This window comes from Streptomyces sp. NPDC056061, from assembly GCF_042266885.1.
Classification (GTDB): Bacteria; Actinomycetota; Actinomycetes; order Streptomycetales; family Streptomycetaceae; genus Streptomyces.
Window position 1 is genome coordinate 57,672 of the sequence record NZ_JBHJWQ010000018.1, and the last position, 115,343, is coordinate 173,014.

Sequence of the window (115,343 nt, forward strand, 5' to 3'; positions counted from 1 at the left end):
CGTTGCCCGCCCTCCGGTTTCCGGGCGGCCGGGTTACGTTGATCTCGACGGGGGAGCGCATCCGACCGACGAGGAGCCCACGATGCCGTTCGCCAGGCTGGCCGCAGCCACGACGCCGACCGCCCACATCGGACTCGGCCTGGCGGCGGTCGGCAGACCCGGATACATCACTCTTCACCGCGACCGCGACCTGCCCGCCGACCGCGGCGTCGAGGCGCTGCGCGGGCGCACCCACGAGCTGCTGGACGCCGCCTACGCGCAGGGGGTCCGCTACGTCGACGTGGCCCGCTCCTACGGCCGTTCGGAGGAATTCCTCGCCGACTGGCTCCATGCGCACCCGGAGGCGGACGACGTCGTCGTGGGCAGCAAATGGGGCTACACCTACACCGCCGACTGGAACGTCGAGGCCGAGGCCCACGAGGTCAAGGACCACGGACTCGACACATATCTGCGCCAGCGCGCCGAGACGGACGCACTGCTCGGCGACCGGCTCGACCTCTACCAGATCCACTCGGTGACCGCGGACAGCCCCGCCCTCACCGACAAGGAACTGCACGCGCGGCTCGCCGAACTCGCCGCGGAGGGCGTCACCGTCGGCCTCTCCACCAGCGGGCCCGGCCAGGCCGACGCCATCCGGGCCGCCCTCGCCGTCACGGTCGACGGCGAGTCGCTGTTCCGTACCGTCCAGGCCACGTACAACGCCCTGGAGACCTCGGCCGGGGCGGCGCTCGCGGAGGCGCACGACGCCGGGCTCACGGTGATCATCAAGGAGGCCGTGGCGAACGGCCGGCTGGCGGGCACGGACGCCCCGGCGGTGATCCGGGAGATCGCCGCCGAGGCGGGCCTGGGCGCCGACGCGATCGCGCTGGGCTTCGTCCTGCACCAGCCATGGGCGGGTGTGGTGCTCTCGGGCGCGGCGACCGTCGACCAGCTCGCCGGGAACCTGCACGCGCCCGTCGTCGACCTGGACGAGGAACGGCGCTCCCGGCTCGACGCCCTGGTGGAGGAACCGGAGGCGTACTGGCGCCACCGGGCCTCGCTGCCCTGGAGCTGAGCCCCGGGCCGGGCCGGGGAACGTCGCCCGGGCGTGGCCGCTCCGCCTGTCACATCGGCGGCCCCGGTTCCGTCGGAACAGTGACGGAACACTGGGGAGGAAGACGACTGTGGACGCACACGAGACCCTGGCGGAACGGTTCGAGGAGAACCGGGACCGGCTGAGGGCGGTGGCCCATCGGATGCTCGGCTCGACGAGCGAGGCGGAGGACGCGGTCCAGGAGGCATGGATCCGGCTCAGCCGCTCCGACAGCAGGGCGATCGACAACCTGGGCGGCTGGCTGACGACGGTGGTGGGCCGGGTGTGCCTGGACATGCTGCGCGCCCGGCGTTCCCGGCGCGAGGAACCGCTGGACGCCCGAGCGCCCGGGACGGGCGCACCGGTGCTCGGGGCCGGGCCGGATGCCGACCCCGAGCAGCAGGCGCTCACCGCCGACTCGGTCGGTCTGGCGATGCTGGTGGTGCTCGAAACGCTGGACCCCGCCGAGCGGCTCGCCTTCGTCCTGCACGACATGTTCGCCGTGCCCTTCGACGAGATCGCCCGCATCGTGGACCGCACCCCGGCCGCTGCCCGGCAGCTCGCCAGCCGGGCCCGGCGCCGGGTACGGGGAGTTCCCCCGGTGCCGGACCCCGGCCACGCGCGCAGGCGCGAGGTCGTCGACGCGTTCCTGGCCGCCGCCCGGGGCGGCGACTTCGCGGCACTGCTCGCGGTGCTCGACCCGGACGTGGTCCTGCGGCCCGACGCGGACGCCCCGGTGCGGGGCGCGGCCGCGGTCGCCCGCCGGGCGACCATGTTCGCCCCCTTCGCCCGGTCGTCGCGGCACGCACTGGTGGACGGCGCCCCGGCCGTGATCGCCACGACCGGGGACGGCGGGTTCTCCGTCATGACCTTCACCGTCGTGCGGGGGAGGATCGTCGAGATGTCCGTGGTCGGCGACCCGAGCGGACTGCCCGGCCTCGACCTGACCGTCCTCGACGACTGACGACTGACGACTGACCACCGGCGGCCGTCGACGGTGCTCGGGCCGGGGCCCGGGGCGGCGCGCGGTGCGGGGTGGGCGGGGGACGGCGGCCGCATCGGGCGGCCGGGCCCGCGGGGCGCGGCTTCCCGCCCCGGCCCGGGGCCCGCCCCACCCGCGCGACGAGCGGCGCGGGGTCGCCCGGGAGCGGTCCCGGACGCGGGCCGAACCGGGGACGGAATAGGACATCGGCCTCGCGCTCCCGTGGGCGCGTCGATAGTTCATGAGACATTCATGTCTCACATGGGTTATCGTCGTCTCATGACTGTGGACCGTGAACAGGTGCTGCGCAGCGCCGCCGCTCTGCTGACCCGTAGATCGACCGCCACCATGGACGAGGTGGCCAGAGCCGCGGGCATCGGGCGCGCCACCCTGCACCGGCACTTCGCGGGACGAGACGCCCTGGTCAAGGCCCTGGAGAACCTGGGCATCCAGGAAGTCGAAGCGGCTCTGGACGCCGCCGCGCTCGACCGGGGCACGTCCGAGGAGGCCCTGCGCCGGCTGATCGCGGCCGTCGAGCCGAGCGCCGGGCTGCTCTCCTTCCTCGTCACCGAGAACCAGCTCTTCGAGGGTGACGTGGTGAACGAGGGCTGGGACCGGCTCGACGCCCGGGTCTCCGCCTTCTTCCGCCGGGGCCAGGAGCGCGGGGAGTTCCGGATCGACCTCACCCCCGCCTGGCTGACCGAGGCCCTCTACGGGCTCGTCTCCAGCGGCGCCTGGGCCGTCCAGGCGGGCCGGGTCGCCGGCCAGGACTTCTCGTACATGATCGCCGAGTTGCTGCTCGGCGGAGCACGCCGGAGCGTGGAACGATGAGCACACTCGACCGGCATGCCGAGGCCCCGCAGGAGTTGCGCCGTCCCGGGCGGTGGGTCGCCCTGGCCGTCCTTGTCCTCGCGGTACTGCTGGTGGCCGTGGACGCCACCGTCCTCGGCCTCGCCACCCCGTTCCTCACCGAGGACCTCAAGCCGTCCGGCACCCAGCTGCTCTGGATCGGCGACGTCTACTCCTTCGTCATCGCCGGTCTCCTGGTCTCCATGGGCAGCCTCGGCGACCGCATCGGGCGCAAGAAGCTGCTGCTGTGCGGCGCGATCGCGTTCGGCGCGGTCTCCGTGCTCAACGCGTACGCGAGCAGCCCCGAGATGATGATCGTGGCGAGGGCGCTGCTCGGCGTGGCGGGCGCCACCCTGATGCCGTCCACACTCGCCCTGATCCGCAACCTCTTCCACGATCCGCGCGAGCGCAGTCTCGCCATCGGCATCTGGGGAGCCATGGCCTCCGCGGGCGCGGCCGTCGGCCCCGTCGTGGGCGGATTCCTCCTGGAACACTTCTGGTGGGGCTCGGTCTTCCTCATCAACCTGCCCGTCATGGCCGTTCTCGTGGTCGTCGGCTTCAAGATGATCCCGGAGTCGAAGAACCCGGCGCCGGGGCCGTGGGACCTCCCCAGCGTGGCGCTCTCGTTCATCGGCATGATCGGTGTCGTCTACGCGGTCAAGGAGATGGCCGCGCACGGAGTGGGCTGGGGCCCCGCCGTCGCGGGCCTGGGCGGACTGGCAGCGCTCGGCTGGTTCGTGCGCAGGCAGCTCACGCTCCCCGCGCCCCTGCTGGACATGCGGCTCTTCCACCACCGCGGCTTCTCCGGCGCGGTCCTGGCCGACCTGCTGACCATCCTCGGCCTGTCCGGGCTCGTCTTCTTCCTCTCCCAGTTCCTGCAACTGGTGCAGGACCGCCGCCCGCTGGAGGCGGGACTCGCCGAACTGCCCGCGGCCGTCGGCGCGGTCGTCGCGGGACTGATCGCGGGCCGGGCGGCCCGCCGCTACTCCGTGCGGTCGGTGGTGGCGGGCGGGCTCGCGGCGATCGGGCTGGCGCTCGCCGCGGTCACCGTGATCCACAAGGAGACCGGCTACCCGCTGCTCGGCGCGACGCTACTGGTCGTCGGCCTCGGCGCGGGCTTCGCCTTCACCGTCACCGCCGACGTGATCCTCTCCAGCGTCCCGAAGGAACAGGCGGGCGCGGCGGGCGCGGTCTCCGAGACGGCGTACGAACTCGGCGCGGCCCTGGGCATCGCCCTGCTCGGCTCCGTCGTCACCGGCGTCTACCAGACCTTCCCCACGCCGAGGGGCATCCCGTCCGGCAGCGCCGCCGCGGCCCACGACTCACTGGGCGGCGCCGTCGAAGCGGCCCATGGCCTGCCGGCCGGACAGGCGGAGGCACTCGTCTCCGCGGCGCAGGAGTCCTTCGTCGACGGGCTGCGGCTCGCGGCGGCAGGCGGCGCGGCGGTGCTGCTGGCGACGGCCGTCGCGGCCTGGTTCCTGCTGCGCGGCCAGAAGCTGGAGGAGGGCATCGAGCACCCGTAGCCGACCGCCCCGCCCCGTCCCCGCGGTGCTCCAGCAGCACGGAAGGGCCCGTACCCACGAACCGGTGGGTACGGGCCCTTCCGTGCTGCCGCTCGCCGCGCGTCGGTTCAGGCGGCCTTCGCCTTCGTTGCGTACATGTCCACGTACTCCTGGCCGGAGAGCCGCATCACCTCGGCCATCACGGAGTCGGTCACCGCCCGCAGCACGTAGCGGTCGCGGTCCATGCCCTCGTAGCGGGAGAACTCCATGGGGGCACCGAAACGGACCGTCACCTTGCCGGGACGGGGCAGACCGGACCCGGTGGGCTGGAGCTTATCCGTGCCGATCATCGCGAACGGCACCACGGGCGCGCCCGTCATCAGCGTCAGCCGCGCGATGCCGGTACGGCCCCGGTAGAGGCGGCCGTCGGGGGAGCGGGTGCCCTCCGGGTAGATCGCGAACGCCTTGCCCTGCTCCAGCACGCGACGACCCGTCATCAGTGCCGCGACACCGCCCCGGCCGCCGTCCCGGTCCACCGGGATCATGCCGCAGCCGGTGAAGAACCAGGCCATCGCCCGGCCCTTGAGTCCCTTGCCCGTCACGTACTCGTCCTTGCCGATGTAGAACACCGGCCGGTCGCAGCAGAGCGGCATGATCATCGAGTCGATGAACGTCAGGTGGTTGCCCGCGAGGATCACCGGACCGTCCCCGGGGATGTTCTCCACTCCCTCCACCTGGGGGCGGAACATCAGGCGCAAAAACGGTCCGAGCACTGCCTTGATGAGTGCGAGTCGGGACAACGGTTCCTCCGGTGTAGTGGCCGGGCGGCCGGGACGCGGATCGTGGCGGTCCATGCAGGTGAGGACGATACTCGCGGGTTCCCGCCGATCGCACATCGGGTTCATCCAACGGATGGCGGGTGTTGACACGTGTTTCCGCCAAGTTCGTCCAGCTGCCGTTCCCTCGACGGTACGACTGCCTACGCTCGGGCCGCGTCCGACAGGTGCGAGACATCACACGCGAGGAGCATTCATGACAGAGCGCGCGCAGTCAGGTCCCGGCCGCCGAACCATGCTGGGTGCGGGTGCCGCCGTGCTGGGCGCGGCCGCCCTCGGGACGGCCGCCGCCCCGGCCGGTGCCGCCCCGGCCACCGGCAGCGCCCCCGCGCAGTCGGGCGGACACCGCTTCCGCCTCGACCTGCCGGTGCCCACCGTCATCGGCCATCGCGGCACCAGCGGTTACCGGCCGGAGCACACCCTCGGCTCCTACCAGCTCGCGCTCGACATGGGCGCGCACGTCATCGAGCAGGACCTGGTGCCGACCAGGGACGGCCACCTGGTCTGCCGGCACGAGAACGACATCACCGCCACCACCGATGTCGCCGCACACCCCGAGTTCGCGAGCCGCAGGACCACCAAGGAGGTCGACGGCGTCTCCCTCACCGGCTGGTTCACCGAGGACTTCACCCTCGCCGAACTGAAGACGCTCAGGGCCACCGAGCGCATCCCCGGCACCCGGCAGAAGAACACGCTCTACGACGGCCGCTGGGAGATCCCCACCTTCGAGGAGGTCCTGCGCTGGGCCGACCGCGAGGGACGCCGACGCGGGAAGCCGGTCTGGCTGTACGTCGAGACGAAGCACCCCACCTACTTCCGCGGCCTGGGCCTCGGGCTGGAGGAGCCGCTCGTCAAGCTGCTGCGCCGCTACAACCGCCACCGCAGCCAGTCGCCGCTCATCCTCCAGTCCTTCGAGCCCAGCAGCATCCAGCGGCTCTCCCGGCTGGTCGACACCCCCGGCGTCGTCCTCCTCTCCGGAGCGGGCGAGCGCCCGTGGGACTTCGTCGTGTCGGGCGACCCGCGCATCGTCGCCGACCTGGTGAAGCCCGAGGGACTGAAGTGGATCGCGTCCTACGCCCAGGGGATCGGCCCCACCCTGGACCTGATCATCCCCAAGGACTCCTCGGGACGGCTCACCGAGCCGACCACCCTGGTCCGCGACGCGCACGCCCGCGGTCTGGTCCTGCACCCGTACACCATGCGCAACGAGAACACCTTCCTGCCCGCCGACTTCCGGCGCGGCACGGACCCCGCCGCCTACGGCGACGCGTTCGGCGCCTTCCAGGCGTACTTCGCGACGGGCATCGACGGGATCTTCTCCGACAACCCGGACACCGCGCTTCTCGCCGCCGCGGACTTCACCGCACGGTGACCCCGGCGAGGACGCGGTAGCGGCGTCACCACCCGTCCGGGAAATGCCCCGGGCGGGTGGTGCGCGCCGGATACGGCAACCGGCCGTCGGCGCGACGGCGTCGGCCCGTGCATGACGCTTCTTGACCTCGCACCCGCCGGGCCGCCCGGTGACCCCGCGGCCGTCGTCCACGCCCTCCGCCCGCTGGTGAGCGCCGAGGCCATGGCCGAGGCGGCCGCCTCGGCGACCGGCGCGGCGATCGACCCCGCCGATCTCGAACAGGCCGTCTGGCTGCGGCTGCTGGAACGCCTGGCGCGCGACGCGCCACCGGCCCGCGGGGGCCGCTGGGTGCGGGACACCGTACGGGCGGAGGCCCGCCGGGCCCGACGCACCGCACGGCGCGAACGCCCCTACCGCGACGAGACCCTCGCCGACCCGTCCGACTGCCCCGAGCGGATCGCCGTCGGCGCCGACGAACGCCGGGTGCTGCGTGCCGCGGTGGAGCGGCTGCCCGGCCGGTGCGCCCGGCTGCTGTCGGCGATGCTCGCCCCGGGTGACCCGACCTACCGGGAAATCGCAGGGAAGTTGGGTATGTCACAGGGGAGTTTGGGCCCAGTCCGTTCCCGATGCCTTGGATGTCTGCGCAGAATGCTCGCGGCGGAGGTTGTCGCTCCTGTTCCCCGGGAAAGGAGCGTGAGACAACCGGTGGATCAGGTGGGCGGAGGCATGCGCACATGGGCATGAGTGTGATCATCTCGGCGGCGACGGCGCAGGACGCCGAAGAGATCTTGAAGCTTCAGTACCTCTGTTTCCAGAGCGAGGCGGAGCTCTACGGGAACTACCGGATCGACCCGCTCGTCCAGACGCTCGACTCGGTGCGCGCCGAGATCGCCACCCAGTTGGTGTTCGTGGCACGGCTGGGCGACGAGGTCGTCGGCTCGGTCCGCGGTTCCACCGACCGGGACGGCACCGGGCAGATCGCCCGGCTCTGCGTCCACCCCCGGCTCCAGGGGCACGGCCTCGGCGCCCGGCTGCTGCGAGCGGCGGAGTCGGGACTCGCCGACGAGCGCTCGGCCACCCGCTTCCGGCTCCACACCGGACACCGCAGCGAGGGCAATCTGCGGCTGTACCAGCGCGCGGGGTACACCGCGGTGGGCAACGAGAAGGGCGGGGACGGTGTCCTGATGATCCTGCTGGAGAAGGACGCGGCAGCACCCGCGTACGTGACCAGCGCCTGATGCGGTGACACGCCGGGCCCGATCGCTGCCCCTTCGTGCCCGGCCGGGCGCGAAGGGGTCACGAACTCCTGGACCGGCGCAGCCACATCATTCCGGTGACGGGCAGGATCACCGGGATGAACAGGTAGCCCATGCCGTAGTCGGACCAGACGGTGGAGTCCGCGAACGCCGACGGCGCCACCCACGTCCAGGTCCCCACGATCAGCACACCCAGCAGTTCCGCGGCGCAGCACACCAGGGCCGACCGCCGCGCCCGCTCGCCGCCGCGCACCAGCGAGTAGGTGATGAAGCCGTACACGACGGCGGCGACGGCCGACAGCACGTAGGCCAGCGGCGCCTTGTCGAAGTCCAGGATCATCTGCACGATCGACCGGGACGCGGCGGCGACGGTGAACACCCCGTAGAACCAGACCAGCACCCGGCCGGGGCCGGTGCCGAGGTCGAAGGGCTGCTTCTCGGCGGTGCCCGTCGCGGGGGAGCGGTCGGTGTCGGTCACGGTCAGTTTCCCCAGATGTCGTAGAGCCGCACTTCGAGGACGGCCAGCACGACCGCGCCCGCCGCCACCGTCACCGAGCCCCACCGGGTCCGCTCGGAGAGCGACAGGATCCCGGCCGCGGGCACGGCGAGGAAGGCCCCGATCAGATACGCGATGAAGATCGCCATGCTCTGTTCCGGCCGCTCGCCGCGGGCCAGTTGAACGACGCCCACCACCAGCTGGGCCAGCGCCAGCAGCAGGACCACGGCCATTCCGATGAAGTGCCAGTCCTTGGTCGGCTGGTCCCGGTACGCGGCGAGTCCGCACCAGGCGGCGAGGGCGAGCGCGGTCACGGCGACCGCGACCGTCAGGGCGTCAAGCATGAGGCGAGGGTATTACGCGACGATGTGCGCCCCGTTCGCGCCCCCGCCGGACGTCCGTGCCGGACGTTCGTGCCGGACGTCCGTACCGGACCGGTGACCACCGCGGCGGCCGTGGTCTTGGCCACAACGGACAATTCCCCGGAGTGGGGCACCGGCACGGTCGTGACCAGTGGTTTCGGTGCGTTTGTGCAGGTCACGGCCCCAAGGGCGGGATGTGCGATGCCTCGTCGGACCGGTGTACACGCTTGTCCACGTCTGTCCGGCATCCGGACAGACGGATGGCGCGGAACGGACTGTCTGTTTTACTGGGGCCCATGACCACGACGAGCAGCCGCACCCTTGCGACCGAGGCGATCACGACGCCCGGTGCTCGTTGTATGTGTCGAATGCGCGCCTTCTGAGGGCCCCCGCCCGATCCTCGCGCCCCGAAGCGAGACCGAGCCCGCCGCCGTCCGCACCCAGCGGATCGAGCCCGTCCGAGCACCGCTGTCCGGCCGCCGTGCCGTCCCCCAGCCATGCCGAGTCACGCTCGGAACGTCCGATCGGAACGTCCGAACAGTCTCATCAGACGAATGCCCCGTGCCCGGCGGACACCTCGCCGCGCACTCGACAGTGACGGAAACCCTGTGATCACCACTACGGGCCTCACGAAGGTCTACCAGTCGCGCGACCGCGAGGTCACCGCCCTGGACGGCGTCGACCTGCACGTCCGGGAGGGCGAGGTGTACGGCGTCATCGGCCAGAGCGGCGCCGGGAAATCGTCCCTCATCCGATGCGTCAACCTCCTGGAACGTCCCACGTCCGGCACCGTGACCGTGGCCGGCCAGGACCTCACCGCGCTCGCCGGCCGCGGCCGACGGGCCGGCAAGGAACTGCGCCGGGCACGCAGCCGCATCGGCATGGTCTTCCAGCACTTCAACCTGCTGTCCTCCCGCACCGTCCGGGCCAACATCGAACTGCCGCTGGAAATCCTCGGCGTCGACGCCAAGGACCGCTCCCGCAAGGCCCTCGAACTCCTCGACCTGGTCGGTCTCGCCGACAAGGCCAAGGTCTACCCCGGACAGCTCTCCGGCGGCCAGAAGCAGCGCGTCGGCATCGCCCGCGCACTGGCCGGCGATCCCAAGGTGCTGCTCTCCGACGAGGCCACCTCCGCGCTCGACCCGGAGACCACCCGCTCGATCCTCCAACTGCTGCGCGACCTCAACCAGCAGCTCGGTCTCACCGTCCTGCTCATCACGCACGAGATGGACGTCGTCAAGACCGTCTGCGACTCCGCCGCGCTGATGCGCAAGGGGCGCGTCGTCGAGTCCGGCACCGTCGGCGAGCTGCTCGCCACCCCCGGCTCCGAACTCGCCCACGAACTGTTCCCCGTCGGGGGCGCCGCCTCCGGCCCCGACCGTACCGTCGTCGACGTCACCTTCCACGGCGACTCCGCCACCCAACCGGTGATCTCGCAGCTCTCCCGCACGTACAACATCGACATCTCGATCCTGGGCGCCGCGATGGACACCGTCGGCGGCAGGCAGATCGGCCGGATGCGCATCGAACTGCCCGGACGCTTCGAGGACAACGTCGTCCCGATCGGCTTCCTGCGCGAGCAGGGCCTCCAGACCGAGGTCGTGACCGCCGACGCCGCGGACGTCCCCGCACAGACCCCCGCCCCGCTCACCAAGGAGGTGGCGAAGTGACCTGGTCGGACATGCAGCCCCTGCTCGTCCAGGGGACCGTCGACACCCTCTACATGGTGCTCTGGTCCACCGTCGTCACCGTCCTGGTCGGGCTGCCGCTGGGCATCCTGCTGGTCCTCACCGACAAGGGCGGGCTGCTGCGGAACATCGCGGTGAACAAGGTGATCGGCGCGATCGTGAACATCGGGCGCTCACTGCCCTTCATCATCCTGCTGATCGCGCTGATCCCCTTCACCACCTGGGTCGTCGGCACCTTCATCGGCCCCACCGCGATGATCGTGCCGCTGTCCATCGGCGCCATCCCGTTCTTCGCGCGCCTCGTCGAGACCGCCGTCCGGGAGGTCGACCACGGACTCGTCGAGGCCGTCCAGTCGATGGGCGGATCCATTCCGGTCATCGTCCGCAAGGTCCTGCTGCCGCAGGCGCTGCCCTCGCTCGTCTCCGCCGTCACCACCACCGTGATCGTGCTCATCGGCTACTCCGCGATGGCCGGCGCGGTCGGTGGCGAGGGGCTCGGCTCCAAGGCCGTCACCTACGGATACCAGCGCTTCGACAACCAGTTCATGCTCATCACCGTCGCGCTGCTCGTCGTCATCGTGACCGTGATCCAGCTGATCGGCGACGGAGCCGTACGGCTGCTGGCCCGCCGCGGCCGCACCACCACCTGAGACTTTCTCCTCCAGAGCCCGAACTCCTTGTCCGGGCGCACCACCCTCACCGAAAGAGGCACTTTTCGTGCGCAAGAACACCAAGATCGCCGCAACCGCCGCCGTCACCGCCGCCCTGGCCCTGGGCCTCGGCGCCTGCGGCACGGACTCCGACCCCGCGTCCAAGAGCGGCACGGGTGCCGAGGCCGACACCTCCAAGGCGCTCGTCGTCGCCGCGTCCCCGACGCCGCACGCCGACATCCTCGACTTCGTCAAGAAGAACCTGGCGGAGAAGGAGGGCCTCAAGCTGGAGGTCAAGGAGTTCACCGACTACGTCCTGCCGAACACCGCCACCGAGACCGGCCAGGTCGACGCCAACTTCTTCCAGCACCAGCCGTACCTCGACGACTTCAACAAGAAGAAGAACACCCACCTGGTCTCCGTCGGCACCGTCCACCTGGAGCCCCTCGGTGTCTACTCCAAGAAGATCGACGACATCAAGGACATCAAGGCCGGCCAGACCATCGCCGTGCCCAACGACACCACCAACGAGGGCCGCGCCCTCCAACTGCTCGCCCAGAACGGTCTGATCACCCTCAAGGCAGGCGTCGGCACCGATGCCAGTCTGAGCGACATCACCGACAAGAAGGGCCTGGAGTTCAAGGAGCTGGAGGCCGCCACGGTGCCCCGCGCCCTGAACGACGTCGACGCGGCCGTCATCAACGGCAACTACGCCATCGAGGCCGGCCTCAAGCCCACCAAGGACGCCCTGGCCACGGAGAAGGCCGACGGCAACCCCTACGCCAACATCGTCGTCGTGAAGAAGGGCAACGAGAAGGACGCCCGCGTCGAGAAGTTGGTGAAGCTGCTGCACTCCGACGAGGTCAAGAAGTACATCGAGGACACCTACCGGGGCTCGGTCGTCCCGGCCTTCGGCACGGCAGCCAAGTCCTGACCCCCGCACGGCTCTTGTCCGACGAGCCCCGCGCACCCCGAGCACGGGGGCGCGGGGCTCCGTCGTGCGGACCCGGCCATGCGCGCCCTCGCCCGGATGCTGCATGCTGTGCCTTTACACGGTCTTCGGCATGGAGCTGCGCATGACTTCCACCTTCCCGGACATCTCCATCAGCACGGACCGGTTGGTGCTGCGCCCGTTCGACATGGTGGACGTCCCCGCGTACATCGAGATGATGAACGACGAACTCGTCACCGCGTGGATCGACGCCCCCCACCCCTACACCCAGGTCGATGCCGAACGCTGGGTCCGCCGGATCGCCCCCGCGCAGCGCACCGGCGGTGACGGCATCGTGCTCGCCGTCACCGAGTTCCTCACCCAGCGGCTCGTCGGCTCGGTCCGCCTGCGCGGCACCGACTGGCGCACCCTCGCCACCGAGGTCTCCTACATCACCGCTCCCTGGGCGCGCGGCGAGGGATACGCCACCGAGGCCGCGCTGGCGCTGGCGCAGTGGCTGTTCCGTGACCGGGGCTTCGAACGCATGGAACTGCGCACCCCCGCCGACAACACCTCCGCCCAGCAGGTCGCCCAGAAACTCGGCTGCATCAGCGAGGGCGTCCTGCGCAACGCCCGCATAGTCCGCACCCGCACCGAGGACGGGGGCTGGACCGACATCAGGACCGACCTGATCGTCTGGGGCCTGCTCCCCGAGGACCTCGAAGGCGTCGCCGAGCAACTCGCCGACGCGGGCGGCTACGGCGCCCACCACGACTGGAACTGACCGCCCCGGGTGCCGCGGGCGCCGCGGGCGCCGCACGAGCCTCAACGGGTACGCTCACCCTGCCCCTCCCTCACGCACATCCCCACCTGCGACAACTCCAGGAGACTGACGACAGATGGCCGATCGGGTCACGGTGATCGGCTGGGACGGCTCGCCACTGACCGGAGCGGCCACGGCTGCCCTCTCGGCCGCCACACTCGTCGCCGGAGCCGCCCACCACCTCGCACTGCCCGCGGTTCCCCCGCACGCCGAGCGGATCCGCTTGGGCTCCATCGACCTGGCCGCCCGCCGGATCGCCGGACACCGCGGCAGCGCCGTCGTCCTCGCCGACGGGGATCCCGGCTTCTTCGGCGTCGTGCGCAACCTCCGTTCACCCGAGCACGGCCTTGAGGTCGAGGTGGTGCCGGCCGTGTCGTCCGTCGCCACCGCCTTCGCCCGTGCCGGCATGCCCTGGGAGGACGCCCAGGTCGTCGTCGCCCACCCCCGCACCCTGCGCCGCGCCGTCAACGTCTGCCGCGCCCACCACAAGGTCGCCGTCCTGACCTCGCCCGGTGCGGGCCCCGCCGAACTCGCCCTGCTCCTCGACGGGATCCACCGCACCTTCGTCGTCTGCGAGGAACTCGGCACCGCGCGCGAACAGGTGAGCGTCGTGACCTCGGACCATGCCGCCGACCACGTCTGGCGCGACCCCAATGTGGTGATCGTCATCGGTGGCGGCACCGAGTCGCAGGCCGCCGGCTCCTGGATCGCCGGCCGGGACCCCGCCGGCCCCCGGGGAGTACGCGGCTGGGCGCTGCCCGCCGAGGCGTACCCCGCCGACACCGCGGCGGTGACCGGCGGTGCCGAGCGCGCCGGGAACGGCCGCGACACCCGTGACCAGAACGGCGAGGGCGAGTCGCCGGGGCTGCGTGCCGCCCAACTGGCCCGGCTGGGCCCCCGCACCGGCGACCTCGTCTGGGACATCGGTTGCGGCGGCGGGGCCCTGGCGGTGGAGGCCGCCCGCTTCGGCGCGGCCGTCCTCGCGGTCGACGGGGACCCGGCCGCCTGCGCCCGCACGGCCGCCGCCGCCCGCGCCTTCGGCGTCCAGGTCCAGGTCGTCGAGGGCCGGGCGCCGCAGGTGCTGGAGCGGCTGCCGGAACCCGATGTCGTACGGATCGGGGGCGGCGGGGTCCCCGTCGTCACCGCCGTCACCGAGCGACGGCCCGAGCGCATCGTGACCCACGCGTCGACGCGGGACGAGGCCGAGGCGCTCGGCGCGGCCCTCGCCGAGAACGGGTACGCCGTCCGGTGCTCGCTCCTCCAGTCCGTCGAACTCGACACGACTGCCTGGTCGGAGCGCGATCGCACGGTCGTGTTCCTGCTGTCGGCGCTCCGTTCGGACCGCGCCCCCTGACCCGGTCCCGGCGTGGCGCGAGGTAGGCTGGCCGATCGTTGCACCGCGGCTGGGCGTTCGTCGCTTCGTTCGTCAATGTCCGGAAAAGGGGACCGTTTTGGTCCCCGTTGTGGTACGGCAGGTCCCGGGACGCGCAACGTGGCGCAGTCCACAGCGGGTCGTGGCGAAATGGGCTGCCGCGGCGGCGAACGGCCGCGAGAATGCAGTATGTCCGCGTCCGTCTCGTGCCGCGTGGTGTGCCCGCTCGTTCTTGTCTGCGAGCGCCGGCGTGCCGTGGTCGGGCGTCCCGGGCGTAGGGCCGAAGAAGCACTGACGATGGGCGAGGGGTACGCATGAGTGACACCGGCCAGATCCCGGGTGAGGGACTGCCGGAGAGCGCGGGCACGGTGGAGCAGCCGGGCGTCGCCGCCCCGGACGGCCACACCTTCCTGGCCCCCTCCGAGCATGTGCCCGAGGACGACGATCTCCTGCTGATGCCGAGCCCCCAGGGCGCCTGGAGCGATCCGCAGACGGTGCCGGCCCCCGGCCAGTACCCCGAGGGCGCCCCCGGATACGCCACGGTGCCCGCGCAGGGCACCCCGCAGTCCGGCGCGGCGTACCCCCGGCCCGCCGACGCCCCGTCCGTGCAGTCCCGAGGACCGGTGCAGGTCCAGGAGGAGCCCGTCCACGCGCAGCACCCCGTCCAGGTGCCGGTCGCCGACGCGTACGCCGGACAGGACTCCGGTCCCGCCGAACCGGCGGCCGCGCATCCGGCGGCACCCGCACCGGCTCCGGCGGCCCAGCCCCAGCCCCAGCCCCAGGCAGCGGCGCGCCGGCCGCTGCACCGCGGTCCGGCCGTTGCCGACGGCGGGCCGTCCTACGGCGGGACGCCGACCGGCGGTGTGGTCCGTTCCCTGGCCGACCGCGGGCCCGCGGGCGCGCCCCGGATCCCGGCCCCCGCCCCGGCACCGCAGGCCGGACCGCCCACCGGCGGCCCCGAGTACTTCGAGGGCCCCGGTGGTGACGACGCGTCGGTGCTGCCGGGCCCGCAGCTCGGCCAGATCCTGCCGCAGGGCGGGAGCCCGTGGGGTGCCCAGGCACCGCAGTCGGCCGCCGCCCCGGCCGCCGGGGCGGAAACGGTTGCTCCGGAGCCGGTCGTGCCGGAGCCCGTTCCCCCGGTGACGGCGGTGCCCGAAGCAGCGGCCCCCGAGGCTGTCGCTCCGGAGCCGGACGTCGCGCAGGAAGTGCAGGAAGAGGCGGAAGCGCAGCCGGCGGCTGTGGCAGAGACAGCGGCAGTGGCGGAGACGGCAGCAGTGCCCGGGGCCGAGGCACCGGCAGCTCCGGAGCCGGTCTCCGAGCAGGCTTCCGCCGTCGTCGAGCCGACGACCGCGCAGGCCGCCCCTGAACCGGCCGCGGTGCCGCAGACCCCGAGCGCTCCGGTGCCCGCCCCGGCCGCAGACGCGACCGGGGCACCGGTCGACGAGTCCGCAGGCGCCGTCCCGCCGGAAGCCGTCGCAACGCAGGCAGCGGTGGCGGCAGTGGCTGAGGTACCGGACGCCGAGACACCGGCGGCCGAGACACCGGCGGCGGAGGCAGATGCGGCCGAGGCAGACGCGGCGGCCGAGGTCGATGCCGTGGATGAGGCACCCGTGCCCGTCGAGCCCGCCGCCGTGGCGGCCGTGGCTCCCGCGGCGCCCGCGGCTCCCGAGGAGGTTCAGCCCGGGGTGGCGGCCCCCGAGGCACAAGGCACGGAGCCCGAGGCGGTTGCGGAGGCCGCTCCCGTGGACGGGTTCGTGCCCGTGGAGGGTTCGGTGCCCACGACGCCGCACCTGGCCCCGTCGCCCGTCGAGGAGCAGCCCGCGTCGGCCGAGCCGGTGGCGGAGCCCGAAAGCGCGGCGATCGCCGTGGGGCCGGTGCCGGCCGACCGGACCGAGGCCGCGGAGGCCGCACCGGCCGCCGAACCCGGCGGGACGACCGCAGTGCACTCCGGAACCGGTCGGCCGGTTCCGGCGGCCGCGCAGGACGCGCCCGCCGAGGGCACCGAGGCACCCGCGCCCACCGAAACCGTCGAACACGCCCCCGCGCCCGCCGAGATCCCCGAGCAGGCCCCCGCGGCCGTTGCCGCCCCGGAGACCGAGGCGCCGACGCCCGTCGCCGCCGCGGGCACCGGAGCCGCCCCGGAGATCGACGGGACACCGGACAACACGGCGCCCGGACAGACCGCGCAGCCGGACGCGGGTCCGACCGATCCGCAGCCGCAGCCGCAGCCCGAGAGCCGGCCCGCACCCGAGGCCGCGCCGCAGCCCGCCGTCGAGGGGACGGAAGGCGAGGGGACGCCCGAGCCGGACGAGGCCGCCGTTCCCGCCACCCCGCCGGCCCCGGGATACGACGACGCCGAGCGCGAGGCCGTGCTGCGCGTCATGCGCGAGCGCCGTGACATCCGCAACGGTTTCCGCTCCGACCCGATCCCGCACGAGGTCCTGCTCCGGGTCCTCGAAGCAGCGCACACGGCGCCCAGCGTCGGCCACTCGCAGCCCTGGGACTTCGTCGTCATCCGCTCGGCGGAGACCCGTCGCTCCATGCACGAACTGGCCCAGCGTCAACGCGACGCCTACGCCAAGTCGCTGCCCAAGGGCCGGGCCAAGCAGTTCAAGGAACTGAAGATCGAGGCCATCCTCGACACTCCGGTCAACATCGTCGTCACCGCCGATCCCACCCGCGGCGGCCGGCACACACTCGGCCGTCACACCCAGCCGCAGATGGCGCCGTACTCCTCCGCGCTCGCCGTCGAGAACCTGTGGCTCGCCGCCCGCGCCGAAGGTCTCGGTGTCGGCTGGGTGAGTTTCTTCGACGAGCGCGAGATGGTCCGCGCCCTCGGCCTGCCCGAGCACCTCGAAGTCGTGGCGTACCTGTGCGTCGGTTACGTCGACGAGTTCCCCGAGGAGCCCGAGCTGATGCAGGCGGGCTGGTCGAAGCGCCGCCCGCTGTCCTGGGTGGTCCACGAGGAGACGTACGGGCGTCGTGCCCTGCCCGGCGAGGAGCCGCACGACCTGCTCCAGGAGACCATCGCCAACATCCGCCCGCTGGACGCCAAGGCGCTCGGCGAGGCGTGGGAGCGCCAGAAGCGGATGACCAAGCCCGCCGGTGCGCTCGGCATGCTGGAGATCATCTCCGCGCAGCTGTCGGGACTCTCCCGGATGTGTCCGCCGCCGATCCCGGAGCCCGCGGCCGTCGCGATCTTCGCGGGCGACCACGGGGTGCACGCCCAGGGCGTCACCGCCTGGCCCCAGGAGGTCACGGGCCAGATGGTCGCCAACTTCCTCGGCGGGGGAGCGGTCTGCAACGCGTTCGCGGCACAGGTCGGTGCCGAGGTCTGCGTGGTCGACGTCGGTGTGGCCATGGAGCTTCCCGCGACGCCCGGCCTGCTCCCGCGCAAGGTGCGTGCCGGGACCGCCGACTTCACGACCGGCCCCGCCCTCACCCGCGAGGAGGTCCTCGCCGCCGTCGAGGTCGGTATCGAGACCGCCCGCGATCTCGTCGCGGCGGGCAACAAGGGCCTGCTGATCGGTGAGATGGGCATCGCCAATACCACCGCGTCCGCCGCGCTGATCTGCGTGTACACGGGCATGGACCCGGCCGAGGTCACCGGACGGGGCACGGGCATCAACGACGAGATGCACGCCCGCAAGGTCGATGTGGTCCGGCGGGCCCTGGAGTTTCACCAGCCCGACCCGGCCGACCCGATCGGTGTCCTGGCCTCGGTCGGCGGCCTCGAACACGCGGCGATGGCCGGCTTCCTGCTCGGCGGGGCGTCGCTCCGTACGCCCGTCATCCTCGACGGGGTGAGCGCGGGCGCCGCGGCCCTGGTCGCGAGGGCGATCGCCCCCGAGGCACTCGCCGCCTGCATCGCGGGCCACCGCAGTGCCGAGCCCGGCCATGTCGCCGCGCTCAACAAGCTGGGACTGCGCCCGCTCGTCGACCTCGACCTGCGCCTCGGCGAGGGCACCGGAGCGCTGCTGGCGCTCCCGATCGTGCAGAGCGCCGCGCGGGCGATGCACGAGGTGGCGACGTTCGACACGGCGGGCGTCACGGAGAAGTAGGCGGCCGCCCCTGCCGCTCCCGAGCGGCAGGGGCGAGCCCACCGGCAGCACCCGGGGCGGCGTACCGAAGCGCGGCCGTACACCCCCGCCACCGGTTCGCGCCCCCGCCGTCCCGCCGCTTCGGTCCCGCCTGCCCCCACCACCGGTTCGCGCACCGGACCCGCCCCGGGCCGTGAACGCCCCGTCCCGCCGCTTCGGTCCCGCCTGCCCACGCAGCCACCACGTATCGTGGACCCACCCCACGCATCCGCACGTCACAGCCGCTCCACCGCCGCAGCGGCCGCCGCACTCCGACTCTGTACGAGGAGCCCGCACCGCCATGGCCGAGCACGCAGACCGCGCCGAACACCCCGCGTACCCCGTCGGACTGCGCCTCGGCGGCCGTCGCGTCGTCGTGGTCGGCGGCGGTCAGGTCGCCCAGCGCCGACTTCCCGCACTCATCGCGGCGGGCGCCGACATCGTCCTCGTCTCACCGGCCGCGACCCCGTCCGTCGAGGCGATGGCCGACGCGGGCGAGATCCGCTGGGAGCGCCGCCGCTACACCGACGGGGACCTGGCCGGCGCCTGGTACGTCCTCGTCGCGTCCGACGACACCGCGGCCAACGATGCGGCATCGGCCGAGGCCGAGCGCCACCGGATCTGGTGCGTCCGCAGCGACGACGCCGACGCCGCCACCGCGTGGACCCCGGCCACCGGGCGGGGCAAGGGCGTCACCGTCGCCGTTCTCACCGCCGACGCGCACGACCGCGACCCCCGCCACTCGGCCGCCGTCCGCGACGTCATCGTCGAGGCCCTGCGCGACGGCACCCTCGCCGCCCCCCACCACCGCGCCCGGACCCCCGGCGTGGCCCTGGTCGGCGGCGGCCCCGGCGACCCCGACCTGATCACGGTGCGCGGCCGCCGTCTCCTCGCCGAGGCCGATGTCGTGATCGCCGACCGCCTCGGGCCGCGCGATCTGCTCGACGAACTCCCGCCGCACGTCGAGGTGATCGACGCGGCGAAGATCCCGTACGGCCGGTACATGGCGCAGGAAGCCATCAACCGGGCGCTCATCGAGCACGCCAGGGCCGGCAAGGCCGTCGTGCGGCTCAAGGGCGGCGACCCGTTCGTCTTCGGCCGCGGCATGGAGGAGGCCCAGGCGCTCGCCGCCGAAGGCATCGCCTGCACCGTCGTCCCCGGAATCTCCAGTTCGATCTCCGTGCCCGGCGCCGCCGGAATCCCCGTCACCCACCGCGGCGTCGCCCACGAATTCACCGTCGTCAGCGGCCATGTCGCCCCCGACGACGCGCGCTCGCTGGTCGACTGGCAGGCTCTCGCCGCGCTGCGCGGCACCCTCGTGCTGCTGATGGCCGTCGACAAGATCGGCGCCATCGCCAAGGCCCTCATCGCGCACGGCAAGGCCCCCGAGACGCCGGTCGCCCTGGTCCAGGAAGGCACCACCGCCGCCCAGCGCCGGGTCGACGCGACGCTCGCGACCGTCGCCGAGCGCGTGGTCGCCGAGGAGGTGCGGCCCCCTGCCGTCATCGTCATCGGCGAGGTCGTCACGGTGGGCACGGACGTCGCGCCGGCTGCCGCCGAGTAGCCGGGGCGAGCACCGCCCCATCGAGTAACCAGCGGTAACAGTTCTCTCTCCGAGCGTTGGCACCACACACCGGACAAGGCAGTATCGAACCCGTGGCTGATCTCATCACCGTCGACGACCCCGACGACCCCCGTCTGCGCGACTACATCGGACTCACCGACGTCGAACTCCGGCGCAGGCGGGAGCCCGCCGAGGGGCTCTTCATCGCCGAGGGCGAGAAGGTGATCAGACGCGCCCGGCACGCCGGGTACGACATGCGCTCGATGCTGCTGTCGGCGAAGTGGGTCGACCTCATGCGTGATGTCATCGACGAGGTGCCGGCCCCGGTGTACGCCGTGAGCCCCGAGCTCGCCGAACGCGTCACCGGCTACCACGTGCACCGCGGCGCCCTCGCCTCGATGCAGCGCAAGCCGCTGCCGACCGCCGGGGAACTCCTGGCGTCGACGCGCCGGGTGGTCGTCATGGAGGCCGTCAACGACCACACCAACATCGGGGCGATCTTCCGCAGCGCCGCCGCCCTCGGCATGGACGCCGTGCTGCTCTCCCCGGACTGCGCCGACCCGCTCTACCGGCGCTCCGTCAAGGTGTCGATGGGGGCGGTCTTCTCCGTGCCCTACGCCCGTCTCGACACCTGGCCCAAGGCCCTGGAGACCGTACGGGAAGCCGGTTTCGAACTCCTTGCGCTCACCCCGGACGAGAAGGCGGACAGCATCGACCGCGCGGCGCCGCACCGGATGGACAAGGTGGCCTTGATGCTCGGTGCCGAGGGCGACGGACTGTCCACCCGGGCGCTCGTCGCCGCCGACCGCTGGGTGCGGATCCCGATGGCGCACGGCATCGACTCGCTGAACGTGGGGGCGGCCGCCGCTGTCGCGTTCTACGCCGTGGCATCGGGCCGCCCGCAGCCCTGACCGACTACCGCGACTGCGGGACCTCTACCCCGTCCGGCCCCGCCTCGTTCCCGTCCGGCCCGTGCCGCTGGGGCTCGACCTGGGTGTGGTTCGTGCCCAGCCCCCGGGCCGGACCCTGACACCCCTGTGCCACCGCGATGCCCAGCGCCACCAGCAGCGTCACCACGACGAAGACGACGAGACGCTGCCGCAGCAGCCGCGGATTGGCCGGACGCAGCCCCGTCGAGGTCCTGCGGGCCCCGGGCCGTGTGCCGGGCCTCCCGCCGGCGGCGGGCCTCCCGTTCGTCCCGTGCGCGCCGTTCGTCCCGTGGGGACGGGGTGAACGCCTGCCGGACCGTGTCGTGTCGCGCGCCGGCTGCCGAGGGCGCGAACCGCCGGTCCGGGACGGTCCGGAGCGCGACGGGGCAGTCTGCCGACCGCTCTGCGGCTGCGGCTGCCGCTGCTGCCGACGAGGCGCCGGGGGAGCCGTGCGCCGCGTCTGCTGCTCCGTGTGCGGGTCGTCGAGCCGCCCGGTCGGCCGGTCCAGCTCCCGCGCCGAACGCTGCACCGGCGGGCGGCTCTCGTGCAGTCCCTGCGCCTCCCTCGCCGCGATCTCCTTGAGCCGCATGGAGAGCTGGAGCGTGCTCGGGCGTTCCTCCGGGTCCTTCGCAAGACACGCGCTCACCAACGGCGCCAGCGCGTCGTGCACGTCGTACAGCTGCGGCTCCTCGTGCACCACGCGGTACAGCATCACTTCGGAACTGCCGTGTCCGAAGGGCGAGTCGGCCGTCGCCGCGTAGGCCAGCGTGGCACCCAGCGAGAACACGTCCGTCGCCGGTGTCACCGCCACGCCGCGCACCTGCTCGGGGGCGAGGAAGCCGGGGGAGCCGACCGCCGTGCCGACATGGGTGAGCGTGGACGCGCCGGTCGCCCAGGCGATCCCGAAGTCGATGATCCGCGGGCCCTTGGGGGAGAGCAGGATGTTCGACGGCTTGAGGTCGCGGTGGACGACCCCGGCCTCGTGGACAGCCACCAGCCCCTCGGAGAGCGCCGCCCCGATCGAGGCGACCTCGGCCGCCGACAGCGGGCCCTCCTCGGCCACCTTGTCATGGAGCGAGGGTCCCGGGACGTACTGCGTCGCGAACCACGGACGGTCCGCCTCCAGATCGGCGGCCACCAGACGAGCCGTGCAACCGCCGCGGATGCGCCGGGCGGCGGAGACCTCGCGCGCGAACCGCGAGCGGAACTCCTGGTCCTCCGCCAGGTCGGGCCGGATCACCTTCAGGGCCACCCGCTGCCCCCGCCGGTCCGAACCGAGGTAGACGACACCCATGCCGCCCGCCCCGAGTCGTCGGTGCAACCTGAACGAGCCGACGACACGCGGGTCCTCGCGTCGGAGCCGCATCATCGCCATGTTCTGCCCATCCCCGCTGCCTGGTACGCCTGACGAGGCACAGCTTACGTACCCGGCGCCCGGGGTGCTCAGAGGCCGCGCCCTCGCCCGGGGATCGTTTGCCGGTCCATGGCACGGCCCATGACGGCCGGTGAGGCCGCGCCCGCCCCCGGCACCGCACAGGACGGGACGTCAAATGAGTTGCGCAAGTACGCCGTTGATGCACCGTGCGCTGCCGCCCCGGGCGCCGCGGCGGTGGCCCCGGAAACCGGTTGCGCGCCCGCGCCGCGACGAACGGGCGGCGTACCGACGGGCCGCGGCCGTCCGTCGGGCCGTGACGAGTGAGTGACGTCACGGCCGCGGCGCCCCGCGGCGGCGGCCGATCCCTGCGGGTACCCCTCCGGGACGACCCGGGGGAGCCGGGTGCCCGATCTCCACCCAGGGGAGTACACCGGCTCGCAGCGGGTCCTCCTACGGGAGGCCCGTCATTCGGTACGCGGGCATGACGCCGTACCCCTCCCATGTCCCTAATCTTGAGGTCAAGCGGCGGGCGACGCACTCGTCCCCCGAGGTCACACGCTCGCCGCCCCAACATCGGTCAGGAGAGGGAACATGGCGGACACGGCATCGCGGAGCATGATCCGCACGCGGGAGAGCAGGCTCCACGCCGCGTTCGTCCGCAGCTCGCCGTCCGGCAGGCGCCACCCGCTGGTGGCGACGGCGATGGTCCTTCCCCTGGCGGCCCTGCTCGTGGTCGTCTTCGGCGGCTGGGACGCGGTGGTCACACAGGCGTCGTCCGTGGGCGTGATGCTGGGGCGCTGAGCGGCGCCCCGGGTCCGGAAGAGCGGTCCGGACCGGGACATCCGGCCAACAGCCCCGTGGGGACGGGGGTGCGGCGGACGGCAGCGTTTGTCCGGTCAGCTGGGGAGCTGACCGGACATCGCGCTGCCCCGGACCGGGGTCGGGCACGGGTACGCTCGGTCGTCACCCGCCGGGTGCGGGACCCCAGTCCGTCCGTCATCGGGGGAGACCTTGACCATCACCGTCGTGCGCGCGCTCGGGGTGCTGGCCCACCGGGCCGCCCACCCGCCGACGCCGACGGCCTGCGCCTGCCCGCCGCCGGAGACACTCGCGGACCGGGTCGACGGAACCGTGGTCCGCAGCGGACGGGTCGTCGCCAAGGCCCATGCCCCCGGCACCCGCCCGACGGACCTGCGCTCCCGCCTGGCCCTCGCGGGCCACCCCCGGCTGGCCGGCATCCTGCTCGCCCCACTGAGCCCCCGTCCCCGCGTGATCGACGGCCGCCCGGTCACCCTGTGGCCGCACGGGGAACCGGTCGACCCGGCCGATCCCGACGCCGCGCCCTGGGCCCGGGCCGCCGCTCTGCTGGCCGCCCTGCACCGGACCCCGCCCCTCTTCGACCTCCCGCCCATGAGGGGCCCCGCCAAGGCCGCGCTCGCCGTCGACCGGATGCGTGCCGCCCGGCCCGGCGACCCGGCCACCGCCCCCGTGCTCGCGGCCTGGCGCCGGCTGCCCGGCTGGGCCCGCGGCGAGGCGGCCCCGCCCGCGCACCGCTCACGCTTCCTCTGCCACGGCGACCTGCACCTCGGCCAACTCGTCCGCCACCCCGCCCCCGCCGGTCCCTGGCTGCTCATCGACATGGACGACGCCGGTCTCGGCGACCCTGCCTGGGACCTCGCCCGCCCGGCCGCCTGGTATGCGGCAGGGCTCCTGCCACCCGAGGTCTGGCTCCGCTTCCTGGACGCCTACCGGGCGGCGGGCGGCCCCGCAGTGCCCACCGGGGGCGACCCGTGGACCGAACTCGACGTCCCGGCCCGGGCCCTGACGGTGCAGGCCGCTGCGCTGGCGTTCGCCAAGTCCGCGGCCGAGGACCGGGACCCGGACGAGGTGGAGCACGCGATGATCGATGCCTGCGCCCGAATCGCCGCCCTCCCACCGCAGTTGGCCGCCGGACACACGTCGTAGGCTGAACCGACCGTCGGCGGCCATGTCTTCCGACGACGGCGACCCGACGGTGAGGAGTGAGCCGAACCATGCAGTGTCCCAAGTGCCACGCACCCATGCACACGTACAACCGCAACGGCCTACAGATCGAGCAGTGCAGCGGCTGCCGGGGGATCTTCCTCGACTACGGCGAGCTGGAGACCCTGACTCGTATCGAGGCGCAGTGGACGCAGCAGGCCCCGCCCGCCCCGCCCGCGCCACAGGCGTACCCGGCCGCCCCGGCGCCCGCCTGGGGCGCACCGCAGCACCACGGCGGCCACTACCGGCACAAGAGCTTCGGCCGCATGCTCTTCTCCTCCTGAGCGAGTCGGCATCGGCCGGTTCCCGACCGCGGGCCGGACGCCGTCCGTCCGGCCCGCGGCGTCCTTCGCCAGGACTCCGGCGTGTCGCGGAACCGATGCTCGGAGACGACGAAGCCCCGGTCGTCGGGACGACCGGGGCTTCGGATGGTGCGCGATACTGGGATTGAACCAGTGACCTCTTCCGTGTCAGGGAAGCGCTCTCCCGCTGAGCTAATCGCGCGGGGTGAACCTGCGTGTACTGCGTGCGCGATACTGGGATTGAACCAGTGACCTCTTCCGTGTCAGGGAAGCGCTCTCCCGCTGAGCTAATCGCGCGGGGATCCTTGCGGACCAGTGGACGATACTGGGATTGAACCAGTGACCTCTTCCGTGTCAGGGAAGCGCTCTCCCGCTGAGCTAATCGTCCTTGGAGGTGGAGACGGGATTTGAACCCGTGTAGACGGCTTTGCAGGCCGTTGCCTCGCCTCTCGGCCACTCCACCACGAGCAGGGGTTCGGGAAGATCCCCCACTTTTCTGCGAGCGGACGACCAGGTTCGAACTGGCGACCTCAACCTTGGCAAGGTTGCGCTCTACCAACTGAGCTACGTCCGCTTGTCATTCCCGGTTCGCTTCCGCGTCCCGGCGACGTGTTGAACTCTAGCGGATTCCCGGGCCAGTACAAAAACGCGTTTGTGCAGCGTGCTGGGGCGGGCTCGCCGCGGCAGGGCCCACCGGGCGCGGTCCTAGACTCGACGACGTGCACGATCTCGCTCCCATGGCCCGCTTCGGCGGCCTCGTCGCGTCCGGACTGCGGGACGTGACGAGTGATCCCGCGGCCCTCGACTCGTCCGGCTTCTGGGCCGTTTCCGCCGATTTCGAGGGGCGCCTGGTCTGCGCCCGCTTCGACACCGTGCGCGAGGCGCCGGTGCCGGCCCCGGTGCCGGGCGCCTGGCGCGGTCCCGCGGCCGACGACTGGACCTCGTCCCTGGACCGCGCCGCGTATGTCGAGGGCGTGCGCCGGATCCGTGCGTACATCGCGGCGGGCGAGGTCTACCAGGCGAACCTCTGCCGGGTGATGACCGCGCCGCTGCCCGATCCGGCCGCCGCGGACGTGGACGCGCTCACCTCGCTGCTGGCGCGTGGCAACCCCGCCCCCTATGCAGGAACGATTCGGCTGCCCGCGCACGGAGTGGAGATCGCCACCGCGTCGCCCGAACTCTTCCTGAGGCGGGACGGCCGGACCGTCGAGTCCGGACCGATCAAGGGGACCGGTCGAACCGAGGACGACCTGCTGGAGAAGGACCACGCCGAGAACGTGATGATCGTCGACCTGGTCCGCAACGACCTCGGCCGGGTCTGTGCCACCGGATCGGTCACGGTCCCCGAGCTGTGCGTCGTGGAGAAGCACCCCGGCCTCGTCCACCTGGTCTCCACCGTCCGGGGCGATCTCGCCCGGGGGGCCGGCTGGCCGGAGCTCCTCGGCGCGACGTTTCCTCCCGGCTCCGTCACCGGGGCACCCAAATCCAGTGCGCTCGGGATCATCGAGGAACTGGAGACCGCGCCGCGCGGGCCCTACTGCGGCGGCATCGGCTGGGTCGACGCCGACCGCCGCACCGCGTCCCTGGCCGTGGGCATCCGGACGTTCTGGGTGGACCGGACGGGACCCGTCCCGGTCCTCCGGTTCGGCACCGGGGCCGGCATCACGTGGGGTTCCGATCCCGGGCGGGAATGGGACGAGACCGAACTCAAGGCGTCGCGACTGCTCGCTGTAGCGTCGGGAACCCACGAAGCGACCGGAAGGACAGCGCGATGAGGATGTGGGTCAACGGCGGACTGCGGGATGCCGACGAGGCCCGGGTGTCCGTGCTCGACCACGGGCTCACGGTGGGCGACGGCGTCTTCGAGACGGTCAAGGCCGTCGACGGCAGGACCTTCGCCCTCACCCGCCACCTCGACCGGCTGAGCCGCTCGGCCCGGGGCCTCGGCCTTCCCGAGCCCGATCTCGACGAGGTGCGCCGGGCCTGCGCCGCCGTCCTCGACGCGAACCCGATGCCGTTCGGGCGGCTGCGCATCACGTACACGGGAGGGATCTCGCCGCTCGGCTCCGACCGCGGCGACGCCGGTCCCGGCCTCGTCGTCGCCCTGGGCCGGGCGACCCGCCGCCCCGACAGCACCGCGGTGATCACCGTCCCGTGGACGCGCAACGAGCGCGGCGCGCTCACCGGCCTCAAGACCACGTCGTACGCCGAGAACGTGGTGGCGCTCGCCCGTGCCCACGAGCACGGCGCCTCCGAGGCCCTCTTCGCCAACACGGTGGGACGACTCTGCGAGGGGACCGGGTCCAACGTCTTCGTCGTGCTCGACGGCCGGCTGCACACCCCGCCGGTCGCGTCCGGCTGCCTCGCCGGGATCACCCGCGCGCTGGCCGTGGAGTGGACGGGCGCGCAGGAGACCGACCTGCCGTTCGATGTCCTGGACCGGGCCGAGGAGATCTTCCTGACCTCCACCCTGCGCGACGTGCAGGCCGTCGGCCGGGTGGACGGCCGCGAGCTGCCCGGGGCTCCCGGCCCGGTGACCACGAAGGCCATGCGGATCTTCGAGGAGCGGTCCGGGGACGACCTCGACCCGTAGGAGGAGCGGCCGGACCCGTAAAACGGGGTGACGATCCGGGCGGCGGCGGATAGAACAACACCGATGACCATCACCCTCCGGCCCACTGGGCCGATTCAGGAAGGCACCGACGGTGCGAGGAGCCGCGCATACGACGTGTGCGACAACGGACGGCCCGTGGGGGCCGTCGAGATCGGCACCGATGCGGCGTTCGGTACCGCGGCCGGTGTGCTGCGGTCCGTGAGCATCGACGAAGGCACCCGACGGCGCGGGCGCGGCACCATCGCCGTGCTCGCCGCCGAGGAGGTGCTGCGCGGATGGGGTTGCTCGCAGGTGCGCACGGAGGTGCCCGAGGGAAACGACGCGGCTCGGCGGCTGGCGACCGCACTCGGCTACACGGATCGCGGCCGGAACATGACCAAGGACGTCGGCCCGGCGGCGCCGGGGCTTCCCGAGGGCGTCGCCGCCCGGCCGATGACCCCCGAGGAGTTCGCGCGCTGGCTCGATACCGCCATCGACACCTACGCGCAGTCCTGGATCGACCGGGGGGTCCCGGTCGAGCAGGCCATGCACAAATCCCGTTCCGATCACGCCCGGAACCTGCCGCACGGCCTGGACACCGAGGGCGCACATCTCCACGTCCTGGTCCACGGGGACACGGTCGTCGGCCACGTGTGGGTGACGGTGCGCGACGACGGTCCGGGCGGCGCGAGCGGATACGTCTATGACGTCGAGGTGTACGAGGAACACCGGGGGCGCGGCTTCGGGCGTGCCCTGATGGTGCAGGCGGAACGGATCACCCTGGACGAGGGCGCCCACGTTCTCGGACTGCACGTCTTCGCCGCGAACACGCCGGCCCTGCGACTGTACGAGTCGCTCGGCTACCAGGTGGTCCAGTACAACCTGGCCAAGTCCCTCTGAGGGCGGGCCCGTCGCCCCTCTCGGGCGCGCGACGGGCCCACGGCGGTCCGCCGTGTCGTCCGGACGTCCGCGGGCATCCGGTCCGCGGACGTCCCTCCGCTGTCGTGCCGGGGGCGGCAGGGCCGATTCGGGTGCGTCCGATTCGGGCGTGTCCGGTTCAGACCTGTCCGGGGCCTTCCGCGAGCAGCCGGTCGGCGATCTCCCCGATGCGCTCGCGCAGCCCGTCCTGACTCTTTCCGCCGTCCAGCCGCTCGCCGCCGATCACGTACGTCGGTGTTCCGGTGACCCCGATCGCCTTGCCCTCGGCCTGGTCGGCGTCCACGATCAGCATGTGCCGCCCGTCGATCAGCGCGGTGTCCATCTCCTCGGCGTCCAGGCCGAGTTCGCGCGCCACCTCGACCAGCAGCGGCTCACCTGCCCGGTCGAGGTCGGCCGTCCGGGCGAGGACCGCCTCGACATAGGCCCAGCCCTTGCCCTGTGCCGCGGCCTCCTCGGCGGCCTGTGCGGCGGCGTGGGCGTGCCTGTGCTTCTCCAGCGGGAAGTGCCGCAGCCGGACCTCCAGGCGGTCGCCGTATGTGTCCCGCAGGGCGCGCACATCGGTGAGGGCCCGGTGGCAGTCCGGGCACTGGAGCTCGCACCAGAGATCGAGGACGAGGGGCGCTGCGGGGATCGAATCACTCATGCGGCCAGTCTCGCAGGGCCCCCGCGCGCGGCCCAATCGGCTCCCGGCCCGCCGCCGACCGCATCGGCAGGTACGCCGCCGAATCGGCACCTGGGGAGGATCCCGGCCCTGAAATGACCCTGAGGCGGATCGGGATCATGGCCGACGGGCGGTCGTCCGGTGCAGGATGGAAGGGACGTTTCCCCTCGGGCGCCTGGAGGCCGTGATGCTTGCCGAGACCATCTGTTCCGCGGTGTCCGCGGCGGGACTGGGCGTCGCCGCCGTCATGGCGTACCGGAAGCGCTTCCTCACCGCGACCCGGATCGCCGCTTACTCCCTGGTGCCCATCGGCCTGGCCCTGACCGGTGTCGTGGCCTGGGTGGCCGGAATCGCCTACAAGCCGAGTGTCTGGATCGGCTTCGGGCTGCTCGCCGTGGCCTGGCTGCTGTTCACGACGACCCGCGCCGTCGAACGCCGCGGCGACGGCACCCGCAAGCAGCGCAGGGCCGCCGAACGGGCGGCGCGCGGTGAGGCCGTCGCCCCCGCCGCCTCGGCACCCTCGCTGGGCTCCGGGGCCCCGGCCGCCCGCGCGCAGTCGGCCCCGGCGGCAAGGGCGAAGCGCTCGTCCGCGTCGCCGGACGAGGACTTCAGCGACATCGAGGCGATCCTGAAGAAGCACGGCATCTGACGACCTGGTGAGCAGTGGGGAGTGGGCTCCCGACGCCCTGCGGCTCCGCCTCCCGCGTTGTCGTCGGTCGCGAGGTTCCCCACGTTCTCGGCTTCTCTCGAACAGGGGAGGCCCCATTCGCCCTCACTCCCTCCTCCGCCTCGGATCCGAAGCCGCGTGACGCCGCTCGCCGGTCCACTCCTGTTGCTCCCCGGGCCGTGAGCCCGGAGCAGATCGTCCGCGCCCCACCCGGCCCCGCCCCGGCGGGCGTCCCGCGCCGAGCGGGGCGACTGCCCGACCGGCGACCCGGTCCTGACGCGACGGGGCGGCCCGAACCTCATCCGCGGAGTGCTGCGGCGATTGCTGATCGTTGCGAAGTACGCGTGGATCGCGCGGTGTTGAACTGTTGTGGGATCAACTGGCCCTGTCTGTAAGCCTGTCGGGTCGAATGACTGTCGCAGGATCGGATGAAGGGGCGAATGCGCGTGTACCTGGAGTGGGTGAACTCGCCGCGCGAACAGGCTGGTTGGCGTTCGGCGGGGTCGGAGTGCGCCATGATCTTCTCGCGATGGTCGATACTTCCCGGGGCGATGCCCCCGCAAACCCTGCCGAAGAGCCGCGCGGCTGCCTCTTCGCGCTGTCCCAGCCCCCTTTGATGATCTTCCTCGGGGTGATCGGCGGCTTGCTGCTGATGGCCGCGGTGCACGATCTCTTCATGCTGTGAGCGGTCAGCCCGCCGCCTCCTTGCGGCGCGCCCGGTACGCGGCCACATGCAGACGGTTACCGCAGGTCCGGCTGGAGCAGTAGCGGCGGGACCGGTTGCGGGAGAGGTCGACGAAGGCGTGCCGGCAGTCCGGGGCCTCGCAGCGGCGCAGCCGCTCCTGCTCCCCGGCCACCACGATGAAGGCCAGTGCCATGCCGCAGTCGGCCGCGAGATGGTCCGCGACCGAGGCGTCCGGCGCGAAGTAGTGCACGTGCCAGTCGTAGCCGTCGTGGTTGCTGAGCTGGGGCGTGGTGCCCGCTGCGGCGACGAGGGCGTTGATGAGCGTGGCGGCGATCCGGGCATCGTCGGTCGCGAAGATCGTGGCGAAGCGTGCCCGCACGTCCCGTACGGCCCGCAGATCCCTCTCGTGCAGATCGCCCACGCCGCTGATGCGGTGGCGTCGTGCGAAGTCGTACAGCGCCGCGATGTCGGCGAGGCCCTCGACCGGCTCGCTCCGGGGCTGTCCGCTCGTCGGTGCGGTGTTCAGCAGATCGACCACTGTGTCGAGGGCGATCCGGGTGTCGTGTGGGATCAGCACGCTTTCGCTCCCTGGCCTCCGGCGGGCGATCGCCCGCAGTCGATGCCGGCTGACTCTACTGGCTCGATGTCGACGCGCAGAGGTTCGAGAGGGCCCGTGACGGGCGCGAGGAGCGCGTACCGGCCATGACGACCCCGGGCGCGGGGTCGGGCGACTCGTCCGCGGGCTCGCGGGATCGAGGGCGGACAGGGACCGGCCGCCGGCCGGCCCGGGAGCGCGCGGTGCGCCGTGTGCCGCAGAGCGTTCACGCCGACGCCGTCACCACGGTGGATTCCGTGATGACGGCGTCGGCGTCACCGTATGAAGTTTTTCCGCGCGGCGCCGTCTCCCCGAGTCGGACGGCGCCGTGCAGCTCTCGGCCTGGCTCAGCTCTCGGCCAGGATGTGTGAGAGCTCCGTGTCGAGGTCGAAGTGACGATGCTCGGTGCCCGGTGGAACCGCGGCGTCGGTCCGCTTCAGGAACGACTCCAAGGCCCTCGCCGGGGCTTCGAGCAGGGCTTCGCCCTCCGGGGAGCTCAGCGCGATGCAGACGACGCCCTGACCGTGACTACGGGATGGCCAGACGCGGACGTCTCCGGTGCCGGTGGGCCGGTGCAGCCCCTCGGCCAGGAGGTCACGGGCGAAAACCCACTCGACCGTTTCCTCCGCTCCGGTGTGGAAGGTGGCGTGCACGGCATAAGGATCGGCCGTGTCATACCGCAGGCCCGCTGGTACAGGCAGTGAGGACTCGCTCGACACAACGAGGCGCAGGTGCAGCTCGCAGCTGACCGTGGTGTTCATAAGCGCCAGGGCCTTTCGCTCAGTGTGCGCTCGGGGATTCGCACGTCGGCGAAATCGACATGCCACCTACGGTGGCGTTGTAAACCCCTCTGACCTTTTTGTGTTCCTTCAGGTCGCTCATATGGGGGTGTGAGACTTTGGGTTATACGGCCATTCCGGTGACGAAGGCCGTTCCGGTAGGTTGGCCGTCATGAGCGCGGAGAGTGACCGGTGGGGCGATGGCGCGGTTCCGGAGAAGTCCGTGCCCGCCGCGAGGGGTGCGGCGGGGGATGATTCGGAGGGCGTGACGAAGGAGGACCGGGGGCTCGGCTCCCGGGCGCCCGGCTTCATCCGGGCGTCCAGGGCGTTGCACCTGAGCTGGCAGGTCGGCGTCTTCGTGGTCGGGCTCGCGGTCGTCGTGGCCGGGATCATCATGCTGCCCCTGCCCGGCCCGGGATGGCTGGTGATCTTCGGAGGCATGGCGATCTGGGCCACCGAGTTCGTCTGGGCGCAGCTGGTGCTGCGCTGGACCCGGCGGAAGGTCACCGAGGCGGCGCAGCGGGCGCTCGACCCCAAGGTGCGGCGCCGCAACGTCGTCCTCACCGTGATCGGGCTGGTGATCATCGCGGTGCTGGTGGGGGTCTACGTCTGGAAGTTCGGCATCACCATGCCGTGGAAGATCCGCGAGTGACCCGGGATGGTCATGGGGTGCCACTGACATGGGGTAATGTTTGATCCGCGCCCGGGCGATTAGCTCAGTGGGAGAGCGCTTCGTTCACACCGAAGAGGTCACTGGTTCGAACCCAGTATCGCCCACCCGGACAGAGGGGCCCATGAGACCACACAGTCTCATGGGCCCCTCTGCGTATGCCGTCCATGAGCGATGCGGGGGAGGGGTCGTCCCGGCGCGGCCGATCCGGAGTGGCGCGTGACGAGGTCCGCTTCTCCGGCGGCGGATCATCCGAATTCGAGGCGGGATGCTTTTCCCCGCCGTTTTCCGGCCGGAGTTCCGCGAGCGCGTCCCGGGACCGCGTTTGCACACCGGTCGTCCGACGGGTATTCAGGGCGGCGGAATTCCCGGGAGAACCCGATGCGTGTCGTGCGCGTACCGATCTCCGACGCCCTCCGGAACTCCGCGGCAATTCCTCGCGCATGAGGAGTCGGGCGCCTGTCCCGCACGATTCGGGGGCAGTTCGGAAACGCGGGCATTCCCAGTGCGTCGGCGTCGGCGTCGGCGTCGGTCGCGGGCGGACGGCCGCGCGGACGGGTCCGGGCGTGGAGACCCCGGTCCGGCCCGCGCGCCGTACCCTCAACGCATCCGGCCCAGAGCCTTCTTGAGACGTCGCGCGTCGCGCAGGCGCTGCTCGTACGTCGCCCCGACCGCCAGCAGCAGCACCCCGGCCAGGGCGAGCGGCATCCAGCGCGGCAGCGCGCCGACGACCTGGACCACGTACGGCGCCAGTTCGTGCAGGGCGTCCAGGGCCGACACCGCGCCGCCGAGCAGCAACGGCGCCTGGAGTCGCAGCCGCGCCCCCGCGAGCGTGACCGCCAGTGCCGCCGCGCCGAGCAGCAGCGGACGCACCCAGTGCGGATCGGACCATGCCGCGAAGAGACTCGGCACCAGCGTGACCGCCAGCCCCGGACCGTACGCCGCCCACGAGGACGCACCGGTGTCACGGCGATGCCACAGGGCCCCGACCACCAGTGCGGGCACCGTCACCGGCAGGGTGTAGGCCTCGGGGGCCGAGACGCCCGAGGCGGACAGGTACAGCCAGGTCGCCAGGACGAACAGTCCCGTCGACAGATACCCGGCCCCCGGCCGTCGTTCGGGCCGCACCGCCGTGCCCGCGGCCACCACCCCGCACAGCGACGACACCAGTGCCAGGGACATCCGGTCCGGCACCGCCATGCCCAGCGCCACCGCCGCCGCCACGCCTCCGGCCGACTCCACCGCAAGGGTCGGCGGCCGATTCGGCAACCACGCCCCGAGCACCGCGGTCGCCGTCGGGACGATCAGCAGCAACGGCGCCGCCCGGTGCGCGGAGAGCCCCAGCGAGGCCCCCGCCGCGAGGGCCGTCACCGTCGCGCACAGCACCGCGCCGAACGCCGGCACCGCCTGCGCGATCCGCAAGGCCCGCGCCGTCCGCGCGGTCCGTGCCGCCTCCACGGCCGACGCCGTCGGCGACGTCCGGGCCGCCGACGGCGCGGCGCCGTCGAGCATCACCGCGACCGCCCCGAGCACCACCGTCAGCGTTCCGAACGCCGCGTACGTCGTGGCCTCCGTCGCGAGCGCCGACACGCCCGCCGTTGCCGCGCCGACGAGACCGCAGACCAGCGCCGTCGGGCCCACGACGTCGACACCACGGCGCAGCGAGCACACCGCCACCGCGAACAGCGAGGTGGCCAGGGCCAGTTGCGCCGCCACGGCGGCCGGGTGGGGGAGCCCCGGCACCGTGGGCGCCACGGTGCAGCCCGCCCATCCGAGGGCCACCGCGGCGGCTCCGGCTGCGCTCCGCCACGCGCTGCCCGGCGCCGCTGCCCGACCGGTGAGTCGCACCGCCCGCTCCCACCACCGGTACGCCGCCCCGGACAGGGCTGCCACCGACAACAACGTCACCGGTGCCGGGGCCATCTGCGACCACGCCTGCTCCGCCGCGGCCGGTGTCCCCGCCCACACCCTCGCGAGCTGGGACACCGCAGTCAGCAGCGTCAGGCCGACCGGCGGCAGCGAGGCCAGTACCGCCCCCGCCACCACTGCCGACGAGGACCACAGCAGGCCCTCCCCGACCCGGCGGGGAACCGGAGTCCGCAACCCCACCGGCAGCGCCGCCCCGCACAGCAGGTACACGGGTACCGACCAGGCCGCGGGCACCTCGGCGCTCAGCACACCGCCCACCGCGGCCACCGCGCACCACCCGGCCACCAGCCCGCCGGCGACCGCGAACCCCGACGGCGCACGCCAGGCCCCCGCGACGGCGACCGCCGCACCCGCGAGCAGCAGCACCCCCGGCGCCACTGCCGTCCACGCCGTATCGGCGGACACCGACTGCACCAGGCCCACCAAGAGCCCCACCGGCCCCACCACCCAGCAACCGACACAGGCGGTCACCCGCACCGCGACGCCCCGGCCCCGCAACGCGATCGCACCGTCCACCGCCGCAGTGATCAGCAGGGCCCAGCCGAACGCCGAAGCCCCCGCCCCGGCCCACCACGCGCACAGCGGCAGCGGGAGCTGCGCGCTCACCACGGCGAGCGGCAGCGGCAGCCGCAGCCGGGCCATCAGCAGGCCGTACCCCGTCCAGAGCACGGCCAGTGCCGCGGAGGCCACCGCGGCGAAACCGGCACCGTCGGCCTGGGGCATCACCACCCGGTGGAACGCGTACGCGTCCAGGACCAGCAGCACCGATGCCAGCGCGGCGAGCGACTCGGCCGTCGCGGGCAGACCGCGCCGCAGCAGCGGGGCGGGAGCGGCCAGCGCCGCCACCGTCACCGCCGTGAGTACCGCCGAACGGCCACCGATCCCCATCTCGCCCCAGCTGACCAGGGTGAACGCGATCGCCGCGATCGCCAGCAGCAGGCCGCCCAGAGCGAGCAGCACGTTTTGCGCATTGCGCGTCTCGCCCGGTGCGTGGGGAGGAACGGGCGGAGCAGCGAACGCGACCGGAGGGCGGACCGGTTGCGGCGGCCCGAACGGGGCGGCGGGACGGGCGACGGGCTGCGACAGCACACTCACCAGCCAGGCGCGGCGCGCCAGCAACTGGGTCCGGCGGGTCTCCAGCCGGGCCAGTTCGTGATCGAGGAGTGCCAATTCCTCCGCAGGCGGGGGCACATGTTCCATGAACGGGAGTGTGGCGGGAGGGACGGGATCGGACATGCGCTCGGGTACTCAGCTTGTCGGCTGAGTACCAGCAGACTGGGTGCATGGACTGGAACCACTACCGTTTCGTGAGTATCTGGGACCTGCCCGGCCCGCCCGGCGGCGTGTACGAGGTCCTCGAACGCGTCGACGACTACCCGAGCTGGTGGCCGCAGGTCCGCGAGGTCGGCGGGTGCGACGCCGTCACCCGTACCACCCGGATCCGCTCCGTCCTGCCGTACGACCTCGTGGTGATCATGCGCGAACGACGGCGTGATCCCGCGGCGGGGGTGCTGGAGGCGGCACTCGACGGCGATCTTCGTGGCTGGGCCCGGTGGACGGTGACCGCGTCCGGCGCGGGCAGTCGCGTCGTCTACGAGCAGGAGGTCGAGGTCCGCAGGCGGCTGATGCGGCTCCTCGCGGTGCCCGGACGCGTCGTGTTCCGGGCCAACCACGCACTGATGATGCGTGCCGGACGCCGGGGTCTCGCCGAGCGGCTGGAAGCGGTTTGAACCCGAGCCGCAGATCCCTGTATGGTTCAACCCGTTCCCGGGCGATTAGCTCAGTGGGAGAGCGCTTCGTTCACACCGAAGAGGTCACTGGTTCGAACCCAGTATCGCCCACCCGGAGAGGCCGGTCCGTCAGCAGAATCGACGGACCGGCTTCGTCGTTCCCCGGACTCCGCCCGAGGGACGGGCCGTCGGCGGAGTCGAGGGCCGTGGCGCGTGCTCGTCGGCCGCGGTGCGGTCACGCCGCGGTGGGGAACGCGGGGCGCAGCGGCCAGGCCGGATCCACCGCCTCCGCCGTACCGTTCTTCGCGAACCATGCCTGCAGACCACGTGCCTGTGCGGCGTGCCACACGGCCTGCAGGGCGTGCAGTTCGGGCGGTGTCAGCCGCCCCAGCCGGGACGCGAAGCGCCTCCCCACCGCGCGCACCAGCTCCAGCGAGGCCGCCGCGTCGGCAGCGGCGTCGTGCGCCCCGTCCAGCGCCACCCCGTACAGCTCGCAGAGATCGGTCAGGGTCCGCCTCCCCTTGCGGTAGCGGTCCAGGTGCTTGTCGAGCACGCGCGGATCCAGCACGCACAGGGCGGCGTTCTGCAGGTACCCGACGAGCGACGACGCCCGGTGCCGCTTCAACTCCCGGTCCAGCAGGGTCAGGTCGAAGGGGGCGTTCATCACGACGAGCGGCCGGGCGGCAGCGCACTGCTCGGCCAGCGCGCGGGCTATCTCCTCCACCACCGGTGCCGGCCAGCGGCCGTTGTGCTGAAGGTACTCGTCGGTCAGCCCGTGGATCCCGGTCGCAGCGGCGGGCACCGGGATCCCGGGATTCACCAACCAGCGCGTGACGCGCGTCCGTCCGCCCGTCATGTCCTGGACAATCAGCGCGGCCGAGACGATCCGGTCCTGCTCGACGTCCACTCCCGTTGTTTCGGTGTCGAATGCGGCCAGCGGCCCCTCGTACCAGTGAGTCATCCCCGAACTCCTCGCACCCGTACGGCAGATGGCGATCCCCCTGCCCGGTCCGGTGATACCCGCACCCCTCGCCGGGTACGCCGCCGCAGAGCTCCCGGACGCCGGTGCCGGCGCACGGGACCGCGGTCGTGCCGATCCGCGCCATGCCCCGGGACGGCCGGACCGCAGGCCGGTCCCGCCAGGGCCGGCCTTGCGGTACTCCATCGGTCGGCCGGACCGGTGGGGCACGAGATGACGGCCGGATCCGTGCCACCGGGCGATCCGCGAGATCGCGTCGTGCACGACGCGGAGACGAGGCGGCAGTGGGGGAGAGGGGAGGGAGAAGGTGAGGCCCGTGAGCGGCCGGAGCGGGGTGCGTCACCGCCGGGCGACGGCATCCGCCAAGCGCCGTGCGCCCGGCCCCGTCGGCCGGGCATGTCATGCGCCTGGCATGAATGAGGAACCGTCGGCAGACGGTGACCGGTGCTCGCCGTCATGAACCGTTTCGCCGAGGGGGCCCGCGGCTCGGTACGATTCATAGCGCACGCGCACACGAGAGCGTGCCTACCCCCTGAGTCAGGAGAGACCGGTGTCAGACGTCCGTGTGACCATCCAACGCGATTCCGAGCGGGAAGAGCGCGTGGTGACGACGGGCACTACGGCAGCCGACCTCTTCCCGGGCGAGCGCACCGTCGTCGCCGCCAGGGTCGCCGGTGAGCTGAAGGACCTCGCGTACGTCGTCGCCGACGGCGAGACCGTCGAGCCCGTCGAGATCTCGTCCGAGGACGGCCTGAACATCCTGCGTCACTCGACCGCGCACGTCATGGCGCAGGCCGTGCAGCAGCTCTTCCCCGAGGCCAAGCTGGGCATCGGCCCGCCGGTCAGGGACGGCTTCTACTACGACTTCGACGTCGAGAAGCCGTTCACGCCCGAGGATCTCAAGGCCATCGAGAAGAAGATGCAGGAGATCCAGAAGCGGGGCCAGCGGTTCTCCCGCCGGGTCGTGACCGACGAGGCGGCCCGCGAGGAGCTCGCCGACGAGCCGTACAAGCTGGAACTCATCGGCATCAAGGGCTCCGACTCCGTGGAGAACGCGGGCGACGGCGCGGATGTCGAGGTGGGCGGCGGCGAGCTGACCATCTACGACAACCTCGACCCGAAGTCCGGCGAGCTGTGCTGGAAGGACCTCTGCCGTGGTCCGCACCTGCCGACCACCCGGTACATCCCCGCGTTCAAGCTGATGCGGAACGCCGCGGCGTACTGGCGGGGCAGCGAGAAGAACCCCATGCTCCAGCGCATCTACGGCACCGCCTGGCCCACCAAGGACGAACTGAAGGCGCACCTGGAGTTCCTGGAGGAGGCCGCCAAGCGCGACCACCGCAAGCTCGGCAACGAGCTGGACCTCTTCTCCTTCCCGGACGAGATCGGCCCCGGTCTCGCGGTCTTCCACCCCAAGGGCGGCGTCGTCCGGCGCGCGATGGAGGACTACTCGCGTCGGCGCCACGAGGAGGAGGGCTACGAGTTCGTCTACTCCCCGCACGCCACCAAGGGCAAGCTCTTCGAGAAGTCCGGCCACCTGGACTGGTACGCCGAGGGCATGTACCCGCCCATGCAGCTCGACGACGGGGTGGACTACTACCTCAAGCCGATGAACTGCCCCATGCACAACCTGATCTTCGACGCCCGGGGACGTTCGTACCGCGAACTGCCCTTGCGGCTCTTCGAGTTCGGCACGGTGTACCGGTACGAGAAGTCCGGTGTGGTGCACGGCCTGACCCGCTCGCGCGGCTTCACGCAGGACGACGCGCACATCTACTGCACCAAGGAGCAGATGGCGGAGGAGCTCGACCGCACGCTCACCTTCGTGCTGAACCTGCTGCGCGACTACGGTCTCACCGACTTCTACCTGGAGCTCTCCACCAAGGACCCGGAGAAGTTCGTCGGCTCCGACGAGGTGTGGGAGGAGGCCACCGAGACGCTGCGCCAGGTCGCCGAGAAGCAGGGCCTGCCGCTCGTCCCGGACCCGGGCGGCGCCGCGTTCTACGGTCCGAAGATCTCGGTCCAGGCGCGGGACGCGATCGGCCGCACCTGGCAGATGTCGACCGTGCAGCTCGACTTCAACCTGCCGGAGCGCTTCGACCTGGAGTACACGGGTCCGGACGGCACCAAGCAGCGGCCGGTCATGATCCACCGTGCCCTGTTCGGTTCCATCGAGCGTTTCTTCGCGGTGCTCCTGGAGCACTACGCGGGAGCCTTCCCGGTGTGGATGGCCCCGGTCCAGGCGGTCGGTATCCCGATCGGCGACGCGCACATCCCGTACCTTCAGGAGTTCGCGGCCGAGGCGCGGAAGAAGGGCCTGCGCGTCGAGGTGGACGCCTCGTCCGACCGGATGCAGAAGAAGATCCGCAACGCGCAGAAGGCCAAGACGCCGTTCATGATCATCGTCGGTGACGAGGACATGAACGCGGGCACGGTGTCGTTCCGGTACCGGGACGGCTCGCAGGAGAACGGCATCGCCCGGGACGAGGCGATCGCCAAGCTCGTCGACGTGGTGGAGCGCCGCGTCCAGGTCTGACATGTCCCGGGTGGGCGGGGGAGCCGCGGAATCGGAAAGTACACGCACCGGTTCGGACGGCCCTCCCGCCCACCCGGAAACGGTCCGGGATCGCCCGGTGGAGCTCCGGCTCCACGACGTGCGCTCCCGCCCGCCCGGCCGCGGCCCGGGAAAGGACGGCCCGGGACCCGGAACCCACCGGTTCCGGGCCGATACGAACCGGGACCTGCCCGGCGGATCACGGCGGCGTCCGGCACGGCACCTCGTGGCGTCGCCGACCGCCCGAGCGGCGCCTCCGTGAGAACGATCCGGCGCACGGCGGACAAGCGGTAGCCCTCAGCCGCCCTCCGGGGGCCTCTTCCCGTCCTCCCGCCGGAACACCTGCAACAGCCACGAGGAGAACGAGCCGGTCACCGCGCCCAGCAGCGCCAGCCCGCACGCCATCAGGCCCGAGGCGACGACCCGCCCGCCCGGCGTGACCGGCACCGCGTCCCCGTATCCCACCGTCGTCAGCGTCGCGCACGCCCACCAGGCCGCGTCCCCGAAGGTATGGATCGAGGACGCCGGGTCCGTCCGCTCCTGGTGGTACACGGCGAGCGCTGCGGAGAAGCCCAGCAGCAGCGCGGTCGTACCGGCATAGGCGATCACCCGGGCGTACAGGCTCAGCATCGGCTGCTCCCGGCGGCGCTGGATCGCGGAGTAGACCCGGATCAGCCGCAGCGGTCGCAGCAGGGGCAGCACCAGCACCACGGTGTCCAGCCAGTGGACCCGCACGTAGCGCAGGCCGAGGCCGCTGAGGCGGAGCCGCACGGTGTAGTCCGCGAGGAAGACCAGCCAGGTGGCACAGACCAGCGCCAGGGCCAGATCTCTCCACGGTCGGGCGTCGTGCGGGGCGAGGACGCGGACCGTGTAGCCGAGCAGGAAGAGCAGCGAGGCACCGAGGAGCGGAATCTCCGTGCGCTGCTCCCAGCGGCGGAAACGTGCGGGGGCGGGGTCGGCGGGCCGGTCGCTCATCGCCTCAGCATCGCCGGGCGTCCACGGGTGCGCCCCCGGCGACACGCTGCCGAGGGACGAAGCAATATGCTGACCGGCATGACGAGTGAGCCGGAGCAGCAGATCGGAGTGGGGACGCCCGACGCGTTCCAGCGCCTGTGGACGCCCCACCGGATGGCGTACATCCAGGGGGAGAACAAGCCGACCGGTTCGGAGGCCGGCGACGGCTGTCCGTTCTGTGCGATCCCGTCGAAATCGGACGAGGACGGGCTGGTCGTCGCGCGTGGCAGCAGCGTCTACGCCGTGCTCAACCTGTATCCGTACAACGGCGGGCACCTGATGGTGGTGCCCTACCGGCACGTCGCCGACTACACGGAGCTGGACGACCCGGAGACGATGGAGCTCGCCGACTTCACCAAGCGGGCGATGGTCGCCCTGCGGGCGGCGTCGGGAGCGCACGGGTTCAACATCGGGCTCAACCAGGGGGCCTCCGCGGGCGCCGGTATCGCCGCGCATCTGCACCAGCACCTGGTGCCCCGCTGGGGCGGCGACACCAACTTCATGCCCGTGATCGGACACACCAAGGTGCTGCCTCAGCTGCTCGCCGACACCCGGGCGATGCTGGCCGCCGCCTGGCCGGTGGACTGAGCCGCCCGTCCCGCGAACCGAACCGGCCGCCCCTCCGTTCCGTCGGAGGAGCGGCCGCAGGCGTGTCCGGCTACGCGTCGTACACGTCGGCCTTGCGCGGGGACGGGTCCTGCACCAGCCCGCTGAGCACCATCGAGCGGTTGTCGAAACGCTGGGTGTCGACGCCGTTCTCCTCCAGGACGCGCAGGGCCGCGGTGTGCACGGCGCGCAGCACCGGCGTCGCCGCGCGCATCGCGTCGTCCGCCATGAAGCGGTGGCGCCACGGCTTCTCGGCCCAGGCATGGCGCAGGCCGAACGGCTCGGGCAGCGCGATTTTGCCACCGAGGTAGTCGAGGAGCGGCGGGTACCAGGTCAGCGGGGCGCGCAGGGCGAGACGGACGACCTCCGACGGCTCGACCAGCGGGAGGGTGATGCTGCGGGTCTCCCAGAAGCGGACGGTCTTGTTGACCGTCTTGGTCTTGGCCGCCGGCTTGCTCGTGAAGAGCGAATGGACCGGGCCCAGCGCGTGCCCGGTGACCTCGATGCGCAGCGTCTCGTAGAGCACGGTCACCGTGATCATCATGGTGATGACCAACTGGCCGTCCCAGAGGACGAATTGGACGCCGAGGTAGTGCCGGTCGCCGCCGCCGAACTGCTGGTGGTTGCAGATCCGCTGTATCTCGTGCGGCTTGACCTGGAAGGTGGCGACGTCCTCGCCCTGCGGACGGGACACCGAGCCGGCGTTCTCACCGACCGGCGACACGATCCAGTGCGTGACCGACGGGGTGGGGAAGCCGCCGGTGTTCAGCGGGCCGCGTTCCAGCACCTTCAACTGGTCGTGGATGGCGCGGATCAGGTCCCAGCTGCGGAACCGGTGGAACTCCTTGTCCGGGTCCTTGGAGACGAGTTCCTCGGCGAGCTGCCAGCTGCCCCACCGGGTTCCCATGCCGAGGATGCCCTTGGGTCCGGCGTAGAAGACCGAATTGGAGTGCTGTTCCGCGGTGAGCTTCTCCAGGCTCTGGCGGAGCGCCTCGCGGGAGGTCTCGCTGGGATTCTTCGGAGCGGCCTCGGGGATCTTGGCGACGACACCGCCCCCGGAGAGCAGCCCCTCCCAACGCGCGCGCATGTCCTTGGCGGAGGACTCGGCGATCCGTCTGGCGATGAACCATCCGACGACGGGAGCGATGATCATCGCGCGTGCGTAGAGGGCCAGGAATCCGTTGAGCGGGAGCCCCACCAGGAGGATCAACGCCCCGATGCCGATGATCGGCAGCAGGAGGTTTCCCACGGTGGAGAGCACCTTGTCCTTGGTGTTGCCGAGCCCGTCGCGCAGCCGGAAGGCCAGCACCCACATCAGCATTCCGGGCAGGAAGAGAATGCCGAACAGGACGGTGACGGCGGTGAGTTTGACGTCGCGCGCCCTGCGCAGGCGGGTCGCGGACAGGCAGTGCTCGACGACGGTCTGCGGGTCCGCCCCGAAGGACTGGATGAGCGCACCGCGAGCTCCGCCCAGCATGCGTTCCTGCACGGCGCGGGAGAACGCCTCGCCGAGATTGGGCTTGAAGTAATCGGCCTTGAGGAACTTCGAACGCCCCTCCTTCACCTCGGACTTGTGCCACTCGCTGTTCGCGTCGAGGATGTTCTCCACCGGACTGTCGCGATACGCCGCGGAGGCGAGGGCGTTCGTCGCCACCGCCGCTCCGCCCGAACCCAGGATCGGGATCTGCGCTCCGGGAGAGAAATCGAATCCTTCGTTGGCCACCATCGCCCCCACTCAACGCCGAGGAACCGCTCCTGCGGCTGTTTCCCAACTGCCGTGCCCGGCACACCTTCTGAGCTGGGACCACAGCGTATCGTCCGGAATGCTGCCCCGTCCGCCCCTGTGGACAACCCGGCCGAGTAGCGGTGGCCCCGGGCGGTCACACCCCGATCGGTCGCCCTTCGCGCTCTTCGCGGACCCGCTCGGCGAGTTGCTGCGGCATGGGCTCGTGCCGGGCGTACGCCCGGTCGAACCGGCCGGTGCCGTGGGAGAGCGAGCGCAGGTCGACGGCATACCGCTCGATCTCCAGCTCCGGGACCTCGGCCCGTACCAGCGTGTGTCCGGGGCCGGCCTGCTCGGTGCCGATCACCCGTCCGCGCCGCCCGGAGAGATCGCTCATCACCGGCCCGACGTAGTCGTCGGGCACCAGCACCCGGATCTCGGCCACCGGTTCGAGGAGCCGGACGCGGGCGGCCGAGGCAGCCTCGCGCAGGGCCAGCGCGCCCGCCGTCTGGAACGCGGCGTCGGAGGAATCCACCGAGTGGGACTTTCCGTCCTGCAGGGTGACGCGCACGTCGACGAGCGGATGCCCGGTCGCCACTCCGCGAGCGGCCTGGGCCCGGACCCCCTTTTCCACCGAGGCGACGAACTGGCGGGGCACCGCCCCGCCGACCACCCGGTCGACGAACTCGATGCCCGACCCCGGCGGCAGCGGCTCCACGTCGATCTCGCAGATGGCGAACTGGCCGTGGCCACCGGACTGTTTCACATGCCGGCCGCGTCCGGTCGCGGGCGCGGCGAAGGTCTCGCGCAACGCCACCCGGTGCGGCACGGCGTCGACCCGGACGCCGTAGTGGCTGCGCAGCCGGTCCAGGGCGACGTCCTGGTGGGCCTCGCCGAGGCACCACAGGACGACCTGACGCGTGTCCGGGTTCTGTTCGAGGCGCAGGGTCGGGTCCTCCGCCACCAATCGGGCCAGCCCCTGGGAGAGCCGGTCCTCGTCCGCCTTCCCATGCGCCTCCACGGCCAGCGGAAGCAGCGGGTCCGGCGCGGTCCAGGGGTCCATCAGCAGTGGTAGGTCCGTGCCGGAGAGCGTGTCTCCGGTCTCGGCCCCGCCCAGTTTGGCGACGCAGGCAAGGTCGCCGGCGACGCACGCGGTGATCGGGCGCTGCTGTCCGCCGAACGGCGAGGAGAGTGCGCCGACGCGCACCTCGGTCTCGTGGAGCGGACGGGCCGTGTGGCGGGGATCGGCGAGGCCGTGACCGAGGACGTGGACGGTGTCGTCGGGGCGCAGGGTGCCGGAGAAGACGCGCACCAGCGACATCCGGCCGACGTACGGGTCGGAGGAGGTCTTGATCACCTCGGCGAGCAGCGGGCCCCGCGGATCGCAGGCCAGGTCCGGTCGGGCAACCCCGTGCAGCGGGACGACCTCGGGGAGCGGGCGCTCCGCGGGCGCGGGGAAGCCGCGGGTGATCAGGTCCAGGAGCTCCGCGGTGCCGATGCCGCGACGGGTGCCCTCGGGGGCGGGGGCCGCGGTGAGGACCGGATGGAACGTGCCGCGGGCGACGGCCCGCTCCAGGTCGTCGACCAGTGTGGCGACGTCGATCTCCGCCCCGCCGAGATACCGGTCCATCAGGGTTTCGTCCTCGCTCTGCGCGATGACGCCCTCGATGAGCCGGTTCCGCGCCTCCCGGAGCCCCGCCCGGCCGTCGTCGGCGGGCGGGACCTCCCGGCACTCGCCCGAGGAGTAGTCGAGGATCCGCTGGGTGAGGAGCCCGGACAGTCCGGTGAGCGGGGCGTGCCCGTCGGGGCCCGCGGGACCGTGCAGGGGCAGGTACAGCGGGAGCACGGCGTCGGGGTCGTCCCCGCCGAGTACCTCGCCGCAGATCCGGACCATCTCGTCGAACGAGGTGCGCGCGGTGTCGAGGTGCGTCACCACGATGGCGCGCGGCATGCCGACGGCGGCGCACTCGTCCCACACGGCCCGGGCGGCACCGGCCACGGCGTCGGGCTCCTGCGCGGCGGACACCACGAACAGGGCCGCGTCCGCCGCCCGCAGACCGGCCCTGAGCTCCCCGACGAAATCCGCGTATCCGGGGGTGTCCAGCAGATTGACCTTGAACCCGCCCCAGACGACGGGCACCAGCGAGAGCTGCACGGACCGGTGTCTGCGCTGCTCCGTCTCGTCGTAGTCGGACACGGTCGCGCCGTCCTCGACCCGGCCGGCGCGGTTCACCGCCCCGGCAGCCAGGGCCAGGGCCTCGACGAGCGTGGTCTTGCCGGAGCCGCTGTGGCCGACCAGCACCACGTTGCGGATGGACGAGGGCCGGTCGGCCGTCCCCGCCCCGTCGGCGGCTCCGGTGCGAGGGTGTGCCTTGTCTCCCATGATGCGTGCCTCCCGGGTGGTGGCGCGGATCGGGAGGACGATCCGGCGCGGTGGGGGAGAAACGAGCCGGGCGCGGGACGGCCGCCGAGGCGGCCGCGGCGACGCCCGCTTCAACGACCTGGGGAGCAGGAGGAGGGGGGCTCACGACGTCCTGCGACTCCGCCTCCCGCGTTGTCGTCGGTCGCGAGGTTTCCCGTTCTCGGCTCCGCTCGAACAGGGGAGCCCCCTGCGCCCCACTCCCTCCTCCGCCTCGGATGCGAAGCCGCGGGACGCCGCTCGCCGATCCACCTCCTCCTGCTCCCCAGGTCGTAATTCGAGCTTTCCACTCGGGCCGGGCCGCGTCCATCCGTCGCGCTCCGGCGCGCGCGGCTCGGGTGCCCGGCAGGTGGAGTCCCGCGGGCGTGACTACGATGGGCCAGTCGGGGCCGAAGGGGCCGTCCGGCATTCAGACCCTCGGGAAGGCCATGCTGAACAAGTACGCGCGTGCCTTTTTCACGCGTGTCCTCACACCGTTCGCCGCACTGCTGCTCCGCCTCGGCGTGAGCCCCGACGCGGTCACCCTGATCGGTACGGCAGGGGTGGTGGCAGGTGCGCTGGTCTTCTTCCCGATGGGGGAGTTCTTCTGGGGCACGATCGTCATCACGATCTTCGTCTTCTCCGACCTCGTCGACGGCAACATGGCCCGCCAGGCCGGTATCTCCAGCCGCTGGGGCGCGTTCCTCGACTCGACCCTGGACCGGGTGGCCGACGGGGCGATCTTCGGCGGATTCGCGCTCTGGTACGCGGGCAAGGGCGACGACAACGTGCTGTGCGCGGTCGCGATCTTCTGCCTGGCGAGCGGTCAGGTGGTCTCGTACACGAAGGCGCGCGGCGAGTCGATCGGCCTGCCGGTCGCGGTCAACGGACTCGTGGAGCGCGCCGAGCGGCTGGTGATCTCGCTGGTCGCGGCCGGACTCGCCGGTCTGCACACGTTCGGTGTCCCCGGGATCCAGATCCTGCTGCCGATCGCCCTGTGGATCGTCGCCGCGGGCAGCCTGGTGACGCTCGTGCAGCGGGTGGTCACCGTGCGCCGCGAGTCCGCCGAGGCCGACGCGGCCGATGCCGCCGTCGCGGAGCGGGGGAGCGGGGCGGCGCGGTGAGCGGCGTACCCGGCGACGAGCGGACCGGCCTGCGGGACCGGCTCACCGACGGCCTGTACGGGCTCGGCTGGGCCGCCGTGAAGAAGCTTCCCGAACCGGTCGCCCGGAGCCTCTTCCGGACCCTCGCCGACCAGGTCTGGAAGCGGCGGGGCAAGGGAGTGCTGCGGCTGGAGGCCAATCTGGCCCGGGTCGTGCCCGAGGCTTCGCCGGCCCGGCTCGCCGCACTGTCCCGGGCCGGGATGCGCTCGTACATGCGCTACTGGATGGAGTCGTTCCGGCTGCCCACCTGGACCCCGGAACGGATCAAGGCGTCCATCGAGGTCACCGACGCGCACCGGCTGACCGACGGTCTCGACGCCGGCCGCGGCGTCGTCCTCGCCCTGCCGCACCTGGCCAACTGGGACCTGGCGGGTGCCTGGGTGACCACCGACCTCAAGGTCCCCTTCACCACGGTCGCCGAGCGGCTGAAGCCCGAGACCCTGTACGACCGGTTCGTCGCCTATCGCGAGGGGCTCGGCATGGAGGTGCTGCCGCACAGCGGTGGTGCCGCCTTCGGAACCCTGGCGCGACGGCTGCGGGCCGGTGGGCTGGTCTGCCTGGTCGCCGACCGGGACCTGTCCGCCTCCGGGGTCGAGGTGTCCTTCTTCGGCGACACCGCGCGCATGCCCGCGGGCCCGGCGCTGCTCGCCCAGCAGACCGGTGCACTTCTGCTGCCGGTGACGCTCGGGTACGACGACACGCCGGTCATGAGGGCGCGCGTCCACCCGCCGGTCGAGGTGCCGGAGTCGGGCAGCCGCGCCGAGAAGACGTCCGCGATGACACAGGCGCTGGCCGACGCCTTCGCCATCGGGATCGCCGAGCATCCGGAGGACTGGCACATGCTGCAACGGCTCTGGCTCGCGGACCTGGAGAACCGGGAGGGCCCGGCGACCGCGGGGGGCCCGTCGGGACCGCACACCCCGGAGGGACGGCCGTGAGGATCGGCATCGTCTGCCCGTACTCCTGGGACGTCCCCGGGGGCGTGCAGTTCCACATCCGGGACCTGGCCGAACACCTGATCCGCCTGGGGCACCAGGTGTCGGTGCTGGCTCCGGCCGACGAGGGGACACCGCTGCCGCCGTACGTGGTCTCGGCAGGCCGTGCCGTGCCCGTGCCGTACAACGGCTCCGTGGCCCGGCTGAACTTCGGCTTCCTCTCGGCCGCCCGGGTGCGCCGCTGGCTCCACGACGGCATCTTCGACGTCATCCACATCCACGAACCGACGTCGCCGTCGCTGGGGCTGCTCGCCTGCTGGGCCGCGCAGGGGCCGATCGTCGCCACGTTCCACACCTCCAACCCCCGCTCCCGGGCCATGATCGCCGCGTACCCGATCCTGCAGCCGGCCCTGGAGAAGATCAGTGCGCGCATCGCGGTGAGCGAGTACGCCCGCCGGACCCTGGTCGAGCACCTCGGCGGCGACGCGGTCGTCATCCCGAACGGCGTCGACGTCGGCTTCTTCGCCTCGGCCGAACCCCGGCCCGAGTGGCAGTCGCGGCCGGCGCGTGGCCCTGCCGAGGGCGACGACGAGGAAGGGAAGGGCGGCACGCTCGGCTTCATCGGGCGCATCGACGAGCCCCGCAAGGGGCTGCCCGTCCTGATGCGCGCACTGCCCACGATCCTCGCCGCCCGCCCGGAGACCAGACTGCTGGTCGCGGGACGCGGCGATGAGGAGGAAGCCGTCGCCTCACTGCCCGCGCCGATGCGCGAGCGCGTCGAGTTCCTCGGCATGGTGAGCGACGAGGACAAGGCGAGGCTGCTGCGCAGCGTCGACGCGTACGTCGCCCCCAACACGGGCGGCGAGAGCTTCGGCATCATCCTGGTCGAGGCCATGTCCGCCGGCGCACCGGTCCTCGCCAGCGATCTCGACGCCTTCGCCCAGGTACTGGACCAGGGTGCGGCGGGCGAACTCTTCGCCAACGAGGACGCCGACGCGCTGGCGGCGGCGGCGATCCGGCTGCTCGGCGACCCGGCGCGGCGTGCGGAGCTGAGCGAGCACGGCACCGCGCACGTGCGGCGCTTCGACTGGTCGACGGTCGGGGCGGACATCCTCGCGGTGTACGAGACGGTGACGGACGGCGCGGCGTCGGTGGCGGCGGACGAACGCACGGGGCTGCGCGCCCGCTTCGGCCTGGCCCGGGACTGACCGGCGCGACGCGGGGCCGGGAGGCGGGCCGGTGCCCGTCCGTGCCGGCGCCACCCGCCCGCGCCCGGCCGGTCCCTCGCCGCGCACCCCCACCTGCCCCGGCCGGGACACGCGGCCGGGTCGCCCCGACCACCGCCGAACCACGGCCGGACGGCCCCGGCGCGTGCGCCCCGACGGTAGCCTTGCCGCCCGTGATCGAAACCCTCATCTGGATCGGCGTCGCGCTCGTCGCGATCGGCATGTACCTCAGCTGGACCGCGGGACGGCTGGACCGCCTGCACACCCGCATCGACGCCGCCCGCGCCGCCCTCGACGCGCAACTTCTGCGCCGCGCATCGGTCACCCAGGAACTGGCGACATCGGGCGTGCTCGACCCGGCGGCGTCCATCGTGCTGTACGAGGCCGCGCACGCCGCCCGCCAGGCCGAGGAGGAGCATCGCGAGGTCGCCGAGAGCGAGCTGAGCGCCGCTCTGCGCGCGGTGTTCGGCGAGCCGGCGCAGGTGGAGGCCGTGAAGGAGCTCCCCGGTGGGGAGGAGGCGGCGTCCGAACTCGCGGCCGCCGTGCGCCGGGTCCCGATGGCCCGAAGGTTCCACAACGACGCGGTGCGCGCCGCGCGCGCCCTGCGCCGCCACCGCAAGGTGCGGTGGTTCCGGCTGGCCGGGCACGCCCCGTTCCCGCTCGCGTTCGAAATGGACGACGAACCGCCCGTCGCCCTGGCCGACCGCCCCACCGGCTGATCCGACAGGGCGTCCGCGCGGACGTGACCGGGTTCACGACCCGTACCGTACGTGTCCAAAACGATCCACCGGCCTTCCATTGGCCCTTGATGTGGACCGCTCCCGGAGAGTTTGCTCAGCTCTGCACACATCAGCGCTTTCAGTGACTTTTCTCCGAGTGAGGTCGATCCGTGTCCACGCTTCCCACCACCCCGCAGTCCGCCGATTCCCCGGCCACCGGCACCGCCCGCGTCAAGCGCGGCATGGCCGAGCAGCTCAAGGGCGGCGTGATCATGGATGTCGTCGACGCCGAGCAGGCGAAGATCGCCGAGGACGCGGGCGCCGTGGCCGTCATGGCCCTGGAACGGGTACCGGCCGACATCCGCAAGGACGGCGGCGTGGCCCGGATGTCGGACCCGAACATGATCGAGGAGATCATCGAGGCCGTCTCCATCCCCGTGATGGCGAAGTCCCGCATCGGCCACTTCGTCGAGGCGCAGGTGCTCCAGTCCCTCGGCGTCGACTACATCGACGAGTCCGAGGTCCTCACCCCGGCCGACGAGGTCAACCACAGCGACAAGTTCGCGTTCACCACCCCGTTCGTCTGCGGCGCCACCAACCTGGGAGAGGCGCTGCGGCGCATCGCCGAGGGCGCGGCGATGATCCGTTCGAAGGGTGAGGCCGGAACCGGGAACGTCGTCGAGGCCGTCCGCCACCTGCGCCAGATCAAGAACGAGATCGCCCGCCTGCGCGGCTACGACAACAACGAGCTGTACGCCGCCGCCAAGGAGCTGCGCGCCCCGTACGAGCTGGTCAAGGAGGTCGCCGAACTCGGCAAGCTGCCGGTCGTGCTGTTCTCCGCGGGCGGCGTCGCCACCCCGGCGGACGCCGCGCTCATGCGACAGCTCGGTGCCGAGGGCGTCTTCGTCGGCTCCGGCATCTTCAAGTCGGGCGACCCGGCCAAGCGCGCCGCCGCCATCGTGAAGGCCACCACCTTCTACGACGACCCGAAGATCATCGCGGATGCCTCCCGCAACCTGGGCGAGGCCATGGTCGGCATCAACTGCGACACCCTGCCCGAGGCCGAGCGCTACGCCAACCGCGGCTGGTAAGCACCGATGAGCGACACCCCTGTGATCGGAGTCCTGGCCCTCCAGGGCGACGTGCGGGAGCACCTGATCGCCCTGGCCTCGGCAGATGCCCTGGCCAGGCCGGTCCGGCGCCCCGAGGAACTCGCCGAGGTCGACGGACTGGTCATCCCCGGCGGCGAGTCCACCACGATGTCCAAGCTGGCTGCCCTGTTCGGCATGACGGAACCGCTGCGCGAGCGGATACGGGGCGGGATGCCGGTGTACGGCACCTGCGCCGGCATGATCCTCCTCGCCGACAAGATCCTCGATCCGCGCGCCGGACAGGAGACGGTCGGTGGGATCGACATGATCGTGCGACGCAACGCCTTCGGGCGGCAGAACGAGTCCTTCGAGGCGGCCGTGCGGGTCGCCGGAATCGAGGGCGGCCCCGTCGAGGGCGTGTTCATCCGCGCCCCGTGGGTGGAGTCGGTCGGTGCCCGGGCCGAGGTGGTGGCCGAGCACGACGGCCACATCGTCGCGGTGCGCCAGGGCAACGCACTGGCGACCTCGTTCCACCCGGAACTGACCGGGGACCATCGCGTTCACGCGCTGTTCGTGGACATGGTGCGCGCAGTCGGCTGACTCGATCCCGGTAGGATCTCCCGGGTTCGGATCGATTTTTGGTGACGCGAAGGAGAAGGCAGATGTCCGGCCACTCTAAATGGGCTACGACGAAGCACAAGAAGGCCGTGATCGATGCCAAGCGCGGCAAACTCTTCGCGAAGCTGATCAAGAACATCGAGGTCGCGGCCCGCACCGGCGGGGCGGACCCCGATGGGAACCCGACCCTTGTGGACGCGATCCAGAAGGCGAAGAAGAGCTCCGTACCGAACAAGAACATTGACTCCGCGGTCAAGCGTGGCGCCGGTCTTGAGGCGGGCGGTGTCGACTACCAGACGATCATGTACGAGGGTTATGGCCCGAACGGTGTCGCGGTGCTCATCGAGTGCCTCACCGACAACCGCAACCGTGCCGCCTCCGACGTGCGCGTCGCCATGACCCGCAACGGCGGCTCGATGGCCGACCCCGGTTCGGTCTCGTACCTCTTCAACCGCAAGGGCGTCGTCATCGTCCCCAAGGGCGAGCTGACCGAGGACGACGTCCTCGGCGCGGTGCTCGAAGCGGGCGCCGAGGAGGTCAACGACCTGGGCGAGACCTACGAGGTCGTCAGCGAGGCCACCGACCTGGTCGCGGTCCGTACCGCGCTCCAGGAGGGCGACATCGACTACGACTCCGCCGAGGCCGGCTTCCTGCCCACCATGCAGGTCGAGCTGGACGAGGAGGGCGCACGCAAGATCTTCAAGCTGATCGACGCGCTGGAGGACAGCGACGACGTCCAGAATGTCTTCGCCAACTTCGACGTCTCGGACGAGGTCATGGCCAAGGTCGACGCCTGAGCCGGGTTCGACGCAGCCTTCACGCGCGGGCCGACGGGGGACACACCCCGTCGGCCCGTCGCATTGCCCGGCACGTTGTCAGTGCGAGCCGATAGCCTGCGGGAACAGTTGACCGATCAGTACGGAGGGGCCGTCCATGCGGGTACTCGGTGTCGACCCGGGGCTGACCCGGTGCGGTGTCGGTGTCGTCGAGGGCGTGGCGGGCCGCCCCCTCACCATGCTCGCCGTCGGAGTCGTCCGCACCCCGGCCGACGCGGAGCTCGGCCATCGACTCGTCGCCATCGAACGCGGCATCGAGGAGTGGCTCGACGAGCACCGGCCGGAGTACGTCGCCGTGGAACGGGTGTTCAGTCAGCACAACGTCCGCACGGTCATGGGCACGGCCCAGGCCAGCGCGGTCGCCATGCTCTGCGCGTCCCGCCGCGGCATACCGGTCGCCCTGCACACACCGAGCGAGGTCAAGGCAGCCGTCACCGGCAGCGGCCGCGCCGACAAGGCCCAGGTCGGCGCCATGGTCACCCGGCTGCTGAGGCTCGACGCACCGCCGAGACCGGCCGACGCCGCCGACGCACTGGCCCTGGCCATCTGCCACATCTGGCGCGCTCCCGCGGTCAACCGCCTCCAGCAGGCGCACGCGGCGGCCGCCGCGTCCCGCGCACCGCGCCCCCCTCGTACATCCGCGGGCAGCACCCCCGCGGCCCCCGTCCGGAAGGTCCCCCGATGATCGCCTTCGTCAGCGGCCCCGTCGCCGCACTCGCACCGACCACGGCCGTGATCGAGGTCGGCGGCATCGGCATGGCCGTCCAGTGCACCCCGGGCACCCTCGCCGACCTGCGCGTCGGCCAGGAGGCGAGGCTGGCCACCTCCCTCATCGTCCGGGAGGACTCGCTTACCCTCTACGGCTTCGCCGACGACGACGAGCGCCAGGTCTTCGAGCTGCTCCAGACCGCCAGCGGCGTCGGCCCGCGACTCGCCCAGGCGATGCTCGCCGCGCACAGCCCGGACGCCCTGCGGATCGCGGTCGCCACCGGGGACGAGAAGGCGCTCACCGCCGTCTCCGGCATCGGCAAGAAGGGCGCGCAGAAGCTCCTCCTCGAACTCAAGGACAGACTCGGGGAGCCCGTCGGCACCGCGAGGATCGGCCACCAGGGGATCGGCGCCGCGGTCACTCCCGCCTGGCGCGACCAGCTGCACGCCGCTCTCATCGGTCTCGGCTACGCCACCCGCGAGGCCGATGAGGCGGTCGCCGCTGTCACCCCGCAGGCCGAGGCGGCGCTGGCGGAGAACGGGCAGGCCCCGGTGCCGCAGCTGCTGCGCGCCGCGCTGCAGACCCTCAACCGCGCGCGCTGATCCGAGCAGCGCAACCCCGGGACCCCGGGCCCTTCGGGACTCCTGGGATTCCCGAGACTCCTGGGACTCCCGGGAAAGGGAACACCCCGACGCCGGGCCGGGCACCGCACGGCACCGAGACATCCGAGGCGGGACAGACGCAATGAACTGGGACGAGACCGGACCCGACACCGGCGAGCGGCTCGACGAACGCCTCGTCGACGCCGGCGCGGACGGCGAGGACACCGCGGTCGAGGCGGCACTGCGGCCGAAGGACCTCGACGAATTCGTCGGTCAGGAAAAAGTGCGTGAACAGTTGGATCTGGTCCTCAAGGCGGCCAGGGCCCGCGGTGCCACCGCCGACCACGTGCTGCTCTCCGGCGCCCCCGGCCTGGGCAAGACCACCCTCTCCATGATCATCGCCGCCGAGATGGGCGCCCCGATCCGGATCACCTCGGGCCCCGCCATCCAGCACGCGGGCGACCTCGCCGCGATCCTCTCCTCCCTCCAGGAGGGCGAGGTCCTCTTCCTCGACGAGATCCACCGCATGTCGCGGCCCGCCGAGGAGATGCTCTACATGGCGATGGAGGACTTCCGGGTCGACGTGATCGTCGGCAAGGGACCCGGTGCCACCGCCATCCCGCTGGAACTCCCGCCCTTCACCCTGGTCGGCGCCACCACCCGGGCCGGGCTGCTGCCGCCCCCGTTGCGCGACCGTTTCGGCTTCACCGGCCACATGGAGTTCTACGTGCCCACCGAGCTGGAACGCGTCATCCAGCGTTCGGCCCGTCTTCTCGACGTGGTGATAGACGCGGACGGCGCCGCCGAGATCGCCGGACGCTCGCGCGGCACCCCCCGCATCGCCAACCGGCTGCTGCGCCGCGTCCGGGACTACGCCCAGGTCAAGGCCGACGGCCGGATCGACCGCCCGGTCGCCTCCGCGGCACTCGGGGTCTACGAGGTCGACGCCCGCGGACTCGACCGACTCGACCGGGCGGTGCTCGGCGCCCTGCTGAAGCTGTTCGGCGGCGGGCCCGTCGGCCTGTCCACCCTGGCGGTCGCGGTGGGCGAGGAGCGCGAGACGGTCGAAGAGGTCGCGGAACCGTTCCTGGTACGGGAGGGGCTCCTGGCCAGAACGCCGCGCGGACGGGTCGCGACACCCGCGGCCTGGGCCCATCTCGGGCTCGTTCCCCCGCAGCACGGCGGAAAGGGACAACAGGGCCTGTTCGGGGCGTGACGTGTCACAGCTCGGCCGGGACAGGAACCAACCGGCGGCGTCGGGCGTTGTTCCATCGATGCGGACTCGCTTAGACTCCGCCGATGCCGCCCGTATGGGCCGGTGTACCCACCCCCGAAGATCAGGCCGTCCTCCGGTGCGGTCGTGCGAAGGAAACTCGTCCCGTGAATCCCGTGTCTCTCCTCCCCTTCATCGTGCTCATCGGGGCCATGTTCCTGATGACCCGGTCCGCCAAGAAGAAGCAGGCGGCCGCCGCCCAGATGCGCAACGAGATGCAGCCCGGCGCCGGCGTCCGGACCATCGGGGGCATGTACGCCACCGTCAAGGAGGTTCACGACGACACGGTTCTCCTCGAGGTCGCGCCCGGCGTCCACGCCATTTACGCCAAGAACGCCATCGGTGCCGTCCTCGACGACGCCGAGTACAACCGCATCGTCCACGGCGACGACGAGAACGCCCTCGACATCGAGGGCACCGTCGTGCCCGACGACGCCTCCTCGCTGACCGAGGCGGAGGACGCCGAGAAGACCTCGGACGACGCCAGGATCGACCTTGGCAAGAAGGCCGAGTCCGACGACGCCGAGCCGAAGGACATCGAGCCGAAGGACGCCGAGTCCGGCAAGAAGTCCGAGGGCAAGACCGACGGCGAGGCCGACGCGAAGTAGCCCACGACCCGGGGATGCCGCGAGCCCACCGGCACCAGGCCCCCGGACCGTGCGATCCTCCGCGGGGCGGGTCCCCACTACACTTCGTGGCCGCTCCGTCGCACACCCGGCGCGGGGCGGTTGGACAGGGAGAAACGACAAGGTGGCAGCACCGAAGAAGAGTCGGGGAGCGGCCAAAGGCGGTCAGAGCAAGCCAGGGCGTTCCCTGGCTCTGATCCTGATCGCCATGGTCGCGCTCACCGGCGGGATGTTCTTGTCCGGTCAAACCACGCCCCGGCTTGGTATCGACTTGGCGGGCGGCACATCCATCACGCTCAAGGCTCAGCCCCAGCCCGGTAAGCCGAACGCGATCAACCAGACCAACATGGACACCGCGGCCGGCATCATCGAACGCCGTGTCAATGGTCTGGGTGTCTCCGAGGCCGAGGTCCAGACCGAGGGCCGGGACAACATCGTCGTCAACATCCCCAAGGGGACGAACTCGCAGCAGGCCCGGGAGCAGGTCGGTACGACCGCCCAGCTCTACTTCCGGCCGGTGCTGACCGTCGCCGCGGGGGCGCCGACGCCCCAGGGCACCGCAAGCCCCTCGCCCTCCGGCTCGCCGAAGCCGGGCAAGTCCGCTGATACCGGAGCGAAGACGCCGGACTCCACGGCCACCCCCTCGGCCACTGCCACCACCCAGGGCCGTGCGGTGACCGGTGGCCTGCTGAAGGACACGACGCCCAGCCCCAACGCGTCCGGTACGTCGAAGGAGCCCACCGCCCCCGCGGCTCCCGACCCGGCCACCGCCGCGCTGGAGAAGAAGTTCAGCGCTCTGGACTGCTCCAACAGGGCCGGTCGGGCGTCGGCGGGCGCGAATGTGCAGCCCACCGAGCCCACCGTCGCGTGCAGCTCCGAGGGTGACGCCAAGTACATCCTCGGCCCGGCCGAGGTCTCCGGCACGGATGTGGACAGCGCCAAGGGCGCGATCAACCAGCAGGACGGTCAGTGGATCGTCCAGATGGAGTTCACCAAGGGCGGTGCCAAGAAGTTCCAGAAGATCACGGGCCGGCTCGCGCAGCAGCAGTCGCCGCAGAACCAGTTCGCCATCGTGCTCGACGGCGAGGTCGTCTCGGCCCCTTACGTGCGCACGGCCCTGAGCGCGAACGCCGAGATCTCCGGCAGCTTCAACCAGCAGTCCGCCGAGGACCTCGCCAACGTGCTCTCCTACGGTGCTCTGCCGCTCAGCTTCAAGGAGCAGACCGTCACCACCGTCACGGCCGCTCTCGGGGGTGAGCAGCTGCAAGCCGGGCTGATCGCCGGTGCCATCGGACTGGCCCTGGTCATCATCTACCTGGTGAGTTACTACCGTGGCCTGGCGTTCATCGCCCTTCTGAGCCTCCTGGCCTCGGGCATCCTGAGCTACACCCTCATGGCGCTGCTCGGCCCGGCCATCGGCTTCGCGCTGAACCTCCCCGCGGTCTGCGGTGCCATCGTGGCCATCGGTATCACCGCGGACTCCTTCATCGTGTACTTCGAGAGGATCCGCGACGAGATCCGCGAGGGCCGCACCCTGCGTCCCGCCGTCGAGCGGGCGTGGCCGCGTGCCCGGCGCACCATTCTGGTCTCCGACTTCGTCTCCTTCCTCGCCGCGGCGGTCCTCTTCGTCGTCACCGTCGGCAAGGTCCAGGGCTTCGCCTTCACGCTGGGGCTCACCACCGTGCTCGACGTGGTCGTGGTGTTCCTCTTCACCAAGCCGGTCATGACGATGATGGCCCGCACGAAGTTCTTCGCCGGCGGTCACCCGTGGTCCGGTCTGGACCCGAAGCGGCTCGGCGCCAAGCCACCACTGCGCCGTTCGCGCCGTGTCAACGCCCCCACCGACCACCCGAAGGAGGCGTGAGATGTCGCGACTCGGCACTCTCGGCGCCCGTCTCTACCGCGGCGAAGTCGGATACGACTTCGTCGGCAAGCGCAAGATCTGGTACGGCGTCTCGATCCTGATCACCATCACGGCCATCGTCGGCCTGGCGGTCAGTGGTCTGAACATGGGCATCGAATTCAAGGGCGGTGCCGTCTTCACCACCCCGAAGACGAGCGTGAGCGTCGACGAAGCGGAGAACATCGCGACTGAGGCGTCCGGCCATCAGGCGATCGTCCAGAAGCTCGGCAACGGCGGTCTGCGCATCCAGATCACCGAAGTCGACACCGCGAAGTCCGACCAGATCAAGACCCTGCTCTCCAAGGACCTCGGTGTCCCGTCCGAGAAGATCGCCGCCGATCTGGTCGGCCCCAGCTGGGGTGAGCAGATCGCCAACAAGGCCTGGACCGGCCTCGGCATCTTCATGGTTCTCGTCGTGGTCTACCTGGCCATCGCCTTCGAATGGCGGATGGCCATCGCGGCCCTGGTCGCTCTGATCCACGACATCACCATCACGGTCGGTGTCTACGCCCTGGTGGGCTTCGAGGTCACCCCGGGCACCGTGATCGGTCTGCTGACCATTCTCGGCTACTCCCTCTACGACACGGTCGTCGTATTCGACAGCCTCAGGGAGAGCACGGACGGCATCACCAAGCAGACCCGGTGGACGTACGGCGAGATCGCCAACCGTTCGATCAACGGCACCCTGGTCCGCTCCATCAACACCACGGTCGTGGCCCTGCTCCCCGTCGCCGGTCTGCTCTTCATCGGCGGCGGTGTCCTCGGCGCAGGCATGCTGAACGACATCTCGCTGTCGCTGTTCGTCGGCCTCGCGGCCGGTGCGTACTCCTCGATCTTCATCGCCACGCCGCTCGTCGCCGACCTCAAGGCACGCGATCCGCAGATGAAGGCGCTCAAGAAGCGGGTGCTCGCCAAGCGTGCGGCAGCCGCCGCCAAGGGCGAGTCCGCCGAGGACGAGCGCTCCGAGGACGGCCTCCCGGCGGGTGCGACTACCGCCGCCGCGGTCGTCGGCCAGCGCCAGCAGCCCCACCGGGGCCAGGGCCGCACCCCGGGGAACCGCCGATGACCAGCAGCACCACCGAGAGCACCCGTGAGCTTCTGCTGAGCCGCATCCGCGACGTGGTCGACTATCCGAAGCCGGGCGTGGTCTTCAAGGACATCACCCCGTTGCTCGCGGACCCGGCCGCGTTCGAGGCCCTCACCGACACCCTCGCGGAACTGTGCGTACGGCACGGCGCCACGAAGATCGTCGGCCTGGAGGCACGCGGCTTCATCCTGGCCGCCCCGGTCGCGGTGCGTGCCGGTCTCGGCTTCGTACCCGTCCGCAAGGCGGGCAAGCTGCCCGGAGCCACGCTCAGCCAGGCGTACGAGCTGGAGTACGGCACGGCCGAGATCGAGATCCACGCGGAGGACCTGTCCGCCGGTGACCGGATCATGGTCATCGACGACATCCTCGCCACGGGCGGCACCGCCGAGGCGTCGCTGGAGCTGATCCGGAGGGCCGGTGCCGAGGTCGCGGGCGTCGCGGTCCTGATGGAACTCGGCTTCCTGGACGGGCGCGCGCGCATGGAGCGGGCCCTGGCGGGTGCTCCGCTGGAGGCTCTCATCCACGTGTAAGTGCGGCGTACATGAATCGGGTGTTCAGATTCTCTTCCGGACACCCGATTCGCATGTGCGTATCAGGGTCGGCGAAGCAGTGACTCCAATGCACTGCGTGGGGCGACGTCGCCGCCTTCACGGTCCGAGCGGAGCCCGTGTCCGCAGGGGGTCCGTTGCTTCTTCCCGGGCCCGGCCGACGCTCGGACCATCGGCCCGTGGCGGGCTCGGTGCACTCACGGACAGCAAGGACGGGCACCCGGGAACAACCGGGTGCCCGTTCGTCGTTGTGAGGGGTCTCGCCGTCCCCGGGCGAGGACCGGCCACCGGGTCGATACGATGGCCTTTCCGGGAGTCCGGATCCGCACGAGGAGCGCTCTTGCCAGACGAGGCCCAGCCAGTTGCCGCCCCGCAGCCCGACAAGCCCGCGGCGGCCTCAGCCACGCCCGGGAAGAAGCAGCCCGCGCAGAAGCCGAAGCCCCCGGCCCCCGAGCCCGGAACGGACACGGACCGCTCCGCCGCCCCGGCGCTGCGGCCCGCCTCGCCCGCGCAGCCGACCGCTCCCGCCTCCCCGGCCTCGTCCACCCCGAAGCCCCCGGCGAAGCCCGCCGTCCGGTCGGCCTCCCCGGCCGCCCCGACGGGCAGGTCCGGTGGCTCCTCCAACCGGGTGAGGGCCAGGCTCGCGCGCCTCGGCGTGCAGCGTTCCAGCCCGTACAACCCGGTTCTCGAACCGCTGCTGCGCACCGTCCGCGGCAACGACACCAAGATCGAGAACTCCACGCTGCGCCAGATCGAGCGGGCCTACCAGGTCGCCGAGCGCTGGCACCGCGGGCAGAAGCGCAAGAGCGGCGACCCGTACATCACCCACCCGCTCGCCGTCACGACGATCCTCGCCGAGCTGGGCATGGACCCGGCGACGCTGATGGCCGGACTGCTGCACGACACGGTCGAGGACACCGAGTACGGCCTGGACACCCTGCGCCAGGACTTCGGCGACCAGGTGGCCCTACTCGTCGACGGCGTCACCAAGCTGGACAAGGTCAAGTTCGGCGAGGCCGCACAGGCCGAGACCGTGCGCAAGATGGTCGTCGCCATGGCCAAGGATCCCCGGGTCCTGGTGATCAAGCTCGCCGACCGGCTGCACAACATGCGCACCATGCGCTACCTCAAGCGGGAGAAGCAGGAGAAGAAGGCCCGCGAGACGCTGGAGATCTACGCCCCGCTGGCGCACCGCCTGGGCATGAACACCATCAAGTGGGAGCTGGAGGACCTCGCCTTCGCGATCCTCTACCCCAAGATGTACGACGAGATCGTCCGTCTCGTCGCCGAGCGGGCCCCCAAGCGCGACGAATACCTCGCCATAGTGACCGACGAGGTCCAGGCCGACCTGCGGGCCGCCCGGATCAAGGCGACCGTCACCGGTCGGCCGAAGCACTACTACAGCGTCTACCAGAAGATGATCGTGCGGGGCCGGGACTTCGCGGAGATCTACGACCTGGTGGGCATCCGGGTCCTCGTCGACACCGTCCGCGACTGCTACGCGGCGCTCGGCACCGTCCACGCGCGATGGAATCCGGTCCCCGGCCGGTTCAAGGACTACATCGCGATGCCCAAGTTCAACATGTACCAGTCGCTGCACACCACGGTGATCGGGCCGAGCGGCAAGCCCGTCGAACTGCAGATCCGCACGTTCGACATGCACCGGCGCGCCGAGTACGGCATCGCCGCGCACTGGAAGTACAAGCAGGAGGCCGTCGCCGGTGCCTCCAAGGTGCGCACGGACGTGCCCAAGCACACCGGCCGCGGCCAGGACACCGTCAACGACATGGCGTGGCTGCGCCAGCTCCTGGACTGGCAGAAGGAGACCGAGGACCCCAGCGAGTTCCTGGAGTCCCTGCGCTTCGACCTCTCCCGCAACGAGGTCTTCGTCTTCACGCCCAAGGGCGACGTCATCGCGCTCCCCGCAGGTGCCACACCGGTCGACTTCGCCTACGCGGTCCACACGGAGGTCGGCCACCGGACCATAGGGGCACGGGTCAACGGGCGGCTCGTGCCGCTGGAGTCGACCCTCGACAACGGCGACCTCGTGGAGGTCTTCACCTCCAAGGCGGCCGGCGCCGGTCCCTCGCGCGACTGGCTCGGCTTCGTCAAGTCGCCCCGGGCCCGCAACAAGATCCGTGCCTGGTTCTCCAAGGAGCGCCGCGACGAGGCGATCGAGCAGGGCAAGGACGCCATCGCGCGGGCCATGCGCAAGCAGAACCTGCCGATCCAGCGCATCCTCACCGGTGACTCCCTGGTCACGCTCGCGCACGAGATGCGTTACCCCGACATATCGTCGCTGTACGCGGCGATCGGCGAGGGCCATGTGGCCGCGGCCGGGGTCGTGCAGAAGCTGGTCCAGGCGCTCGGCGGCGAGGACGAGGCCAACGAGGACATCGCGGAGAGCTCGCCGCCCTCGCGCGGCCGCGCCAAGCGCCGTGCCAACGCCGACCCGGGCGTGGTCGTCAAGGGCGTCGAGGACGTCTGGGTGAAACTGGCCCGCTGCTGCACGCCCGTCCCCGGCGATCCGATCATCGGCTTCGTGACCCGCGGCAGCGGCGTCTCCGTGCACCGCGCCGACTGCGTCAACGTGGACTCGCTGTCGCAGCAGCCGGAACGCATCCTGGACGTCGAATGGGCACCGACCCAGTCCTCGGTCTTCCTGGTCGCCATCCAGGTCGAGGCACTCGACCGGTCCCGGCTGCTCTCGGACGTCACCCGGGTCCTGTCCGACCAGCACGTCAACATCCTGTCGGCGGCCGTGCAGACCTCCCGGGACCGGGTGGCCACCTCGCGCTTCACCTTCGAGATGGGCGACCCGAAGCACCTCGGACACGTTCTCAAGGCCGTCCGGGGCGTGGAGGGCGTCTACGACGTGTACCGGGTGACCTCGGCACGCAGACCCTGACGGAGACGGTGTCCCGGATCCACGGGCCGCCGGGCCGAGAGTGCGGACGGCCCGGGACGCGGGAAGCGAGGGGCCGGAATGCCGACCGTCGTCCTGCGAACGGTTCGTCCCTCGCCCTGATCATTTCGTCCCTCGCCCTGATCATGGCGAAAGCCCCCTGGATCCGCCTTCCTCAAGGCGGATCCAGGGGGCTTTCCCCACGAACCGACAGGGCCGGCCGGAGCGGCCGAGTGGCCGTCCCGACCGGCCCGGCAGGTCAGGTGCGGTGCCGATCCACGATCAGCCGCCGAACTCCTCCAGCCCCTTCAGCGCCTGGTCCAGCAGCGCCTGACGGCCTTCGAGCTCCTTGGCCAGCTTGTCGGCGCGGGCGTTGTTCCCCGCGGCGCGCGCCGTGTCGATCTGCCCGCGCAGCTTGTCGACGGCAGCCTGCAACTGGCCGGTCAGACCCGCGGCACGCGCGCGCGCCTCAGGGTTCGTCCGACGCCACTCGGCCTCCTCCGCCTCCTGGAGCGCCCGCTCCACCGCGTGCATCCGCCCCTCGACCTTCGGACGGGCATCGCGCGGCACGTGACCGATGGCCTCCCAGCGCTCGTTGAGGCCCCGGAACGCGGCGCGGGCCGCCTTCAGGTCCTTCACCGGCACCAGCCGCTCGGCCTCGGTGGCCAGTTCCTCCTTGAGCTTGAGGTTCTCGCCCTGCTCGGCGTCCCGCTCGGCGAAGACCTCGCCGCGGGCGGCGAAGAAGACGTCCTGGGCGCCGCGGAACCGGTTCCACAGGTCGTCCTCGGCCTCGCGCTGGGCGCGGCCCGCCGCCTTCCACTCCGTCATCAGGTCGCGGTAACGGGCGGCCGTGGCCCCCCAGTCCGTGGAGCCGGAGAGCGCCTCGGCCTCCGCGACCAGCTTCTCCTTGGCCTTGCGGGCCTCCTCGCGCTGGGCGTCCAGCGAGGCGAAGTGGGCCTTGCGACGCTTGGAGAACGCCGAACGGGCGTGGGAGAACCGGTGCCACAACTCGTCGTCGGACTTGCGGTCGAGCCGCGGAAGCCCCTTCCACGTGTCGACGAGCGCGCGCAGGCGCTCGCCCGCGGCACGCCACTGCTCGCTCCGCGCCAGCTCCTCGGCCTCGGCGACCAGCTCCTCCTTGGCGCGCTTCGCCTCGTCGGCCTGCTTCGCCTTCTGGACCTTGCGTTCCTCGCGCCGCGACTCGACCGTCGCGACCAGGGCGTCGAGCCGCTTGCGCAGCGCGTCGAGGTCACCGACGGCGTGATGCTCGTCCACCTGCAGACGCAGGTGCCCGATGGCGGCCGTGGCGTCCTTCGCCGACAGGTCGGTGGTCTTCACCCGACGTTCGAGGAGGCCGATCTCGACCACAATGCCCTCGTACTTGCGCTCGAAGTAGGCCAGGGCCTCCTCGGGGGATCCCGCCTGCCACGATCCGACGACCTGCTCGCCGTCGGCCGTACGCACGTACACGGTGCCCGTCTCATCGACGCGGCCCCACGGGTCGCTGCTCACAGCGCCTCCTCCACCTGATGCCTGCGAGGGGGTTCGCCCCCCTGGCATCGTCCACAGTTTCCTGGGGCGGGCAGCGCCCGCCCTGCACAACGCCAATCTAGGCGACCGGCCGCCCGGCTGTCCGCACTCCGCGCGGCCGAAAATTATCCGGCCCGGGCGCGACGGGCGGCCCGGGTCCGGTCGCCCGAACGCGTCACGACTTGGCGACGGTCGCCTTCGAGATGTCCACTGCCGTCTTCGGCGCACCGTCGGCCGCGCCGCCGGCCACACCCGCCGCGCCGATCTTCTCGACCGCCTTCAGCGAGGCGCCGTCCATGGTGCCGAACGGCGTGTAGGTGGGCGGCAGTTTGCTGTCCTTGTACACCAGGAAGAACTGGCTGCCGCCGGTGTGCGGCTGACCGGTGTTGGCCATCGCCACCGTGCCCGCCGGGTAGGTGACCGTCCCGTCTGCGGCCGCCTTGCCCAGCCCGGTCAGGTTCTCGTCCGGGATCGTGTATCCGGGGCCGCCGCTGCCGTTGCCCTCGGGGTCGCCGCACTGCAGGACGAAGATGCCCTGCGTGGTCAGCCGGTGGCACTTCGTGCCGTCGAAGAAGCCCTTGTCGGACAGTGCCTTGAACGAGTTCGTGGTGTGCGGGGTCTTCGCCGCGTCCATCGCGAACGCGATGTCGCCCGCGCCCGTCTTGAGCGACATCGTGTACTTCGCCGCCTTGTCGATCTTCATCGCGGGCTCGGGCTCGCTGCTCTCGCCCGGCGACGGCGACTCGGACGGGCTCGCGCTCGCCGCCGCGTCGCCCTTGTCCTTCTTGTCGTCGCCGTCGAGGGCGAGATACGTGCCGACCCCGGCGACCGCCACCACGGCCACGGCGGCCGAGATCGCGATCGTCAGCCGCTTCGACCTGCGGCGGGCCTCCTCCCGGCGCTGCTGCTGCCGCTCGAACTTCTCCCTGGCGAGCTGCCGCCGCCGCTGATCGCTGCTGACCACCGGGTGATCTCCTTGTAGTTCGTGTGGGGCCTGGGCTGCCCGTACCGTATATGGGTTAGCTGTGGAATGAGGAGCGCCGGTAGGCTCTGAACCGCCGCGACCTTCTCAGTCGCCATCCGCCGTCGGACGACCAGTAAGGACGATCGTGCTCATTGCCGGGTTCCCCGCAGGGGCCTGGGGGACCAACTGTTACCTGGTCGCCCCGGCCGCGGGTGAGGAGTGCGTCATCATCGACCCGGGCCACCGGGCCGCCGCCGGCGTCGAGGAAGCGCTCAAGAAGCATCGGCTGAAGCCTGTCGCCGTCGTACTGACGCACGGACACATCGATCACGTCGCCTCGGTCGTCCCGGTGTGCGGCGCGCACGACATCCCCGCCTGGATCCACCCGGAGGACCGGTACATGATGAGCGACCCGGAGAAGGCCCTCGGCCGCTCCATCGGGATGCCGCTCATGGGCGAGCTGACGGTGGGGGAGCCGGACGACGTCAGGGAGCTGGGTGACGGAACCCCGCTGAAGCTGGCCGGTCTGGAGTTCGCCGTCGCGCATGCGCCCGGCCATACCAAGGGGTCGGTGACGTATCGGATGCCCGAGGCCGCGGACGTTCCGCAGATCCTCTTCTCGGGTGACCTGATCTTCGCCGGCTCCGTCGGACGCACCGACCTGCCCGGCGGCGACCACGCCGAGTTGCTCGATTCGCTGGCGCGCGTGTGCGTGCCGCTCGACGACTCGACCGTGGTGCTGTCGGGCCACGGCCCCCAGACGACCATCGGCCGCGAGCGCGCCACCAACCCGTTCCTGAACGGCCTGGACGCGCCCCGACCGGGAATGTGACGAGAGACAAGAATCGTGAGCACCTTCAAGGCCCCCAGGGGCACGTACGACCTGACCCCGCCCGACTCCGCGACGTACCTCGCGGTGCGCGAGGCGATCGCCGCACCCCTGAAGAACTCCGGCTACGGCTACATCGAGACGCCCGGCTTCGAGGACGTCGCCCTCTTCTCGCGCGGCGTCGGTGAGTCCACCGACATCGTGACCAAGGAGATGTACACCCTCACCACCAAGGGCGGCTCCCAGCTCGCGCTGCGCCCCGAGGGCACCGCCTCGGTGCTGCGCGCGGCGCTGGAGGCCAACCTCCACAAGCTCGGCAACCTGCCGGTGAAGCTCTGGTACTCCGGCTCGTACTACCGCTACGAGCGTCCGCAGAAGGGCCGCTACCGGCACTTCTCGCAGGTCGGTGCCGAGGCCATCGGTGCCGAGGACCCGGCGCTGGACGCCGAGCTGATCATCCTGGCAGACCAGGCGTACCGGGCGCTGGGCCTGCGGAACTTCCGCATCCTGCTCAACTCGCTGGGCGACCGGGAGTGCCGTCCCGTCTACCGGGACGCGCTCCAGGGCTTCCTGCGCGAACTCGACCTGGACGAGGAGACCCGCCGCCGCATCGAGATCAACCCGCTGCGGGTCCTCGACGACAAGCGGCCCGAGGTCCAGAAGCAACTGGTCGGCGCGCCGGTGCTGCGCGACTTCCTGTGCGATGCCTGCAAGGCGTACCACGAGGAGGTCCGCGACCTGCTCACCGCGTCGGGCGTGGTGTACGAGGACGACGAGAAGCTGGTCCGCGGCCTCGACTACTACACCCGCACCACCTTCGAGTTCGTCCACGACGGACTCGGGTCGCAGTCCGCGGTGGGCGGCGGCGGCCGTTACGACGGCCTGTCCGAGATGATCGGCGGCCCGGCGCTCCCGTCGGTCGGCTGGGCGCTCGGGGTGGACCGCACGGTGCTCGCGCTGGAGGCGGAGGGCATCGAGCTCGAACTGCCTGCGGCCACCAGCGTCTTCGCCGTGCCGCTGGGCGAGGAGGCCCGGCGGGTCCTCTTCGGGGTCGTCACGCAGCTGCGTCGCGAGGGCGTGGCGGCGGACTTCGCGTACGGCAACCGCGGCCTCAAGGGCGCCATGAAGAGCGCGAACCGCTCGGGCGCGCGGTTCACGATCGTCGCGGGCGAGCGGGACCTGGCCGAGGGAGTCGTCCAGCTCAAGGACATGGAGTCGGGCGAGCAGACGGCGGTTCCGTTGTCCGACGTGACCGCGACGGTCCGCGAGCGCCTGGCCTGAGGCCGCGTCCTCGCCCCGCGCGTGCCCGGAGGACCGGAGTTCAGGTCTGCCGGGCACGCGCGGTCGTGCCGCCGCCCAGGGGTGTCGCCCTCGTACACGTCGTCAACATGAAGAGTGAAGAATCGCCCTGTCGGATGATTCTGCCGCGACCGCCAATGGCATGGGCGGAAGCCTGATCCGGGGCCGGTATCGAGGGTGCGTCCCTCCCGTCGCCGGATCCGTTCCCGGCGGCCTTCGCAGGTCGCGCGCCTCGACCGGACGTTGTGCCATGTTCCCGGACAACTCGCGTGCCCTCGCGTTCCCACCCGGTCGCGCACACGATTCCGTGCACGCCTTTATGTTCATCGAACGGAAGAGCGGCATTGTCGTGCGGCACAATGACCGTGCCCCGCAGGCCACTCACTGATGGAACGGCGATATGACGACTGCAGCGGTTGACCATCCCTCCTCCGATCAGGACGAGGGCGACGGGAAGAGGACCATCGGCGGCAGCCGGGCGTTCGCTCTGCTGCTGGTGATCACGGGCGCCGCCGGGCTCTTTGCCGCCTGGATCATCACCATCGACAAGTTCAAGCTGCTGGAGGACCCGGGCTTCACGCCGGGTTGCAGTCTCAACCCGGTCGTCGCCTGCGGAAACATCATGAAGAGCGAGCAGGCGGCGGCCTTCGGCTTCCCGAACCCGATGCTCGGCCTGGCCACCTACTCCGTGATCATCGGCATCGGTCTGGCGCTGCTCGCCGGTGCCCGCTTCCGTACCTGGTACTGGCTCGGCATGAACGCCGGCACGTTGTTCGGCGTCGGATTCTGCACCTGGCTCCAGTACCAGTCGCTGTACAACATCAACTCGCTCTGCCTGTGGTGCTGCCTGGCCTGGGTCGCCACGATCGTCATGTTCTGCTACGTCACCAAGCACAACATCGAGCACCGGATCATCCCCGCGCCGAACTGGCTGCGCAGTGGCCTCACCGAGTTCCACTGGGTGCCGCCGGTCCTGTGGGTCGGCATCATCGGCATGCTGGTCCTGACCCGCTGGTGGGACTTCTGGACCAGCTGACGGGGCCCGGCCGCCGCCCCCTGCGGGGCGGTCGGGCCGGCGGGGCTGTCAGTGCCGTGACATAGGCTTCGAGACGTGGAGCCCGACCTCTTTACCGCAGCAGCCGAAGACCGCCAGGAGAACGACCCGTCCAGCAGCCCTCTCGCTGTCCGGATGCGTCCCCGTACTCTCGACGAGGTCGTCGGTCAGCAGCATCTGCTCAAGCCGGGCTCCCCGCTGCGCCGCCTCGTCGACGAACGGAGCGGCGGACCCGCGGGCCCGTCGTCCGTGCTCCTGTGGGGCCCGCCCGGGATCGGGAAGACGACGCTGGCGTACGTGGTCAGCAAGGCGACCAACAAGCGTTTTGTCGAGCTCTCCGCGATCACCGCCGGTGTCAAGGAGGTGCGGGCCGTCATCGAGGGCGCCCGTCGGGCCACCGGGGGCTATGGCAAGGAGACCGTCCTCTTCCTCGACGAGATCCACCGCTTCTCCAAGGCCCAGCAGGACTCCCTGCTCCCGGCCGTCGAGAACCGCTGGGTGACGCTGATCGCCGCGACCACGGAGAACCCCTACTTCTCGGTCATCTCGCCGCTGCTGTCGCGCTCGCTGCTGCTCACCCTCGAACCGCTCACGGACGAGGACCTGCGCGGTCTGCTGGCGCGCGCCCTGGCCGACGAGCGCGGACTCGGCGGTGCCGTGGCGCTGCCGCAGGACGCCGAGGCCCATCTGCTGCGCATCGCGGGCGGCGACGCCCGCCGGGCGCTCACCGCGCTGGAGGCCGCGGCCGGAGCGGCGCTGGCCAAACAGGAGAAGGAGATCACCCTCCAGACCCTGGAGGAGACCGTCGACCGCGCAGCCGTGAAGTACGACCGCGACGGCGACCAGCACTACGACGTGGCGAGCGCGCTCATCAAGTCGATCCGCGGCTCCGACGTCGACGCCGCGCTGCACTACCTGGCCCGGATGATCGAGGCGGGGGAGGACCCCCGGTTCATCGCCCGACGGCTGATGATCTCGGCCAGCGAGGACATCGGCCTGGCCGACCCGACGGCGTTGCCCACCGCGGTCGCGGCCGCCCAGGCGGTCGCCATGATCGGGTTCCCGGAGGCGGCGCTCACCCTGAGCCACGCCACGATCGCCCTGGCCCTGGCCCCCAAGTCCAACGCCGCGACGCTGGCCATCTTCGCCGCCCAGGAGGACGTGCGGAAGGGGCTGGCGGGCCCCGTCCCGGCCCATCTGCGCGACGGCCACTACAAGGGGGCCGCCAAGCTGGGCCACGCCCAGGGCTATGTGTACCCGCACGACGTCCCCGGCGGCATCGCCAGCCAGCAGTACGCCCCGGACGCCGTCCGCGACAGGCACTACTACCGCCCCACGCGCTACGGCGCCGAGGCGCGTTACGCCGACGTGGTGGAGCGGGTCCGCGAGCGGCTCGGCCGGACCGGTCCCGCCGACGGGGCGGCCCCGGCCGGCGACTGAGGAACGCGCGAGCGGCCGGCGCCCCGAACCACCGCGCCGTCCTCAGCGCACCGCCGCCTCGAAGAGCGTGTGCATGGCGTGGCGCAGACCGGTGATGTCCCGCACCGGATCGGGAAACTCGAAGCGGGCGTCGAAGCAGCGGTGACGGTCCTCGCGGACGCGCACCCGCAGCCCGAACCGGTCGAGTGCCAACGGCACGACGGAGGGCCGGTGCGCCGCGCAGCGGCGGGCCGCCCGTTCTCCCAGCAGTGCACACAGCATGTCCAACTGCTCACCATGGCCCGCGTGCAGGTGCTGGAGCAGTTCCGTCTCGTGGACCACGAACGGATCGGGCGCCGCGTCCCGGAAGTCCTCGGGATCGACCGCTTCGGCGCCCCACAGGTCTTCGACGTGGAGCTCGTCCGTCTCCAGCCGCAGCGTCATCCGGCCCGGCCCCGACAGGCCCGGTACGGTGGTGAGCCACCCCGAGATCCGCGCCCGGCCGCGGATGCGGTGCGGCACGGAGACCGGGGCGACGTCCGTGATCTCCAGCACGGCGGCCAGTTCGTCGGCCTCGGCGTGTGCCGCCGCCCGTACGACGGGGGAGTCGGCGGGCAGTTCGACGAACAGGTCGCCGTCGGGCCCCACGCTCCTGGAGGTCGGCACGAGCCGGTCCCATCCGGACGCGGGCAGCCCGGGCACGAGCAGTACCGACGAGCAGGTACTCTGTACGAGAGTTCGTGTGCGCTCGGCTGCTGACGGCATCCGAGTGGTTTCAAGCCCGCTGGGACGCGGCTGACCACGATCTGATCGGTCCTCCGTCGTATCGGCACCCCATGAGGTGTCGACACTGTCTGTGCTGTCCGTGATGTGACTGGTGTTCCCCGGGCGAGACATGCGATCTCCTCAATTAAGGTGAGCCTAACCTAACCTATTTCGGAGGTCTGGAGAACGTGCCTAACCAGTCGCGTCCCAAGGTCAAGAAGAGCCGCGCGCTCGGCATCGCGCTGACGCCGAAGGCCGTCAAGTACTTCGAGGCCCGCCCCTACCCGCCGGGCGAGCACGGCCGTGGCCGCAAGCAGAACTCGGACTACAAGGTCCGTCTGCTGGAGAAGCAGCGGCTGCGTGCCCAGTACGACATCAGCGAGCGCCAGATGGCGCGTGCCTACGACCGCGCCAAGAAGGCCGAGGGCAAGACGGGCGAGGCGCTCGTCGTCGAGCTGGAGCGCCGTCTCGACGCCCTGGTGCTGCGTTCGGGCATCGCCCGCACCATCTACCAGGCCCGTCAGATGGTCGTGCACGGTCACATCGAGGTCGACGGCCGCAAGGTCGACAAGCCGTCCTACCGCGTCCGTCCCGACCAGGTCGTGACGGTCCGCGAGCGCAGCCGCGAGAAGCACCCCTTCCAGGTGGCCCGCGAGGGTGGTTACGCCACCGACGGCGAGACCCCGCGCTACCTGCAGGTGAACCTGAAGGCCCTGGCCTTCCGCCTTGACCGGGACCCGAACCGCAAGGAAATCCCCGTCATCTGCGACGAGCAGCTCGTCGTCGAGTACTACGCCCGCTGATCCAGGCGTAGCCGTACTCATCAGCACCCGGGCCCGCCCGTCCTCCATTCGGGGGAGGGGCGGGCCCGGGTGTTCTGTCGGTCCCGGCCGCACGGAGGAAACGGGGTATCGCGCGAAACGCACGGAGTGCCTGCGCGGATGCACTCCGTGCGATCGCCTCGTGGTGTTCCGCCCGCGCCCGCCGGTAATGCGGTTCGGGGCGCGACCACCGGCGCGATAGGCTCGGGAGACGACGAATCGCTGCCGCAGCAGCGGCTGTCGGACCGAGCGGAAGCAGACCGGGGCAGTCACGGAGACGGTCCCGGAACCAGCGACTAGCCAGAAAGCGGTGAACAGTGTCCGGTGGAGAGGTGGCCGGGATGCTGGTGGCCGTCTTCTGGGCGATTCTGGTCTCGTTCCTCGCCGTCGTCCTGGTGAGGCTGGCCCAGACGCTCAGGGCGACCACCAAACTCGTGGCGGACGTGACCGAACAGGCCGTCCCGCTGCTCGCCGACGCCTCCGCGACCGTGCGCTCCGCGCAGACCCAGCTCGACCGGGTCGACGCGATCGCGACGGACGTCCAGGAGGTCACCTCCAACGCCTCGGCGCTCTCCACGACCGTCGCCTCGACCTTCGGCGGACCGCTCGTCAAGGTCGCCGCGTTCGGGTACGGGGTCCGGCAGGCCATCGGCCGCCGGTCCGGTGCCGAGCCGGAGGCCGATCGCCGGTCGACCCGCCGCACGGTGGTCGTCGGCCGGACCCTGCCGCCCATGCGCGGCGCGAGGCGCAGCGGCAGAAAAACCCGCGGATCGAAGGACTGACGCAGCGATGTTCCGCCGTACGTTCTGGTTCACCGCCGGCGCCGCCGCCGGTGTCTGGGCCACCACCAAGGTCAACCGCAAGCTCCGGCAGCTGACCCCCGAGAGCCTCGCGGCACAGGCCGCCGACCGGGCGATCGAGACCGGTCACAAGCTGAAGGACTTCGCCCTGGACGTCCGTGAGTCCATGGTCCGGCGCGAGGCCGAACTGGGCGAGGCGCTGGGGCTGGAAGCATCGGCCGATCCCGATCTCCCCGTGCAGCGCCACTTCGTCGTCGAGGCGGCCGAGCCCGTAGGACCCGACAGGTCCCTCGAAGCCGCCGACCGCCGCACCCTCCCCTACCACTCGTACAACCGGAATGAGGACCACTGATGGAGTCGGCTGAAATTCGTCGCCGCTGGCTGAGCTTCTTCGAGGAGCGCGGTCACACCGTCGTCCCTTCGGCGTCGCTCATCGCGGACGACCCGACTCTGCTGCTGGTTCCCGCGGGCATGGTGCCCTTCAAGCCGTACTTCCTCGGCGAGGTCAAGCCGCCCGCCCCGCGTGTCACCAGCGTGCAGAAGTGCGTCCGCACGCCGGACATCGAGGAGGTCGGCAAGACCACCCGGCACGGCACGTTCTTCCAGATGTGCGGCAACTTCTCCTTCGGGGACTACTTCAAGGAGGGCGCCATCACGCTCGCCTGGGAGCTGCTCACCAGCTCCGTGGCGGACGGCGGCTATGGTCTCGACCCCGAGCGGCTGTGGATCACGGTCTACCTCGACGACGACGAGGCCGAGCAGATCTGGCGCGACAAGATCGGCGTACCGGCCGAGCGCATCCAGCGCCTGGGCAAGAAGGACAACTTCTGGTCCATGGGCGTCCCCGGCCCCTGCGGACCCTGCTCCGAGATCAACTACGACCGCGGCCCCGAATTCGGCGTCGAGGGCGGCCCGGCCGTCAACGACGAGCGCTATGTGGAGATCTGGAACCTGGTCTTCATGCAGTTTGAGCGCGGCGCGGGTGACGGCAAGGAGGACTTCCCGATCCTCGGGGACCTGCCGTCGAAGAACATCGACACGGGTCTCGGCCTGGAACGCCTCGCCATGATCCTGCAGGGCGTGCCGAACATGTACGAGACCGACACCCTGCGCGTCGTCATGGACCGGGCGACCGAGCTCACCGGCGTCCGCTACGGCGCCGAGCACGGTTCGGACGTCTCGCTCCGGGTGGTCGCCGACCACATCCGCACCTCCGTGATGCTCATCGGCGACGGCGTGACGCCGGGCAACGAGGGCCGAGGCTACGTACTGCGCCGCATCATGCGCCGCGCCATCCGCAACATGCGGCTGCTGGGCGCCACCGGACCGGTCGTCAAGGACCTCGTCGACGTCGTGGTCGACACGATGGGGCAGCAATACCCGGAACTGGTCACCGACCGCAAGCGCATCGAGACCGTGGCCCTCGCCGAGGAGGCAGCCTTCCTCAAGGCCCTCAAGGGCGGGACCAACATCCTCGACACCGCCGTCACCGAGACCAAGGCCGCCGGCGGCAAGGTCCTCCCCGGCGACAAGGCGTTCCTGCTCCACGACACCTGGGGCTTCCCGATCGACCTCACCCTGGAGATGGCCGCCGAGCAGGGCCTGTCCGTGGACGAGGACGGCTTCCGCCGCCTCATGAAGGAACAGCGGGATCGGGCCAAGGCCGACGCGAGGGCCAAGAAGACCGGCCACGCCGACCTGTCCGCCTACCGCGAGGTCGCGGACAACTCCGGTGCCACCGAGTTCACCGGCTACACGACCACCGAGGGCGAGTCGACGATCGTCGGCCTGCTCGTCGACGGCGTGCCCTCGCCCGCCGCCTCCGAGGGCGACGAGATCGAGGTCGTCCTGGACCGCACGCCGTTCTACGCCGAGGGCGGTGGCCAGCTCGCCGACCAGGGCCGGATCCGGCTCGACAGCGGCGCCGTCATCCAGGTCCGCGACGTCCAGCGGCCCGTCCCCGGCGTCTTCGTGCACAAGGGCTCGGTCCAGGTCGGCGAGGTGACCGTGGGCGCCTCCGCCTACACCGCCATCGACACCACCCGCCGCCGCGCCATCGCCCGCGCCCACAGCGCCACGCACCTCACGCACCAGGCGCTGCGCGACGCCCTGGGCCCGACGGCCGCCCAGGCCGGTTCGGAGAACTCGCCCGGCCGCTTCCGCTTCGACTTCGGCTCGCCCGCCGCCGTTCCCGGCACGGTGCTCACCGACGTCGAGCAGAAGATCAACGAGGTCCTCGGCCGCGAACTCGACGTCCACGCCGAGGTCATGCCGATCGCCGAGGCCAAGAAGCAGGGCGCCATCGCCGAGTTCGGGGAGAAGTACGGCGAGCAGGTCCGGGTCGTCACCATCGGCGACTTCTCCAAGGAGCTGTGCGGCGGTACGCACGTCCACAACACCGCCCAGCTCGGCCTGGTGAAGCTGCTCGGCGAGTCGTCCATCGGTTCCGGCGTGCGCCGCATCGAGGCTCTGGTCGGTGTCGACGCGTACAACTTCCTCGCCAGGGAGCACACGGTCGTCGCCCAGCTCCAGGAGCTGGTCAAGGGGCGTCCCGAGGAGCTTCCGGAGAAGATCGCCGGAATGCTCGGCAAGTTGAAGGACGCCGAGAAGGAGATCGAGAAGTTCCGCGCGGAGAAGGTTCTGCAGGCCGCCGCCGGTCTCGCCGAGTCGGCCAAGGACGTACGGGGCGTCGCCCTCGTCACCGGCCAGGTCCCGGACGGCACCTCGGCCGACGACCTGCGCAAGCTCGTCCTCGACGTCCGCGGACGCATCCAGGGCGGCCGCCCGGCCGTCGTGGCCCTGTTCAGCACGGCCAACGGCCGTCCGCTCACGGTCATCGCCACCAACGAGGCCGCCCGCGAGCGCGGTCTCAAGGCCGGTGACCTGGTCCGCACGGCGGCCAAGACCCTCGGCGGCGGTGGCGGCGGCAAGCCGGACGTCGCCCAGGGCGGCGGTCAGGACCCCGAGGCCGTCGGCTCCGCCATGGCCGCCGTCGAACGCCTCGTCACCGAGACGGCATGACAACGGAGTCGACCGGGATGCGCCGAGGCCGCAGACTCGCGATCGATGTCGGGGACGCCCGGATCGGGGTCGCCTCGTGCGACCCCGACGGGATCCTCGCCACGCCGGTGGAGACCGTTCCGGGACGTGACGTCCCGGCGGCCCACCGGCGCCTGGGGCAGATCGTCGAGGAGTACGAGCCGATCGAGATCATCATCGGTCTGCCGCGCTCCCTCGGCGGTGGCGAAGGACCCGCGGCGGCCAAGATCCGGGTCTTCGCCCAAGAGGTCGCCCGCTCGGTCGCACCCGTTCCGGTGCGCCTGGTGGACGAGAGAATGACCACGGTGACGGCCGGTCAGGGGCTGCGCGCCTCGGGTGTGAAGTCGAAGAAGGGCCGTTCCGTCATCGACCAGGCCGCCGCCGTGGTGATCCTCCAGAACGCCCTGGAGACCGAACGGGCGTCGGGCCGGCCTCCGGGTGAAGGCGTCGAGGTGGCTCCCTGATCGCGATACGGTAACGTTCCGCGCGATGCGGTGGCGTTCGAACAAGCGCCGCACAGCGAAGAGACGGAAGAGCGTCTCGCGGCTCTAGGGGATCGATGACTGAGTATGGCCGGGGCCCCGGCTCCGAACCGTGGCATCCCGAGGACCCCTTGTACGGGGACCAGGGATGGGGAGGACAGCAGCAGTCAGCCCACGGCCAGGGGCAGTACGGAGGCGGACAGCAGTCCTACCCCCAGGGCTCCTACCCTCAGGACCCGTACCAGCAGGCGCCCTACGCACAGCAGCAGCCGCAGGCCCAGGACCCGTACGCCCAGCATCCGCAGGCGCACGACCCGTACGCGCAGCAGCACTACCAGCAGCGGCCCGGATACCCGGACCCGCAGGATCCGTATGCGCAGCAGCAGCCCCGGGACCCGCACGCGCAACAACCCCAGCAACCCCCGTACGACAACGGCGGCTGGGACATGGGGCAGCAGACCGCGGGCATGGCCTCGTACGGGGGACAGCAGGGAGACCCGTACGGACAGCAGCCCGGCTACGGCGAGACCCCCGATCACTACGGCACACAGGACGCCTACCCGCCGCCGCAGCCTCCGGGCCGCCGCGGCAACACCCCCGCTCCGGAGCCGGGGAGGAACCCCGACTGGGATCCCGAGGTCCAGCCGGAGGAGACCCATCCGTTCTTCACCGGCGCCGACGAGCCGGACGACAGGGAGGGCCGCAAGGGCAAGGAGAGTCGCCGGGGCAGGGACGACCACGAGGACGAGGACGACGAGTTCGACGACGACCCGCCCGCATCGCGCCGGTCCGGGCGCGGCGGCAGCGAGCGCCGGGGCAAGGGCAAGAAGAAGAGCCGCAGCGGCTGTGCCTGCCTGGGTGTCGCGGTGGTCCTGGTCGGCGGTCTCGGCGGCGCCGCCTACTTCGGCTACTCGTTCTGGCAGGACAAGTTCGGCGCACCGCCGGACTACTCCGGAACGGGTACCGGTCAGGTCGAGGTCGAGATCGAGAAGAACGCCTACGGCTACGACATCGGCAACCTGCTGAAGCGGAAGGGCGTCGTCAAGAGCGTCGACGCGTTCGTCGCCGCGCAGAAGGAGAACCCCAAGGGGCAGCAGATCCAGGCCGGTGTGTATCTGCTGCACGAGAAGATGTCCGCGGCCGAGGCCATCAAGATGATGCTCGACCCGAAGAACCAGAACCTGCTGATCATTCCGGAGGGCGCCCGCAACGGCGCGGTCTACACGAAGATCGACAAGAGGCTGGGCGTCAAGGACGGAACGACCGCGGCCGTCGCCAAGGCGGAGGCGGACAAGCTCGGACTGCCGTCCTGGGCCAAGGGGCACAAGAAGCTCATGGACCCGCTGGAGGGCTTCCTCTATCCGGCGGGCTACCCCGTCACCAAGGGAATGAAGCCCGAGGCCGTCCTCAAGCAGATGGTCTCCCGGGCCAACGAGGAATACAACAAGGTCGACCTCGAGGCGAGCGCCGGCAAGATGGGCCTGGACGACCCCTGGCAGGTGATCACCGTCGCCAGCCTCGTCCAGGCCGAGGGGCTGACGCACGACGACTTCCGGAAGATGGCCGAGGTCGTCTACAACCGCCTCAAGGCGGACAATACGGCCACCAACCGCAAGCTCGAGTTCGACTCCGCGTTCAACTATCTGAAGAACCAGAGCGAGATCAAGATCCGGACGAACGAAATCCGGACCAACCCCCACCCGTACAACACCTATTACCACCCCGGTCTGCCGCCGGGGCCGATCAGCAACCCGGGTGCGGAGGCGCTGCGCGCGACGTTGAATCCGACCCATGACGGCTGGATGTTCTTCATCTCGCTCGACGGCAAGAAGACCGAGTTCACCAAGACGGTCGCCGACCACGAGAAGCTCAACAAGCAGTTCAAGGAAAAGCATGGCCTCCAGTAACGAGGCGCGGCGGGCGGCCGTCCTCGGCTCGCCCATCGCCCACTCGCTCTCCCCGGTCCTGCACCGGGCCGCCTACGCCGAGCTGGGTCTCACCCATTGGACGTACGACCGGTTCGAGGTCGACGAGGCGAGGCTTCCCGCGTTCGTCGAACAGCTCGACCGCACCTGGGCCGGGCTGTCGCTGACCATGCCGCTCAAGCGCGCGGTCATCCCGCTGCTGGACTCCATCAGCGAGACCGCCTCGTCGGTGGAGGCCGTGAACACGGTGGTCCTCACCGAGGACGGCCGACGGGTCGGCGACAACACCGATATTCCCGGCATGGTCGCCGCACTGCGCGAACGCGGTGTGGAGAAGACCGACTCCGCCGCCGTGCTCGGGGCCGGGGCGACCGCATCCTCGGCGCTCGCCGCGCTGTCCGGGATCTGCACCGGACCGGTCACGGCGTACGTCCGCAGCCGGGAGCGCGGCGACGAGATGCGTGGCTGGGGCGACCGCCTCGGCGTCGACGTCCGGATCTGCGACTGGGACGAGGCGGAACGGGCGCTGCACGCCCCCCTGGTCGTCGCCACCACTCCGGCCGGTGCCACCGACGCGCTGGCCGACGCCGTACCGGACCGGCCAGGCACCCTCTTCGACGTGCTCTACGAGCCCTGGCCGACGGGGCTGGCCGCTGCGTGGGAGGCCCGCAAGGGTGCAGTCATCGGAGGTCTCGACCTGCTGGTGCACCAGGCGGCGCTCCAGGTCGAGCAGATGACCGGCCGCGCGCCCGCCCCGCTCGCGGCCATGCGACAGGCCGGGGAGAAGGCACTCGCGGCCCGCTGACCCGCTCCCGGCCGGGGCCGGGAGCCGTCCGCCTGCTGGACCGGGGACCGGCCCATGCCCCCGGACGTGGGAGGATCGGGAGCGGCGGGCCAGGGCCGCGCACCCGGTCGCGCCGTCGCAGTTCCAGGCGCGAGCATGAGGAGCACCGTTGAGCAGGTTGCGCTGGCTGACCGCGGGGGAGTCGCACGGCCCCGCACTCGTGGCGACGCTGGAGGGTCTTCCCGCCGGTGTCCCGATCACCACGGAGATGGTGGCGGACGCGCTCGCGCGGCGGCGGCTCGGCTACGGCCGCGGTGCGCGGATGAAATTCGAGCGGGACGAGGTCACCTTTCTCGGCGGAGTGCGTCACGGCCTCACCATGGGTTCCCCGGTCGCCGTGATGGTGGGCAACACCGAGTGGCCCAAGTGGGAGCAGGTCATGGCGGCCGATCCGGTCGACCCCGAGGCGCTGGCCGAACTCGCCCGCAACGCCCCGCTGACCCGGCCGCGCCCCGGCCACGCGGACCTCGCCGGCATGCAGAAGTACGGCTTCGACGAGGCCCGGCCGATCCTGGAGCGCGCCAGCGCCCGGGAGACCGCGGCCCGGGTCGCGCTCGGCGCCGTGGCCCGGTCGTACCTCAAGGAGACCGTCGGCATCGAGATCGTCAGCCATGTCGTCGAGCTCGCCGCGGCCAAGGCGCCCCGCGGTGTCCTGCCGACGCCCGACGACGTGGAACGGCTGGACGCGGACCCGGTGCGCTGCCTGGACGCCGACGCGAGCGGGGCGATGGTCGCCGAGATCGACCAGGCCCACAAGGACGGCGACACCCTGGGCGGTGTGGTCGAGGTGCTGGCGTACGGGGTGCCGGTCGGCCTCGGCTCGCACGTCCACTGGGACCGCCGGCTCGACGCCCGGCTCGCCGCGGCGCTGATGGGCATTCAGGCGATCAAGGGTGTCGAGGTCGGGGACGGCTTCGACCTGGCCCGCGTCCCGGGCTCCGAGGCGCATGACGAGATCCTGGTCACCGAGGACGGCGTCAAGCGCGCCTCCGGCCGTTCCGGCGGCACCGAGGGCGGGCTCTCCACCGGCGAACTGCTGCGGGTCCGTGCCGCGATGAAGCCGATCGCGACGGTGCCGCGCGCGCTCGCCACCTTCGACGTCACCACCGGCGAACCCGCCAAGGCCCATCACCAGCGCTCCGATGTCTGTGCCGTTCCGGCCGCGGGCATCGTCGCCGAGGCGATGGTCGCGCTGGTCCTGGCCGACGCCGTCGCCGAGAAGTTCGGCGGCGACAGCGTCGCCGAGACCAGCCGCAACGTGCGGTCGTACCTCGACCACCTGCGGATCCGATGAGCGGCCCGCTGATCGTCCTCGTCGGACCGATGGGCGTCGGCAAGTCCACCATCGGGGAGCTGCTCGCCGACCGGCTCGGCACCACCTACCGGGACACCGACGCGGACATCGTCGCCACGGCCGGAAAGCCGATTGCGGAGATCTTCTACGACGACGGCGAGGAGCACTTCCGCGCGCTGGAGCGACAGGCCGTGCACACCGCCGTCGCCGAGCACACGGGAGTCCTCGCCCTCGGCGGCGGTGCCGTGCTCGACGACACGACGCGGGCGCTGCTCGCCGGGCGGCCCGTCGTCTACCTCTCGATGGAGGTGGAGGAGGCCGTCAGACGGGTCGGCCTGAACACCGCCCGTCCGCTGCTCGCCGTCAACCCGCGCCGCCAGTGGCGCGAGCTGATGGACGCCCGCCGTCACCTGTACACCGAGGTGGCCCGGGTGACCGTCGCCACCGACGAGCGCACGCCCGACGAGGTCGCCCAGGCGGTCCTCGACGCACTGGAACTGCCGGGGCGCACGGACGACCCCCTCGCCCCCGGCCGGGAGAACACACCATGACCGAGCAGGGACCCACCCGTATCCGGATCGCCGGAAGCGCGGGCACCGACCCGTACGACGTGCTGATCGGCCGACAGCTCCTGGGCGAGCTGCCCGCGCTCGTCGGCGACCGTGCCAAGCGCGTCGCGGTCCTGCACCCCGAGGCGCTCGCCGAGACCGGCGAGGCGGTCCGCCAGGACCTCGCCGCGCAGGGCTACGAGGCGATCGCGATCCAGCTGCCCAACGCGGAGGAGGCCAAGACCGCCGAGGTCGCGGCGTACTGCTGGAAGGCCCTCGGGCAGACGGGCTTCACCCGCACCGACGTCGTCGTCGGCGTCGGCGGCGGAGCCACCACCGATCTGGCGGGCTTCGTCGCCGCGACCTGGCTGCGCGGGGTGCGCTGGATCGCCGTGCCCACGACCGTGCTCGCCATGGTCGACGCCGCGGTCGGCGGCAAGACGGGCATCAACACCGCCGAGGGCAAGAACCTCGTCGGCGCCTTCCACCCGCCCGCGGGCGTCCTGTGCGACCTCGCCGCCCTGGACTCACTGCCCGTCCACGACTACGTGAGCGGCCTGGCCGAGATCATCAAGGCCGGCTTCATCTCCGACCCGGCGATCCTCGACCTCGTCGAGGCGGACCCGGCAGGCGCCCGCACCCCCGCCGGACCGCACACCGCCGAGCTGATCGAACGCGCCATCCGGGTCAAGGCCGAGGTCGTCTCCAGCGACCTCAAGGAGTCCGGGCTGCGCGAGATCCTCAACTACGGCCACACCCTGGCCCACGCCATCGAGAAGAACGAGCGCTACAAGTGGCGGCACGGCGCGGCCGTCTCGGTCGGCATGGTCTTCGCCGCCGAGCTCGGCCGACTGGCCGGACGCCTCGACGACGCCACCGCCGACCGGCACCGCGCCGTCCTGGAGTCTGTCGGGCTGCCGCTCACCTACCGCGGCGACCAGTGGCCCAAGCTGCTGGAGAACATGAAGGTCGACAAGAAGTCCCGCGGCGACCTGCTGCGCTTCATCGTCCTCGACGGCCTCGGCAAGCCCACCGTCCTGGAGGGCCCCGACCCCGCCGTGCTGCTCGCCGCCTACGGGGAGGTGTCGGCGTGACCCGCCGGGTACTCGTCCTCAACGGGCCGAACCTCGGCCGCCTCGGCTCCCGCGAACCCGATGTCTACGGTGCCACCTCCTACGCCGGACTCGTCGAGACCTGCCGGGCCCTCGGCGAGGAGATCGGCCTCGACGTCGACGTCCGGGAGACCAACGACGAGGGCGAGCTGATCCGTTGGCTCCACGAGGCCGCGGACGGTTCAATTCCGGTCGTTCTCAACCCGGGGGCGTTCACCCACTACTCGTACGGCATGCGGGACGCGGCGGCCCAGCGCACCGCTCCGCTGATCGAGGTGCACATCTCGAACCCGTACGCACGGGAGGAATTCCGCCACACCTCGGTGGTCGCGCCGGTCGCCACGGGAACCGTGGCCGGATTCGGTATCGGTTCCTACCGCCTGGCCCTGCGCGCCCTCGCGGACGAACTGAGCGACTGACGGGTCGGCGGCGCGGTCGCCGTATCGGCCGTCCGGGCACTGCGGACCGCCCCCGGCCGTTGTTCCTGCGGCGGCCGGGGACGATACGGTTGCCGTTCCACCAGCCCCAGTTGCCTGTACGAGACGGAGTGGCACCGGATGCAGCACGCAGTGGGGGCCCCGCTGCCGCCGCCCCAAGGCCCGGCGAGCGGTTCTGCCGACTGGACGCACCAGGCCCGGCACCCGGGCAATCCCGGTCCTCCGGGGCCGCCACCCGCCCCGCCGACGGCCCGGGGCTGGAGCGGACCCGCCCCGCAGCACGCCCCGGGACCTCCGCCCCGGGAGACCACCGGGCACGTCCGACTGCCGCCCGGCGGCCCCGTTCCGCTGCCCGCGCCGCCCGTCGAGCCCGGCACCGGGAGCACGACGCTCGCCGTCCTGCTGATCGGCCCCGCGGGTGCGGGCAAGACCACCGTGGCCCGGCTCTGGGCCAGCCGCCGCCGCGTCCCCACGGCCCACGTCAGCCTCGACGACGTCCGCGAATGGGTCTGTTCCGGCTTCGCCGACCCACAGGCCGGGTGGAACGACCACTCCGAGGCCCAGTACCGGCTCGCCCGCCGCACCTGCGGCTTCGCCGCCCGCAACTTCCTCGCCAACGGCATCTCCTGCATCCTGGACGACGCGGTCTTCCCGGACCGCCCGGTCGTCGGCCTGGGCGGCTGGAAGCGCCATGTCGGCCCCGGACTGCTGCCCGTCGTCCTGCTGCCCGGCCTGGAGATCGTGCTGGAGCGCAACGCCGCGCGCAGCGGCAACCGGCGTCTCTCGGACGAGGAGGTCGCCCGCATCCACGGCCGCATGGCCGGGTGGTACGGCTCGGGTCTGCCGATCATCGACAATTCGACGTACGACGTGGAGACCACCGCCCGGGTCCTCGACGACATACTCGCCCGTTCCATAGCCAGCCCGCCCAGCTGGTGAGCCCCGCGAGCGGCGCCCGAGGACCGGCGCGGCACCGGTCCGCGCGGGACCCGGTCGGATGCGTTGACCGAGCAGGCACGGCCCGACGCCCGTACGCTCGTGACATGTCAGACGTGTACGCCGTCCGTCGCGGACTGCTCCGCGACCGGTGCGCCGCCGTCGGATCCGCGGCCGCGCTGGTCTCCCGCCCCGCCAATGTCCGCTACCTCGCGGGAGGCGCTCCGCCCGGTGCCGTGCTGCTGCTCGGCCCCGGCGAGGACGTCCTGCTGCGCCCCCGCGACCCGGCCGGTGAGCCCGCGGACGGCCGGACCGACGACGCACTGCGGGTGGCGTCCCTGTCGGCGGCGGACGGCGACCCGGTGGTCGCCGCCGCCGATCTGGCCGCCGCGACGGGCGCGGATTCCCTGGCCGCCGAGGAACACCATCTGACGGTCGCCCGCCACCGCGCCATGGGCTCGGTCGCCCCGAAGCTCCGGCTGGCCGACCTCGGGCCCACCGTCGAGCAGCTCCGGGTCGTCAAGGACGAGGAGGAGATCGCCTGCCTGCGGATCGCCGCCGAGATCACCGACCAGGCCCTGGGCGAACTCCTCGAATCCATCCTGGTCGGCCGTACCGAGCGGCACCTCGCCCTGGAGCTGGAACGCCGGCTGGTGGACCACGGCGCCGACGGGCCGGCCTTCCCCACCTCCGTGGCCACCGGGCCGAACTCCGGTCAGGGGCGCCACCGCCCCACGGACCGGAGGGTGGAGGAAGGGGATTTCCTCTCCGTCTGCCTCGGCGCCAACTACCGCGGATACCGCTGCGAGATCGGCCGCACCTTCGTCATCGGGACCGCGCCCGCCGACTGGCAGATCGAGCTCTACGACCTCGTTTTCGCCGCTCAGCGGGCCGGGCGCGAGGCCCTCGCCCCCGGTGCCGCCTACCGCGACGTGGACCGCGCAGCCCGCTGCCTCCTGGACTCGGCGGGGCACGGCGGCGATCTCGCGCCATGGACCGGTCACGGTGTGGGACTGGAAATCGACGAGGACCCGCAGCTGGCACCTGCGGCCATGGGTAAACTGGACGCTTGTGTGCCGGTCACCGTCGAGCCGGGGGTCCACCTCCCGGGCCGGGGCGGGGTCCGGATCGATGACACGCTCGTCGTGCGCCCCGAGGCGGACGGCGGACCCGAGCTACTCACCATTACGACCAAGGAACTGCTCGCGCTCTAGCGCGCGTCCTCGGTCGTTCCACCAGCTTCAGTCCAGGAGATTCCGCAACCGTGGCTTCCACGAACGACCTCAAGAACGGCCTGGTGCTCAAGCTCGACGGAGGCCAGCTCTGGTCCGTCGTCGAGTTCCAGCACGTCAAGCCCGGCAAGGGCCCGGCCTTCGTGCGCACCAAGCTCAAGAACGTGCTCTCCGGCAAGGTCGTCGACAAGACGTTCAACGCCGGCGTCAAGGTCGAGACGGCCACTGTCGACAAGCGCGACATGCAGTTCTCGTACATGGACGGCGACTACTTCGTCTTCATGGACATGGAGACGTACGACCAGCTGCACATCGACCGCAAGGTCGTCGGCGACGCCGCGAACTTCCTCATCGAGGGCTTCGAGGCCACCGTCGCGCAGCACGAGGGCGAGGTGCTCTTCGTGGAGCTGCCGGCCGCCGTCGAGCTCACCATCCAGCACACCGACCCGGGCGTCCAGGGCGACCGCTCCACCGGCGGCAGCAAGCCCGCCACGCTGGAGACCGGCTACGAGATCGGTGTCCCGCTCTTCATCACCACGGGTGAGAAGATCAAGGTCGACACCCGCACCGGCGACTACCTCGGCCGGGTGAACAGCTAACCGTGGCTGCCCGCAACACGGCCCGCAAGCGAGCCTTCCAGATCCTCTTCGAGGCCGACCAGCGCGGCGCCTCCGTGCTGACGGTCCTCGCGGACTGGGTGCGCCACTCGCGGACCGACAGCCGCCAGCCGCCGGTCACCGAGTACACGATGGAGCTCGTCGAGGGGTACGCGCAGTACGCGGACCGCATCGAGGACCTCATCCGTACCTACTCGGTGGACTGGGAGATCGACCGCATGCCGGTGGTCGACCGGAACATCCTGCGGCTCGGCGCGTACGAGCTGATCTGGGTGGACGGGACCCCCGACGCTGTGGTGATCGACGAGGCGGTCCAGCTCGCCAAGGAGTTCTCCACCGACGACTCCCCGTCCTTCGTGAACGGGCTGCTGGCCCGCTTCAAGGACCTCAAGCCGAAGCTCCGCCGGGAACAGTAGCCCCTTTGGAGACGTACGGCAGTCGAAGAGCCCGCGGTCCGGCGACTGCGGGCTCTTCGACGTACGGGGCCGTGCGCGGACACCCGCGGCACGAGCACCCGTCGCACGGAAACGCCGTGCCGCCCCGGGCTCCCGGGAAGGGGGCCCGAGCCGGCACGGCGGCATGTTCTTCGGGGGAGGGGATCAGCCCTCGTCGTGGGCGACGGCGCGACGCGCGTCCGCGTCCAGCACACCCCAGCTGATCAGCTGTTCCGTCAGCACGGACGGCGACTGGTCGTAGATCACGGCCAGTGTGCGCAGGTCGTCCTGGCGGATCGAGAGCACCTTGCCGTTGTAGTCGCCGCGCTGGCTCTGGATCGTCGCGGCGTAGCGCTGCAACGGCCCGGCCTTCTCCGGCGGGACGTGGGCGAGGCGCTCCAGGTCCAGGACGAGCTTCGGCGGCGGCTCGGCGGCGCCGCCCGGCGTGGTGCCCGGCAGGAGCTCCTGCACCGGGACCCCGTAGAAGTCCGCGAGCTCGGCGAGGCGCTGCACGGTCACGGCACGGTCGCCGCGCTCGTACGAACCCACCACGACGGCCTTCCAGCGGCCCTGCGACTTCTCCTCCACGCCGTGGAGGGAGAGGCCCTGCTGGGTGCGGATGGCGCGGAGCTTGGCCCCGAGCTGTTTTGCGTATTCGCTGGACATAAGGCTCCCCGGACGCTGGAACATTCGCGGCTCCGCCGCGTTGCTGGTAACTCACTGTGAGGTTACGCAGCGTTACTTGGATGCGTCAAGCCGAATGGTTCGGACCGACACCTCCCGGGGGTGCGATCGGGGCCCGGCACAAGCCCTGCTACCGTGGATGACGCAAATTCGACGTCCTTTAAGGTCCGTCCCGTGAGGCGGAGAAGGAGGTCCGTTTCTTATGGACGCACAGCACGACGCCACCGGCAATGCGGCACGCCCCGTTCTGGAGGCTCCCGACATCGCCCGCGCACTGACCCGGATCGCCCACGAGATCGTCGAACGCGCCAAGGGCGCCGACGACGTGGTGCTCCTCGGCATCCCGACACGGGGTGTCTTCATCGCCCGTCGGCTCGCCGACAAACTCCAGGAGATCACCGGCCGGAAGATGCCGGTCGGGTCCCTCGACATCACCATGTACCGCGACGACCTGAGACTGCGCCCGGCGCGCACCCTGGCCCGCACCGAGATCCCCGGCGAGGGCATCGAGGGCCGCCTTGTCGTCCTGGTGGACGACGTCCTCTTCTCCGGCCGCACCATCCGCGCAGCGCTCGACGCGCTGGGCGACATCGGCAGGCCCCGCGCCGTCCAGCTCGCGGTCCTCGTCGACCGCGGTCACCGCGAACTCCCGATCCGCGCCGATTACGTCGGCAAGAACCTCCCCACGTCGCTGCGGGAGACGGTCAAGGTCCAGCTCGCCGAGGAGGACGGCCGCGACGCCGTGCTGCTCGGCGTCCAGCGGACCGCCCCCGCCGGCGAGCAGTAGCCACACTTCACCCGTACGGCGTACCCCGAGCCCGTACAGCGGCTTCCGCACGCCCGCATGCCTGAACCCTCCACCCTCCGGAGAACACCCAGATGAAGCGTCACCTCATCTCGGCCGCCGACCTCACCCGCGACGACGCCGTCCTGATCCTCGACACCGCCGAGGAGATGGCCCGGGTCGCCGACCGGCCGATCAAGAAGCTCCCCACCCTGCGCGGCCGTACCGTCGTCAACCTCTTCTTCGAGGACTCGACGCGCACCCGCATCTCCTTCGAGGCCGCCGCCAAGCGCCTGTCCGCCGACGTCATCAACTTCTCCGCGAAGGGCTCGTCCGTCTCCAAGGGCGAGTCGCTGAAGGACACCGCGCTGACCCTGGAGGCGATGGGTGCCGACGCCGTCGTCATCCGGCACGGCGCCTCCGGCGCCCCGTACCGGCTCGCCACCTCCGGCTGGATCGACGGCGCCGTCGTCAACGCCGGTGACGGCACCCACGAGCACCCCACCCAGGCCCTGCTCGACGCGTTCACCCTGCGCCGCCGCCTCGTCGGCGCCGACAGCGGGCTGGGCCGGGACCTCCAGGGGTGCCGGGTCACCGTCGTCGGCGACATCCTGCACAGCCGGGTCGCGCGCTCCGACGTTCACCTGCTGAACACGCTCGGCGCCCACGTCACCCTGGTGGCCCCGCCGACCCTCGTCCCGATCGGCGTCGAGCAGTGGCCGTGCGACGTGAGCTACGGCCTCGACGAGGTGCTGCCGAAGTCCGACGCGGTGATGATGCTGCGTGTGCAGCGCGAACGGATGAACGCCGCGTACTTCCCGACCGAGCGCGAGTACACCCGCCGTTACGGCCTGAACGCCGACCGCATGGCGAAGATGCCCGAACACGCCGTCGTCATGCACCCCGGCCCGATGGTCCGCGGCATGGAGATCACCGCCGAGGTCGCCGACTCCGACCGGTGCACGGCCGTCGAGCAGGTCGCCAACGGCGTCTCCATCCGCATGGCCGTCCTGTACCTGCTGCTGGGCGGCGCGGAGCCCGCCGCGCAGGCCCAGCCGTCGCCCGCCACCCCGTCCCGTACCGAGGAGAACCAGTAATCATGAGCAAGATCCTTGTCCGCGGCGCGAAGGTCCTCGGCGGCGACGTCCAGGACGTCCTGATCGACGGCGACACCATCGGCGCGGTCGGCACCGGCCTCGACGCCGCCGACGCGACCGTGATCGAGGCGGCCGGCCAGATCCTGCTGCCCGGCCTCGTCGACCTCCACACCCACCTGCGCGAGCCCGGCCGCGAGGACTCCGAGACCGTCCTCACCGGGACGAAGGCCGCGGCCGTCGGTGGCTTCACCGTCGTGCACGCCATGGCCAACACCTTCCCGGTCGCCGACACCGCCGGTGTCGTCGAGCAGGTCTGGCGGCTCGGCAAGGAGTCCGGCTACTGCGACGTGCAGCCGATCGGCGCCGTCACCGTCGGCCTGGAGGGCAAGAAGCTCGCCGAACTCGGCGCCATGCACGATTCCGCCGCCGGAGTGAAGGTCTTCTCCGACGACGGCAAGTGCGTCGACGACGCGGTCATCATGCGCCGCGCCCTGGAGTACGTGAAGGCGTTCGACGGCGTCGTCGCCCAGCACGCCCAGGAGCCGCGCCTGACCGAGGGCGCCCAGATGAACGAGGGCGTCGTCTCGGCGGAGCTCGGCCTCGGCGGCTGGCCCGCCGTGGCCGAGGAATCGATCATCGCCCGCGACGTCCTGCTCGCCGCCCACGTCGGCTCGCGGGTGCACATCTGCCACCTGTCGACCGCCGGCTCCGTCGAGATCGTCCGCTGGGCCAAGTCCAAGGGCTGGAACGTGACCGCCGAGGTCACCCCGCACCACCTGCTCCTCACCGACGAGCTCGTACGGTCCTACAACCCGGTCTACAAGGTGAACCCGCCGCTGCGCACCGAGGCCGACGTCATGGCCCTGCGCGGGGCGCTGGCCGACGGCACCATCGACTGCGTCGCCACCGACCACGCCCCGCACCCGCACGAGGACAAGGACTGCGAGTGGGCCGCGGCCGCCATGGGGATGGTGGGCCTGGAGACCGCGCTCTCCGTCGTCCAGCAGACGATGGTGGACACCGGCCTCATCGACTGGGCGGGCGTCGCCGACCGGATGTCGTTCCGCCCGGCCGCCATCGGCAGGCTCGACGGACACGGCAGGCCCGTCTCGGCCGGTGAGCCCGCCAACCTCACCCTGGTCGATCCGTCATACCGTGGTGTGGTGGACCCCGCGGGCTTCGCCTCCCGCAGCCGCAACACTCCGTACGAGGGTCGTGAGCTGCCGGGCCGAGTCACCCACACCTTCCTGCGGGGCCGTGCCACGGTCGTCGACGGGAAGCTCGCGTGACATCACCCCTCACCCCCCTGTACCTCCACCTGGCCGCCGAGCAGAAGTCGGCCGAAGTGACCGACTGGTCCGCTCGCATCAGCTGGGTCGTCGGACTGATCGTCTTCATCGCCTTCGTCTACTGGCTGATGCGCCAGGGATGGAAGTGGCGGGGAAGTCTCCAGTCCGATCTGCCGGAGCTCGCATCGACCCCGGACGGGTTCGCGGACGACGGGAAACTGCTGACGCTCACCGGCAGGTACCACGCCTCGACGACCGCCGGGCAGTGGCTCGACCGGATCGTCGCGCACGGTCTCGGTACCCGTAGCCGCGTCGAGCTCACCCTGACCGAGCGCGGCCTGGACGTGGTGCGCCCCGGCGCCGCCGACTTCTTCGTCCCGGCCGCCGCCCTGCGCGGGGCCCGGCTCGACAAGGGCATCGCGGGCAAGGTCCTCCCCGAGGGCGGCCTGCTGATCATCACCTGGGCCCACGGCGACAAGCTGATCGACTCCGGCTTCCGCTCCGACCGCTCGGCCGAGCACCCGGCCTGGGTCGAGGCCATCGAACAACTCACCAGCACGACGGAAGGCACCGCACGATGACGATCTCCACCCGGGGAGCCGGCAAAGCTCCTGCCGTACTCGTCCTGGAGGACGGCCGCACCTTCCGCGGCCGTGCCTACGGGGCCGAGGGGGAGACCTTCGGCGAGGCGGTGTTCTCCACCGGCATGACCGGCTACCAGGAGACGCTGACCGACCCCTCCTACCACCGCCAGGTCGTCGTGATGACGGCCCCGCACGTCGGCAACACCGGCGTCAACGACGAGGACCCCGAGTCCGGACGCATCTGGGTCTCCGGCTACGTCGTCCGCGACCCCGCCCGGATCCCGTCCAACTGGCGGGCCCGGCGCTCGCTCGACGAGGAACTCGCGAGCCAGGGCGTCGTCGGCATCAGCGGCGTCGACACCCGCGCCCTCACCCGCCACCTGCGCGAGCGCGGCGCGATGCGCGTCGGCATCTTCTCCGGCGACGCGGTCGCCGACGAGGCCGCGCTGCTCGCCCGCGTCCGGCAGGCCCCCGAGATGGTGGGCGCCGACCTCTCCGCCGAGGTCGCCACCAAGGAGGCGTACGTCGTCCCGGCGATCGGCACCAAGAAGTTCACCGTCGCCGCGATCGACCTCGGCATCAAGGGCATGACCCCGCACCGGATGGCCGAGCGCGGCATCGAGGTGCACGTACTGCCCGCCACCGCGACCCTGGAGGACGTGTACGCGGTCGAGCCCGACGGCGTCTTCTTCTCCAACGGCCCCGGCGACCCCGCCACCGCCGATCACCCGGTCTCCGTCATGCGCGGCGTCCTGGAGCGCTCCACCCCGCTCTTCGGGATCTGCTTCGGCAACCAGATCCTGGGCCGCGCCCTCGGCTTCGGCACCTATAAGCTGAAGTACGGGCACCGCGGCATCAACCAGCCCGTGCAGGACCGTACGACCGGCAAGGTCGAGGTCACCGCGCACAACCACGGCTTCGCCGTCGACGCCCCCCTCGACAAGGTCTCCGACACCGAGTTCGGCCGCGCCGAGGTCTCCCACGTCTGCCTGAACGACCAGGTCGTCGAGGGGCTCCAGCTCCTCGACCGGCCCGCCTTCAGCGTCCAGTACCACCCCGAAGCAGCTGCCGGCCCGCACGACGCCGCGTACCTCTTCGACCGTTTCGTCACCCTGATGGAGGGCCAGCGTGCCTAAGCGCTCCGATATCCGGTCCGTCCTGGTCATCGGCTCCGGCCCGATCGTCATCGGACAGGCCGCCGAGTTCGACTACTCCGGAACCCAGGCATGCCGCGTCCTCAAGGCCGAGGGCCTGCGCGTCATCCTGGTCAACTCCAACCCGGCCACGATCATGACCGACCCGGAGATCGCCGACGCCACCTACGTCGAGCCGATCACTCCCGAGTTCGTCGAGAAGATCATCGCCAAGGAGCGCCCCGACGCGCTGCTCCCCACCCTGGGCGGTCAGACCGCGCTCAACACCGCGATCTCCATGCACGAGAACGGTGTCCTGGAGAAGTACGGCGTCGAGCTCATCGGCGCCAACGTCGAGGCCATCCACAAGGGCGAGGACCGCGAGCTCTTCAAGGGCGTCGTCGAGGCCGTCAACGCCAAGATCGGCCACGGCGAGTCCGCCCGCTCGGTCATCTGCCACACCATGGACGAGGTCCTGGCGGGCGTCGACACGCTCGGCGGCTATCCCGTGGTCGTCCGCCCCTCCTTCACCATGGGCGGCGCAGGCTCCGGCTTCGCGCACGACGAGGCGGAACTGCGCCGCATCGCCGGGCAGGGCCTCACGCTCTCCCCGACCACCGAGGTGCTCCTGGAGGAGTCCATCCTCGGCTGGAAGGAGTACGAGCTGGAGCTGATGCGCGACAAGCACGACAACGTCGTGGTCGTCTGCTCCATCGAGAACTTCGACCCGATGGGCGTCCACACCGGCGACTCGATCACCGTGGCCCCGGCGATGACGCTCACCGACCGCGAGTACCAGCGGCTGCGCGACATCGGCATCGCGATCATCCGCGAGGTCGGCGTCGACACCGGCGGGTGCAACATCCAGTTCGCCGTCGACCCGGCCGACGGCCGGATCATCGTCATCGAGATGAACCCGCGGGTCTCCCGCTCCTCGGCGCTCGCCTCGAAGGCCACCGGCTTCCCGATCGCCAAGATCGCCGCCAAGCTGGCCGTCGGCTACACGCTCGACGAGATCCCCAACGACATCACCGAGCAGACCCCGGCCTCCTTCGAGCCGACGCTCGACTACGTCGTGGTCAAGGCCCCCCGGTTCGCCTTCGAGAAGTTCCCCTCCGCCGACTCCACCCTCACCACCACCATGAAGTCGGTCGGCGAGGCCATGGCCATCGGCCGGAACTTCACCGAGGCCCTCCAGAAGGCGCTGCGCTCCCTGGAGAAGAAGGGCTCGCAGTTCGCGTTCACCGGCGAGCCCGGGGACAAGACCGCCCTGCTCGCCGAGGCGGTCCGCCCCACCGACGGCCGGATCAACGCCGTCATGCAGGCGATCCGGGCCGGTGCCACCCAGGAGGAGGTCTTCGAGGCCACGAAGATCGACCCCTGGTTCGTCGACCAGCTCTTCCTGATCAAGGAGACCGCCGACGAACTGGCCGCCGCCGACGAACTGGTCCCCGAACTGCTCGCGGAGGCCAAGCGCCACGGCTTCTCCGACGCCCAGATCGGCGAGATCCGCGGGCTGCGCGAGGACGTCGTGCGCGAGGTGCGGCACGCGCTCGGCATCCGCCCGGTCTACAAGACGGTCGACACCTGCGCCGCCGAGTTCGCCGCGCGGACGCCGTACTTCTACTCCAGCTACGACGAGGAGTCCGAGGTCGCGTCCCGCACCAAGCCCGCGGTGATCATCCTCGGCTCCGGCCCGAACCGCATCGGCCAGGGCATCGAGTTCGACTACTCCTGCGTCCACGCCTCCTTCGCGCTCAGCGACGCGGGCTACGAGACCGTGATGGTCAACTGCAACCCGGAGACCGTCTCCACCGACTACGACACCTCCGACCGGCTGTACTTCGAGCCGCTGACGCTGGAGGACGTGCTGGAGATCGTGCACGCGGAAACCCTCGCGGGTCCGGTCGCCGGTGTCGTCGTGCAGCTCGGCGGCCAGACCCCGCTCGGCCTGTCCCAGGCGCTCAAGGACAACGGCGTCCCGGTCGTCGGCACCTCCCCGGAGGCCATCCACGCCGCCGAGGACCGCGGCGCCTTCGGCCGCGTCCTGGCCGAGGCCGGGCTGCCCGCGCCGAAGCACGGCACCGCCACCACCTTCGACGAGGCCAAGGCCATCGCCGACGAGATCGGCTACCCGGTCCTGGTGCGCCCGTCGTACGTGCTCGGCGGCCGCGGCATGGAGATCGTCTATGACGAGGCACGGCTCTCCGCCTACATCGCCGAGTCCACCGAGATCAGCCCCACCCGCCCGGTCCTGGTCGACCGCTTCCTCGACGACGCGATCGAGATCGACGTCGACGCGCTCTACGACGGCACCGAGCTCTACCTCGGCGGCGTCATGGAGCACATCGAGGAGGCCGGCATCCACTCCGGCGACTCCGCCTGCGCGCTGCCCCCGATCACGCTCGGCGGCTTCGACATCAAGCGGCTGCGCGTCTCCACCGAGGGCATCGCCAAGGGCGTCGGCGTCCGCGGGCTGATCAACATCCAGTTCGCGCTCTCCGGCGACATCCTGTACGTCCTGGAGGCCAACCCGCGCGCCTCGCGCACCGTCCCCTTCACCTCGAAGGCGACCGCCGTCCCGCTGGCCAAGGCCGCGGCCCGGATCTCGCTGGGCGCGACCGTCGCCGAACTGCGCGCCGAGGGCCTGCTCCCGGCGCACGGTGACGGCGGCACCCTGCCGCTGGACGGCCCGATCTCCGTCAAGGAGGCCGTGATGCCGTGGTCGCGCTTCCGCGACATCCACGGCCGCGGCGTGGACACCGTCCTCGGCCCGGAGATGCGCTCCACCGGCGAGGTCATGGGCATCGACTCGGTCTTCGGCACGGCGTACGCCAAGTCGCAGGCCGGCGCCTACGGCCCGCTGCCCACCAAGGGCCGCGCGTTCATCTCGGTCGCCAACCGCGACAAGCGCTCGATGATCTTCCCGGCGCGCGAACTCGTCGCCCACGGCTTCGAGCTGCTCGCCACCTCCGGTACCGCCGAGGTCCTCAAGCGCAACGGCATCAACGCCACGGTCGTGCGCAAGCAGTCCGAGGGCGTGGGCCCGCAGGGCGAGCGGACCATCGTCCAGCTCATCCACGACGGCGAGGTCGACCTCATCGTCAACACGCCGTACGGCACGGGCGGCCGTCTCGACGGCTACGAGATCCGCACCGCCGCCGTCGCCCGGTCCGTGCCGTGCCTGACGACGGTCCAGGCGCTCGCCGCCGCCGTCCAGGGCATCGACGCGCTCACCCACGGGGACGTCGGGGTCCGTTCCCTCCAGGAACACGCGGAGAATCTGACCGCGGCCCGCGACTAGGGCGGGTGTCGAAAGTCCCGCCCGGCCGGCCGGGCGGACGACGCCACTTTCGACACCCGCCCCAGTGCTGTGACCGGCGAGCCCCGCCCCGCGGGCGGAGCTCGCCGGTCACGGCACCAGTGGCCCGGCGAGGGGGACACCGGAAACGGTGTCCCCCTCGCCATGAGGGCCGCGACGAGGGCCCCCGGACACCTCCCCGCGAGGCTCCCGGAAGACCGAGGACACCGACCCACCGAGGCAATCCGATGTACACATTCTTCTTCCAGCTGATCTTCAAGCGGATGGACCCGGAGCAGGCACACCACCTGGCCTTCCGCTGGATCCGAATCGCCGCCCGCGTCCCCGTGCTGCGCACCTTCGTCGCCGCCGTGCTCGCCCCCCGGTACAAGGAACTGCGCACCGAGGCGCTCGGCCTGCGGATGCACGGCCCGTTCGGTCTGGCCGCGGGTTTCGACAAGAACGCCGTCGGGATCGACGGCATGGCCATGCTCGGCTTCGACCATGTCGAGATCGGCACGGTCACCGGCGAACCGCAGCCCGGCAACCCCCGAAAGCGCCTCTTCCGCCTCGTCGCGGACCGCGCGCTGATCAACCGCATGGGCTTCAACAACGAGGGCTCGGCCGCGGTGGCCCGGCGCCTCGCCGCCCGCAACCCGGTCTTCAGGACCACGGTCGGCGTCAACATCGGCAAGACGAAGGTCGTACCGGAGGCGGAGGCGGTCGGCGACTACGTCACGTCCACCGAGCGGCTCGCCCCGCACGCCGACTACCTGGTCGTGAACGTCTCCTCGCCCAACACCCCCGGCCTGCGCAACCTCCAGGCCACCGAGGCGCTCCGCCCGCTGCTCGCCGCCGTGCGCGAGGCCGCCGACCGCACCGTCACCGACCGGCGGGTCCCGCTGCTCGTCAAGATCGCCCCGGACCTCGCGGACGAGGACGTCGACGCGGTGGCCGATCTCGCGGTCGAGCTGGGGCTGGACGGCATCATCGCCACCAACACCACCATCGCCCGCGACGGCCTCGGCCTGCGCTCCTCCCCGTCCCTGACCGGGGAGACCGGCGGACTGTCCGGCGCGCCCCTCAAGGCACGCTCCCTGGAGGTCCTGAGCCGCCTGTACGCACGGGTGGGCGACCGGATCACCCTGGTCGGCGTCGGCGGCGTCGAGACCGCCGAGGACGCCTGGCAGCGCATCCTCGCCGGCGCCACGCTCGTGCAGGGCTACAGCGCCTTCATCTACCGGGGCCCGTTCTATGCCCGGGCGATCCACAAGGGCCTGGCCGCGCGCCTGGCCGCCTCCCCGTACGCCACCCTCGCCGAGGCCGTCGGCGCGGAGACCAGGAAGGCCACGGCATGACCCAGGAACCGTTCGGCGCACGACTGCGCCACGCCATGGACACCCGCGGGCCGCTCTGCGTCGGCATCGACCCGCACGCCTCGCTGCTCACCGCCTGGGGCCTGGACGACGACGTCACCGGGCTGGAGCGGTTCACCCGCACCGTCGTGGAGGCACTCGCCGACCGGGTCGCCGTGCTCAAGCCGCAGTCCGCGTTCTTCGAACGTTTCGGCTCGCGCGGCATCGCGGTGCTGGAGAAGGCGGTCGAGGAGGCGCGGGCGGCCGGCGCGCTGGTCCTGATGGACGCCAAGCGCGGCGACATCGGCTCGACCATGGGCGCCTACGCCGCGACCTACCTGGACCCCGGCTCGCCGCTGTTCTCCGACGCGGTCACCGTCTCGCCGTACCTGGGCTTCGGTTCGCTGCGCCCGGCACTGGACGCCGCGGTCCTCTCCGGCTCGGGCGTCTTCGTGCTCGCCCTCACCTCCAACCCGGAGGGCGCGGAGGTGCAGCGCGCCACCGCCGCCGACGGCCGTTCGCTGGCCCAGCTGATGCTCGACCACATGGCCGCCGAGAACGAGGGCGTGACCCCGCTCGGCTCCGTGGGCGCGGTGGTCGGCGCCACGCTCGGCGACGCGGGTGCGGACCTCGCGATCAACGGCCCGCTGCTCGCCCCCGGCATCGGGGCCCAGGGCGCGACCCCCGCGGACCTGCCCGGAGTCTTCGGCGCCGCGGTGGGCAACGTGCTGCCCAGCGTGAGCCGCGGCGTGCTGAGCCGGGGACCGCACGCGGCAGGGCTGCGCGAAGCCGCCGAGCGGCTCACGGACGAGGTCCGGACGGCGGTCTCGGGTACCTGACCGTGCCACGCAATCGTCCGTCGACCGTACCCGTACCGAAAAAACTCGGTTGTTATGCCTGAAATGTCCTGGTCGGCGGAGGCTGACCAGGACTTTTCGCTGGTTCTCGCTGACTCGGACGGTTCAGGCCGCTAGTCTCCGACGAGAGCCGACGAACACGTGTGGTCCGTCGCTCACCTGGTGTGGAACGAAAAGCTTCCTCACCGGTCCGTATCCGACAGATCGACATCCGAGGTGACGTAGGCGTGGCTCTTCCGCCCCTTACCCCTGAACAGCGCGCAGCCGCGCTCGAAAAGGCCGCCGCGGCTCGCCGGGAGCGGGCCGAGGTCAAGAATCGACTCAAGCACTCCGGCGCCTCCCTCCACGAGGTCATCAAGCAGGGCCAGGAGAACGACGTCATCGGGAAGATGAAGGTCTCCGCCCTGCTGGAGTCCCTGCCGGGCGTGGGCAAGGTCCGCGCCAAGCAGATCATGGAGCGGCTCGGCATCTCCGAGAGCCGCCGGGTCCGGGGTCTCGGCTCCAACCAGATCGCATCCCTGGAGCGCGAGTTCGGCGGCAGCGCCGCCTGACGTTCTCGGACACCCCCGAGAACCTGGATAATCGCTCCATGGCTGCAACATCCCGGGGGACGTCCCCCGTACCCCCGGACGTACGTCCGCGGCTGACCGTGCTCTCCGGCCCCTCGGGGGTCGGCAAGAGCACGGTCGTCGCCCATATGCGCAAGGCCCACCCCGAGGTATGGCTCTCGGTGTCGGCGACGACCCGCAAGCCGCGCCCCGGCGAGCGCGACGGCGTCCACTACTTCTTCGTGGACAACGACGAGTTCGACAAGCTGATCGCCAACGGCGAGCTGCTGGAGTGGGCCGAGTTCGCCGGCAACCGCTACGGCACACCGCGCCGTGCGGTGCTTCAGCGGCTGGAGGCGGGCGAGCCGGTGCTGCTGGAGATCGATCTCCAGGGCGCCCGGCTCGTCCGGCAGTCGATGTCGGACGCCCGGCTCGTCTTCCTGGCCCCGCCGAGCTGGGAGGAACTGGTCCGACGGCTCACCGGCCGCGGCACCGAGTCGGCCGAGGTGATCGAACGACGGCTGGCCGCCGCCAGGGTCGAACTGGCCGCCGAGTCCGAGTTCGACACCACCCTGGTCAACACCTCCGTCGAGGACGTCGCACGCGAGCTGCTAGCCTTGATGCTGGAGGCTTCCGGCCCCAGTGACGACATCGGCTGATCACATCGAGAACATCGCGAGAACTTGGCGAGAACGCCCAGGAACTCGGCGAGAACATCGATGAACATGAGCCATCGATGGACATGATCGATGGACATGGCAGTCGCGACCGGCACCATCACGGAACTCCGCGCTGTCAAAGGTTTCTTTGATCTTCACCCCCTTCGGAAGGCAGAGAGTGTCCTCTTCCATCACCACGCCCGAGGGCATCATCAACCCGCCGATTGATGAGCTCCTCGAGGCCACCGACTCGAAGTACAGCCTCGTGATCTACGCGGCCAAGCGCGCGCGTCAGATCAACGCGTACTACTCGCAGCTCGGCGAGGGTCTCCTGGAGTACGTCGGTCCGCTCGTCGACACGCACGTGCACGAGAAGCCGCTCTCGATCGCGCTCCGCGAGATCAACGCGGGCCTGCTCACCTCCGAGGCCATCGAGGGCCCCGCGCAGTAGGCAGGGACGGCACCTTCACCACGGGCCCGGCGGCCATGACCGCCGGGCCCGTGGTGTTGTCCGGGGCGGCGGCGCCGGGCCGGACGCCGTGCGGCAGCATGGGGGTGTTCGTATCCGAGTGCGGGGAGACGCAGTGGACAAGCCGAAGGTCGTTCTGGGGGTCAGCGGAGGCATCGCCGCGTACAAGGCGTGCGAACTCCTGCGTCGACTCACCGAGTCCGGCCACGACGTGCGCGTCGTGCCGACGGATTCGGCGCTCAACTTCGTGGGGGCGGCCACTTGGTCGGCGCTCTCCGGTCACCCGGTCGCGACGGAGGTCTGGAACGACGTCCACGAGGTTCCGCACGTCCGGATCGGGCAGGGCGCGGACCTCGTCGTCGTCGCCCCGGCCACCGCGGACACGCTCGCCCGGGCCGCCCACGGCCTCGCCGACGACCTGCTCACCAACACGCTCCTCACGGCACGCTGCCCGCTGGTCTTCGCGCCCGCCATGCACACCGAGATGTGGGAACACCCCGCCACCCGGGAGAACGTGGCCACGCTGCGTCGCCGGGGCGCCGTCGTCATCGAGCCCGCGGTCGGCCGGCTCACCGGCGTCGACACCGGAAAGGGCAGGCTGCCCGACCCCGGGGAGATCTTCGAGGTCTGCCGACGCGTACTGGCCCGGGGGCCGGTCGAGACGGACCTCGCGGGCCGGCACGTCGTGATCAGCGCCGGGGGCACCCGGGAGCCGCTCGACCCCGTGCGCTACCTCGGCAACCGCTCCTCCGGCAAGCAGGGGTACGCCCTGGCGCGCACCGCGGTCGCCCGCGGTGCCCGGGTCACCCTGATCGAGGCCAACACCGGCCTGCCCGATCCGGCGGGTGCCGACGTCCTGCACGTCGGGACCGCGATGCAGCTGCGCGAGGCGGTGCTCGGGGCGGCCGCGGACGCCGATGTCGTCGTGATGGCTGCCGCGGTCGCCGACTTCCGTCCGGCCGCGTACGCGCCGGGGAAGATCAAGAAGAAGGACGGCAGGGAGCCCGAGCCCATCGTGCTGGTCCGTAATCCGGACATCCTTGCCGAGGTGTCCGCCGAACGCGCCCGGCCGGGCCGGATCGTGGTCGGGTTCGCCGCCGAGACCGACGACGTCCTGGCCAACGGTCGCGAGAAACTCCGCCGCAAGGGCTGCGATCTCCTCGTCGTCAACGAGGTGGGGGAGCGTCGGACCTTCGGCTCCGAGGACAACGAGGCGGTGGTGCTCGCGGCCGACGGCGCCGAGACGCCGGTGCCCCACGGCCCGAAGGAAGCGCTCGCCGACACGGTCTGGGATCTCGTGTCGCCACGTTTGGGATGAAGATCTCGTTTCATGTCCCGACAGGGGCCGATTGCCCCGGAAAATCGGGCATGAATGGCATATCGGGGAGGGCTGCCCCGGGTCTTTCGGCACCGTTCCGGCCACTGCGGGCCTCCCAAAGGGCGAGACGTGCTGTCCGCCGAACGGAAGTGACCGATAAACTGTCCCAGGACCGTGCCGGGCGCAGCTCCCGGCGGTCCGCCAAATGATCAGCCAGCAGCCGCTGCAACCCCAGGGAGCGATGTGTCCCGCCGTCTCTTCACCTCGGAGTCCGTCACCGAGGGCCACCCCGACAAGATCGCTGACCAGATCAGTGACACGATCCTCGACGCCCTGCTCCGTGAGGACCCCACCTCGCGCGTCGCCGTCGAGACCCTGATCACCACCGGTCTGGTGCATGTCGCGGGTGAGGTCACGACCAAGGCCTACGCCGACATCCCGACCCTTGTGCGCAACAAGATCCTGGAGATCGGCTACGACTCCTCCAAGAAGGGCTTCGACGGCGCCTCCTGCGGTGTCTCGGTGTCCATCGGCGCGCAGTCGCCCGACATCGCGCAGGGCGTCGACACGGCGTACGAGGCGCGCGTCGAGGGTTCCGCCGCGGGCGCGGACGGCGACGACCTCGACAAGCAGGGAGCCGGCGACCAGGGCCTGATGTTCGGCTACGCGTGCGACGAGACGCCCGAGCTCATGCCGCTGCCGATCTATCTCGCGCACCGACTCTCGCGCAGGCTCTCCGAGGTCCGCAAGAACGGCACCATCCCGTACCTGCGTCCCGACGGCAAGACCCAGGTCACCATCGAGTACGACGGCGACAAGGCGGTCCGGCTCGACACGGTCGTCGTGTCCTCGCAGCATGCCAGCGACATCGACCTCGACTCGCTGCTCGCGCCCGACATCCGCGAGTTCGTCGTCGAGCACGTGCTCGCGCAGCTGGTCGAGGACGGCATCAAGCTGGACACCGACGGCTACCGGCTGCTGGTCAACCCGACCGGGCGTTTCGAGATCGGCGGCCCGATGGGCGACGCCGGCCTGACCGGTCGCAAGATCATCATCGACACCTACGGCGGCATGGCCCGCCACGGCGGCGGTGCCTTCTCGGGCAAGGACCCGTCGAAGGTCGACCGCTCGGCCGCCTACGCCATGCGCTGGGTCGCCAAGAACGTCGTCGCCGCGGGCCTCGCCTCCCGGTGCGAGGTCCAGGTCGCGTACGCGATCGGCAAGGCCGAGCCGGTCGGTCTGTTCGTCGAGACGTTCGGCACGGCCACCATCGAGACCGAGAAGATCGAGCACGCCATCGGCGAGGTCTTCGACCTCCGTCCGGCCGCGATCATCCGCGATCTCCACCTGTTGCGTCCGATCTACGCCCAGACCGCGGCGTACGGCCACTTCGGCCGTGAGCTGCCGGACTTCAGCTGGGAGCGCACGGACCGGGTGGAGGCCCTGCGCAAGGCCGCCGGGCTGTAACGCCCGGGGACACAACTGCCCGCCCGCACGCCGGGGCCCGGTCGCCGCACGTGGTGACCGGGCCCCGGCGTGTTCCGCGCCGCGGTGCGTCCTCGCCGAGGGCGCGTTGTCCGTGGCCTCTGGTAGGAATGTGGCTGTGAGCAGCGACAACGAGCATTCCGAGGATCCCGGCGGCGGGGCCCCGGAGCAGCTTGCGCTGATCCGCGAGACGGTACGGAAGGCGAAGGTGCCGCGGGCCAAGCCGCGGACCTGGCGCGGTGCCAAGCTCGCCGACCGGCTGCCCGTCGCCCGGGTGCTGGTCAACAAGGGCGCTCTCCACCTGGACCAGTACTTCGACTACGCCGTGCCCGAGGAGCTCGACGCCGACGCCCGGCCCGGGGTGCGGGTGCGCGTGCGGTTCGGTGCCGGGTCCCGCCAGGTCCGGGGCGGCAGGCGCGAGGGCGGCGGCCTGATCGACGGGTACCTCGTCGAGCGGCTCGCCGAGTCCGATTACAGCGGTGCCCTCGCCGCGCTCGCCTATGTCGTGTCGCCCGAACCCGTGCTGAGCCCGGAACTGCTCGCTCTCGCCCGGGCCGTCGCCGACCGGTACGCGGGCAGCCTCGCCGACGTACTGCAACTCGCCGTGCCGCCCCGGAACGGCAGAGCCGAGTCCAAGCCCTCGCCCGCCCCCCTGCCCCCGCCGCCCGCCCCGCCGGCCGGGAGCTGGGAGCGCTACCCACAGGGACCCGCGTTCCTGAGGGCCCTCGCCGAGGGCGGCGCGCCCCGCGCCGTGTGGACGGCGCTGCCCGGACCGCACTGGCCCCGGGAGATTGCCGCCGCCGTGGCCGCGACGCTCGCCTCCGGCCGGGGCGCCCTCGTGGTCGTGCCGGACGGCCGGGCCGCCGGACGGGTGGACGCCGCGCTCACCGCCCTGCTCGGCGAGGGACGCCACGCCCTGCTGACCGCCGACTCCGGACCGGAGAAGCGGTACCGGGAATGGCTGGCCGTGCGGCGCGGTTCGGTCCGGGCGGTCGTCGGGACGAGGGCCGCGATGTTCGCCCCCGTGGCGGACCTGGGCCTGGTGGCCGTCTGGGACGACGGCGACTCCAGTCACAGCGACGACAACGCCCCCTTCCCGCACGTCCGCGAGGTGATCGAACTCCGGGCGGCGCACGCCCGGTGCGGTTTCCTGCTCGGCTCCACGAGTTGCACGGTGGAGGCGGCGCAGTTGGTGGAGAGCGGTTGGGCGCTGCCGCTCGGCGCGGACCGGGAACAGCTGCGGATCGCGGCACCCCTGGTGCGTACCGTCGGCGACGGGGAGCTGGCCGGGGACGGGGCCGCGCGGGCCGCCCGGCTGCCCAGCCTGGCCTGGCGGACGGTGCGGGACGGGCTGCGCGACGGGCCGGTGCTGGTCCAGGTGCCGCGCCGCGGATACGCCCCCCGGCTGGCCTGCGAGCGCTGCCGCGAACCCGCCAGGTGCCGGCACTGCGCCGGACCGCTCCGGGCGCCGGACCGGGGGGAACTCGACTGCGCCTGGTGCGGGCGCACCGAGACCGCCTGGCACTGCGTGGCCTGCGGCAACAACCGGCTGCGGGCCCAGGTCGTGGGAGCGCGCCGGACCGCCGAGGAGCTCGGCCGGGCGTTTCCCGCCGTGCCGGTGCGCACGTCGGGCCGGGACCACGTCCTGGAATCGGTGCCGGACCAGCCCGCGCTCGTCGTCAGCACGCCGGGCGCCGAGCCCGTGGCGGAGGGCGGCTACGCGGCGGCGCTGCTGCTGGACGGCTGGGCGATGGTCGGGCGCCCGGACCTGCGGGCCGGGGAGGAGGCACTGCGCCGGTGGCTGGCCGCCGCCTCGCTGGTACGGGGCCGGGCGGAGGGAGGCACGGTGGTGGTCGTGGCCGAACCGACCCTGCGGCCCGTCCAGGCGCTGGTGCGCTGGGACCCGGTCGGGCACGCCCGCCGCGAGCTGGCGGAACGGGCCGAGCTGGGTTTTCCGCCGGTGTCCCGGATGGTCTCGGTGACCGGCACCCCGGAGGCCCTCGCCGCGTTTCTCGCCGCCGCCGAACTGCCCCCGGAGGCGGAGGTGCTCGGTCCGGTGCCGGTGCCGCGGGCCGAACCGGGCAGGCCCCGCAGGCCCGGGGACGCGCCGCCGGGCGAGCTCTGGGAACGGGCGCTGGTCAGGGTGCCGCCCGGCAGCGGTGCGGCCCTGGCCGCGGCCCTGAGGGCGGCGCAGTCGGCGCGGCTCTCCCGCGGCACCGGCGACCAGGTCCGGATCCGGGTGGACCCGCCGGACATCGGGTGACGGTACGGGGCGGTGTGCGCCGCCGGGTCCGGCTGCCGGGCGACGCCGCGGCTCCGGGCGCCTACGCGGCTGCCCCGCCGTGCGTCGGGCGCGGCGGGGCAGTGGACGGGGTGGTCAGCCGTTGCGCGGGCCGGGAAAGACCCCGGGGCGGAGGTCCTCGCGCAGCCCCTGGCGGTCGGCGGAGGGCTGCGGGGGCATGGAGCGGGCGGCGGGAACGGCGGGCAGCGCCGACCCGTTGCCCGAGCCGGGCGTCACGGGCAGCGGGCGCGGCACCGCGCTCTCCGCGGCGACCTCGGGCGCTCCCGTCTGCCGGGCGTTGCGGCGCGCGCCGTAGCGGCGGTGCACCGCCTGCTTGGTGACTCCGAGGGCGGAGCCCACCGCGTCCCAGGAGAAGCCCAGCGAGCGGTCGAAGTCGACCGCGGCGGTGACCAGGGTCTCGACGCTGTCGCGCAGTTCCTGGGCCAGCCTGACCGTGGGGGCCGGGGCCCTGCCGTAGACGACGAAGCCCGTGGACGGGCCGGAGCGGCGCGGACGGTAGACATTGCCCAGTTGGGCGGTGAGCGTGCGGAGCGCGTCCACCTGCCGCCGGACCCGCTCGATGTCCCGTACCAACAGATGCAGGCTGGCCCGCGCTTGGGCGTCGTGGGTTGCGTGGTCGGCCATGTAGAAGCCTCTCGAACCGGCGTTGAAAGGGATGGGCCGCACCGTGGCGGCTCGCTTCGGTCAATCTCTCTTGACCAACGCGGCAGTCGGCGATCTGGTCACGCTGCGGGGGCGCGGGCGCATCCACGAGGGGCGCGCGGTGATGCGTACGCCCCCCGGTCGCCCGGCCCATAGACTTGGCCCGGCCGGTGGACGGGGGCGGCGGCCCCCGCACGTCGCCGACCGTACCCCTGCGTCGTTCACCACCGTACGTTCCGGCCCGAGAGGCAGTCAGCCACCCATGAAGCTCGTCTTCGCAGGCACCCCCGAGGTAGCCGTACCCGCCCTGGACGCCCTGATCGCCTCCGAACGGCACGAGGTGGCGGCCGTCGTCACCCGCCCCGACGCACCCGCCGGCCGGGGCCGCCGACTCGTCGCCAGCCCCGTCGCGGAGCGGGCCGAGGAGGCCGGCATCGAGGTGCTCAAGCCCGCCCGTCCGCGCGACGAGGACTTCCTCGCGCGGCTGCGGGAGATCGCCCCCGACTGCTGCCCGGTCGTCGCCTACGGCGCCCTGCTGCCGAAGGCCGCGCTCGACGTGCCCGCCCACGGCTGGGTCAATCTCCACTTCTCGCTGCTGCCCGCCTGGCGCGGAGCCGCGCCCGTCCAGCACGCGCTCATGGCGGGGGACGAGGTGACCGGCGCATCGACCTTCCTGATCGAGGAGGGGCTCGACTCCGGCCCGGTGTACGGCGTCCTCACCGAGGAGGTGCGGCCCACCGACACCAGCGGTGACCTGCTCACCCGGCTGGCGTTCGCCGGGTCCGGGCTGCTCGTCGCGACGATGGACGGCATCGACGACGGCACGCTGCACGCCGTGGCGCAGCCCGCCGAGGGCGTCACCCTCGCCCCGAAGATCACCGTCGAGGACGCCCAGGTGCAGTGGTCCGCCCCCGCCCTGCGGGTCGACCGGGTGGTGCGCGGCTGCACCCCCGCCCCCGGCGCCTGGACGCTGTTCCGCGGGGAACGGCTGAAGCTGGTCCAGGCGACACCGGTACCGGACCGCGCGGACCTGGCGCCCGGCGAGCTGTCGGCGGCCAAGAACAACGTGTACGTGGGCACCGGATCGCACGCCGTGGAGCTGCTCTGGGTCCAGCCGCAGGGCAAGAAGCCGATGCGGGCCGCGGACTGGGCACGTGGGGTGCGGATCGTCCCGGGCGAGCTGCTGGGCGGCTGAGCCGGGGCGCGGCGGGCCCGCCCGGTGCCCCGCTCCGGCGGTGGTGTCCGTCCGGGCGGCGGGGCCGGGCGGCGTAGGGTGGCGGGGTTCGCCCCCTCACCACCAGCGGAGCACCTTCCACGTGAACGACCAGCAGCGCCGACGCCCGGCCAAGCCGCACCGCCGACCCAAGAAGGACCCCGTCCGCTTCCTCGCCTTCGAGGCGCTCCGGGCCGTCGACGAACGCGACGCGTACGCCAACCTCGTCCTGCCGCCGCTGCTGAAGAAGGCACGGGCCAAGGGCGACTTCGACCACCGGGACGCGGCGCTGGCGACCGAGCTGGTCTATGGGACGCTGCGCCGCCAGGGGACGTACGACGCCATCGTCGCGGCCTGCATCGACCGGCCGCTGCGCGAGGTCGACCCGCCCGTCCTGGACGTGCTGAACATGGGCGTGCACCAACTGCTCGGCACCCGCATCCCGACCCACGCGGCGGTCTCCGCCAGCGTGGAACTGGCCCGGGTGGTGCTCGGCGAGGGGCGGGCCAAGTTCGTGAACGCCGTCCTGCGCAAGGTGTCCGCGGACGACCTCGACGGGTGGGTGGCGCGCGTCGCCCCGCCGTACGACGAGGACGCCGAGGACCACCTCGCGGTCGTGCACTCCCATCCCCGCTGGGTCGTCTCCGCCCTCTGGGACGCGCTGGGCGGTGGCCGCGCCGGGATCGAGGACCTGCTCGAAGCGGACAACGAACGGCCCGAGGTCACGCTGGTCGCCCGCCCCGGCCGAGCCACCACCGACGAACTCCTCACCGCGCTCGGCGAGGAGAACGGACTGCCCGGCCGCTGGTCGCCGTACGCCGTGCGGATGGCGGAGGGCGGCGAGCCCGGCGCCCTGGAGGCGGTGCGCGAGGGCCGCGCCGGGGTCCAGGACGAGGGCAGCCAGCTGGTGGCCGCGGCCCTCGCCGCCGCGCCGCTGGAGGGCCGCGACACCCGGTGGCTCGACGGCTGCGCCGGACCCGGTGGCAAGGCCGCCCTGCTCGGCGCGCTCGCCGCCGGACGCGGGGCCGCCCTGCTCGCCGCCGAGAAGCAGCCGCACCGGGCCCGTCTCGTCGAGCGCGCGCTGGCCGGGAACCCGGGGCCGTACCAGGTGATCGCCGCCGACGGCACCCGCCCGCCGTGGCTGCCCGGTACCTTCGACCGGGTCCTGATGGACGTGCCGTGCTCCGGCCTCGGAGCGCTGCGCCGTCGCCCGGAGGCGCGCTGGCGGCGGCGCCCGGAGGATCTTGAGGGCTTCGCCCCGCTGCAACGCGGGCTGCTGCGCGAGGCGTTGGCGGCGGTCCGGGTCGGCGGCATCGTCGGCTACGCCACCTGCTCCCCGCACCTCGCGGAGACCCGGGTCGTCGTCGAGGACGTGCTCAGGGGGCGCGGCGGGCGCCCGGTCGAGGCGGAATGGGTCGACGCCCGCCCGCTGATGCCGGGCGTGCCCGCGCTCGGGGACGGCCCCGACGTCCAGCTCTGGCCGCACCTGCACGGAACGGACGCGATGTACCTGGCGCTGCTGCGGCGCACCGGCTGAGGCGGCGGGGGCGGGCCGTGCCGGACCGCCCCCCGACCGGAGGCCGAAACGTCCGGATCGGGCGGCCGGTGGGCTGGGGACCGCGCGAACTGTAATGATCCCGTGAGGCTTTGGCCCCCGCCGAGGCGGGGAAGTGACGCGGAACATGGCAGGCTTGGGACATGGCCCAGATCAACCCCAGCATCCTGTCCGCCGACTTCGCCCGCCTCGCCGAGGAGGCGAAGGCGGTCGAAGGCGCCGACTGGCTCCACGTCGACGTGATGGACAACCACTTCGTCCCCAATCTGACCCTCGGTGTGCCGATCGTGGAATCGCTCAGCCGGGCCACGGACACCCCGCTGGACTGTCATCTGATGATCGAGGACGCGGACCGCTGGGCCCCGCAGTACGTCGAGGCGGGCGCCGGCTCCGTCACGTTCCACGTGGAGGCCGCGGCGGCCCCGGTGCGGCTGGCGCGGGAGATCCGGGCCAAGGGGGCCAGGGCCTCCATGGCGCTCAAGCCCGCGACGCCCATCGAGCCGTACGAGGACCTGCTCCCCGAGCTCGACATGCTGCTGATCATGACGGTGGAGCCGGGCTTCGGCGGCCAGGCATTCCTGGACATCATGCTGCCGAAGATCCGTCGCACCCGTGAGCTGATCTCCAAGCACGGTCTCGAACTGTGGCTCCAGGTCGACGGCGGCGTCTCCGCGACGACCATCGAGCGGTGCGCCGAGGCCGGCGCGGACGTGTTCGTCGCGGGCTCGGCCGTGTACGGGGCCGAGGATCCGGCCGAAGCGGTGCGCGCACTGCGGGCGACGGCGGACGCGGCCACCGCCTCGGCGGCCTGGGCGTGCCGTCATTGAGAGGCATGCCCGGTGACCGCCGGTAGGGGGCCACTCGACGGGCGGTGAGCCGGAACGGCGGCCGGAACCCGTTCCGGCCGCGAGGGGAAGTCGGCCCGGCCAAGGGCAGATGAACGGGGTCCGACGGGACCGGTCAGGGAACGCCGGATCTGACAGGATGAACGGCGTATCGAGAGTGTGAACAGCAGTGAGGAGATCGCGGTGTCTGCAATGTCGGCGGGACGGTCCGCCCTGCGGATGGGGCCCGCGGAGCTGGTGCAGGCGGCGGCCATGGCCCGCCGCTTCTACCTCGAAGGAAAGTCGAAGATCCAGATCGCCGAGGAGTTCGGCGTCAGCCGGTTCAAGGTGGCCCGGGTCCTGGAGACGGCGCTGGAGCGCGACCTCGTACGGATCGAGATCCGCGTCCCCGCCGAGCTGGACGCCGAGCGTTCCGACGCGCTGCGGGCCCGCTACGGACTGCGTCACGCCGTGGTCGTCGAATCGCCCGCGGAGGAACCGGACGACGCGCCCGATCCGGAGAATCTGGGCGAGGTCGCGGCCGATCTGCTCGGCGAACTGGTGACCGAGGGCGATGTGCTCGGCCTTGCCTGGGGCCGGTCCACGATCCACATGGCGGCGGCCCTCGACCGGCTCCCGCCGTGCACGGTCGTGCAGCTCACCGGGGTGTACGACGCGGGGACGGCGGAACGCGGATCGGTCGAGGCGGTGCGGCGGGCCGCCCAGGTGGCCGGTGGCGAGGCACATCCGATCTACGCGCCGATGCTGCTGCCCGATCCGGCCACGGCCGCGGCCCTGCGCCACCAGACGGGCATCGCCCGTGCCTTCGAGTACTTCGACAAGGTGACGGTCGCCGCGGTGTCCATCGGTTCCTGGGAACCGGGCATCTCCACCGTCCACGACATGCTCAGGGAGGAGGAGCGCGCGCACTACGCCTCGCTCGGCGTCGCCGCCGAGATGTCCGCGCACCTCTTCGACGCGGAGGGACGCCGGGTCGGCCGGGACCTGGGGGAGCGGTGCATCACGGTCGAGGCCGACCGGCTGCGCCGGATTCCGGAGGTGGTGGCGATCGCGGGCGGTCGGCGCAAGGCGGCGGCGATCGGCGCGGTGCTGCGGTCCGGCCTGGTCACCAGCCTGGTCACGGACACGGCGGCGGCGGACTACCTGCTGACCGAGTCGGCGGCGCCGCGGCGGCCCGCCCTGGAGCGGGCCGACCCCGACGGGGACTGAAGCCGGTGCCGTCCGGCGGCGGTGACGATTGCCGCCGCCGGGCCGGTGCGTCGCGACGGCTCGTGGCCGGATACGCGGGACGCCCGGGCCGCCGGTGGGCGGCCCGGGCGTCCCGGTTCCGTGGTGCGGTGCGGGCCGCCCCGTTGCTCCCGGGGCGGCGGCCCGTCAGTCCCTGGCGACGCCCAGGACCGTCGCCTCCAGGTACTCGTCCGGCTCCTCGTACTGGCCCACGTCGTCCGGGTTGTAGCGCGGGGTCTGGCGCGACCAGTCCAGATTGCCGCGCATCCAGCTGCGCATTCCGTCGAGGTACGGCAGGAGGATTCCGGACAGCTGCGGATACGCGCTCAGCAGCTCGGCCTCCGCGGCGAGGAACCGCCGGGTCTCGCGGTCGGTCTCCGCGCAGACGTGTTCCAGCGCCTCCTGCTTGCCGTAGCCGCGATGGTGCCGGACCAGATGGACGAGATTGTGGATCTCGCCGAGGAGCTGCTCCTTCTCGTACGAGTACACGTCATTGGCCCAGCACACGACGTTGCACGAGGCTTCCAGCGCGGTGATGAACCGGTCGTCGTTGTGTATCGACTCGGGGGCCTCGATCTCGGCGACGATCTCTATCAGGTCCATGCAGACATGGATCGCGCCGGTGTGGCGCCGCTTGGCGATGTACGTCTCCTCGGACGGCACCACGTCCTCGGCACGGTTCCCGGCCTCCCAGGTCGTGGTCGTCGTGAGGTAGGTGGTCAGGTGCCAGCCGAACCGGGCACGCCAGTGCGCGGCCGTGTTCGGCATCGTCCGTTCCCACAGATCGGCCAGGGCGACCACGGCCGCGGGGAGCTCCTCGTCCGACGGGACGCCGTTCCCGTCTATCACGGACCGCATCACCGCCACCACGTCCCGCACCCGCTCCGGGCTGCGGCCGAGGTAGCCGTCGTCGAGCTGGTCGTCGACGAGGAACAGCCACACGAACCAGTCGGCGACGAGGTCGAGTCCTTCGGCGTCGGCGTTCGGGTACACCATGCCGACGAACGCCCCGAAGTCCGCCTGCTCGAAGCGCTCCCTGGCCGAATCGCGGTGCACCAGGCCGGTGTTGCGGGTCCACTCGTCGAGGTGGACGCGGGTGTGCTCGACGTGCGGATTCGTGCGCTGGGGGAACGGGCAGTAGATGTCCGGCAGTTGGCTCTCCACAGTGGGTCCTGATCCTCTCCGGTCGTACCTCCGGCGGAGGTTGTGCCCCCTCCGCCTCCTCCTCCGGGGCGTCGTCGTGACCCACGGGACCTGCGGATTTGAAGCTACCCGACTGCTCGTCATCAGGTCCAGGGATGATGATCGTGAATGATGCGGCCGCCGCTGGGTATCGTGCCCCCGGGCAACGTCCTCACCTGTGAGGGCGTCGTCCGGGCTACGCGTGCCGGGCTCCCGTGCGCCTCGTTCTCGTTCGGAGGAACGTACGAGTGCGGGGGGCCGTTGCTGTGCCTTCACGGAGGCGACCTGCGCCATTTCGTATGAAAAAATGAGCATCATGCGTTTTCTTGAGCCCGGTACCGGTCGTTACACAAAGTCCCCCTCGGTTCCGTACGACCTCACGTACGACGATGTCTTCATGGTTCCGGGCCGTTCGGCGGTCGGTTCGCGCCAGGCCGTCGATCTCTCCTCGCCCGACGGCACCGGCACCACCATTCCGCTGGTGGTCGCGAACATGACGGCCATCGCCGGCCGCCGGATGGCCGAGACGGTCGCCCGGCGCGGCGGGCTCGTCGTCCTTCCCCAGGACATTCCGATCGAGGTCGTCGCCGAGGTCGTCGCCTGGGTGAAGGGGCGCGATCTGGTGCTCGACACGCCGATCGTGCTGGCTCCGGGCCAGACGGTCGCCGACGCCCTGTCGCTGCTGCACAAACGCGCGCACGGCGCGGGCGTCGTCGTCGACGAGGGGCACCGGCCCGTCGGCGTCGTCACCGACCACGACCTGACCGGCGTCGACCGTTTCACCCAGCTCTCCGAGGTCATGTCCCGGGACCTGCTGCTGCTCGACGCGGACATCGACCCGCGCGACGCGTTCAACAAGCTCGACGGTGCACACCGCAAGCTGGCTCCCGCCGTCGACGCGGACGGCCGACTGGCCGGCATCCTCACCCGCAAGGCCGCACTGCGCGCCACGCTGTACACGCCCGCCACCGACGCCGAGGGCCGGCTGCGGATCGCCGCGGCCGTCGGGATCAACGGCGACGTCGCGGGCAAGGCGAAGCAGCTGCTCGACGCGGGCGTCGACACGCTCGTCGTGGACACCGCCCACGGTCACCAGGAGTCCATGATCAGCGCGGTCCGCGCCGTCCGGGCGCTCGACCCGCAGGTTCCGGTCGTCGCGGGGAACATCGTCGCCGCCGAGGGCGTGCGCGACCTCGTCGAGGCCGGTGCGGACATCATCAAGGTCGGTGTCGGCCCCGGCGCGATGTGCACCACCCGGATGATGACAGGCGTCGGCCGGCCGCAGTTCTCCGCCGTCCTGGAGTGTGCGGCCGAGGCGCGGAAGTACGGCAAGCACGTGTGGGCCGACGGTGGCGTCCGGCACCCGCGCGATGTCGCGATGGCGCTCGCGGCGGGGGCGTCCAACGTGATGATCGGCTCGTGGTTCGCCGGTACGTACGAGTCGCCGGGCGACCTCCAGCAGTCCGCCGACGGGCGTTTCTACAAGGAGTCCTTCGGCATGGCCTCCGCGCGCGCCGTGAAGAACCGCACCTCGGACGAGTCGGCGTACGACCGGGCCCGCAAGGCGCTCTTCGAGGAGGGCATTTCCACCTCCCGGATGTTCCTGGACCCGGCCCGGCCCGGAGTGGAGGACCTGATCGACTCGATCGTCGCGGGTGTCCGCTCCTCGTGCACCTACGCCGGTGCGGCGTCCCTGGAGGAGTTCGCCGAGAAGGCTGTCGTCGGGGTGCAGAGTGCCGCCGGATATGCGGAGGGCAAGCCGCTGCACGCCAGCTGGAGTTGATCGCCGGCCCGTCGCAATCCCGTTGCCCCTCACGGTCGTTCGTACGGTGAGGGGCAACTGCCGTTCCGGGGCCGGCGGTCGCAGGGGGCACAGTTGACCGATTAAGGCCCTCGGGTGGCGAGGGGCGCAGCTTCAACGACGGGGCACTGTAAGTAACATGAACCGCAATCAGCTGCCCGCCTCTTAGCGGTAAGGGATCTCATGTCCTTCTTCACTGACCTGGCCCACCAGTACATCGACGGGGAGTGGAGGCCGGGCAAGGGGTCCTGGGACATCATCGACTTCAATCCGTACAACGGGGAGAAGCTCGCCTCGATCACCGTCGCCACCGCCGACGAGGTGGACCATGCCTATCGTTCGGCCGAGGCCGCCCAGCGCGCCTGGGGCGACACCAACCCGTACAGCCGTCGGCTGGTGCTGGAGCGGGCGCTGCACATCGTCGAGGAGCGCGAGGCGGAGATCGGCGACGCGATCGTCGCGGAACTCGGCGGCACCCGGATCAAGGCGGCCTTCGAACTGCACCTGGCCAAGGAGTTCCTGCGGGAGTCGATCCAGCTGGCACTGCGGCCCGCCGGGCAGATCCTGCCCTCGCCGACCGAGGGCAAGGAGAACCGTGTCTACCGGGTGCCGGTCGGCGTCGTCGGCGTGATCAGCCCCTTCAACTTCCCGTTCCTGCTCTCGCTGAAGTCGGTCGCGCCGGCCCTGGCGCTCGGCAACGCGGTGGTGCTCAAGCCCCACCAGAACACCCCGATCTGCGGCGGCACGCTGGTGGCGAAGGTGTTCGAGGACGCCGGGCTGCCGGCCGGGCTGCTGAACGTCGTGGTCACCGACATCGCGGAGATCGGCGACGCGCTGCTGGAGCACCCCGTTCCGCAGGTCATCTCCTTCACCGGCTCGGACAAGGTGGGACGGCACGTCGCCACGGTCTGCGCGGCCAACCTCAAGCGGGCCGTGCTGGAACTCGGCGGGAACAGCGCGCTGATCGTCCTCGACGACGCCGATCTGGACTACGCCGTGGACGCGGCGGTCTTCAGCCGGTACGTGCACCAGGGCCAGGTCTGCATGGCCGCCAACCGGATCCTGGTCGACCGGGCGGTGGAGAAGGAGTTCACCGAGAAGTTCGTCGCCAAGGTCGCGTCGCTGCCGGTCGGCGACCCGGCGGACCCGCGGACCGTGATCGGCCCGCTGATCAACGCCACCCAGGCCGAGGCCATCACCGCGCTCGTCGACCAGACGGTGGAGGACGGCGCCACGGCCCTGCTGCACGGCCGCGCCGAGGGGAACCTGGTCAGCCCCTCCGTGCTGACCGGGCTGCCCGCCGATTCCCCCGTCCTGTCCCAGGAGCTGTTCGGACCGGTCGCGCTCGTCGTCCCGTTCGACGGCGAGGACGAGGCGGTGCGGATCGCCAACGACACCCCGTACGGCCTGAGCGGTGCCGTGCACACCGGCAACATCGAGCGCGGGGTACGGGTCGGCCAGCGCATCCACACCGGCATGATCCACATCAACGACGGCACGATCCACGACGAGCCGATCGTCCCGTTCGGCGGCGAGAAGAGCTCCGGCCTCGGCAGGCTGAACGGCGAGTCCATGGTCGAGGCGTTCACCACCCAGAAGTGGATCTCGGTGCAGTACGGGCGTTCGCGCTTCCCGTTCTGACCGGTCGCCGGATGCGGTGAGCGCGCCCGGTGGGGCGGTGCCGTGGTCTACTTCGGGGGCGGCCCCCGCCGCCCCCGAACCGGCCATCGCAGAGAAGTGAACCGCCCGACGTGCGCCTGAACGACCTCGACGAACGCATCGTCCACGCCCTCGCCGAAGACGCCCGACGCTCGTACGCCGACATCGGCGCCGTCGTCGGCCTGTCCGCCCCCGCCGTGAAGCGCCGGGTGGACCGGCTCCGCGCCGAGGGCGCGATCACCGGGTTCACGGTACGGGTCGACCCGGCGGCGCTGGGGTGGGAGACCGAGGGCTACATCGAGATCTACTGCAGTCGCAACACGTCGCCGGAGGCGATCAAGCAGGGACTCGCGCGGTACCCGGAGGTCGCGTCGGCCTCCACGGTGACCGGTGAGGCCGACGCGCTCGTCCAGGTCTTCGCCGCGGACATGCGCCACTTCGAGCAGGTGCTGGAGCGGATCGCGGGCGAGCCGTACGTGGAGCGGACGAAGTCCGTGCTGGTGCTGTCGCCGCTGCTGCGGCGCTACTCGTCGGGCTCGCCGGAATGAACGGCTGCCGCAGATCGCCCTGAGACCTGCGTCACGTCTCTGACCTGCGAAGACGTCTTGCGCAATGAATCACCGGGGCGGGCGTGCCACGCGCAATGGATCGACGGTGGATGCGCAACACTCGCGCCTTGTCCGTCCCGAGCGGGGGACCGTACCGTCATTACGTCCCCGCCCACCCCGTCGCCCCGCCCGAGGTCAGCCATGCCGCCGTTGCGCACCGCCCTGCTCCAGAGCTCCGGACGCCCCGGAGAGGTGGACGGGAACATCGAGGCGATCGAAGCGGCGGCACGCCGTGCGAGCGAGGCCGGGGCCCGGCTGCTGGTCTGCCCCGAACTGTTCCTGACCGGGTACGCGATCGACGCCGACGTGGCCAGGCTGGCCGAGCCGGCCGACGGGCCGTCCGGCGAGGCCGTCGCCGCGATCGCGGCACGGCACGGCATCGCGGTCCTGTACGGCTACCCGGAGCGTGCGGGCGAGCGGATCTTCAACGCCGCGCGGCTCGTCGGTCCGGACGGCGCGGCGTCGGCGAACTACCGCAAGACGCACCTCTTCGGGGACTTCGAGCAGAAGTGGTTCACCCCGGGCGAGGAGCCCGTCGTCGGGGCCGAACTGGACGGCGTCCGGATCGGCATCCTGATCTGCTACGACGTCGAGTTCCCGGAGAACGTGCGGGCGCACGCCCTCGCCGGAACCGATCTGCTCCTGGTGCCCACCGCGCTGATGCACCCCTTCCCGTTCGTCGCCGAATCGCTCGTACCGGTACGGGCCTTCGAGAACCAGATGTACGTGGCCTACACCAACCGCACCGGTCCGGAGGGCGCGTTCGAGTTCGTCGGACTGAGCTGCCTGGCCGGTCCCGACGGGGCCGTGCGCGCCCGCGCCGGACGCGGCGAGGAACTGGTCATCGGAGAGGTCGACCCCGCGCTCCTGAGCGCGTCCCGCGAGGCCAACCCGTATCTGCGCGACCGCCGCCCCGGACTGTACGGCTCCCTCGCCTGAGCCCGGCCCCGCACCCGTTCCACCGCTCTCCCATCCGTGCAAGGAGTCCGTACCCCATGACGTCCACGGTGCCCAACGCCGTCCAGCACACCGACGCCGCCGAGCCGATCACCATGTTCGGACCGGACTTCCCCTACGCGTACGACGACTTCCTGGCGCACCCCGCGGGCATCGGGCAGATCCCGGCCACCGAACACGGCACCGAGGTCGCCGTCATCGGCGGCGGGCTCTCCGGCATCGTCGCCGCCTACGAGCTGATGAAGATGGGACTGCGTCCCGTCCTCTACGAGGCGGACCGGATCGGCGGCAGGCTGCGCACCGTCGGCTTCGAGGGCTGCGAGGCCGGGCCGACGGCGGAGATGGGGGCGATGCGCTTCCCGCCGTCCTCCACGGCGCTCCAGCACTACATCGACCTGGTCGGCCTGGAGACCAGGCCGTTCCCCAACCCGCTCTCCCCGGCCACCCCGTCGACCGTCGTCGACCTCAAGGGCACCTCGCACTACGCGCGCACCATCGACGACCTGCCGCAGGTGTACCGCGACGTGATGGACGCCTGGAACCGCTGCCTGGAGGAGGACGCCGACTTCTCCGACATGAACCGCGCGATGCGCGAGCGCGACGTCCCGCGCATCCGGGAGCTCTGGGCGCGGCTCGTCGGCAGGCTCGACAACCAGACCTTCTACGGCTTCCTCTGCGACTCCGACGCCTTCGCGTCGTTCCGGCACCGGGAGATCTTCGGCCAGGTCGGCTTCGGCACCGGCGGCTGGGACACCGACTTCCCCAACTCCATCCTGGAGATCCTGCGCGTCGTCTACACCGAGGCGGACGACCACCACCGCTCCATCGTCGGCGGCAGCCAGCAGCTCCCGCTGCGGCTGTGGGAACGCGAACCGCAGAAGATCGTCCACTGGCCGCTCGGCACCTCGCTGGCCTCGCTGCACGGCGGCGAGCCGCGCCCCGCGGTGACCCGGCTGACCCGCACCGCCGGGAACCGGATCACCGTCACCGACGCCGACGGGGACATCCGCACCTACCCGGCGGCGATCTTCACCGGCCAGTCCTGGCTGCTCCTGTCGAAGGTCGACTGCGACGACGCGCTCTTCCCGATCGACCACTGGACGGCGATGGAGCGCACCCACTACATGGAGTCCTCGAAGCTGTTCGTCCCCGTCGACCGGCCGTTCTGGCTGGACAAGGACGCGGAGACCGGGCGGGACACCATGTCGATGACGCTCACCGACCGGATGACCCGGGGGACCTATCTGCTGGACGACGGCCCCGACCGGCCCGCCGTCATCTGCCTCTCGTACACCTGGTGCGACGACAGCCTGAAATGGCTGCCGCTCTCCCCGAACGAGCGCATGGACGTGATGCTGAAGTCGCTCGGCGAGATCTATCCCGACGTCGACATCAGGAAGCACATCATCGGCAACCCGGTGACGGTCTCGTGGGAGAACGAGCCGTACTTCATGGGTGCGTTCAAGGCCAACCTGCCGGGTCACTACCGCTACCAGCGGCGGCTGTTCACCCACTTCATGCAGGACCGGCTGCCCGCCGACCGGCGGGGCATCTTCCTCGCCGGCGACGACATCTCCTGGACGGCGGGCTGGGCCGAGGGCGCCGTGCAGACCGCGCTCAACGCCGTATGGGGCGTGATGACCCAGTTCGGCGGCGCGACCGACGCGACGAACCCCGGCCCCGGCGACGTCTTCGACGACATCGCCCCGGTCGAACTCCCTGAGGACTGAACGCCGTCCGGGACCGGGGCACCGTACCCGAACGCCCCGGCCCGCCGCTCCGCGCGGGCCGGGGCGTCGTCACGCGTCAGGCGGGACGGCAGACCGTGCGCTGACGGCCCAGGCCGGAGATCTCGACCTCCATCACGTCGTCCGGGCCCAGGTAGGGGAAGCGGCCGGACAGCGCCACGCCCTGCGGGGTACCGGTGTTGATGATGTCGCCCGGCTCCAGCACCAGGTACTGCGACAGGTGGTGCACCAGGTGCGCCACGTCGAAGATCATGTCGGCGGTGCCGGAGTCCTGCCGCGGTTCCCCGTTGACGTAGCTGCGCAGCCGCAGCTGCTGCGGGTCACCGACCTCGTCGGCCGTCACCAGCACCGGGCCCAGCGGGTTGAACGTGGCGCAGCTCTTGCCCTTGGACCACTGACCGCCCGACTCCTCCAGCTGGAAGGCCCGCTCGGAGACGTCGTTGCTGACGGCGTAGC

At 71.6% G+C, this 115,343-nt stretch carries 103 protein-coding genes and 7 tRNA genes (1 of these 110 only partly in view); 86 read left to right on the forward strand and 24 right to left on the reverse strand.

The features are described 5' to 3' along the window. The first annotated feature begins 82 nt into the window (after positions 1-82). The 4 genes from ACFC79_RS24100 (at position 83) to ACFC79_RS24115 (ending at position 4,426) form a co-directional block, all read left to right on the forward strand. A complete protein-coding gene (locus ACFC79_RS24100; protein ID WP_376243398.1) occupies positions 83-1,054 on the forward strand; it encodes an aldo/keto reductase in 972 nt (323 codons plus the stop codon). Positions 1,055-1,163: 109 nt separating this feature from the next. Continuing rightward, entirely contained in the window at positions 1,164-2,036 is an 873-nt protein-coding gene (locus ACFC79_RS24105) for a sigma-70 family RNA polymerase sigma factor (protein ID WP_376243401.1), read from the forward strand. A 297-nt stretch (positions 2,037-2,333) separates the two neighbouring features. Further along, positions 2,334-2,885 (forward strand): TetR/AcrR family transcriptional regulator, encoded by a 552-nt coding sequence (locus tag ACFC79_RS24110; RefSeq protein ID WP_376243404.1) that lies wholly within the window; start codon positions 2,334-2,336, stop codon positions 2,883-2,885. Beyond that, a complete protein-coding gene (locus tag ACFC79_RS24115) occupies positions 2,882-4,426 on the forward strand; it encodes an MFS transporter (protein ID WP_376243407.1) in 1,545 nt (514 codons plus the stop codon). The genes ACFC79_RS24110 and ACFC79_RS24115 overlap by 4 nt, the downstream gene beginning before the upstream one ends. Before the next feature lie 107 nt (positions 4,427-4,533). Here ACFC79_RS24115 and ACFC79_RS24120 read toward each other — a convergent pair whose 3' ends face one another. Further along, a complete protein-coding gene (locus ACFC79_RS24120) occupies positions 4,534-5,205 on the reverse strand; it encodes a lysophospholipid acyltransferase family protein (protein WP_376243410.1) in 672 nt (223 codons plus the stop codon). A gap of 232 nt (positions 5,206-5,437) precedes the next feature. Between ACFC79_RS24120 and ACFC79_RS24125 the strand changes: the two genes are divergently transcribed. The 3 genes from ACFC79_RS24125 to ACFC79_RS24135 all read left to right on the forward strand — a co-directional run bounded on the left by ACFC79_RS24125 (position 5,438) and on the right by ACFC79_RS24135 (position 7,830). Then, entirely contained in the window at positions 5,438-6,613 is a 1,176-nt protein-coding gene (locus tag ACFC79_RS24125; RefSeq protein ID WP_376243413.1) for a glycerophosphodiester phosphodiesterase, read from the forward strand. A gap of 111 nt (positions 6,614-6,724) precedes the next feature. Next, positions 6,725-7,336 carry a sigma-70 family RNA polymerase sigma factor gene (locus ACFC79_RS24130; RefSeq protein ID WP_376243416.1) on the forward strand — a complete coding sequence of 204 codons (612 nt, stop codon included), beginning with the start codon at positions 6,725-6,727 and terminating at the stop codon, positions 7,334-7,336. Continuing rightward, positions 7,327-7,830 carry a GNAT family N-acetyltransferase gene (locus ACFC79_RS24135; protein WP_376243419.1) on the forward strand — a complete coding sequence of 168 codons (504 nt, stop codon included), beginning with the start codon at positions 7,327-7,329 and terminating at the stop codon, positions 7,828-7,830. The genes ACFC79_RS24130 and ACFC79_RS24135 overlap by 10 nt, the downstream gene beginning before the upstream one ends. 58 nt (positions 7,831-7,888) lie before the next feature. Here the strand turns inward: ACFC79_RS24135 and ACFC79_RS24140 are convergent, their stop codons facing one another. Beyond that, on the reverse strand, positions 7,889-8,326 hold the full coding sequence (locus ACFC79_RS24140; RefSeq protein ID WP_376243422.1) for a hypothetical protein: 438 nt from the start codon (positions 8,324-8,326) through the stop codon (positions 7,889-7,891). Between the two features lie 2 nt (positions 8,327-8,328). Beyond that, a complete protein-coding gene (locus tag ACFC79_RS24145) occupies positions 8,329-8,688 on the reverse strand; it encodes a hypothetical protein (RefSeq protein ID WP_376243425.1) in 360 nt (119 codons plus the stop codon). A gap of 626 nt (positions 8,689-9,314) precedes the next feature. Here ACFC79_RS24145 and ACFC79_RS24150 point away from each other — a divergent pair. The 8 genes from ACFC79_RS24150 (at position 9,315) to ACFC79_RS24185 (ending at position 20,724) form a co-directional block, all read left to right on the forward strand. After that, on the forward strand, positions 9,315-10,376 hold the full coding sequence (locus ACFC79_RS24150; protein WP_376243428.1) for a methionine ABC transporter ATP-binding protein: 1,062 nt from the start codon (positions 9,315-9,317) through the stop codon (positions 10,374-10,376). Continuing rightward, complete coding sequence (locus ACFC79_RS24155; protein WP_376243431.1) at positions 10,373-11,044, forward strand: methionine ABC transporter permease; 672 nt, start codon at positions 10,373-10,375, stop codon at positions 11,042-11,044. The genes ACFC79_RS24150 and ACFC79_RS24155 overlap by 4 nt, the downstream gene beginning before the upstream one ends. A 67-nt stretch (positions 11,045-11,111) precedes the next feature. Then, positions 11,112-11,978, forward strand: coding sequence for a MetQ/NlpA family ABC transporter substrate-binding protein (locus tag ACFC79_RS24160; protein ID WP_376243434.1), 867 nt, complete (start codon positions 11,112-11,114; stop codon positions 11,976-11,978). 103 nt (positions 11,979-12,081) lie between these two features. Further along, positions 12,082-12,759, forward strand: coding sequence for a GNAT family N-acetyltransferase (locus ACFC79_RS24165; protein ID WP_376243437.1), 678 nt, complete (start codon positions 12,082-12,084; stop codon positions 12,757-12,759). Between the two features lie 115 nt (positions 12,760-12,874). After that, positions 12,875-14,152 carry a precorrin-6y C5,15-methyltransferase (decarboxylating) subunit CbiE gene (gene cbiE / locus ACFC79_RS24170; RefSeq protein ID WP_376243440.1) on the forward strand — a complete coding sequence of 426 codons (1,278 nt, stop codon included), beginning with the start codon at positions 12,875-12,877 and terminating at the stop codon, positions 14,150-14,152. A 332-nt stretch (positions 14,153-14,484) separates the two neighbouring features. Then, positions 14,485-18,231, forward strand: a complete 3,747-nt coding sequence (gene cobT, locus ACFC79_RS24175; protein WP_376243443.1) for a nicotinate-nucleotide--dimethylbenzimidazole phosphoribosyltransferase — start codon at positions 14,485-14,487, stop codon at positions 18,229-18,231. Between the two features lie 319 nt (positions 18,232-18,550). After that, positions 18,551-19,813, forward strand: a complete 1,263-nt coding sequence (cobA, locus tag ACFC79_RS24180; protein WP_376243446.1) for a uroporphyrinogen-III C-methyltransferase — start codon at positions 18,551-18,553, stop codon at positions 19,811-19,813. Positions 19,814-19,905: 92 nt separating this feature from the next. Continuing rightward, the gene (locus tag ACFC79_RS24185; RefSeq protein ID WP_376243448.1) at positions 19,906-20,724 is read left to right on the forward strand and encodes a TrmH family RNA methyltransferase; all 819 of its coding nucleotides are present in this window, start codon (positions 19,906-19,908) and stop codon (positions 20,722-20,724) included. A gap of 4 nt (positions 20,725-20,728) precedes the next feature. Here the strand turns inward: ACFC79_RS24185 and ACFC79_RS24190 are convergent, their stop codons facing one another. Beyond that, positions 20,729-22,117 (reverse strand): protein kinase, encoded by a 1,389-nt coding sequence (locus ACFC79_RS24190; protein WP_376243451.1) that lies wholly within the window; start codon positions 22,115-22,117, stop codon positions 20,729-20,731. Between the two features lie 591 nt (positions 22,118-22,708). Between ACFC79_RS24190 and ACFC79_RS24195 the strand changes: the two genes are divergently transcribed. The 3 genes from ACFC79_RS24195 to ACFC79_RS24205 all read left to right on the forward strand — a co-directional run bounded on the left by ACFC79_RS24195 (position 22,709) and on the right by ACFC79_RS24205 (position 24,423). Beyond that, positions 22,709-22,918: a hypothetical protein gene (locus ACFC79_RS24195; protein WP_376243454.1), complete on the forward strand. Its 210-nt coding sequence runs from the start codon at positions 22,709-22,711 to the stop codon at positions 22,916-22,918. 210 nt (positions 22,919-23,128) lie between these two features. Further along, positions 23,129-24,082 (forward strand): phosphotransferase family protein, encoded by a 954-nt coding sequence (locus ACFC79_RS24200; protein ID WP_376243457.1) that lies wholly within the window; start codon positions 23,129-23,131, stop codon positions 24,080-24,082. A 68-nt stretch (positions 24,083-24,150) separates the two neighbouring features. Beyond that, entirely contained in the window at positions 24,151-24,423 is a 273-nt protein-coding gene (locus ACFC79_RS24205; protein WP_376243459.1) for a zf-TFIIB domain-containing protein, read from the forward strand. Between the two features lie 145 nt (positions 24,424-24,568). Here the strand turns inward: ACFC79_RS24205 and ACFC79_RS24210 are convergent. The 5 genes from ACFC79_RS24210 to ACFC79_RS24230 all read right to left on the reverse strand — a co-directional run bounded on the left by ACFC79_RS24210 (position 24,569) and on the right by ACFC79_RS24230 (position 25,015). Then, positions 24,569-24,643, reverse strand: a tRNA-Val gene (locus tag ACFC79_RS24210). A gap of 23 nt (positions 24,644-24,666) precedes the next feature. Beyond that, positions 24,667-24,738 (reverse strand) — tRNA-Val (locus tag ACFC79_RS24215). Between the two features lie 19 nt (positions 24,739-24,757). Further along, positions 24,758-24,829 (reverse strand) — tRNA-Val (locus ACFC79_RS24220). A gap of 1 nt (position 24,830) precedes the next feature. Continuing rightward, positions 24,831-24,904, reverse strand: a tRNA-Cys gene (locus tag ACFC79_RS24225). A 38-nt stretch (positions 24,905-24,942) separates the two neighbouring features. Then, positions 24,943-25,015: transfer RNA gene (locus tag ACFC79_RS24230), tRNA-Gly, on the reverse strand. Positions 25,016-25,178: 163 nt separating this feature from the next. Here ACFC79_RS24230 and ACFC79_RS24235 point away from each other — a divergent pair. The 3 genes from ACFC79_RS24235 (at position 25,179) to ACFC79_RS24245 (ending at position 27,934) form a co-directional block, all read left to right on the forward strand. Next, positions 25,179-26,216 (forward strand): chorismate-binding protein, encoded by a 1,038-nt coding sequence (locus ACFC79_RS24235; protein ID WP_376243665.1) that lies wholly within the window; start codon positions 25,179-25,181, stop codon positions 26,214-26,216. Next, the gene (locus ACFC79_RS24240; RefSeq protein ID WP_376243462.1) at positions 26,213-27,034 is read left to right on the forward strand and encodes an aminotransferase class IV; all 822 of its coding nucleotides are present in this window, start codon (positions 26,213-26,215) and stop codon (positions 27,032-27,034) included. The genes ACFC79_RS24235 and ACFC79_RS24240 overlap by 4 nt, the downstream gene beginning before the upstream one ends. Positions 27,035-27,097: 63 nt before the next feature. Then, on the forward strand, positions 27,098-27,934 hold the full coding sequence (locus tag ACFC79_RS24245) for a GNAT family N-acetyltransferase (protein ID WP_376243465.1): 837 nt from the start codon (positions 27,098-27,100) through the stop codon (positions 27,932-27,934). Between the two features lie 157 nt (positions 27,935-28,091). On the opposite strand, the gene ACFC79_RS24250 is transcribed toward ACFC79_RS24245, so the two are convergent. After that, positions 28,092-28,616, reverse strand: a complete 525-nt coding sequence (locus ACFC79_RS24250) for a DsbA family protein (protein ID WP_376243468.1) — start codon at positions 28,614-28,616, stop codon at positions 28,092-28,094. 205 nt (positions 28,617-28,821) lie between these two features. Between ACFC79_RS24250 and ACFC79_RS24255 the strand changes: the two genes are divergently transcribed. Beyond that, positions 28,822-29,283 carry a hypothetical protein gene (locus tag ACFC79_RS24255; RefSeq protein ID WP_376243471.1) on the forward strand — a complete coding sequence of 154 codons (462 nt, stop codon included), beginning with the start codon at positions 28,822-28,824 and terminating at the stop codon, positions 29,281-29,283. A 475-nt stretch (positions 29,284-29,758) separates the two neighbouring features. Then, positions 29,759-29,986, forward strand: coding sequence for a hypothetical protein (locus tag ACFC79_RS24260; RefSeq protein ID WP_376243677.1), 228 nt, complete (start codon positions 29,759-29,761; stop codon positions 29,984-29,986). Between the two features lie 4 nt (positions 29,987-29,990). Here the strand turns inward: ACFC79_RS24260 and ACFC79_RS24265 are convergent, their stop codons facing one another. Together ACFC79_RS24265 and ACFC79_RS24270 are read right to left on the reverse strand one after the other, a co-directional pair. Then, the gene (locus tag ACFC79_RS24265; RefSeq protein WP_376243473.1) at positions 29,991-30,563 is read right to left on the reverse strand and encodes a CGNR zinc finger domain-containing protein; all 573 of its coding nucleotides are present in this window, start codon (positions 30,561-30,563) and stop codon (positions 29,991-29,993) included. A 365-nt stretch (positions 30,564-30,928) separates the two neighbouring features. Continuing rightward, positions 30,929-31,342, reverse strand: coding sequence for an SsgA family sporulation/cell division regulator (locus ACFC79_RS24270; RefSeq protein ID WP_003959770.1), 414 nt, complete (start codon positions 31,340-31,342; stop codon positions 30,929-30,931). 190 nt (positions 31,343-31,532) lie between these two features. Between ACFC79_RS24270 and ACFC79_RS24275 the strand changes: the two genes are divergently transcribed. Then, the gene (locus ACFC79_RS24275) at positions 31,533-32,012 is read left to right on the forward strand and encodes a TIGR02611 family protein (RefSeq protein ID WP_376243476.1); all 480 of its coding nucleotides are present in this window, start codon (positions 31,533-31,535) and stop codon (positions 32,010-32,012) included. Positions 32,013-32,065: 53 nt separating this feature from the next. After that, positions 32,066-32,137 (forward strand) — tRNA-Val (locus ACFC79_RS24280). 493 nt (positions 32,138-32,630) lie between these two features. On the opposite strand, the gene ACFC79_RS24285 is transcribed toward ACFC79_RS24280, so the two are convergent. Beyond that, entirely contained in the window at positions 32,631-35,159 is a 2,529-nt protein-coding gene (locus tag ACFC79_RS24285) for an SCO7613 C-terminal domain-containing membrane protein (protein WP_376243479.1), read from the reverse strand. A gap of 83 nt (positions 35,160-35,242) precedes the next feature. Between ACFC79_RS24285 and ACFC79_RS24290 the strand changes: the two genes are divergently transcribed. Continuing rightward, positions 35,243-35,689: an SRPBCC family protein gene (locus ACFC79_RS24290; protein WP_376243482.1), complete on the forward strand. Its 447-nt coding sequence runs from the start codon at positions 35,243-35,245 to the stop codon at positions 35,687-35,689. A gap of 39 nt (positions 35,690-35,728) precedes the next feature. Beyond that, a tRNA-Val gene (locus ACFC79_RS24295) sits at positions 35,729-35,800 on the forward strand. Positions 35,801-35,924: 124 nt separating this feature from the next. On the opposite strand, the gene ACFC79_RS24300 is transcribed toward ACFC79_RS24295, so the two are convergent. Beyond that, a complete protein-coding gene (locus ACFC79_RS24300) occupies positions 35,925-36,650 on the reverse strand; it encodes a 3'-5' exonuclease (RefSeq protein ID WP_376243485.1) in 726 nt (241 codons plus the stop codon). A 568-nt stretch (positions 36,651-37,218) separates the two neighbouring features. On the opposite strand from ACFC79_RS24300, the gene thrS reads away from it, so the two are divergent. Next, the gene (gene thrS, locus ACFC79_RS24305; protein WP_376243487.1) at positions 37,219-39,204 is read left to right on the forward strand and encodes a threonine--tRNA ligase; all 1,986 of its coding nucleotides are present in this window, start codon (positions 37,219-37,221) and stop codon (positions 39,202-39,204) included. Positions 39,205-39,519: 315 nt separating this feature from the next. Here thrS and ACFC79_RS24310 read toward each other — a convergent pair whose 3' ends face one another. Next, complete coding sequence (locus ACFC79_RS24310) at positions 39,520-40,197, reverse strand: potassium channel family protein (protein ID WP_376243490.1); 678 nt, start codon at positions 40,195-40,197, stop codon at positions 39,520-39,522. 66 nt (positions 40,198-40,263) lie between these two features. On the opposite strand from ACFC79_RS24310, the gene ACFC79_RS24315 reads away from it, so the two are divergent. Then, complete coding sequence (locus ACFC79_RS24315) at positions 40,264-40,824, forward strand: HIT domain-containing protein (protein ID WP_376243493.1); 561 nt, start codon at positions 40,264-40,266, stop codon at positions 40,822-40,824. Positions 40,825-40,894: 70 nt separating this feature from the next. On the opposite strand, the gene ACFC79_RS24320 is transcribed toward ACFC79_RS24315, so the two are convergent. Both ACFC79_RS24320 and ACFC79_RS24325 read right to left on the reverse strand, forming a co-directional pair. Then, complete coding sequence (locus ACFC79_RS24320) at positions 40,895-42,565, reverse strand: hypothetical protein (RefSeq protein WP_376243668.1); 1,671 nt, start codon at positions 42,563-42,565, stop codon at positions 40,895-40,897. Between the two features lie 157 nt (positions 42,566-42,722). Next, entirely contained in the window at positions 42,723-44,948 is a 2,226-nt protein-coding gene (locus tag ACFC79_RS24325; protein WP_376243495.1) for an elongation factor G-like protein EF-G2, read from the reverse strand. A gap of 464 nt (positions 44,949-45,412) precedes the next feature. On the opposite strand from ACFC79_RS24325, the gene pgsA reads away from it, so the two are divergent. The 15 genes from pgsA to ACFC79_RS24400 all read left to right on the forward strand — a co-directional run bounded on the left by pgsA (position 45,413) and on the right by ACFC79_RS24400 (position 61,207). Continuing rightward, entirely contained in the window at positions 45,413-46,087 is a 675-nt protein-coding gene (gene pgsA / locus ACFC79_RS24330; protein ID WP_376243671.1) for a phosphatidylinositol phosphate synthase, read from the forward strand. Beyond that, the gene (locus ACFC79_RS24335) at positions 46,084-47,064 is read left to right on the forward strand and encodes a phosphatidylinositol mannoside acyltransferase (protein WP_376243497.1); all 981 of its coding nucleotides are present in this window, start codon (positions 46,084-46,086) and stop codon (positions 47,062-47,064) included. Before pgsA ends, ACFC79_RS24335 begins: the two co-directional genes overlap by 4 nt. Beyond that, the gene (locus ACFC79_RS24340) at positions 47,061-48,269 is read left to right on the forward strand and encodes a glycosyltransferase family 4 protein (RefSeq protein WP_376243500.1); all 1,209 of its coding nucleotides are present in this window, start codon (positions 47,061-47,063) and stop codon (positions 48,267-48,269) included. Before ACFC79_RS24335 ends, ACFC79_RS24340 begins: the two co-directional genes overlap by 4 nt. A 191-nt stretch (positions 48,270-48,460) precedes the next feature. Then, complete coding sequence (locus ACFC79_RS24345; RefSeq protein ID WP_376243503.1) at positions 48,461-49,006, forward strand: hypothetical protein; 546 nt, start codon at positions 48,461-48,463, stop codon at positions 49,004-49,006. A 170-nt stretch (positions 49,007-49,176) separates the two neighbouring features. Then, positions 49,177-50,097 (forward strand): pyridoxal 5'-phosphate synthase lyase subunit PdxS, encoded by a 921-nt coding sequence (pdxS, locus tag ACFC79_RS24350; RefSeq protein WP_266421896.1) that lies wholly within the window; start codon positions 49,177-49,179, stop codon positions 50,095-50,097. A gap of 6 nt (positions 50,098-50,103) precedes the next feature. Further along, positions 50,104-50,697 (forward strand): pyridoxal 5'-phosphate synthase glutaminase subunit PdxT, encoded by a 594-nt coding sequence (pdxT, locus tag ACFC79_RS24355; RefSeq protein ID WP_376243507.1) that lies wholly within the window; start codon positions 50,104-50,106, stop codon positions 50,695-50,697. Between the two features lie 62 nt (positions 50,698-50,759). After that, on the forward strand, positions 50,760-51,512 hold the full coding sequence (locus ACFC79_RS24360; protein ID WP_376243510.1) for a YebC/PmpR family DNA-binding transcriptional regulator: 753 nt from the start codon (positions 50,760-50,762) through the stop codon (positions 51,510-51,512). Between the two features lie 136 nt (positions 51,513-51,648). Continuing rightward, positions 51,649-52,236, forward strand: coding sequence for a crossover junction endodeoxyribonuclease RuvC (ruvC, locus tag ACFC79_RS24365; protein ID WP_376243513.1), 588 nt, complete (start codon positions 51,649-51,651; stop codon positions 52,234-52,236). After that, the gene (gene ruvA / locus ACFC79_RS24370; RefSeq protein ID WP_376243515.1) at positions 52,233-52,862 is read left to right on the forward strand and encodes a Holliday junction branch migration protein RuvA; all 630 of its coding nucleotides are present in this window, start codon (positions 52,233-52,235) and stop codon (positions 52,860-52,862) included. Before ruvC ends, ruvA begins: the two co-directional genes overlap by 4 nt. A gap of 142 nt (positions 52,863-53,004) precedes the next feature. Further along, positions 53,005-54,078 (forward strand): Holliday junction branch migration DNA helicase RuvB, encoded by a 1,074-nt coding sequence (gene ruvB / locus ACFC79_RS24375; RefSeq protein ID WP_376243517.1) that lies wholly within the window; start codon positions 53,005-53,007, stop codon positions 54,076-54,078. A gap of 164 nt (positions 54,079-54,242) precedes the next feature. Further along, positions 54,243-54,743: a preprotein translocase subunit YajC gene (yajC, locus tag ACFC79_RS24380; protein ID WP_376243520.1), complete on the forward strand. Its 501-nt coding sequence runs from the start codon at positions 54,243-54,245 to the stop codon at positions 54,741-54,743. Between the two features lie 142 nt (positions 54,744-54,885). After that, positions 54,886-56,625, forward strand: a complete 1,740-nt coding sequence (gene secD / locus ACFC79_RS24385; RefSeq protein WP_376243523.1) for a protein translocase subunit SecD — start codon at positions 54,886-54,888, stop codon at positions 56,623-56,625. A gap of 1 nt (position 56,626) precedes the next feature. Then, positions 56,627-57,730 (forward strand): protein translocase subunit SecF, encoded by a 1,104-nt coding sequence (gene secF, locus ACFC79_RS24390; RefSeq protein WP_376243525.1) that lies wholly within the window; start codon positions 56,627-56,629, stop codon positions 57,728-57,730. Next, positions 57,727-58,281, forward strand: a complete 555-nt coding sequence (locus ACFC79_RS24395) for an adenine phosphoribosyltransferase (protein ID WP_376243527.1) — start codon at positions 57,727-57,729, stop codon at positions 58,279-58,281. Before secF ends, ACFC79_RS24395 begins: the two co-directional genes overlap by 4 nt. Positions 58,282-58,639: 358 nt before the next feature. After that, complete coding sequence (locus ACFC79_RS24400; RefSeq protein ID WP_376243530.1) at positions 58,640-61,207, forward strand: RelA/SpoT family protein; 2,568 nt, start codon at positions 58,640-58,642, stop codon at positions 61,205-61,207. 279 nt (positions 61,208-61,486) lie between these two features. Here ACFC79_RS24400 and ACFC79_RS24405 read toward each other — a convergent pair whose 3' ends face one another. Together ACFC79_RS24405 and ACFC79_RS24410 are read right to left on the reverse strand one after the other, a co-directional pair. Beyond that, positions 61,487-62,716 carry a DUF349 domain-containing protein gene (locus tag ACFC79_RS24405; RefSeq protein WP_376243532.1) on the reverse strand — a complete coding sequence of 410 codons (1,230 nt, stop codon included), beginning with the start codon at positions 62,714-62,716 and terminating at the stop codon, positions 61,487-61,489. 193 nt (positions 62,717-62,909) lie between these two features. Beyond that, entirely contained in the window at positions 62,910-63,698 is a 789-nt protein-coding gene (locus ACFC79_RS24410) for a peptidylprolyl isomerase (RefSeq protein ID WP_376243535.1), read from the reverse strand. A gap of 145 nt (positions 63,699-63,843) precedes the next feature. On the opposite strand from ACFC79_RS24410, the gene ACFC79_RS24415 reads away from it, so the two are divergent. From ACFC79_RS24415 to ACFC79_RS24430, 4 genes are all read left to right on the forward strand, one after another. Then, on the forward strand, positions 63,844-64,530 hold the full coding sequence (locus ACFC79_RS24415; RefSeq protein WP_376243537.1) for an MBL fold metallo-hydrolase: 687 nt from the start codon (positions 63,844-63,846) through the stop codon (positions 64,528-64,530). Between the two features lie 15 nt (positions 64,531-64,545). After that, the gene (hisS, locus tag ACFC79_RS24420; protein ID WP_376243540.1) at positions 64,546-65,808 is read left to right on the forward strand and encodes a histidine--tRNA ligase; all 1,263 of its coding nucleotides are present in this window, start codon (positions 64,546-64,548) and stop codon (positions 65,806-65,808) included. 418 nt (positions 65,809-66,226) lie between these two features. Then, positions 66,227-66,862 (forward strand): vitamin K epoxide reductase family protein, encoded by a 636-nt coding sequence (locus ACFC79_RS24425; RefSeq protein ID WP_376243542.1) that lies wholly within the window; start codon positions 66,227-66,229, stop codon positions 66,860-66,862. 75 nt (positions 66,863-66,937) lie between these two features. After that, positions 66,938-68,320 (forward strand): replication-associated recombination protein A, encoded by a 1,383-nt coding sequence (locus ACFC79_RS24430; RefSeq protein WP_376243545.1) that lies wholly within the window; start codon positions 66,938-66,940, stop codon positions 68,318-68,320. Between the two features lie 42 nt (positions 68,321-68,362). Here ACFC79_RS24430 and ACFC79_RS24435 read toward each other — a convergent pair whose 3' ends face one another. Continuing rightward, complete coding sequence (locus ACFC79_RS24435) at positions 68,363-69,064, reverse strand: DUF2470 domain-containing protein (protein WP_376243548.1); 702 nt, start codon at positions 69,062-69,064, stop codon at positions 68,363-68,365. A 188-nt stretch (positions 69,065-69,252) separates the two neighbouring features. On the opposite strand from ACFC79_RS24435, the gene rpsD reads away from it, so the two are divergent. From rpsD to nusB, 15 genes are all read left to right on the forward strand, one after another. Further along, the gene (rpsD, locus tag ACFC79_RS24440; protein ID WP_376243551.1) at positions 69,253-69,867 is read left to right on the forward strand and encodes a 30S ribosomal protein S4; all 615 of its coding nucleotides are present in this window, start codon (positions 69,253-69,255) and stop codon (positions 69,865-69,867) included. A gap of 350 nt (positions 69,868-70,217) precedes the next feature. After that, positions 70,218-70,667 carry a DUF948 domain-containing protein gene (locus tag ACFC79_RS24445; protein WP_376243553.1) on the forward strand — a complete coding sequence of 150 codons (450 nt, stop codon included), beginning with the start codon at positions 70,218-70,220 and terminating at the stop codon, positions 70,665-70,667. Between the two features lie 7 nt (positions 70,668-70,674). Then, the gene (locus ACFC79_RS24450) at positions 70,675-71,037 is read left to right on the forward strand and encodes a DUF6167 family protein (protein WP_376243555.1); all 363 of its coding nucleotides are present in this window, start codon (positions 70,675-70,677) and stop codon (positions 71,035-71,037) included. Continuing rightward, positions 71,037-73,706 carry an alanine--tRNA ligase gene (alaS, locus tag ACFC79_RS24455; RefSeq protein WP_376243558.1) on the forward strand — a complete coding sequence of 890 codons (2,670 nt, stop codon included), beginning with the start codon at positions 71,037-71,039 and terminating at the stop codon, positions 73,704-73,706. The genes ACFC79_RS24450 and alaS overlap by 1 nt, the downstream gene beginning before the upstream one ends. Next, the gene (ruvX, locus tag ACFC79_RS24460) at positions 73,703-74,188 is read left to right on the forward strand and encodes a Holliday junction resolvase RuvX (protein ID WP_376243561.1); all 486 of its coding nucleotides are present in this window, start codon (positions 73,703-73,705) and stop codon (positions 74,186-74,188) included. Before alaS ends, ruvX begins: the two co-directional genes overlap by 4 nt. 95 nt (positions 74,189-74,283) lie before the next feature. Next, complete coding sequence (mltG, locus tag ACFC79_RS24465; RefSeq protein ID WP_376243564.1) at positions 74,284-76,113, forward strand: endolytic transglycosylase MltG; 1,830 nt, start codon at positions 74,284-74,286, stop codon at positions 76,111-76,113. Continuing rightward, positions 76,100-76,936 carry a shikimate dehydrogenase gene (locus ACFC79_RS24470; RefSeq protein WP_376243567.1) on the forward strand — a complete coding sequence of 279 codons (837 nt, stop codon included), beginning with the start codon at positions 76,100-76,102 and terminating at the stop codon, positions 76,934-76,936. Before mltG ends, ACFC79_RS24470 begins: the two co-directional genes overlap by 14 nt. 148 nt (positions 76,937-77,084) lie before the next feature. Then, entirely contained in the window at positions 77,085-78,269 is a 1,185-nt protein-coding gene (gene aroC, locus ACFC79_RS24475) for a chorismate synthase (RefSeq protein WP_376243569.1), read from the forward strand. Beyond that, positions 78,266-78,820, forward strand: a complete 555-nt coding sequence (locus tag ACFC79_RS24480) for a shikimate kinase (RefSeq protein WP_376243571.1) — start codon at positions 78,266-78,268, stop codon at positions 78,818-78,820. Before aroC ends, ACFC79_RS24480 begins: the two co-directional genes overlap by 4 nt. After that, positions 78,817-79,911, forward strand: a complete 1,095-nt coding sequence (gene aroB / locus ACFC79_RS24485) for a 3-dehydroquinate synthase (RefSeq protein ID WP_376243574.1) — start codon at positions 78,817-78,819, stop codon at positions 79,909-79,911. The genes ACFC79_RS24480 and aroB overlap by 4 nt, the downstream gene beginning before the upstream one ends. Further along, positions 79,908-80,348, forward strand: coding sequence for a type II 3-dehydroquinate dehydratase (aroQ, locus tag ACFC79_RS24490; protein WP_376243577.1), 441 nt, complete (start codon positions 79,908-79,910; stop codon positions 80,346-80,348). Before aroB ends, aroQ begins: the two co-directional genes overlap by 4 nt. A 138-nt stretch (positions 80,349-80,486) precedes the next feature. Further along, entirely contained in the window at positions 80,487-81,305 is an 819-nt protein-coding gene (locus ACFC79_RS24495; RefSeq protein WP_376243580.1) for a Pro-rich N-terminal domain-containing protein, read from the forward strand. Positions 81,306-81,409: 104 nt separating this feature from the next. After that, positions 81,410-82,516, forward strand: a complete 1,107-nt coding sequence (locus ACFC79_RS24500; protein WP_376243583.1) for a M24 family metallopeptidase — start codon at positions 81,410-81,412, stop codon at positions 82,514-82,516. A gap of 50 nt (positions 82,517-82,566) precedes the next feature. After that, complete coding sequence (gene efp / locus ACFC79_RS24505) at positions 82,567-83,133, forward strand: elongation factor P (protein ID WP_376243586.1); 567 nt, start codon at positions 82,567-82,569, stop codon at positions 83,131-83,133. Between the two features lie 2 nt (positions 83,134-83,135). Next, the gene (gene nusB, locus ACFC79_RS24510) at positions 83,136-83,567 is read left to right on the forward strand and encodes a transcription antitermination factor NusB (protein WP_376243589.1); all 432 of its coding nucleotides are present in this window, start codon (positions 83,136-83,138) and stop codon (positions 83,565-83,567) included. Between the two features lie 183 nt (positions 83,568-83,750). On the opposite strand, the gene bldD is transcribed toward nusB, so the two are convergent. After that, positions 83,751-84,251, reverse strand: coding sequence for a transcriptional regulator BldD (gene bldD, locus ACFC79_RS24515; RefSeq protein WP_014157378.1), 501 nt, complete (start codon positions 84,249-84,251; stop codon positions 83,751-83,753). Between the two features lie 220 nt (positions 84,252-84,471). On the opposite strand from bldD, the gene pyrR reads away from it, so the two are divergent. From pyrR to ACFC79_RS24585, 14 genes are all read left to right on the forward strand, one after another. Beyond that, a complete protein-coding gene (gene pyrR / locus ACFC79_RS24520; protein ID WP_376243591.1) occupies positions 84,472-85,056 on the forward strand; it encodes a bifunctional pyr operon transcriptional regulator/uracil phosphoribosyltransferase PyrR in 585 nt (194 codons plus the stop codon). 92 nt (positions 85,057-85,148) lie between these two features. After that, positions 85,149-86,150, forward strand: coding sequence for an aspartate carbamoyltransferase catalytic subunit (locus tag ACFC79_RS24525; protein WP_376243594.1), 1,002 nt, complete (start codon positions 85,149-85,151; stop codon positions 86,148-86,150). Between the two features lie 2 nt (positions 86,151-86,152). Further along, the gene (locus ACFC79_RS24530) at positions 86,153-87,439 is read left to right on the forward strand and encodes a dihydroorotase (RefSeq protein WP_376243596.1); all 1,287 of its coding nucleotides are present in this window, start codon (positions 86,153-86,155) and stop codon (positions 87,437-87,439) included. Continuing rightward, on the forward strand, positions 87,436-88,020 hold the full coding sequence (locus ACFC79_RS24535) for a hypothetical protein (RefSeq protein WP_376243598.1): 585 nt from the start codon (positions 87,436-87,438) through the stop codon (positions 88,018-88,020). The genes ACFC79_RS24530 and ACFC79_RS24535 overlap by 4 nt, the downstream gene beginning before the upstream one ends. Next, positions 88,017-89,159 carry a glutamine-hydrolyzing carbamoyl-phosphate synthase small subunit gene (gene carA, locus ACFC79_RS24540; RefSeq protein WP_376243600.1) on the forward strand — a complete coding sequence of 381 codons (1,143 nt, stop codon included), beginning with the start codon at positions 88,017-88,019 and terminating at the stop codon, positions 89,157-89,159. The genes ACFC79_RS24535 and carA overlap by 4 nt, the downstream gene beginning before the upstream one ends. Further along, on the forward strand, positions 89,152-92,460 hold the full coding sequence (gene carB / locus ACFC79_RS24545) for a carbamoyl-phosphate synthase large subunit (RefSeq protein WP_376243603.1): 3,309 nt from the start codon (positions 89,152-89,154) through the stop codon (positions 92,458-92,460). Before carA ends, carB begins: the two co-directional genes overlap by 8 nt. 245 nt (positions 92,461-92,705) lie before the next feature. Beyond that, complete coding sequence (locus ACFC79_RS24550) at positions 92,706-93,815, forward strand: quinone-dependent dihydroorotate dehydrogenase (RefSeq protein WP_376243606.1); 1,110 nt, start codon at positions 92,706-92,708, stop codon at positions 93,813-93,815. Then, positions 93,812-94,651, forward strand: coding sequence for an orotidine-5'-phosphate decarboxylase (pyrF, locus tag ACFC79_RS24555; protein ID WP_376243609.1), 840 nt, complete (start codon positions 93,812-93,814; stop codon positions 94,649-94,651). The genes ACFC79_RS24550 and pyrF overlap by 4 nt, the downstream gene beginning before the upstream one ends. 245 nt (positions 94,652-94,896) lie before the next feature. After that, positions 94,897-95,220 (forward strand): integration host factor, encoded by a 324-nt coding sequence (locus ACFC79_RS24560; RefSeq protein ID WP_014157387.1) that lies wholly within the window; start codon positions 94,897-94,899, stop codon positions 95,218-95,220. A 38-nt stretch (positions 95,221-95,258) separates the two neighbouring features. Continuing rightward, positions 95,259-95,876 carry a guanylate kinase gene (gmk, locus tag ACFC79_RS24565; RefSeq protein WP_376243611.1) on the forward strand — a complete coding sequence of 206 codons (618 nt, stop codon included), beginning with the start codon at positions 95,259-95,261 and terminating at the stop codon, positions 95,874-95,876. A gap of 178 nt (positions 95,877-96,054) precedes the next feature. Next, positions 96,055-96,327: a DNA-directed RNA polymerase subunit omega gene (rpoZ, locus tag ACFC79_RS24570; RefSeq protein WP_003970369.1), complete on the forward strand. Its 273-nt coding sequence runs from the start codon at positions 96,055-96,057 to the stop codon at positions 96,325-96,327. 133 nt (positions 96,328-96,460) lie between these two features. Further along, positions 96,461-97,663, forward strand: a complete 1,203-nt coding sequence (gene coaBC, locus ACFC79_RS24575) for a bifunctional phosphopantothenoylcysteine decarboxylase/phosphopantothenate--cysteine ligase CoaBC (protein WP_376243614.1) — start codon at positions 96,461-96,463, stop codon at positions 97,661-97,663. A gap of 243 nt (positions 97,664-97,906) precedes the next feature. Next, positions 97,907-99,130, forward strand: coding sequence for a methionine adenosyltransferase (gene metK / locus ACFC79_RS24580; protein ID WP_376243617.1), 1,224 nt, complete (start codon positions 97,907-97,909; stop codon positions 99,128-99,130). A 136-nt stretch (positions 99,131-99,266) separates the two neighbouring features. Next, positions 99,267-101,411, forward strand: a complete 2,145-nt coding sequence (locus tag ACFC79_RS24585; protein ID WP_376243620.1) for a primosomal protein N' — start codon at positions 99,267-99,269, stop codon at positions 101,409-101,411. A gap of 114 nt (positions 101,412-101,525) precedes the next feature. Here the strand turns inward: ACFC79_RS24585 and ACFC79_RS24590 are convergent, their stop codons facing one another. Further along, positions 101,526-102,074 carry a hypothetical protein gene (locus tag ACFC79_RS24590; protein WP_376243623.1) on the reverse strand — a complete coding sequence of 183 codons (549 nt, stop codon included), beginning with the start codon at positions 102,072-102,074 and terminating at the stop codon, positions 101,526-101,528. Between the two features lie 280 nt (positions 102,075-102,354). On the opposite strand from ACFC79_RS24590, the gene fmt reads away from it, so the two are divergent. The 4 genes from fmt to ACFC79_RS24610 all read left to right on the forward strand — a co-directional run bounded on the left by fmt (position 102,355) and on the right by ACFC79_RS24610 (position 106,914). Then, positions 102,355-103,287, forward strand: coding sequence for a methionyl-tRNA formyltransferase (gene fmt, locus ACFC79_RS24595; protein ID WP_376243626.1), 933 nt, complete (start codon positions 102,355-102,357; stop codon positions 103,285-103,287). Positions 103,288-103,408: 121 nt separating this feature from the next. Next, positions 103,409-104,842, forward strand: a complete 1,434-nt coding sequence (locus tag ACFC79_RS24600) for an RsmB/NOP family class I SAM-dependent RNA methyltransferase (RefSeq protein WP_376243628.1) — start codon at positions 103,409-103,411, stop codon at positions 104,840-104,842. 161 nt (positions 104,843-105,003) lie between these two features. Then, positions 105,004-105,687 carry a ribulose-phosphate 3-epimerase gene (gene rpe, locus ACFC79_RS24605; RefSeq protein WP_376243631.1) on the forward strand — a complete coding sequence of 228 codons (684 nt, stop codon included), beginning with the start codon at positions 105,004-105,006 and terminating at the stop codon, positions 105,685-105,687. Between the two features lie 210 nt (positions 105,688-105,897). Then, positions 105,898-106,914: a sugar-binding transcriptional regulator gene (locus tag ACFC79_RS24610; RefSeq protein WP_376243674.1), complete on the forward strand. Its 1,017-nt coding sequence runs from the start codon at positions 105,898-105,900 to the stop codon at positions 106,912-106,914. A 165-nt stretch (positions 106,915-107,079) separates the two neighbouring features. On the opposite strand, the gene ACFC79_RS24615 is transcribed toward ACFC79_RS24610, so the two are convergent. Then, positions 107,080-108,096 (reverse strand): terpene cyclase, encoded by a 1,017-nt coding sequence (locus ACFC79_RS24615; protein WP_376243634.1) that lies wholly within the window; start codon positions 108,094-108,096, stop codon positions 107,080-107,082. A 334-nt stretch (positions 108,097-108,430) separates the two neighbouring features. Here ACFC79_RS24615 and ACFC79_RS24620 point away from each other — a divergent pair, with 334 nt between their 5' ends. The 5 genes from ACFC79_RS24620 to ACFC79_RS24640 all read left to right on the forward strand — a co-directional run bounded on the left by ACFC79_RS24620 (position 108,431) and on the right by ACFC79_RS24640 (position 114,869). After that, a complete protein-coding gene (locus ACFC79_RS24620) occupies positions 108,431-109,897 on the forward strand; it encodes a GuaB1 family IMP dehydrogenase-related protein (RefSeq protein ID WP_376243636.1) in 1,467 nt (488 codons plus the stop codon). Positions 109,898-110,098: 201 nt separating this feature from the next. After that, positions 110,099-111,556: an aldehyde dehydrogenase family protein gene (locus ACFC79_RS24625; RefSeq protein ID WP_376243639.1), complete on the forward strand. Its 1,458-nt coding sequence runs from the start codon at positions 110,099-110,101 to the stop codon at positions 111,554-111,556. Between the two features lie 110 nt (positions 111,557-111,666). Next, positions 111,667-112,122 (forward strand): Lrp/AsnC family transcriptional regulator, encoded by a 456-nt coding sequence (locus ACFC79_RS24630; protein WP_376243642.1) that lies wholly within the window; start codon positions 111,667-111,669, stop codon positions 112,120-112,122. Between the two features lie 201 nt (positions 112,123-112,323). Further along, on the forward strand, positions 112,324-113,121 hold the full coding sequence (locus ACFC79_RS24635; RefSeq protein ID WP_376243644.1) for a carbon-nitrogen hydrolase family protein: 798 nt from the start codon (positions 112,324-112,326) through the stop codon (positions 113,119-113,121). Between the two features lie 56 nt (positions 113,122-113,177). Beyond that, positions 113,178-114,869 carry a flavin monoamine oxidase family protein gene (locus ACFC79_RS24640; RefSeq protein ID WP_376243646.1) on the forward strand — a complete coding sequence of 564 codons (1,692 nt, stop codon included), beginning with the start codon at positions 113,178-113,180 and terminating at the stop codon, positions 114,867-114,869. 76 nt (positions 114,870-114,945) lie between these two features. On the opposite strand, the gene ACFC79_RS24645 is transcribed toward ACFC79_RS24640, so the two are convergent. Continuing rightward, on the reverse strand, positions 114,946-115,343 hold the end of the coding sequence (locus tag ACFC79_RS24645) for a fumarylacetoacetate hydrolase family protein (protein ID WP_376243648.1). The gene runs 451 nt beyond the window's last position; only the last 398 of its 849 coding nucleotides appear in the window; the start codon falls outside the window, past its right edge — the gene reads right to left on this strand; the stop codon is at positions 114,946-114,948.

Coding starts and splice junctions, on each gene's coding strand:
- ACFC79_RS24590 (WP_376243623.1), bottom strand. CDS start 102,074: ATGGCCGACCACGCAACCCACGACGCCCAAGCGCGGGCCAGCCTGCAT.
- ACFC79_RS24145 (WP_376243425.1), bottom strand. CDS start 8,688: ATGCTTGACGCCCTGACGGTCGCGGTCGCCGTGACCGCGCTCGCCCTC.
- ACFC79_RS24640 (WP_376243646.1), top strand. CDS start 113,178: ATGACGTCCACGGTGCCCAACGCCGTCCAGCACACCGACGCCGCCGAG.
- ACFC79_RS24270 (WP_003959770.1), bottom strand. CDS start 31,342: ATGAACACCACGGTCAGCTGCGAGCTGCACCTGCGCCTCGTTGTGTCG.
- secF (WP_376243525.1), top strand. CDS start 56,627: ATGTCGCGACTCGGCACTCTCGGCGCCCGTCTCTACCGCGGCGAAGTC.
- aroB (WP_376243574.1), top strand. CDS start 78,817: ATGACCGAGCAGGGACCCACCCGTATCCGGATCGCCGGAAGCGCGGGC.
- ACFC79_RS24110 (WP_376243404.1), top strand. CDS start 2,334: ATGACTGTGGACCGTGAACAGGTGCTGCGCAGCGCCGCCGCTCTGCTG.
- ruvC (WP_376243513.1), top strand. CDS start 51,649: ATGCGGGTACTCGGTGTCGACCCGGGGCTGACCCGGTGCGGTGTCGGT.
- ACFC79_RS24300 (WP_376243485.1), bottom strand. CDS start 36,650: ATGACTCACTGGTACGAGGGGCCGCTGGCCGCATTCGACACCGAAACA.
- ACFC79_RS24310 (WP_376243490.1), bottom strand. CDS start 40,197: ATGAGCGACCGGCCCGCCGACCCCGCCCCCGCACGTTTCCGCCGCTGG.
- ACFC79_RS24315 (WP_376243493.1), top strand. CDS start 40,264: ATGCTGACCGGCATGACGAGTGAGCCGGAGCAGCAGATCGGAGTGGGG.
- mltG (WP_376243564.1), top strand. CDS start 74,284: ATGACTGAGTATGGCCGGGGCCCCGGCTCCGAACCGTGGCATCCCGAG.
- ACFC79_RS24190 (WP_376243451.1), bottom strand. CDS start 22,117: ATGGCGATGATGCGGCTCCGACGCGAGGACCCGCGTGTCGTCGGCTCG.
- ACFC79_RS24435 (WP_376243548.1), bottom strand. CDS start 69,064: ATGCCGTCAGCAGCCGAGCGCACACGAACTCTCGTACAGAGTACCTGC.
- ACFC79_RS24325 (WP_376243495.1), bottom strand. CDS start 44,948: ATGGGAGACAAGGCACACCCTCGCACCGGAGCCGCCGACGGGGCGGGG.
- ACFC79_RS24620 (WP_376243636.1), top strand. CDS start 108,431: ATGCGTTTTCTTGAGCCCGGTACCGGTCGTTACACAAAGTCCCCCTCG.
- ACFC79_RS24450 (WP_376243555.1), top strand. CDS start 70,675: ATGTTCCGCCGTACGTTCTGGTTCACCGCCGGCGCCGCCGCCGGTGTC.
- bldD (WP_014157378.1), bottom strand. CDS start 84,251: ATGTCCAGCGAATACGCAAAACAGCTCGGGGCCAAGCTCCGCGCCATC.
- pyrF (WP_376243609.1), top strand. CDS start 93,812: ATGACCCAGGAACCGTTCGGCGCACGACTGCGCCACGCCATGGACACC.
- ACFC79_RS24500 (WP_376243583.1), top strand. CDS start 81,410: ATGTCAGACGTGTACGCCGTCCGTCGCGGACTGCTCCGCGACCGGTGC.
- carA (WP_376243600.1), top strand. CDS start 88,017: ATGACGATCTCCACCCGGGGAGCCGGCAAAGCTCCTGCCGTACTCGTC.
- ACFC79_RS24625 (WP_376243639.1), top strand. CDS start 110,099: ATGTCCTTCTTCACTGACCTGGCCCACCAGTACATCGACGGGGAGTGG.
- alaS (WP_376243558.1), top strand. CDS start 71,037: ATGGAGTCGGCTGAAATTCGTCGCCGCTGGCTGAGCTTCTTCGAGGAG.
- ACFC79_RS24275 (WP_376243476.1), top strand. CDS start 31,533: ATGAGCGCGGAGAGTGACCGGTGGGGCGATGGCGCGGTTCCGGAGAAG.
- ACFC79_RS24525 (WP_376243594.1), top strand. CDS start 85,149: ATGAAGCGTCACCTCATCTCGGCCGCCGACCTCACCCGCGACGACGCC.
- ACFC79_RS24115 (WP_376243407.1), top strand. CDS start 2,882: ATGAGCACACTCGACCGGCATGCCGAGGCCCCGCAGGAGTTGCGCCGT.
- ruvX (WP_376243561.1), top strand. CDS start 73,703: ATGACAACGGAGTCGACCGGGATGCGCCGAGGCCGCAGACTCGCGATC.
- ACFC79_RS24425 (WP_376243542.1), top strand. CDS start 66,227: ATGACGACTGCAGCGGTTGACCATCCCTCCTCCGATCAGGACGAGGGC.
- fmt (WP_376243626.1), top strand. CDS start 102,355: ATGAAGCTCGTCTTCGCAGGCACCCCCGAGGTAGCCGTACCCGCCCTG.
- rpe (WP_376243631.1), top strand. CDS start 105,004: ATGGCCCAGATCAACCCCAGCATCCTGTCCGCCGACTTCGCCCGCCTC.
- pgsA (WP_376243671.1), top strand. CDS start 45,413: ATGCTGAACAAGTACGCGCGTGCCTTTTTCACGCGTGTCCTCACACCG.
- ACFC79_RS24290 (WP_376243482.1), top strand. CDS start 35,243: ATGGACTGGAACCACTACCGTTTCGTGAGTATCTGGGACCTGCCCGGC.
- ACFC79_RS24610 (WP_376243674.1), top strand. CDS start 105,898: ATGTCGGCGGGACGGTCCGCCCTGCGGATGGGGCCCGCGGAGCTGGTG.
- ACFC79_RS24255 (WP_376243471.1), top strand. CDS start 28,822: ATGCTTGCCGAGACCATCTGTTCCGCGGTGTCCGCGGCGGGACTGGGC.
- ACFC79_RS24135 (WP_376243419.1), top strand. CDS start 7,327: ATGGGCATGAGTGTGATCATCTCGGCGGCGACGGCGCAGGACGCCGAA.
- cobT (WP_376243443.1), top strand. CDS start 14,485: ATGAGTGACACCGGCCAGATCCCGGGTGAGGGACTGCCGGAGAGCGCG.
- ACFC79_RS24360 (WP_376243510.1), top strand. CDS start 50,760: ATGTCCGGCCACTCTAAATGGGCTACGACGAAGCACAAGAAGGCCGTG.
- ACFC79_RS24635 (WP_376243644.1), top strand. CDS start 112,324: ATGCCGCCGTTGCGCACCGCCCTGCTCCAGAGCTCCGGACGCCCCGGA.
- ACFC79_RS24550 (WP_376243606.1), top strand. CDS start 92,706: ATGTACACATTCTTCTTCCAGCTGATCTTCAAGCGGATGGACCCGGAG.
- ACFC79_RS24195 (WP_376243454.1), top strand. CDS start 22,709: ATGGCGGACACGGCATCGCGGAGCATGATCCGCACGCGGGAGAGCAGG.
- ACFC79_RS24495 (WP_376243580.1), top strand. CDS start 80,487: ATGCAGCACGCAGTGGGGGCCCCGCTGCCGCCGCCCCAAGGCCCGGCG.
- ACFC79_RS24395 (WP_376243527.1), top strand. CDS start 57,727: ATGACCAGCAGCACCACCGAGAGCACCCGTGAGCTTCTGCTGAGCCGC.
- ACFC79_RS24240 (WP_376243462.1), top strand. CDS start 26,213: ATGAGGATGTGGGTCAACGGCGGACTGCGGGATGCCGACGAGGCCCGG.
- cbiE (WP_376243440.1), top strand. CDS start 12,875: ATGGCCGATCGGGTCACGGTGATCGGCTGGGACGGCTCGCCACTGACC.
- ACFC79_RS24470 (WP_376243567.1), top strand. CDS start 76,100: ATGGCCTCCAGTAACGAGGCGCGGCGGGCGGCCGTCCTCGGCTCGCCC.
- ACFC79_RS24250 (WP_376243468.1), bottom strand. CDS start 28,616: ATGAGTGATTCGATCCCCGCAGCGCCCCTCGTCCTCGATCTCTGGTGC.
- ACFC79_RS24165 (WP_376243437.1), top strand. CDS start 12,082: ATGCTGTGCCTTTACACGGTCTTCGGCATGGAGCTGCGCATGACTTCC.
- ACFC79_RS24235 (WP_376243665.1), top strand. CDS start 25,179: ATGGCCCGCTTCGGCGGCCTCGTCGCGTCCGGACTGCGGGACGTGACG.
- ACFC79_RS24245 (WP_376243465.1), top strand. CDS start 27,098: ATGACCATCACCCTCCGGCCCACTGGGCCGATTCAGGAAGGCACCGAC.
- ruvA (WP_376243515.1), top strand. CDS start 52,233: ATGATCGCCTTCGTCAGCGGCCCCGTCGCCGCACTCGCACCGACCACG.
- ruvB (WP_376243517.1), top strand. CDS start 53,005: ATGAACTGGGACGAGACCGGACCCGACACCGGCGAGCGGCTCGACGAA.
- cobA (WP_376243446.1), top strand. CDS start 18,551: ATGGCCGAGCACGCAGACCGCGCCGAACACCCCGCGTACCCCGTCGGA.
- ACFC79_RS24285 (WP_376243479.1), bottom strand. CDS start 35,159: ATGGAACATGTGCCCCCGCCTGCGGAGGAATTGGCACTCCTCGATCAC.
- pyrR (WP_376243591.1), top strand. CDS start 84,472: ATGGACGCACAGCACGACGCCACCGGCAATGCGGCACGCCCCGTTCTG.
- ACFC79_RS24205 (WP_376243459.1), top strand. CDS start 24,151: ATGCAGTGTCCCAAGTGCCACGCACCCATGCACACGTACAACCGCAAC.
- ACFC79_RS24130 (WP_376243416.1), top strand. CDS start 6,725: ATGACGCTTCTTGACCTCGCACCCGCCGGGCCGCCCGGTGACCCCGCG.
- pdxT (WP_376243507.1), top strand. CDS start 50,104: ATGAGCGACACCCCTGTGATCGGAGTCCTGGCCCTCCAGGGCGACGTG.
- ACFC79_RS24480 (WP_376243571.1), top strand. CDS start 78,266: ATGAGCGGCCCGCTGATCGTCCTCGTCGGACCGATGGGCGTCGGCAAG.
- gmk (WP_376243611.1), top strand. CDS start 95,259: ATGGCTGCAACATCCCGGGGGACGTCCCCCGTACCCCCGGACGTACGT.
- ACFC79_RS24530 (WP_376243596.1), top strand. CDS start 86,153: ATGAGCAAGATCCTTGTCCGCGGCGCGAAGGTCCTCGGCGGCGACGTC.
- ACFC79_RS24125 (WP_376243413.1), top strand. CDS start 5,438: ATGACAGAGCGCGCGCAGTCAGGTCCCGGCCGCCGAACCATGCTGGGT.
- ACFC79_RS24100 (WP_376243398.1), top strand. CDS start 83: ATGCCGTTCGCCAGGCTGGCCGCAGCCACGACGCCGACCGCCCACATC.